This is a genomic window from Halococcoides cellulosivorans (assembly GCF_003058365.1).
Taxonomy (GTDB): domain Archaea; phylum Halobacteriota; class Halobacteria; order Halobacteriales; family Haloarculaceae; genus Halococcoides; species Halococcoides cellulosivorans.
The window spans coordinates 562,197-674,963 of record NZ_CP028858.1; the positions used below are offsets into that span (position 1 = coordinate 562,197).

The window sequence follows — 112,767 nt, forward strand, 5'->3', positions numbered from 1 at the left end:
CGAAAATCCTGATCGAGGAACCGAGCGTTTCGGTCCAGAAAATGCGTTCGATCGCCGAGGCGCACACCGAACTCCTCGGTAGTGCATTGCTGGTTAGCCAGCCAAACAGACTGCCGCTGTTCCCGAGTCCACCATATGGCCGAACAAATAGTCAAACGGACGGCGACGAATATGACGGAAGTGAGTATCTCATGTCGTCGATGTCCGATGCTGTGTTTAGTGGGTTATTGAGTGGCGGGTACTTCGCGAGTACGTTCTTCGATCGAAAAGCCGACGCAGATGACGACAACTACGGTGCCAACGATCCGTGGACGACCGCTACCCGACAGTGCCTGGGGCCAGATACCAGGCTCAACCCGGAGTGGCTCATGGACCAATACGTGCCACGCCTCGAGAATGAACAACGCAGTTCTTTCGGTGAGGACGATCTCCCGGTGCCAGACTCATTGTTGACTCGCCAGTACGTTCAATATCAGGCATTAGCACGCGCTGGCGTTCTCGGTATATCGGGTCAGGAGCCCGGTGACGCGCCACCCCTCACGCAACCCGTTCAAATCGATACTATGACAGACGACAGTAATCCAGCACGGCAGATGGCCGAGGAACAATCGTTCGAGAACCGCGAACAGCGCCTCAATAAGTTCATCGAGGCACATCCTGCCCTCGACAAGAACGAAGAACGGCAGGGTGCGTTCCTTCTGGGGGCGCTGGTCGGACGTCTCGCAGCCTACCAAACGAGTCCAAAGAAGGACCTCTCGCGGACCGTAATGCGGCAGCATCCGATCAACTCGCTCACACTGCAGCGGTTTTCGACGACACTCAATCAGGTTCTTGACAAGAATGCGGTATACTCCGAGGAAGACGAGAACGTGAACTCGATCATGAACACTCGCTACGTGGAACGGCTGAACGATATCGTTCACTCAAAGCCACCCACCGAGTGGGACCTGAGTATCTCAGACCTGCGGATGCACTATGGCCTCGGCCTCTCGTACGGTCGAAGCGACACGTCGATCGGTACGTACAATGACGACGAAAGCAATAGCGAATAACACGCCACTACAACAATGACTGACAACACGACGGAAGACGACTTTGTCGAGAACCGTTCGGAGATCGCTCTCGTTCTCGACGCCAAGGACACCAACCCGAATGGTGACCCACTAACAGCCGATAATGAGCCACGAATCGACCCAAATACGGGCCAGTGTATCGTGACCGATGTCCGGCTCAAGCGCTATCTGAGAGACCAGATCGAAGACGACGGTGACGCAATACTGATCAAGAACCCTGACGACGGCGTCTATACCAGGGAGAGGATGTACGAGGCGCTGTACGAGGAACTCGACGGAGATCCTGCAGATCTGGATGACGACGAGATCGTCGAAGGATTCCTCGGTGCTGCGACTGACGTTCGGTACTTCGGCGCGACCATTTCGGTCGACACTGATCTCGCCGAGCGACTGCCGGATCAATTCCAAGGCCCGGTACAGTTTGGCCACGGCCGGAGCTATCACGAAGTCGACCGGAATACCGAATCCAAGGAGCTAGCAACCGTTATCGGGAATAACGAGGACGACGAGCAAGGGACGTTCGCAACTGATCATCGTATCGAGTACGGTGTCATCGGATTTGGCGGTCGGATCAACGAGAACGGTGCGGATGCGACCCACCTTACGAAAGCGGATGTGGCACGATTGGATACGCTCATCTGGCGGTCACTGAAAAACCAGACGATGACCCGTTCGAAGGTCGGACAGCAGCCCCGGCTCTACCTCCGGGTCGAATACGGTCCCGACGCGTTCGAAATCGGGAGAATCAATGATCTCATCGGCGTGGAACCGGAAACAACAGTCTCGGAGATGAGAAGCGTCACCGATTATCAGCTTGACGTTCACCAGCTGATTGCGGCGCTTGACGAGCATAGCGAGCGGATCGATACCGTGTACCTGACTGCGGATACTGCCGTCGAGTTCAAATTCTCGGATCAAAACTCCGGCGACCGTGACGATTTCAGTGAGGTTCTTACCCAGAAAATTGGAGAAGATGCGGTCGAAATGTATGATGTCTACGAGCGATACACGAATGAGTGAGCGAAATCGGGTGCTCTATATCGACGCTCAAGCCCGACACCTGGTGAGACTATGACGCAGACGCAGATCAAGGCCTTCGACAACAAACGGTCTGAGTTTCGGCCCGAGAACTGCATCGGGTTCACAGTTACTTCTGGGTTTGCTCATTTCAAGAAGGTCGGCAACAATAGCGCGAAACCGACGTATCGCATTCCTCCCCGGACAACGCTTGCCGGGTTGCTGGCAGGCATATTGGGATACGACCGTGATTCCTATTATGACCTCTTCCAGCCCGAAAACTCTGCTGTATCGGTTGTTCCGCTCAATAATCCACATACTGTGTCGATCTCGAACACGACGGTCAACACGAAAGCCGATGAGGCGATAAAATATATCCCTCCGAATGTTCACTACACGAAAGGCGTCGAAGCGCTGACGCCCGAATCCTACGTCGAACTCGACCGACAGCGCGATCCGTACGAGATGCTCGTCGATCCAGTGTATCGCGTCTATGTGTCATTGGCCGATAGAGATGTCGAGTCAGAACTCTTCGACCGACTCGCGGAGTCACGCTATCACTACTCGCCGTCGCTTGGACTCTCGGAGTGTCTCGCAAAGATCGATGATGTTGAGCGCCACTCGCTGACGGAAACGAGTGGCGAGAGAATCGAGATCGATTCGACAGTCTGTGAGTTTGACGAGTCGACAGTCGTGCCTGAGCCGGAGGTGACGGTTCGCCGGGAACGCTCCCCACTCTACATGGAAGCGACCGAAGGTGGAGGTCGACGCACCACTGCATTCGGGAACGTGACGTACACCGTTGAACGAGACCGAAAAATTACTGTGAAGGATCGGCCCGCGTACGATACTGGACGCCATATTGTGAGCTTCAGTTAAATTACTTGAGGACATTTCACCATATGACCATTGAAAAGTACATTTCCCACCCCGGTGACGAACAGGGGACAGACTCGGTACTCCTCACAGATCACCTGCGTGCAGTCCGTCACATTATGCAGTCTGAACTCCCAACAGATGCGACGACCTCGCAAGGGGGAAAATTTTGCACGTTGGCGAATGTCGTTGGCTTAACCCACGACATTGCGAAGGCGACCACTTGGGCGCAGCAACACCTCCGTGATATACCGCTTGACTGCACAGAAGAGTATCGATACCACGGGTTCCCCAGCGCCTTGGTTACGCTCTACTGTGCAGAAACGTACGATACGGTAGAAAGACGAGACGCTGGTCTCGCTGCGCTGGTAGTTGCTCACCATCACAAGCGTTCGGCACCACCAGATCCGACCCACAGTAAGCAGACCTATACGTCGAACAAACAGAGTGTCCGAAACCGGTACGAGGTCGTCAATTACCAACTTCAAAATATACGCCAGCACCCCGGTGCTGAAGCAGTCGCGAACGAAATTCTTGAGGAAGCAGTCGCGCCGGGGTATTCCACATCGTGGGATGATTTTCTCGACTGGGTTGATCCTGAGCATGTGATGGATACACTCGCAGTGGCACTCGCCTCGCGAAGTCGAGGAAGTCAGTATTACGACGATCTGGTTCGGCTCTGGTCAACCCTGAAGTACGCGGACCAGCTGGCTGCGAGTCTCGGGGCGGACCTCACTGCTCACCTTGAGGAGACGGACTCAACGTCGAAATCGGTCTGGTCGATACTACAAGATTCTGGACGTAATTCTATGCGATCCTCAGCGGAAGCTTCGAACATGGCTACCGAGACCCTCGAAGACTTCATCGAAGACGAGTTGCCCGAGGAATCCGGCATCAAGGGACAACTCAACGGACTTCGGAACCAGGCTCGGAACCAGGCAATAAACAACGCCAAGACGTTGATCGAGATGGACGATTCCGTTGGGCTTGTCACGCTACCGACGGGGTTCGGGAAGACGTTCACTGGACTTGCCGCAGGCCTCACCGCGTGCGAATTGACCGATAGTAACCTTGTCTACGTCCTCCCATACACAAGTATTCTGGACCAGACGGCTTCGGAGATCGAGCGGATATTCGATGTCGATGTGACTGATCCATCTTTCACGCTTCACCATCACCTTTCGAGGACGCTCAGCGACCTCGGGGAGAAGTACACTGATGCCGATATCGGTCGGTCCGTTGGGGTGTTACACGCCGAATCCTGGCGGAGCAAGCTCACGCTCACGACAACCGTACAGCTCTTCGAGTCACTCGCCGCACCAACCGGACGGCAGGCAACGAAAATTCCTGCGCTGCAGGATGCAGTTATTGTTCTCGATGAGCCACAAGCGATTCCAGAACGGTGGTGGAAAATCGTCACCGACTTGATTGAGATGCTTGCGACTGAATATAATGCGACTGTGATTCTGATGACGGCGACCCAGCCGCGACTAATCGAGTATGGAACGAGCAAGCTGGAATCGACAACGCTCGTGGGCGATAGCGGAGACTACGTCGACTTTCTCAAGGAGAATCCCCGTGTCGAATACGTCATCGACGAGAGCATTGGCGGCGATACTCGACCGATTGATTACAGAACTGCGGCAGATCGACTAGTGGCTTCGGCCGCTTCTCGTGGCGACCCACTCGCCATTTGTAATACCAGGGCCAGTGCTCAAGAGCTGTATACTCAAACAGATGATGTTCTTTCGGTGTCTGGAAACCGATCAGCAGTTGCGGTTGGCGAAGTGCTGAATTGCTATATAAAGCGAAGGGGGCGTTCACCGAGTGTCGATGAGTTGCGGAAACTCGTGATCGATGAAAAGACGAAGTCAGGGTCGGAGTCGGTCCCAATTCTGGCGTATCTCTCGGGAGATATTCGCCCCGATGACCGTCAGTTAATCATCGATATACTTTATGACGAGAACACGGAGACTGAGCCGCTATTGGCTTCGGATCACAGCGTCGTCTTGATTTCGACGAGCGTCGTCGAGGCGGGCGTCGACATCAGCTTTGACAAAGTGTATCGGGATATCGCACCGATTCCGAATATTGTCCAATCTGGTGGGCGATGCAATCGATCGTTTGATGGCTCGATGGGTCGGGTAACTGTCTGGGCGCTCGAAGCGCCAGACGATCGTGACCAACTTCCTTCGCACGTGATCCACGGATCGCGTGGAACCGAGAACCTTCCATTGTTGCATGCTACCGAGGCAGTTCTCACGGGAGAGGATTTGCGAACGATACCGGAGGGCAAGATGGTTGGTGCGATCGTGGAAAAGTTTTATCGACACATCAATACGCAGTACGACCCGGGATCGGATTCACTCGCCGACTACGTCCACAACTGTCATATGAACGATCTAGCCGAGGAACATATGATCGAAGAGATCGACGACTACGAAGACATAATTGTCTGCTCGACTGCCGCTGAGCGCCGCGCCGGTGCTATGGGTGAGTCGACAGCAATCGCGAAGGAGCCGCTACTTGAACGCTCCGGTACCCACGTATCAGCTCGCCCACCAGCGCAATCGACAACAATCGACATCGGGAACTCAGAGTACTATCTAGTCGATGCCCGCTCGGAGCAGTACGATCCAGTATTCGGACTTGCGTAGTCTGTGTATTGTCCCGTTCGCCAGTCGCCGACCCCGATACCATATCGACTGGCCAGAAGGACCGAGGCCATCGATGGGACATAGAGAATCACTGGATAATATCATTCAAATAAAATCATGTAGTCGGTCTACCTGTTGAGTGGACCGTCGAGTGCCAGACGATTTCGAAGACGAGTTGAATTCGTGCCTACTCAGCGACGACGGACGGAAAACGTACACGAAAGCCTTCGAGGAGACGATGGAGGAAACGATCGAGCATCCACGACTGAACAAGAAGGTGAGCTACCAGTACCTGCTGCGCGTCGAGGCGTACAAACTCAAAAAGCATCTCCTCACTGGCGAGGCCTACGAGCCGTTCGAGCGGTGGTGGTGAGCGTGCCGTACGTGGTCGTGGTCTACGACGTCGAGGCCGACCGGACACGGATCATGCTCAAGTTCCTGCGTCAGTATCTGGTCCACGTGCAGAACTCGGTGCTGGAGGGGCAGGTCACCGAGGGTGATCTCGAAGCGATCCGTGCGGGAATCGACGACCGACTGGAGGATGGCGAATCGACGATCATCTACCACGTCGGCAGCGAGAAACTCCTCGATCGGACCGTCTTCGGGGACGATCCCGCCGAGGACGATCAGTTTCTTTAGGGTGACCATCGACCCCCGGGGGTTTCGGGGCTATTGCGGGTCGATGGAAATTTTGATGTGAGATGGGGGAGTTGGGTGGGGTGAGGCCGGTGAAACGGCCATGGTTTCAGACGGACCCCTTGTGGGGTTGAAGCGACCGTCTGTTCGGGCAGGAAGTCGTGGGTAAGGTCGTTTCAGACGGACCCCTTGTGGGGTTGAAGCTGTCGATCGACGAAGCGCACAACTGGATTCCAGTTTCAGACGGACCCCTTGTGGGGTTGAAGCGTACGCGGTGGAAAAGTCGAACCCGTCCCCTACAGCGTTTCAGACGGACCCCTTGTGGGGTTGAAGCACCCGGCGGAATGTCTATATCGACCGTATCGTCACTGTTTCAGACGGACCCCTTGTGGGGTTGAAGCGGGCGTCACCTCGTGAAGCTCGTGGGTCCCGTCGACGTTTCAGACGGACCCCTTGTGGGGTTGAAGCGAGTTGGTCAACCTGACCGGCACGGAGGATAACGAGTTTCAGACGGACCCCTTGTGGGGTTGAAGCTTCGTGTTCGCCGCGATCGCGTACTCTCGCATGGTTTCAGACGGACCCCTTGTGGGGTTGAAGCGGTCTCTCATTGATCGATACCACTCGTTGAGCATCTGGTTTCAGACGGACCCCTTGTGGGGTTGAAGCTAACCCCTCGTCGATCAAATGGAGAGCGACACCCTGTTTCAGACGGACCCCTTGTGGGGTTGAAGCGCCTACGCGATGCTGGTCGCGTACGTCTATGACCGAGTTTCAGACGGACCCCTTGTGGGGTTGAAGCGACGTCGGTCCGAGAGCGCGCGAGATCGGCGGAGACGGTTTCAGACGGACCCCTTGTGGGGTTGAAGCGCGCTGATCGAGGCGGGCAACTACTACGTGATCAGTGTTTCAGACGGACCCCTTGTGGGGTTGAAGCCGGTCGACGATCGAGACGCACGTGGACGCGTGCGAGTTTCAGACGGACCCCTTGTGGGGTTGAAGCACTTCGTAGTTGCTCGTTTGGGCGTTCGCTTGCGTGTTTCAGACGGACCCCTTGTGGGGTTGAAGCTCGGGGAACTCGTCGAAGCTCGGTTCGTCGTCGTTGTTTCAGACGGACCCCTTGTGGGGTTGAAGCACCTGGTACAACGAAGGACCGCTTACGGCAGGGATGTTTCAGACGGACCCCTTGTGGGGTTGAAGCGGCAACCGCCACAGTCTCAACGGCCTGACTGACATGTTTCAGACGGACCCCTTGTGGGGTTGAAGCACATCGGACTATCGGAGTCAAACGCACTCCTGGCCCCGTTTCAGACGGACCCCTTGTGGGGTTGAAGCGGGGGTGAGGGGTAACGATGGTCCGGATTAGCGCCTGGTTTCAGACGGACCCCTTGTGGGGTTGAAGCGTCGTTTGGAGGGTCCGATTGATGCCCGGTCGCGTTTCAGACGGACCCCTTGTGGGGTTGAAGCGGCCCGCCGAGACCGCTGAGGACGCCGCGATTCGGTGGTTTCAGACGGACCCCTTGTGGGGTTGAAGCCGGTCCCTCTTTTCTCCAAACTCAGTTGCGTAACGGTTTCAGACGGACCCCTTGTGGGGTTGAAGCGCCGCCGGTCCATGGTCGCCCTCCTGCTTGCGGATCAGTTTCAGACGGACCCCTTGTGGGGTTGAAGCGGTCGCGACGAGGCCGACCGCGTCGCCCACGACTACGGTTTCAGACGGACCCCTTGTGGGGTTGAAGCAGTCTGATGGAAATGCTCCTCGTCGCCGCGATCGGCGTTTCAGACGGACCCCTTGTGGGGTTGAAGCGTCGCGGAGATAGATCGTCCGGGCGGAGTCGGTCGCGTTTCAGACGGACCCCTTGTGGGGTTGAAGCTCAGACAATGGCCGTCTGAGCCATGAGCGCCAAAGTTTCAGACGGACCCCTTGTGGGGTTGAAGCTCTATCTTGTGCAGTCGGGGGTTGGACGTTGTGCCGTTTCAGACGGACCCCTTGTGGGGTTGAAGCCTATACGATTGAGACCGCCGTCATCAGCGATCGCGGTTTCAGACGGACCCCTTGTGGGGTTGAAGCTGGGATGGGCGTGCGAACCCCATCAAGATCCACAAGTTTCAGACGGACCCCTTGTGGGGTTGAAGCGGGACCTACCAGAAGGTCGAACTCCTCAAAGACTGCGTTTCAGACGGACCCCTTGTGGGGTTGAAGCGCCGTACGTCGTGAGGTAGTCGTGACAGGTGCGAGTTTCAGACGGACCCCTTGTGGGGTTGAAGCAACTCGTACGTCGTCGGTGTGTTTGCTGTTGTCCGTCGTTTCAGACGGACCCCTTGTGGAGTTGAAGCGCGAGCGTGGTCTCGTTGCCCGACGTCGCGTTGGCGTTCCAGACGGACTCCCATTGGGGTTGAAGAAAATCCGCGTGACGCTCTCGGGCAGACCAGTGCAACCCCCGCTGGCCTCAGTCGCCCTCAAGAAACGCGACGAGCCTCGCAGCCAGGTCCGCGGACCGTTCGTGAGGAACCTCGTGCCCGCAGTCGTCGACCAGCACCACCTCACTGCACTCGACCGTCGCGTCGAGCGATCGTGCCGCGGCGACCGGGATCACCTGGTCCTCGCGTCCGTGGAAGATCAACATCGGCTCCTCCGCCGTGGACAGATACGCCTCCACCGGGGCGAACGCCTCCGAGCGGCGCCCCCAGAGCGTCAGGTTCGCGTCGAGCACCGCGTAGAGCGCGTCCAGCCGGCCTGGTCGGGTCACCATGTCGAGGGTCCGCTCGATCCACGCGTCGGTGCGATGCTCGGGCTGGTGGATGACCTGTCGGGCCATCCGTTCGACGCCCGCTCGATCGCTCGGAAGGCTGGCCGCGAACAACCGCCGCCCGATCAGCGGGACGAGTGGCAGCCGAAACTGCAGCGGGACCGTCCCGTCGACGAACGCCGGCGCGACGAGGGCGACGCGATCGACGCGGTCCGAGCGCCCGGCCGCGGCGGTCACGACCGACGCCCCAAAGGAGAGCCCGACCAGATGGGCGCGCTCGATGCCGACTGCGTCGAGGAACGTCACTAGAACGTCCGCGAGCGACGGGAGGCTGTAGTCCTGGGCGGTGTCGCTCTCGCCGTGCCCCGGAAGGTCGAGGGCGTACACCTCGAACTGATCGGCCAGCCGTGGCGCGACCGCGCTCCAGCTTTCGAGAAACCCGCCGAACCCGTGCACGAGGACGACGGGCGGGCCGTCGCCGCACGTGCGATAGCGCGTCTTCACACCCGCTACGTCGACGAATCGGTCGTCCCCGGACGACATATCCCAGCGCGCACGCGCCACCGGGAAAGCTGCATCGTTCGCGACCGCCGACCGGCGGTGGGTTGATCCGATGGCCGCCCGTTGAGACCGCATGGATCGTGGCGACGCCGACCCGATCACGCTGTATCGCCTCCAGGCGTGTCCGTTCTGCGAGCGCGTCGTTCGCACGCTCGACGAGCACGACCTCCCCTATCGATCGCGGTTCGTCCGCCCGCTGCACTCCAAGCGCAACGCCGTCAAGCGCCTGGTCGGCACGCGGACGGTCCCCGCCATCGTCGACCCCGCGACGGGCGTCACGATGGCCGAGAGCGACGCGATCGTCACCTACATCGAGCAGACCTACGGTGCGGAGGTGTCGGCCTGATGGAGCTCCCCTTCGACGTCGTCGATCTGGATCCCGCCGATCCGCCCGAAGTGGGCGATCCCGCGCCCGAGTTCACCCGCCCGCTGGTCGGCCGGGAGTACTGGGAGGACACCGCGCTGTCCGCACTCACCGCCGCGGGGCCCGTCCTCCTGGTGTTCATGCCGATGCCCGGATCGTTCCCCGCGACCTATATCTGCTCGGCAATCGCCGACCGGGGCTGGACCGACGCGATCCAGGTCGTCGGCGTCTCGATCGGGACGCCTTACGCCACGGCGGACCTGCTGGACGACCACGACCTCGACGCACGGATCTACAGCGACCCCGCGAACGACGTCGCCGCAGAGTACGGTCTGGCCCACGACCTCGACGGCATGACGGGACTCAGCGAGCCACGGCCGGCGACCGTCCTCCTCGACGAGAGCGGCGTCGTCAGACACACCTGGGTCGCGACCGAGTGGCCCGAGTTCCCCGATTACGACACCATCGAGGCTGCGCTGGACGATCTGGATGCCGAGGCCTGACCCCGATCAGAGTTCGATCTCGCGCAACGAGTCGGTCTGCCCACAATAGGGGCACTGGAAGTCCGCGACTCCCACGTCGTCGGGCATTTGATACGTATAGTGCAACTCGACCATGTCGAGCTCACAGTCCTCGGCCTCGCAGGCGAGTTCCATCGTGTGTGGCATACCTGCGTCCACGCCCGCCAGCGACATAACGGTCCGCCCTGGCGACGTCACCGCCCGTTCCGCGGTCAGACCACGCCCATTGCGGAGAGCCGCTCGGGCAGGTACGTGTCGGTCACGAAATCCAGGCCATAGGAGGCGAGCGCCTGCTGTTCGGACTTCTTGTCGATCTCCAGCTGGAGTTCGATCTGCTCTTCCCAGTAGTCGCTCTGGAAGCGCGGATCGTCGAGTTCCGACTGGAGCGCGTTGATATCGGAATCCGCCAGCGGGTCGGTCGGCAGGTCGTACTCGACGATGTCCTCGGGCTGGACGCCGACGAACTGCGCGTCGGGCGTCGCGAGGTGTTTCGAGAGGTGCGCGGACTTGATCGAGCCGTACGCGACCGACCCGTAGATCCGATACGACCAGGGGTCACCGTCAGTGAAGACCACGACTTCGAGGCCGAGTTCGTCGTGCAACCGTTTGGTCAGCCGACGGGTCGCCCGCGCGGGCTGACCGCCGAGGTGGACGACCAGGGCATCATACTCGTCGTCGAACCCGTTCTCGACCAGCCGATCGCGCATACCGCCGGTCTCCACACACAGCACGAACGCGGCGTCGTTGTCGAGAAACTCGATCGTGTCGGGATCGTTCGGGATCTGATAGCCACCCTGGCCGACGTCGTGCTGGCAGTGGATCTCCCGATCCCCACGGTTGGTCTGCTCGCGAAGCCGCAACGGCCCCATCACCTTCGCGCCCGATTCCTCGGGGCGCATGTGGAACTCCTCGCGACGGACGTCCGAGACGATCTCCAGGTCCTCGATCAACTGGTTGGACTCGTCCTGGGAGGTGAACTGCGCGGGATCCAGCTCCCACGACTCGCTGAGATAGTACAACTCACGCAGGGTCGAGGATCGGTCCTGATCCAGCTGATCGGCCAGGAAGTCGATCGTGTAGATCACCTTCAGGAGCTTCTGGGCGCCGCTGACGGTCTTCGCACTGCGGGTCGAGGTTCGATCGCCGTAGACCCAGACGCGCTCGTCCTCGTCGTACTCGATGTTGGTTTTCGTTCGCGTCGGGAGCTCCATCGTGGGCACGTCGCCCGAATCGAACTGGTCGTAGAACTCGTCAGCGAGCGCGAGGAGGCGCTCGCGGGCACTCGTCTCGGGGGTTGGTGTACTCGACATGGTCAGTCGTCCAGGGTGAGTCGTTCGTCAGCGATGCCGTCGACGGCACCGCTGATCGTCGCGGGGCCGTCGATGTCGTATTCGAGCGTTTCGGTCTCGCCGGCGGCGACCGACGGCGACCACTTGATGTGGACCTCGCCGTCGAGGTCGACCGTCCGGGCGTCATCGGTCTCGGTGTCGCCGATCTCGACTGCGACGCTGTCGCCGTCGGGGGCGACCATCTCGGTCACCTCCAGATCGGCGATCGACGTGCCGTTGTTCTCGACGGTGAGCGTGACCGTGCTCCCGTCGCGGTCGCGGTCGACGAGCACGTTGTTCATGATGCGCGCGAGGGTGTCCTCGATCGCGAGTTCGGGCCGCTCGGTCAGGTGTTCGAGTTTCGTCGCCATCGCGGGCAAGATCGTCGCGAGTTGGTCGCGTTTCTCGCGGCGCTGGGCGCGCGACCGTCGTTCTTTGAGGAAGCTCTTCAACTCGCGAGCGGCCTCCCGGACCGCGAGTTCGATCTCGTCTTCGATCTCGGGCAGGTTCGCGATGGCGTCTTTGGACTCGCTCGTAAAGGGGACGTTCGTCGAGGCGACGTGGACGAGCACGACCGCGGGGCCCTGCGGCATCCCGCTCCCACCGGGCTGATCGAGTTCGTAGTTCCGCCAGTTGATCGATCGGACCACGTCGGTCGTCGCACACGCCCCGCGCTGGTAGACCAGCGGGACGCGGTTGGCGTACCGCATCAGGTCGATCTCGCCCTCGTCGGCAAGCTCACCGCCGTAGGCGATACCCGCCTCGACGACGAACGGGTCGCCGCCGTGGACGGCGGCGTCGCGCGTGCTCGCGGCGTAGAACTCCGCGTCGACCTCTTTGCGGAGGCCCGCCTCGATCAGATCGGCGGTGATCGGCGAGAGACAGTCGGTCGGCGGCGCGATGATGTCGGTCTCGCGCATCCCCTCCAGCAGCGCCGCCGCGGCGTCCCGATCGGCGGCCAACTCGTCGACGGTCGGCGGGTCGTCGGGCACCGTCCGGGCCGCGGTCCAGAACGCGTCCAGTGCGTTCTCACGGGCAGTCTCGCCGATGGTCGCGTCGTCGTACTCCTCGGTGCCGTCCGCTGCCGCGTCGATCAGGTCGCGCAACTTGTCGCGTGTCAGCCGACACCGGTCGTCGTCGCGTCGGGCGATTCGACCGGCGAGCCGACTCGCCCACCCCTCGATCGTCGCCTCGTCTTTCCGCGAACTCGTCGCGTCGTCCAGCAGTGTGAAACAGTCGCCCCGAAGTCGGTCCCGCATGGCGTCGTCGGTCTCGCCACCGCAGATTGCCGTCCAGGTCGCTCGTCGGGCCTTCTCCCGGACGGTCACGCCGAAGGTCACCTCGTAGTCGCCCTCGACGGCATCGCTCGCTTCGTCGACGATCGCCCCCACCTCGTGATGGGCGACCCGCTCGCGATTACCCAGCGCGTCGACGACCCGCTCGGCGAACGCGCGGGTCGCCTCGCGGCCCTTGTTCGCGACCGCGCCCCGGATCGCCGCTGCGAGGTCGGTCTCGTGAGCGCCCGGCGGTGCCCAGGCGAGTTCGCGGCCGTCCCATCGATCGCGAAAGGCGTCGGTGACGTTGTCGGCGGTCTTGCGCCCCACGCGGGTGAACTCCTCCTGGAGAAAGCCCGATAGCGAGTACGAATCGGTGTCTTCGAGCATCTTGATGAGCGTCCCCAACTGGACGCCGTGGGGATGGGGGCGAATCTCGCTGGTCTCGGCGGGCAACTGGTCGGTCGCGCGCTCGGAGGTCAGGTGGGCGTTGGGCTCGCGGAGTTCGATCCGGGCGTGTGGGTTGACGACCGCGGTGTGGGTGATGTAGTCGTGGAGTTGCGATCGGGCGCGCATGTTCGCCTCCAGATCGAGTTCGATGCGCGTCCCGTGTGGCCGATCCCACGTCGTCGACTCCTCGTTGTCGATCGACGGCTCGTTGGTGTCGGTGTCGATGGTCACCTCGAAGTAGGTCGCCGACCCGTTGCCCGTCCGGGAGGTGATCCGCGCTGGTTTCCCGCTGGTGAGTTGGGCGTAGAGGACGGCCGCGCTGATTCCGATACCCTGCTGCCCCCGACTCTGCTCGCGGGCGTGAAATCGACTCCCGTACAGGAGTTTCCCGAACACCTTGGGGATCTCCTCGCGGGTGATCCCGGGGCCGTTGTCCTCGACGACGACCCGATAGTAATCGCCGCGATCGCTGATTTCGACGTAGACGTCCGGGAGGATCGCGGCCTCCTGGCAGGCGTCGAGAGCGTTGTCGACGGCCTCTTTGACGACGGTCACCAGCGCCCGGGCCCCCGAGTCGAACCCGAGCATGTGCTTGTTCTTCTCGAAGAACTCCGCGATGGAGATCTCCCGCTGGCCCTCAGCGAGGTCCTCAGCGACCGCGCCCTCCCCGAGGGTCGACTGCTTCGACATGACCCGTCCTGGGTCCCCGGTCCTCAAAGATTGCGCGGTCCCGGAGTGGAAGTGTGAGCGGTCGGTGGTCGGTGGGGCCGCGGCCGTCGGCCGACCCGAGGCCCGGAAGCATTTACCGACTGCCGACGAAAGAGCGATCGATGGCCGAGACCGACCGCGAGATCGCCGTCACGCGTGACGACCTCACGCTGCCGATCATCGAGATCCTCACCGGACGAGGCTTTATCACGGGCAAGTCCGGCAGTGGCAAATCGAACACCGCGAGCGTGATCGCCGAGTCGCTGCTCGATCAGAACCTGCCCGTCTTCATCATCGACACCGACGGCGAGTACTACGGTCTCAAAGAGCAGTACGAACTCTTACACGTCGGCGGCGACACCGAGTGTGACGTCACCGTCGACGTGACCCACGCCGAAGCGATCGCGACGCTCGCCCTGGAAGACAACGTCCCGATCATCCTCGACGTCTCTGGCTTTCTCGAAGAGGACCGCTCGCGGACGCTCATCACCGAGACACTCAAACACCTGTTCAGCAAGGAAAAACGCCTGAAGAAGCCCTTCCTCGTCTTCGTCGAGGAGGCCCACGAGTTCATCCCTCAGCAAGGCGGGTTGGACGACCTGGGCCAGATCCTCATCCGCATCGCGAAACGCGGGCGCAAGCGTGGCCTGGGCCTGTGTGCGATGAGCCAGCGGCCCGCGGCGGTCGACAAAGACTACATCACCCAGTGTGACTGGATCGTCTGGCACCGCCTGACCTGGGACAACGACACTCGCGTCGTCGAGAAGATTCTCGGGCCACCGGCCGGCGACGACGTCCAGGAACTGGACGACGGGCAAGCCATTCTGATGACCGACTGGGACGAGCGCACCCGGACGGTCCGGTTCAAGAAGAAATCCACGTTCGACGCGGGCGCGACCCCCGGCCTCGACGATTTCGATCGGCCCGACCTCAAGTCCGTCAGTGACGACCTCGTCGATCGACTCGAACAGGTCGGCGGTGGGCCCGACCCCGACGACGGCCAGCGCACGCTCGACGAATCGGCCGATTCCGCCGATCCGGACGACGCCGCAGACCCCGAAGAGGTGGTCGCGCCCGACGGCGACGGTGCAGAGTCGGGCGAGGCGAACGACGACAGCGCCGTCCCCGCGGATCGCGCACCGCCCGAACCGGGCCACACGGCGATCTCTGGGGATGCACTCGACGACATCACGGCCGATCCGACGCCGGCCAGTCCCGCCGAGACCTCGCGGAGCGCCGCCACGGGCGACCGGAGCACCGGCCGATCGCGATCCGGGTCGCGCTCTCGTTCGCGCGAGTTCGATCCGGACGACCGAGACAATCTGCTCTGGGAACTCGGGCAACTCGTCCAGTTTCTCGTGCTCAGCGCCGCGAGCGTGACCTATCGATCGGTCGCAGAACTCGGCTGGCGCGTGCGCAAGCGCGGGCGGCGACTGTACCGAGCGCTCCCGGCCCGACTCACCGGCGCGCGGCCGAACCCCTACGGTGGGTCACCCCGCCGACGCGGTGAGTACGGCCACACGGGCCCCGACCGGTATTCGACACAGAACGCCGCGATCGGCGTGCTCACGATCGCAGTCGTGCTCGCGATTCTCGCGGCGGTGGGCCTCGCGATCGCCTAATCGCAGATCAGGTCGGCGGCGCGTTCGCCCGCTCGAATCCCGCCGTCGAGCGACCGCTCGGGGTACTGAGTCCGCGACCCCATCCCGGCGTAGTAGAGGCCGTCCGCGATCTCGCTCAGGTCGGTCGGCACGATCTTGTCGAGATACCCACGCTCGTAGACGGGCGCGGTCCGGGGGTTGCGAGCCGTCTCGATCCACTCGACAGCGGATCGGTCGAACTGCTCGAACAGATCGTCGAGGCCGTCGAGCCACGCGGCCTCGATGTCGTCGTCGGAGCGCTGGAAAAAGGGATCCTCGGGCCCGTCGACGTACTTGACGGCATAGAGGAGGTGCTCGCCGCCGTAGCGCTCGGGCGGGACGAAGTTGGTGTGCTCGATCAGCGCGCCGAAGGGTGCGTCGTCGACGACGTTCAGCCAGTACGTGTCGGTCAGCTGTTCGTCCATCGCGATGATCGAACAGACCGTGCCCTGGAACTCGATCGGACACGAGTAGTCGGTGAGCGATTCGAGGACCGACGGCATCGCCGCGACGATGACAGCGTCGACGGGGTGAGCGGTGGTCGTGCGAGCGGTCTGTTCGCCGTCGTCGCTTCCCTCGGCGTCCGGACCGCTCGAATCCCCGCTCGTCTCGACGGTGATCCGATCGACAGCGCCGTCTGCGAGTTCGAGGTCGGTCACGCGCGCGCCGGTCTGGATCGCGTCCCGGCCCACGTCTTCGATCAGCGCGTCGATCAGGCGGCCGAACCCACCGTCGAGATAGCCGAGATACTCTCCGCGGATCGGGTCGCGCTCGCCGCGGAACTGCACGCGCCCGAGCAGCCACGCCGCGCTGACCTCGTCGGCCCGATCCCCGAACTTCGCCTCGATCAGCGGTTCGAAGAAGTGCTCGTAGACGCCGCGAGTCGTGTGCTCGGTGACGAACTGCTCGATCGGGACGTCGTCGTAGGCGTCGAGGCTGTCGTAACTGTCGAAACTGGGAATCCCGCCGCGGAGATCGACGCCTTTCACGAGCATGCCCAGCCGGAACGTATCGTAGAGGGAGAGGTACGGATAGGCGAGGATCTCCCAGGGCTTGTCGAGCGGCCAGACCGTGCTGTCGACGTAGTTGGCGGTCTCACCCACTGGCCAGTGGAGATCCTCGCCCAGGCCCACCTCCTCGATGACTTCGACGATGCGCTCCTCGGACTTCGAGAGGTGGTGATAATACTGCTCGATCGGGTCGCCCCCGGTCTCGACGGTCGCAGCGAGGCCACCGATCTGTTCTGCGGCCTCGAAGACGGTCACCTCGCGGCCTGCGGCCTGAAGCCGTCGGGCCGCTGCGAGTCCGGCGATCCCGCCACCGACGATCGCGATCATGGGAAGCGTTGCCGACGGGCCCCCAAGGCGCTTGTCCCTCGGACCGATCCAGCCCCCACTCCGCTACCTTTTTGAGAGGGCTCCGGTTAGCGGACGCTATGGTGAGGGTGCGGGCGCCGGCGACGAGTGCGAACCTGGGGAGTGGGTTCGACGTGTTCGGCGTCGCGCTCGACCGACCGGCGGACGTGGTCAGCGTCGAACGCGCCGCCGAGACGACGATCGAGGTGACCGGCGTCGGCAGCCAGTACATCCCCGAAGATCCCGACGCGAACACCGTCGGCGCCGTCGCGCAGGCCCTCGACGCGCCCGCGCACATCGTGATCGACAAGGGCGTTCGCCCGTCGTCGGGGCTCGGCTCGTCGGCGGCGAGTGCCGCCGCGGCGGCGGTCGCGCTCAACGAGCTGTACGACTGTGGGTATTCCCGCGAGGACCTCGTCCCGATCGCCGCCGAGGGCGAGGCGCTCGTCTCGGGGACGGCCCACACCGACAACGTCGCGCCCGCGATCCTCGGTGGGTTTACGATCGCGCGTGCGGACGGCGTCACCCGGGTCGGCGCGGACGTTCCGATGGTCGTCTGTCTGCCCGAGACGGCGGTATCGACGCGTGACGCCCGCGATCTCGTCCCCGAGTCGGCCAGCCTCGACGCGCTCGTCGAAACCGTCGGGAGCGCCGCGACGCTGACGACCGGGATGCACCGCGGCGACCCCGCGCTCGTCGGGCGCGGCATGGAGGAATCGATCGTCTCGCCCGCCCGCGCGAAACTCATCGACGGGTACGACGCCGTCGAGACGGCCGCGCGCGAAGCCGGCGCGACGGGCGTTACGGTCAGCGGGGCCGGCCCGGGCGTGCTCGCGGTCTGTCGCGGCGACGACCAGCGCGATGTCGCGGGTGCGATGGTCGATGCGTTCGAGGATAGCGGCGTCGAGGCGCGGGCCTACCGCACGCGGGTCGGTCGTGGAGCGTGCCGCCTCGAATAACGTTCAGAGCGGACTCTCAGACCTGTTCGAACAGCGCGAGCACGTCCTGCGGGTCGACACGACCGTCGCCGGTGAAATCGAAATACTGCACGTTCTCCTGGATCGTGTCTGATTGTGCGTTCTGGAACAGGTAGTTCACGTCCGGGAAATCGATCTTTCCGTTCCCCGAGAGGTCCTCGTACAGGCCGTCACCGTCGGGATCGGTCATCTGATCGGGCAGGGTAGGCGTTCCAGTCGTGGTGCAGTCCGGGAACACCCTGTCTATGAGGCCGGGAATCTCCCGCTTGCAAGGGTCTTCACCGGGTGGAGCGTTCGCGGCGTGATCGTCGAGATACTCCTGCCACCACAGGCCCGGCGCGTCGGCTCGGGCACGCAGCTGCCACTCCGAATCGGGGGGATCCTCGAACAGCTGTGGTGAGTAGTCCCAGTCGAACCGCTCGACGATCGGATGCACGGGGTAGTTCTCGAAGAACGTCCGGAAGCCGACGAAGGCCTCGCTCGATGGGTTCGTGTCGCCGTCCATGCCGAAGCGGTTCAGTTGGTCCTGCTCGTCGGCGCTCAACTCGTGTGAGAGCGGTCGCCCTGCGGGGTCGCCCCACTGTTCGATCGCTGTGGGGTCACCCTCGCCCCAGACGCCGGTCGTGCCGGCGAGATACTGGAACCAGAGATTCGAGCCACCCGACTCCCAGCCGAACGCGGTCACGACGACGGGAACGCGTCGGGCGGGTGTGCCGAAGTATTTCGAGAGCGGGCGCAGCGACGACTGCGTGTGGATCTGGGCCGCATACGCGACGTTGGTGGCCCCCGAATCGACGCCGGTCAGCGATGCGGTGCCGTTCGCGCCGTTGACGGTCAGTTCGGAGGCCCAGTAGGTCCACTGGCTCCAGCGCGGGCTCCCGACGGTCACCAGTCGGTGGGGTGCGTGCTCCGCGACGACGTTCAACCAGGGCTTCGCGCGTTCGAGGAAGAGCCCCCAGTACGGTCGGCCGTTCTCCGCGTCGTCGATCGGTTCGGGGCCCATGGCGCGACCGGCCCTGTTGTCGTCGGGCCGGCCTTCACGAGGGGTTCGAAGTGGCGCACCCCAGTCGCCGTAGTACGGCCCCGTCGGTGAACTGAACAGGTCGAACAGGACGTGCTGGTCGGCATCGCCGCCGTAGCGGTCGGCGACGGTTTTCCAGAACAGCAGGAGCTCCTCGCCGAGGAGGTCCTTACCACCCTGTGCCCCACACCACGGGTCGAACCACGGGTCGGGGCTGTCGGGATCGTTCAGTCTGGCCTGATTGTGGGGGACGGTCTCGACGTCGGCGATCTGATCGGGGCCGTGCCAGAGGACGCCGCGTTCGCCACACATGCCCAGATCGTTCGGAAAGGTCTCGTTGCCACACGGGGCGTCATACTCGAACTGTGGTGTCGTCCAGTACTCCAGTCCCTTGTGTCGCTTGCGCTCGTATCGGCGCTGAAAGAACGCGGGGTACTCCCGGTGGTAGTCGAGCATGAGGTACGCCCCGCGCTCCCGGGCCACCTCGACGATCGGATCGACGTGTTTTTCGAGATACGTCGTCAGGTCGGCCTCGTCGAACGCGCCCGGTCTGATCGGCCCCCAGTACACGTCGTGGGGCATGTACGTCTCGTCGTCGCGTGTGTCGCCTCGGGCCGTGGCGGCACCGATCGCTTGCGGGGTGCAGGGGACGCGGACGACACTGTGGGGCCACTCGTCGCTGGTGGCCAGGGCGAGGATGTCTTCGATGGACCGGTGGCGAAACGAGCGCCGCGTGACGAGTGGATCGACCGTCGTTGCCCCGTGTAACTGCACCGGGTAGCCCGATTCGTCGACGATCTGGTTCCCTCTCGTCTGGAGGAAATCGAGGGATTCGACAGGGGTCGCACTCGCTGCCCCCAGCGTCCCGATTCCGAGGCCCCCACTCGCTGCGAGTGCGCCGACGCTTTTGAGGATCGCGCGCCGATCCACGGCAGACCGGGGCGATCGATCCCCGTCGTTCGATGCCGCTCGACCGTCGGAGTGGGTGCGCCGTGTCATGGCTGAAACGAGTGGTGGCACCGATTTCAAATGCCACCGATAGTTTCTATTGTTGATTTAATATGCTATAAACTTAACTGACACACGATATCCGGTGACGCGGCGTCAAACCATCTCGAACAGCGCGAGGACGTCCTGCATGTCGACGCCACCGTCGCCGTCGAAGTCGTAGAATTCGGCGTTGTCTTGCACGCGGTTCGAGTCGGTGTTCTGGAACAGCCGATTCACGTCGGGGAAGTTCAGCGTTCCGTCGCCCGAGAGGTCCTCGAAGAGAGCGTCGCCGTCGGGGTCGGTCGCGCCCTCGGGCCAGTCGGGCCGGGTCGACTCGACGAGATACTCCTGCCACCAGACGCCAGGGGTCTTCGAACGGGGGCGCAGCTCCCAGTCCCCGTCGTCGATCTCCATGTCGTCGAAAAATCGAGGGTTCCAGGTGTGATCGAAATACGCGGCGATCGGGTGAACGGGATGCTCCTGGAAAAACGCCCTGAATCCGACGTACTCGCTGGGTGCGGGATAGTGATCGGCCTCGGTCTGGTGGTCGTCGATCGGGCACTCACTGCGGTCCTCGGGACACATGCCGAAGTGGTTCAGGCGGTCTTTTTCGTCGGCGTCCAGCGTCCGCGGATCGGGGACGCCCTCTGGACGCCCCCACTGCTCGATGGCGTCGCTGTCGCCGTCACCGAACACCGCGGTCGTCCCGCCGATATAGGAAAGCCAGCGAGACCCACCGCCAGCATCCCAGCCGAACTCGGTGATGACGACGGGGACGTGCTCGGCGGGCGTGCCGACGGACGTCGAGAGCGGGCGGAGGTACTCCTGCGTGTGAATCTGGGCGGTGTAGGCAACGTTGGTCATACCGGCGTTCACGCCGGAGAGTGATTCCGTCCCGTTCGTACCGGTGACGGTCTTCTCGCTGGCCCAGTAGGTGTACTGTGACCACCGCGGACTCCCAAGCGTCACCAGCCGTCCGGGCGCGTGCTCACCGATCGTGTCGAGCCAGGGCTTCACACGGTCTAAAAAGAGGTCCCAGTACGGGCGACTTCGATCGGGGTCGGTCACGTCAGGCGTCTCGTACGGCCACGGGTTCCCGCCGTATTCGGGCGCGTACCAGTCGCCGCCGTGGGGCCCCGACGAGGCTCTGTCCGGGGTGCCCCAACTGCCGGCGTAGGGGCCCGTCGGCGCGTTGAACAGATCGAAGACGACGTGCCGGTCGGCATCGCCGCCGTACCGGTCGGCCACGGTTTTCCAGAACAATCGAACTTCGTCACCGAGCAGGTCCTCGCCGTCACCCGCCCCACACCACGGGTCGAACCACGGATCGAGCATGTCGGAGTCGTTCAGCCGCTTTTGATTGTGTGGGAGTGATTTGATCTCGGTGATCTGGTCGGGCCCGTGCCAGAGGACGCCCCGATGCCCACACATCCCGTAATCCCAGTCCCAGTCGTACTCGTCACTCTCCAGACAAAACCTCTCCCAGCTATCGTTCCAAAACTCGGTACCGCGGTGTTCCTTTTCTTCGTACAGTCGCTGGAAGAAGACGGGATACTCGCGGTGGTAGTCGAGCATGAGGGTGACGCCACGCTCCCGAGCGGCGTCGACCAGCGGGTCGATGTACCGGTCGAGATACTCTTCCAGATGGTCGGCAGTGAACGTTCCCGGCTTGATCGGGCCCCAGACGTCCTCGTGGGGAATGAACGATGAGGTGCCCGTGGAGTCACCGCGGGCGAGTGTCGCCGCGATGTCCTGAGGCTGACAGGGGACGCGGACGAGGTTGTGCGGCCAGTCCCGACTCGTCGCGAGTTCGAACATCTCCGAAGCGGTCTTGCCCCGCCACTGGCGCTGGGCGCGCAGCGGGTCGATCAGCGTCGCCCCGTGCAATTGTACCGGCGATCCAGACGCGTCGACGATCTGATTACCGTCGGTCGCGAGGTGATCGGGCGTCGGGTCGCCAGCGCTGGCCGACCCGAGGAGACTCGTCCCGAGGACGCCAGCGGCCGTCCCGCCGGTCGCCCGGAGGATCGATCGGCGCGATGCCGGCCGGCCGGCGATCGGTGTCGATGCGTCGACTGTGTCGCTGTCCTCGTGGTGGGGTGTCATGGATCGTGGCCTGGTCCAGCAGCGTCAACACAAAAATTTATATTCAATATGTATAAAATTACAGGGTAACTCTCGGCCGTTCGTCAGTCACGCACCATTCACCGATCGAATTACAGCGGTCGCACGGCGAACGCCCACGGCTGTAGCCGGAAGAGAACGTCGACGGTGTGATGCAGGTGGAAACGTGCCGGTCGACAGCCGATCAGACCGTCTCGAACAGCGTGAGGACGTCCTGCAGGTCGACGCGACCGTCGCCCGAGAAATCGAAGTAATCCGCCTGTGACTGGACGGCCTCGGTGTCGGTCCGCTGGAACAGGTCGTTCACGTCGACGAAGGTCACGCGCCCGTCGCCGTCGAGATCTTCGTATCGGCCGTCGCCGTCCGGATCGGTCGGCCCCGGATCGGTCGGCCAATGGGGCGGGTTCGGGTCGGCGTGGTCAGCGAGATACTCCTGCCACCAGACACCAGGCGTGTCCTCGCGCGGGTTCAACTCCCAGTCGCCCTCGGTGACGTGCTCGTCGGCAAAGAAGCGTGGGTCCCAGGTGTGATCGAAAAACCCGGCGATCGGGTGGACGGGGTGGTTCTCGAAGAACGGCCCGAACCCGACGTAGTCCTCTTTCGGGGGGTAATGGTCGCCACCCATCCCGAAGTAGTTCATCTCCCGCTTTTCGCTCTCGGAGAGCTCGTTGGGATCGGGCTTGCCTTCGGGGCGGCCCCATTCTTCGAGAGCGGCCGGGTCGCCGTCGCCCCAGACCGCCGTCGTGCCCGCAAGGTGGGTCTCCCAGTCCGGGCCGCCGCCGGACTCCCAGCCGAACTCGGTGAACACGACCGGAACGAGTTCGGCGGGCTGTCCGAAGTACTTCGAGAGCGGGCGGAGCCCCTCCTGGACGTGAGCGTGGGCGGCGTACGCGACGTTGGTCGCGCCTGAATCGACGCCTGTGACCGAGTCCGTCCCGTTGACGCCGTTGAAGGATGTCTCCTGGGCCCAGTAGGTGAACTGCGACCAGCGTGGGCTGCCGACGGTCACCAGGCGCTCGGGGGCGTGCTCGGCAACCGTGTTGAGCCAGGGTGTCGCGCGTTCGAGGAACAGGTCCCAGTATGGACGACCGTTCTCGGGGTCGGTGAGATCGTACGTGATCTCATACCCGCCGGTGTTGGAGGGCATTCGGCCTGGCCCCGCCCAGTCGTTGACGTAGGGCCCCGTCGGTGCGTTGAACAGATCGAAGACGACGTGCCGATCCGAATCGCCGCCGTACCGATCGGCGACCGTCGACCAGAACAGGTCGAGTTCCTGACCGAGCAGGTCGTCGCCGCCATCGGCCCCACACCACGGATCGAACCACGGATCGGCCCTGCTGGGGTCGTTCAGCTTGTTCTGGTTGTGCGGAATGTTCTTGACGTCCTCGATCTGGTCGGGGCCGTGCCAGAGGACGCCCCGGTGGCCACACATGCCTACGTCCCAGTCCCAGTCGTACTCGGTGCTCGGGCCACACCACTCCTCGCCGTAGTCGTTGTCGCCGTTCCAGTAGTCGACGCCACGGTGTCGCTTCTCGTCGTACAGTTGCTGGTGGAAGACGGGCGCCTCCCGATGGTAGTCGAGCATGAGGTAGACCCCGCGCTCGCGGGCGGCGTCGACCAGCGGGTCGATGTACCGGTCGAGATAGGCGTCGAGGTCGTCGCTGTCGAACGTGCCCGGCTTGATCGGCCCCCAGTTGTCGCCGTGGGGAATGAACGATCCGGTGGCCGTGGAGTCACCGCGTTCGAGGGTGGCCGCGATGTCCTGGGGCTGACAGGGGATCCGCACGAGCGAGTGCGGCCAGTCCGGGCCCGTTGCCAGCGCGAACATCTCCTCGGCGGTCTTCCCGCGCCACTCTCGTTGCGCACGGAGCGGATCGATCAGCGTCGCGCCGTGTAACTGGACTGCTTCCCCGGACTCGTCGACGATCTGATTGCCCTCGGTCGCGAGGTGATCGAGCGCGGGAGCGGCCCCACGGGCCGACCCGAGCAGACTCGCGCCGAGGACGCCGGCGGCCGTCCCGCCGGTCGCCCGCATGATCGATCGTCTGCTCGTGGTCACGCGCTCGTCGCCGGTGGTGGGTGAGGGTCTCGACATCAGTCTGGGGCACTCCTCTCAAAATTCGCGCTAAAGTATCATAAAAATAACGGTGAATTACTCCGATATCCTCGATCGGGCCGAGCGGGCTGGACGGTCACCCGAGGCCTTCGCGCCGAGAGTGCGCCCAGACCGCGAGCGCGACGGCGACCAGCAGGCCCTGAAGCACGAACAGCGGGGTCAACTCCATCGCGAGGAGGTGGGCCAGAAACGACTGGTCGACCGTGTACGTCGGCGGGTCGAGCAGGGGCCACCCCAGATAGCTCAACTCACCGAATTCGCCCGCGAGAATCCCTCCAAGCCCGTCCGCCCCGAGATGCGACCCGATTCCGAGCGTGCCGGCGACGACCACGCGTCGGTGGCGACGCCCGGCGAGTATCGCGACGACGGCGATCAGCGGCGCGAGCACGACCACCGAGTGCGCGAGCGATCGCCCGACGGGGAGGACGTCCAGTGTCCACGCGAGCGGCTTGTCGATCAGGTCCGGCAGTTGGCTGCCCACGAGTGCGACTGCCGTCACTCCGATCGTCGGCTCACGATCGCGATGCCACTCGAATCCCGCGAGCGCGAGGTACGCGACGGCGAGATGTCCCCATGGCCACATACCGCTGTTCGGTGAGTGAATCGGGAAAAGCTGTCGACGGCAGAAAAGACGAACGACGACTCGACTGTGCTGGTCGTGCGCGTCAGACCATCTCGAACAGCGCGAGGACGTCCTGCATGTCGACGTCACCGTCGCCGTCGAAGTCGAACTTCGCGTCGCTCGTTTCGCTGGTGTTCTGGAACAGCGAGTTCACGTCGGGGAAGTCGATCTTCCCGTTGCCGTTGACGTCCTCGTAGAGGCCGTCACCGTCGGGGTCGGTCGCGTCGGCACCGAATCCGCCGGTGCTACCGTCGTCGCCCGTTGGCCACTGCGCACCCGAGATGTCCTCCCAGGTGTTGTCGCCACCCGGCGGTGCGTCCTCGCCGTGGTCGTTGACGTACTCCTGCCACCAGACACCGGGCGTGTCCGCGCGGTCGTTGAGCTCCCAGTTGCCGTTGCTGACCTGCTCGTCGCTGAAGAAGCGCGGCGCCCACGTGTGGTCGAAACACCACGCGAACGGGTGGACGGGGTGGTTCTCGAAGAACTCACGGTAGCCGACGTAGTCCTCTTTCGGGGGGTAGTCCTCGCCACCCATCCCGAAGTGGTTCATCATCTCTTTCTCGTTCTCTCCGAGTTCCTTGGGGTCGGGCTTGCCTTCGGGTCGGCCCCACTCATCGATGGCGCTCTCGTCGCCGTCGCCCCAGACGGCAGTCGTGCCGCCGAGGTGGGTGAACCAGTCGGGACCGCCGCCGGCTTCCCACCCGAACTCGCTGTACATGACCGGGACCTTCCACGAGGGCGTCCCGAAGTACTTCGAGAGCGGACGGAGTCCTTCCTGGACGTAGGAGTGGGCGGTGTAGCCGATGTTGTTGGCGCCGCTGTCCATGCCGCTCATGGAGTCGGTGCCGTTGACACCGTTGTAGGTCAGCTCCGAGGCCCAGTAGGTCCACTGCGACCAGCGCGGGTTGCCGATCGTCATGAACCGTTCGGGGGCGTTCTCTGCGACCGTGTTGATCCACGGCTTCGACCGCTCCATGAACAGTTCCCAGTAGGGCTTGCCGTTCTCTTCGTCGGTGACGTCGGCGGTCCCCGAGTCGTACCCGTCGTCGCCGGAGGGCGTCCGGCCGGGTTCGCCCCAGTCACCGAAGTACGGCCCCGTCGGCTCGTTGAAGATGTCGAAGACGACGTGGTCGTCGGAGTCGCCACCGTAGTGGTCAGCGACGGTCTCCCAGAACATGCTGATCTCGTTTCCGACGAGGTCCTCGCCGCCGTCGGCCCCGGCCCACGGATCGAACCACGGATCCTCGGTGTCGGGGTCGTTCATTTTGTTCTGGTTGTGCGGAATCGACTTGATGTCCTCGATCTGGTCCGGGCCGTTCCAGAGGTAGCCACGGTGGCCACACATGCCCTCGTCCCAGTCCCAGTTGTACTCGCTGCTCGGGCCACACCACTCGTCACCGTACTCGTTGTCGCCCTGCCAGTAGTCGACACCACGGTGGACCTTCTCCGCGAACTGCTTCTGGTGGAACACCGGGATGTGGGTGTGCATGTCGATCAGGACATACGCGTTGGCCTCCCTGGCGGCGTTGACGAGCGGGTCGACGAAGTCGGTCAGATAGTCCTGCAGCGTGCTCTGCGAGAACGTGCCCGGCTTGATCGGACCCCAGTTGTCCCCGTGGGGGATCATCGATTCCGTCTGGGTTTCGTTGGGGCCGCGGTTGATCCGCGCGGCGATGTCCTGCGGCTGCGTCGGCAGGCGCACCATGTTGTGCTTCCAGTCCGCGTTGGTGGCCAGCGAGAACATCTCCTCGATGTTCTTGCCACGCCACTGCCGGTTGGCGCGCAGCGGGTCGATCAGGTTGACCCCGTTGAGCTGGACCGGGTTGCCGGACTCGTCGACGATCTTGTTGCCTTTCGTCGAGAGGTGGTCGAGCGAGTCGACCGGTGCCCCCGATGCCGTGCCCAGCAGCGACGAGCCCACGACGCCGGTGGCTGCCGCCGCACCAGCGCCTTTGAGCACGTTCCGCCGCGAGGCTGTCATGTCCGCACTACGCTTCGAGTCGTCGGTCGGTGTGTTTGATTTACTCATGCTAAAGTCCACAGGCTGGATGGCACTCCACTGGATCGATCCAGGCCCCGGGTGTCGAGACCGAACGGGCCGCCGGCCCGGCGTCCGCCCGGCCGAGCGCGCGTCGACACTCCCCGGTGATCGCGTGGCATCGACTTCTCGGGTCCGAAACACTGTGTTCGTCCCCCCGTGTGCTGACACCCGCGTGGGACCGACCGGGGTCCCTGCCCCCCAGGGCCGTGATCGATCGTACCATGTCTTGCCGTGGTGGCCTCTCCCAGCCGTAGTATAATTTCTTCCCGATCCTTATTTAGATTTTCGGTGGCGGACCACGTGGAACGAACGCACGATCTGATCGCTATCGTCGGGGTAGAGGGCCTTAGACACCTTCTAACGGCCGATGACGCCGATAGGACGCCCTCGCGCGGGTCGAAACATCAACGTACGGAACGGACTCCGACTGGTGACCGAGGCGCCGATCGAGCGGTGACAATGCGGGACGATATATAAATGTCGGTCACTCGGTGCTGTGAGCCCCGAACGGACCGGATACGGGCGGGAGAGCGATCCTGGTTCGATCGAGTGAGCAACCTTTAAGACACTCAGGTCGGTAGATCCGAGTAACATGGCGACAGAAACCATTCTCGGCATCGACCTCGGGACGACGAACAGCGCCGTCGCGATCATGGAGGGTGGCGACCCGGAGATCATCGTCAACGGCGAGGGCGACCGGACGACACCGTCGGTCGTCGCGTTCGACGACGGCGAACAGCTGGTCGGCAAGCCCGCGAAAAATCAGGCGATCAAGAACCCCGAGGAGACCGTCGGTTCGATCAAACGCCACATGGGCGAGGACGACTACACCGTCGACCTCGACGGAGAGGAGTACACGCCCGAGCAGGTCTCCGCGATGATCCTCCAGAAGATCAAACGCGACGCCGAGGAGTACCTCGGAGAGGACGTCGAGAAGGCGGTCATCACCGTCCCGGCGTACTTCAACGACCGTCAGCGCCAGGCCACGAAAGACGCCGGCGAGATCGCTGGCTTCGAAGTCGAGCGCATCGTCAACGAGCCGACGGCCGCGAGCATGGCGTACGGCCTCGACGACGACTCCGATCAGACCGTGCTCGTCTACGACCTCGGTGGCGGCACGTTCGACGTCTCGATTCTCGATCTCGGCGGTGGGGTCTACGAGGTCGTCGCGACCAACGGCGACAACGACCTGGGTGGCGACGACTGGGACGAGGCGATCATCGACTGGCTCCTCGAACGCGCACGCGAGGAACACGGGATCGACCTCTCGGACGACCGCGAGGCGATGCAGCGACTGACCGAGGCCGCCGAAGAGGCCAAGATCGAACTCTCCAGTCGCAAGGAGACCACGATCAACCTGCCCTACATCACCGCGACCGACGACGGTCCGGTCCACCTCGAAGAAGATCTCACGCGCGCGACCTTCGAGGGCATGACCGAAGACCTCATCGAGCGGACGGTCGGCCCGACCGAGCAGGCCCTCGACGACGCGGGCTACTCCGACAGCGACATCGACGAGGTCATCCTCGTCGGCGGATCGACCCGGATGCCCCAGGTCCAGCAGAAAGTCGAGGAGCTCGTCGGCCAGGACCCCCAGAAGAACGTCAACCCCGACGAGGCCGTCGCGCTCGGCGCGGCGATCCAGGCGGGCGTGCTCGCGGGCGACGTCGAGGACATCGTCCTCCTGGACGTCACGCCGCTCAGCCTCGGCGTCGAGGTCAAAGGCGGCCTGTTCGAGCGCCTGATCGACAAGAACACCACGATCCCGACCGAGGAGTCGAAGGTCTTCACGACCGCCGCCGCCAATCAGACGTCGGTGCAGATCCGTGTCTTCCAGGGAGAGCGTGAGATCGCCGAGGAGAACGAACTGCTGGGTGCGTTCATGCTCCAGGGCATCCCGCCCGCGCCCGCCGGGACCCCCCAGATCGAGGTCACCTTCTCGATCGACGAGGACGGCATCGTCAACGTCAGCGCCAAAGATCAGGGCTCGGGCACCTCCGAAGAGATCACCATCGAGGGCGGCGTCGGCCTCTCGGACGACGAGATCGAACAGATGCAAGAAGAGGCCGAGGAACACGCCGAAGAGGACCAGAAACGCCGCGAGCGCATCGAGGCGCGCAACGAGGCCGAGGCCTCGATCCGTCGCGCCGAAACGCTGCTCGAAGAGAACGAAGACGCCATCGACGAGGCCCTCGAAAGCGACATCGAGGCCGAGATCGAGGCCGTCGAGGCCGTCCTCGACGACGAGGACGCCACCACGGCCGACTACGAGGAGGCGACCGAAGACCTGACCGAGGCACTCCAGGAGATCGGCAAGCAGATCCACCAGCAGGCCGCCGACGCGGGCGGGGCTGGCGCCGGAGCGGGTCCGGGCGGCGCGGCGGGTCCTGGCGGCATGGGCGGCGCTGGCCCCGGCGCGACCGCCGGTCCGGGCGGTGCGGGCCCCGGTGGGGCGAGCGAGGCCGCCGAGCAGGGCGAGGAGTACGTTGAGGCCGACTTCGAGGACGTCGACGTCGAGGGCGACGACGACGGCGAGACCGAAGCCGACGGGGAATAGGGCCGACCCGTTGCGCGGCGATCGCTGACGACAGGCCCTTTTCGCTCGCCGTCGAACGCGGTGCATGGAGCTACCGCCGATTGGACTCGGGACCTGGGAGAACGAGGACCCCGAACAGTGTGCCGAGAGCGTCCGCATGGCTCTCGACGCGGGCTATCGCCACGTCGACACCGCCGAAATCTACGGCAACGAGGAATGGGTGGGCGAGGGCATCGCTCGCGCCGATCTCGACCGCGAGGAGATCTTTCTTGCCTCGAAAGTCCACGCCGCCTCGACCAGTCTCTCCTACGACGGCGTGATCGACACCGTCGAGGGCTCACTCGACCGACTCGGCGTCGAATCGCTCGATCTGTGTTACGTCCACTGGCCGACCGGCGATTACGAGCCAGAGGAGACGCTCGCCGCGTACGACGAGCTCCGCGATCGAGGCCTGATCGATCGCGTCGGCGTCTCGAATTTCGAGCCGTTCAACGTCGATCGCGCGCTCGACGAACTCGACGCGCCACTGTTCGCCAACCAGGTCGAGTTACACCCCTGGCTCACCCAGGACGCCGTCCGCGAGCACGCCCGCGCGCACGACTACCACGTCGTCGCCTACTCGCCGCTCGCCCGCGGTGACGTCCTCGACGATCCGACGATCCACGAGATTGCCGAGGAGTACGGTGTCTCACCGGCACAGGTCACGCTGGCGTGGCATCTGAGCCTGGAGAACGTCACCCCGATCCCGAAAGCGACCTCTCGTGAGCACATCGAGGACAACCTCGCGAGTCTCGATCTCGATCTGGACAGCGATGCCCTCGAACGAATCGATGGGATCGATCGCGAGGAACGCAAACTCGATTTCGACGTCGCGCCCTGGAATCAGTAGCGCGGGTCTCTGTCTCGCGGGCGTCAGTCCTCGCCCGGCGGGAACGCCCCAGACTGGACAGCCTCGACGTAGCCGTCGAGGGCATCTTCGAACTCGGCGCGCAGGTCACCGAACGCCTCCGCGAACGGTGGCTGCTCGTCGCTCAATCCGACGGCGTCGTCGACGACCAGCACCTGGCCCGTGGTGTGCGGTCCGGCACCGATCCCGATCGTCGGCACGTCGATGCGCTCGGTGACCTCACGGGCGAGATCACTCGGCACGTGTTCGAGGACGACCGCGAACGCACCCGCGTCGGCGTGCGCGACCGCGAGGTCCCGGATTTCGGCCGCGTCTTCGTCGCTCTGGCCTTGCTGGCGGTACCCGCCGAGTTCCTTGACGCGCTGGGGGGTCAACCCGAGGTGGGCCATCACGGGGATGCCGAGTTGGACGAGTCGCTCGGTGAGATCGACGGTGTGTGGCCCGGATTCGATCTTCACGGCGTCGGCGCCCGCCTCCTTGAGCATCCGCCCGCAGTGTTCGACGCTGTCACCCCGGTCGGCCCCGATCGAGAGGAAGGGCATGTCCGCGATCACGGGGACCGATTCGACGCCGCGAGCGACCGCCGCGACGTGGTGTTCCATCGCCGCTTGATCGACAGGCAGCGTCGAGTCGTGGCCGAGACGGACGTTCGCGACGCTGTCGCCCACCAGGATGAGGTCGACGCCCGCGCGCTCGACGAGCGCGGCGGTCGTGGCGTCGTAGGCCGTCAGCATGGCGATCGGGCGATCGGCGTCCCAGGTGCGGATCTCCCGGACGGTCGTCATAGTCGGTCTGGCAGGCCGACGGGCAAAGCCGTTGTGGAGCGACAGGGTCAGGTGCCCCGCCTGCGATCGATCGCCATGGCTTCGGGTCCCGACTACGCCTGGATCCTCCAGACGACGTTCGTCCTCTCGATTCTCCTCGGTGCGCCGCTGATCGCGATCGCGAGCCTCGCGAGTGAGTTGCCCACGTGGGAAGCACGCTCGACGTTCGCGATTCAGGCCGGGGCGATGGTCTGGGTCGCGATTTCGATCGGGACGCTCGCGTACGACTGGTGGGCACGTCGATCCGGCGGCGCGTGAGCAGACCCTCTCAATTCATCACGGAGGACCCGAGACTGGGGCACTCACACCAGAACGCACAACTGGCTGTCCAGCGCAGACGACAGTATGGCCGATTCAGGTTCGATCGTGGCGTTACGGCGGACGCCGTTCGTCATCGGGACGGTCGTGATCGGACTGGCAATCGGGTTGGTTTTCGTGCCATTCGCCACTGCATTGATCGATTCGCCGGGCAACTCCCTCCCGCTGGCTCAGCTACTGGCGTTTCCCATCGCTGTTGCAGGCACTTACATCGGGAAACGACTGATATCACGATCCCTTTCGTGGCCAGATCCCGAGGTCGGGGCTCTCGTCGCGACTCTCCTCTCCGGGTGGGTCGTGGTCTGGGTCGCGGTGTCGATCCCCGTTCGAGGCTTCGATTCCCTTACTGTCGTCTTTCTTAGCCTCGGGCTTGGCGTACTGGCGATCCTTGGCGCCACGCTGGTGGCGATGCGACGGGACCCACTCGCTGCCTGAGGTCAGTCAAGCCCGTCGAACTCACTCGCCCACGCGAACGCGACGCCCGCGCGATGGGCCGTCTGCTCGTCGCTCGCGGAGTCACCGACGAAAATAGCGTCCTCGGGGTCGACCCCCAACCGATCGATCGCGAGGAGGAGCGGTTCGGGGTGGGGTTTCTGGCTGTCGAGCGTATCGCGACCGACGACGGCGTCGACCCGATCGCTCAACTCGTGTTCGTCGAGGGCAATCTGTGCAGCGCGCTCGCCGTTGAGCGAGCAGACACCGACCGGTCGATCACGTGGGACGCCATCGGCCAGCGGGAGACGTTCCGAATTGCGAGCGCCGGGCTCTTCGTGCCTGGCGAGCGCCCGCTCGACGGGCTCCGTGAGGCCTTCCGATCGGGCGCGGTCCACCATCGTCCAGAGGTCGCCGTCGGTCGCGACACCCTCGTCGTCGAGCGCCGTGGCGACCGCGCGGCCGGCCGCCGCCCAGTCGACCGCGAGGCGGACGAGTGTCCCGTCGAGATCGTAGACGACGGCTGTCCGATTGGTCATACCTGCACTGAGACCGCCACTCGAAAAGTCGTTCGGGCGGCTACTCGGCGTCGGGCAGGACGGCCGAACTCGACAGTGCTTCGTCGATGTCGGCGTCGGCCATCTTGTCGATCAACGCCGAGAGCACGGCCTCGCGACGCCCCTCGACGAACCGGATCGAACCGACGACGAGGTGCCCGCCACCGCTGACGCCGCCGTCGGTCTCTGCCTGGAGTGCGGTCACCATCTCGGGGATGTCGAGGCGGACGCCGTCACTCCGGAGGACGGCGAAATCGGGGCCGTAGCCGATCGTGATGACCGGGCCCTCGGCGTCGGCGACCTCGCGGTCGTGGATCGCGCCGGTGGTCTTGCCCGGTGCGGGGTAGGTAAACCGGTGGGCGAACTCGTCGAGGTCCAACTGGACACACCGCGCGCCGTTCGCGAGGTCCTCCCGGTCGAGGTGGGGCTCGGCCGCGTCGACCTGGCGCTGGACGTCGCGCCGCGCGCGATCGGAGAGAAAGCGCACGAGGTCGGCGTGTCGCTCGTCGTCGGGACAGTCGACGTCGAGGGCGTCCCGGACGATCTGGCCGCCGTCGTCGTATCTGAGCCAGTGGGTGGCGTAATCGAGCGCCTCACCGATGCGCTGGAGGTCTTCGACCGCGTAGCCGCCGTCTTCGGCCAGTGCGAGGTAGTCGTCCATCGCGTCGGCCTCCGAGCGATCGGCCAGGCCGGCGACCGCGGGGACGTGTTCGAACGCGCCCGTCAGGGCGGGCGCGATCGAGCGCGCGAGTTCGACCGCGAGCATGCCCGTCGTGATGCGGTAGTCCTCGTCGTGAAGATAGGGGTTGACGTGGGCGTCGAGCAGGTCCGCGACGGCGTCGGGATCGGGATGGTGGTGATCGATGACGACGATCGGGATGTCGTAGTGTGCGAGATTGCGGTATGCGGGGACGTCCTCGGCGGTCGATCCGTTGTCGAGCATCACGAGCAGGGGCAACTGCTGGCCGTGGCGCTCGCTTGCGCCCAGCGCGTAGTTCAGATCGCGCGTGACGTCTTCGAGTTCGTAATAGGGCGCTTTCGCGGGCAGGCGCTGGAGGCGATGCCGGGCGGGGTCGCCGCCGAGATGCACCGCGTCGAGGTACTGCTCCAGGGCGTGTTCGAGCGGGACCGCCGCACAGATACCGTCGCCGTCGGCGTGATGACGGATCCGGATCGGCCGACCCTCCAGTGCCGCTCGGCGGAGGCGTCGCGCGACGCCGTCGAGATCCTCCAGCAGCGGCTCCATCGCCGGCCAGTCGATCAGCGGGTCGACCGACTCGGGGGCAGACCGCTCTTCGATCGCACTCGCGACCCGGTCGTGACAGTCCTCGGCCTCGCTGCCCGAAAGCGCTTCGAGGTCGTCGACCTCGATCTGGAGGCCTCCGTCGCGGGCTTCGAGTTGGCCGGTGATCCGCACGGGGTCCTCGATCGACACGTCGGGATAGGCGCGGACGCCCGCCGCCTCGAAGGCCGCACACGGGATCAGGCCCGTCCCGTCGCGCAGCGTGAAGATCGTCGGCCCGCCGGTCTGGTTGATCTGAGCGAGTTCGCCCGAGAGAGTGACGGTCTCGCCGACCGCGTCGGGCAGGGCCTCGATGGCCGGGCCGTCCGACCGGTCGACCGCCTCGGTGGTGTACTCGCCGGGCCGGCGTTCGACGAAGCTCAGATCGCCGTCCGCTTTGATCTCGTCGAGGGCGACGATGACCTTGTCACCGACGCCGTACTCACCGAGCAGGTTCGACTCGTGGACGAGTCCGGAGACGTGTTCGGAGACGTCGACGAAGACGCCGTAGGGCACGACACCGTTGACGGTCGCGTGATAGAGCGCACCCTCTTCGAGGGCCTCCTCTCGGCAGCGTGGATCGAGGTCGTAGACGACCTCGCGATTTCCGGGAGTCATGTCCGAACTCTCGGTGGTCTCGGTGTTTCAAGCTTTGGAAGCGGCGGCGCGGGCCCAGGGTAGACGCCGAGTCGGCCGACAGAAGTGCCCCCTCGCGCCCGCAGTGCGGGTCGCTTTTCCGGATCCGTGCCGTCCGAGCGACCATGTGCGATCACGAGGCGTTCCTCGCGGGCGATTGTCCGGCCCACGTCGGGATCTATCTGGCCGACGAGACGTTCACCGATCAGGGGTCGATCGACTCGTTTGGCGAGCGCGTCGACGATGGCGTGATGCTCGTCGTCGAGGGCGATCGCGGACGGGCGGCCTTCGAGAAGGCGATCGGTGAGGATCCGATGAGTTTCGCCCGCTCGGCAGGCGATCGAGACGGCCAGGTGGATCCCGATCTGACCGGGGGGTCGTGTCCCGAGGGCGAGGAGGATGACGATGAGGGCCACGACGCACACGTCGTCTTCGCGTTCGTCCAGGAACAACTCGACGACGCGGAGGGCATCTACACCGAGGGTGACGTGATGCACGCCTACGTCCAGTGTGCGTGTGGCGTCGAGTACAGTGAGAAGTGGCTGATCGAGTGAGGGGTGCCCTCTCGGTGTCGGTTCTCGATCGAACGCTGTCAGCATTCATGAACCGTCTCGCGGTTCAGAACACACCACGGTCAGGTGTCGTCGGCTCGCTCGGTTTCCTGGCGGGCGTGCCGGGCGGACTGTAATTGCGCGTCGACGAGCGTGTTGACTTGCCGCCCCCACTCCTCGTCGGGGTGGCTCCGAACGTATTCGGCCCAGCGTTCGATCTGTTCGATCCGCTGGGTCTGGTTGCGCCCGATCTTCTCGTCGAGATCAGTGGAGTCGGTCATAGGCGTCAGTCACGTCGAGGTCTTCGGGATACGATTCGAGTCGGCGCGAAAGTCACCGGATAGTCGGGAATCGGCTGGATGAAATAAGTCAGTTCTTCCCCGGTGGTTGACTGCGAGCCTACTCGATCATCGCGATGAAGTCCCGGTAGTACTCGTCGTCGGCAGCGGTGAGGAACTTGCCGACGACGTCCACCTCGTCGTACGGTTCGGGCGGCCGTTCACCGACGTGGCGATAGACGTCACGGATCTTCGCTGCGAAGTGCTCTATGAGGAAGATCTGGAATCCCTCGGGGAACTCGTACGCCCCGTCGTCGAATTCGAGTGGTGGCAGCGTCGCGGTGAATTTGGTGTACTGTGGTTCGTCGACCAGTGCTTCGAATCGCGACTCGCGATGGGTCATCGTCGTCTCGCCGGACGAATCTTGGTACTGGACGACGGGCGTGGGCACGTAGTCGATCTCGTTGTCGTCGGTCACGAGGAACGGCTGGTAGACACCCTCGACGCGATCGATCGGGACGTCCGCCGCAGACTCGGTGTCGGTGACGTAGCGGTAGTACGTTTCGAACTCCTCGGTGAAGGCGTCGATATCCATCGTTCGGAGGGCCTCGATCGCCCGCGCGAGTTGGTCGGGGTTCCACTCCGGATCGAGGATGTCCTCGTCGGGGAACTCGCGCTGGGCGGCGAGTTTTGCGCGATGGGCGACCTGTGTTATTATTTTTTGTTCTTCCAAAGTCCGATCATTCGTATTGTTTGGATAATCTTCTGTTGCATGTTGTACTATTGACCCACCCCAATCTACAGAAATGACGTGCCTATGTCCGCTTTGGTCGTATACTTCAATACCACAATCTTCCTCGTCGTGTCCCAAAATTCCGGTTTCCATAGTTAATCGTATTTGTCATGGCTGTCGGTGGTGTTACCCATCCCGACGTAGTCACCGACCTTCCCGGTGAGGCCCTCGCTCATTTCGAAGTCGGTCCAGCCGTCACGCACCTCGGAGCCGAGGTTTTTGATCGAGCCGGCGACCGACCGGGGAAGGCTTTTCGCCCGGCTCATCCGGCTGGTCGTGTCTTCCGCTCCTTTGCCAGCGAGGCCCTGGAACCCGCCTTTCCCGGCCCCGATGACGGCACCGGCAGTGACCATCGCCATCGTGCCGGTCTTTCCGACAGGGTGCTTGCCCGCTTCTTTGTATCCGCTGATCCCGCCGCTGATCGCGCCTTTGACCGCATCGTTCGATATCGCCTCCAGGTATTCGTTGCCCGTTTCGTGGCTGCCGAACTGCTGGCTGACGAACCGGCCGCGCTCTTCGGAATTCATGCGGTCCCAGGCGTCTGTGAACTCCTCTTCGTCCATCGCATCGGGATCGAGAGATTCGGCGTACGGGCCGGTGTAGACGCCATCGTAGTCGGGTTCGGCGTCACTACCGCGAACGGCTTCGTGGTCCGCTGCAGGTTCGAGGTCCTCACCGTCGTCTGTTACCGTGGTCCCGTCCTCACTCGCGAGACGGTCGATCTTCGCTTCCAGCGCGGCAACGGGCTGTTCGAGGTTCGCCGCCAGAACGAGACTGGTATCGACCACTGGCTGCCGGGACGAATCGGTTCGTGTCCCCTGGCAGTCACTGGGCCGGTCCATCAGTTCACCCACCTCGCGGGATCGAGGAATGCGTACCGATCGGCGCCCGAGTGCGTTCAGGGCGAATGCTGGTCGTAGTACTCGGGATCGTCGGCCGTCAGACCGTGGCCCATGACGTCGATCTCGTCGTACCCCTCCGGTACTCGCTCACCGATGTGGCGGAAGACATCCCGAACCTTCGCTGCCAGATGCTCGATGACGAACACCTGGAACCCGTCGGGGAACTCGTAGGCACCGTTTTTGAATTCGAGTGGCGGGAGAACGACCGCGAATTTCGTCAGGTCAGGATCCTGTCGGCGCTCCCGGAACGACGGGTCGTGGGCCGTCATCTCTCCGGTGTCGCTGCCCGGCGGGTAATACTGAATCACCGGGGTCGGAACGTCGACGACCGTATTCGACCGATCGATCAGAAACGGCTGGAAGATCATCTCCGCCTCGTCGGCGCTCACACCCTCCACACTCGCCGGATCCGTGACGTACCGATAACAGTCCTCGAACGCGTCGGCGAAGTCGTCAACCTGCATCGTTCTGATCGCGTCGATCGCGCGTTCGAGTTCCTCGGGAATCCACGGTGGATCGAGGATGTCCGCATCGGGGAACTCGCGCTGGGCGGCCAGACGGGCCCGTTCCTCGACCTGGGTCATCAGCTTCTGTTCTTCGTAGGTGCGGTCTGAAGGACTGTTAGGATATTCCTCTACAGCATGCTGATTTATACTACCATCCCAATATACTGATATAACGTGCCTTTTTCCATTCTCATCAAATACTTCAATGCCGCAATCCTCGTCATCGTGTCCAAGTATGTTTGCTTTCATGATTAATCGTATTTATCGTGGGTATTGACCGATTCGCTGGACTCTCTCGTCACGGAACCAGGCGTGAGGTGGTCCCGAAGCGAATAATCGAACGTAACCTGTTTCGCTTCACCGAGAATGTCACCACTGACATCCTCGATGGACTGCGTGAAGGTTTCACCGCTGCGTTGTTTCCGGACGACATCCGCCATGCCTTTGCCCGCTACTCCTTTCATCCCCCCGGCGAACGCGCCCATGACCGCGCCCGGGATCGCACCGACTCCACCGAGCATCACACCTCCTGCAGCACCAGTTATCGCGCCTTTCGCGGCGTCGTTGGCGAACGCTTCGAGATACCTATTCCCGGTCCCTCCGAGTTGATCTCGGACGAACTTCGCCTGCTCGTCCTCGTCCAGACTCGTGTAGGCGTCCACGAACTCGTCTTCGTCCATCGCGTCGGGATCGAGGTCCGCTGCGGTCAGCCCGTCGTCTGACGGATCGTCCGATGACTGCTCGGTATCGGGCGAATCTGGCGTGGCCGTCTGGACTGGCGTCTCGTCCTCGCCGGCGAGCGAGTCGATCTTCGCTTCCAGCGCGGTGATGCGCTGTTCGAGGTCGCGTGTCGAGGGCGCGTCGTCGCCAGCGCCAGTCTCACCGTCGTCAGGTGGCGGACTCCCTGGGCTCCCACCAGTGCTGGCACGCTCGTCGGTGCTGTCGCCAGTCTGGGTCGCCTCAGTCCCTGCGGCGACGGCCGCGTCGTCGACCGTACCGGTCGAGTCGGCTCCAGTCTGGCCGTCGTCGGGCGCGTCGGCCTCGCTCGTCGAACTCGTCCGACTGGAACGCTCGTCGGTCGCGTCGGCAGTTCGGGTCGCCCCGGTCCCCGCGGGCACGGCTACGTCACCGGCCGAGTCGCTCCCAGACTGACCGTCGTCGAGAACGGTGTCAGTAGTGTACTCTTTCCCCTGATCGGCGGCGGGGAGCGCAGGGACATCCTGGGGCGCGTCGGTCATGGAGTTGTCGTGACCGCGATTGTTCGAGGACCCGCCGTCGCTGAAGCCCTGTGGGAGCACGCCCCCGATGCCGACGCGATTGGCGACGGAGCCGACGCCGCTGCCGACCGAGCCCTTGAGCGCGCCGACGCCTTTGCGTCCGGCGGCGCCGACGACTCTGGTGCCGGCCCCGATGGTCTTGGAGGCGATGCCGGAGGCGGCCGTGGAGGCAGCGCCGAGCCCAGCCATGGTGAGGGTGCCGCCCAGGAGCATGATGTCGATGCCGGCGCTGACGTCACTCGGAGTCACCGAAAGCTGTCTCAGAGCAGTCGCTCCTCGGAGGGGAGCTACAGTCCCCGACGACTGGCCCGTAAGGACCACGAACGACTCTCTTGTTGTGATAGTCAAGAATCTATCTGAACCCAGGACGAACGGTGACGATGCTGTATTTCCGTCTCTTGGATCGTCAACAGCCGGTAGATCGCATTCGATGATCCTCTCTCTGGGAGAAACCGCGACGACCTAGGGTCTCACCGATGGCTCTCGATCCACCGGCACCACTCGTCGAACTTGGTGGCCCCACATTGGTCGGCGATGGAGTGCAAGGTGTCCGTGTGGACACGGTCTTTCGTGGGGATCGTCACGTTTCTGACTGTCCCGCCGTCGGTGACGTATCGCATCTGGACGTGACTGCCGGTCCGGGTGACGAACTGGTAGTCGTGCTTGCGAAGCACCTTCATGCTGTCTCGCCCGGAGAAGTCGGTGGTCGGCATTGCAGGTTACGCCAAGAAGTCGGGCAAGTCGTCGGTCGGTTCGACGCTGTCGGGGTCGATACCGATCTCCTCCATGAACGCCGCTTCGTCTTCGATCGGGTCGCCGATCTCTCCGCGATGGAGCGCCACCGCTTCGTCGAGCATCGCCAGCGCCTCCTGTCTGGATTCGCCCTGGCTGGCGACGCCAGTGGCCACGTCCTTCGCGACCCACCCGTCGTCCGCTTCGATCAGGCGGATCTCCTGGTGATCTGGCTCGTCGCCCGAACGCGCGGAACTGGCCACGATACCCGAACGTGCCGGGTGCGAGCGAATATGGGTTCGGGGGCCGTGATGCGGTCGGAATACTCGGCTTCAAACGGGACTGTGTTCTCGCCACGAACGAGTATCGAGCGCGCTAAAGGCACGGTAGTGGTCGGAAACGAGTGGGCTATTGACGATCGCTCGGTTCCTCGAACGACACCTGCTCGGATACTCACGCGTCCGGTGTGTGAGGGCGGGTGTCGATGCCATCACCGTGATAGGAGAACTTGCCGAAACCACTCACTTTGTACTCGTCTGGTGGTTCCATCCCCATGTTGTAGTGGACGTCACGAATCTGAGCGTGGAGGTGTTCGACGATCAACCGGTGGAACTGTGCATCGAAATCGTAATTGGGATCGAACTCCATCTTGGGATGGTTCAGATCGATCGCGTGTGACCAGTCGTCGGGAGCGTCACCGACCGAACGGAAGGTACCGTCTTCGAGGTCGTAGTTGATCATGGTGTCGTAGACCTCGTCGATCCGGTTGTCCTCGGTGATGGTGAACGACTTGTAGATGCGGAGAGTGGCTTCGTCGATGTCGGCGGGGTCGTCCGGGACGAACTCCTCGGGTCGCTGGAGCGCCTCGTAGTAGTCCCGGAAGTTCGTGCGGAACTCACCGAGCGTGTAGTTCACGAGGGCTTCGACGCCACGTTCGAGGTGGTCGGGATCCCAGAGGGGGTCGAGGATGTCTTCGTCGGGGAACTCCCGCTGAGCGACGTATTTCGCCCGGGCCTCGACCTGGCCCATGATCGCCTGTTCCTCCTGGGTTCGGTCGGCTGGGTCGTGGGGGTAGTCGTCGGTTTCGTGGCCTCGAATAGACCCATCCCACATAACAGCTAACCAATGGTAGTTGTCTCGTTCATCAGTTACTTCGACACCAATCCCTTGATCTGGATCGTTACCGGTTATATTAACGTTCATTTATTTGGATTGATTTCGTCAGAGTTGTCTAACTCTCCAACACCATCCGCCCCACCCGGGCCACCCGAAATGGCCGTCCGAAGCTCTCGGCCCTTCTTGCGGACGGATCCACTGAGATCGCTCAGCCGACGATTGGCCGCCGTGGCGGTCGTGCCTTTGAGCATCTTCGCGCCGACGTATCCACCGAGGGCGAGACCTGTCGTCGCGATCTCGCCGCCGGGGACGCTCTGCATGGTGTTGATGGCCGTATGGGCGATATCGGGGGCGTGGGCCATGGCGATGGTCCCGGCGGTCATCAGTCCCTCTTTGGACGTCACTGCATCGATCGTGTCGTCTTTCAGGTCGCCGAGAACGTCCGCCCCAGCGTCTTTGAGGTCCGCACCGATCTTTTTCGACACGTCTTCGGCCGCGTCGCCCGCCGTCGCACTTCCCGCTCCGGCAACGTACTCGTCGGCGACGTGGTCTTCGTCGAGTTTGTCAGAGAGTTGCTTCTGGAAGGCCATATCTCGACGTTTTGCCTGGGTCGCGGCCTCGCGGTCGCCGCCCGTCGCACTCATGTAGAACGCGTCAGACCGCACGAGATCGTCGTCACCGAGACCCTCGTCGTCGACTTCCAGCGGCTCGTGGTCGGCGTCATCGTCTGCCTGGGTGTCGCCGTCGTCGGGCGGCGCGGTCGCCGCGTCGCCGGTCTCGACCGCGTCGGACTCGCCGTCCGCGGGTACGTCAGTGTCCTCACTCGCGAGCCGGTCGATCTTCTGCTCTAACTGCGCGATACGCTGTTCGAGGTCGCGCGTCGAAGGCCCGTCGTCGCTCGTGCCCTCACTCGCGCCAGTCTCGCCGTCGTCAGGTGGCGAACTCTCTGAGCTCCCACTCGTGCTGGCACGCTCGTCGGTGCTGTCGCCAGTCTGGGTCGCCTCAGTCCCAGCGACGACGGCCGCGTCGTCGGCCGTGCCAGTCGAGTCGGCCGTTCCGGTCGAGTCGATCTGGCTAGTCTGTCCGTCGTCGGGAACGTCGGCGTACTCCTGGCCGGCGGTGTCGCCAGCGGCGGCAACCGGCTCTGGTGCGTCTGCGATGGAGTCGTCCATGCCGGTGTTGCTGGAAAACGACTGGCTGCCGTCGTCGTCGCTCGCGAGAAAGCCCCCGGCCACGCCACCCATGAGCGCGCTATCGGAGCCACCGAGCCGATTCGTCGCCTTCGAGCCGAGGCTCCTCCCACCGCGAGCGCCCTTCTTGGCCAGCCCGGCGGCCATGTTGGTGGCCGGTCGACTCGACGGCTGAGCGAGCACGAGACCGCCGACGGCGACGCTCACGCTTCAAGCGAGTCGTCCCGCGACAAAAATCCCTCTGAAGACAGGGACCGATCGAGACGACTGACTCGCCCTACTTCGGCCCGATGAGGTCGCCGTTCTCGTCGGTGACACCCCGCCACTCGGCGTGGGTGCGATCGCCGTTGATCGAGAACTTGCCAAAGCCTTCGATCTGGTACTCCTCGGGTGGCTGCTCGCCCATGTGGAGATAGAGATCGCGAACCTGTGCCATGAGGTTGGCGACGACGATCTCGTGGAACTCGGCCTCGAAGTCGAAGTCGTCGGCGAAGTCCATCATGGGCATGCCCGCAGTGATGGCATACTCGTAATCGGTGGGTTCGGGCCCGACCTCGATGGAATCGCCGTCGTCGGTCGCGGCGACGAGTGCGACATCGAGGACGTCCTCGATGCGATTGTCTGGCGTGATGGTGAACGACTTGTGGATCTCCCACGTGCGATCGTCGACTCGACTCGCGTCGGAGACGAACTCGGCGGGCGATTCGAGCGCCTCGTAGAAGTCCCGGAAGGTGCGGTGGAACTCACCGATGGGGTAGTTCGAGATGGCTTCGACGCCCCGCATGAGGTGGTCGATGTCCCACATCGGGTGGAGGATGTCGGCATCGGGGAACTCCCGCTGGGCGGCGTACTTCGCACGGGCCTCGACCTGGGCCATGATGCGCTGCTCGTCGTTGGTTCGGTCGGTGGGATTTACTGGGTAGTCGTCTACATAATGTTCTGTTATATTTCCTTTCCACCCCACGTGAACCATATGTTTGTTCTGTTTTTGATCAAATATTCGAATACCAATTTCGGACTCGTCACTACCTGCGAGTTCTGCGTTCATTGCCCCTCCACTCAGTTTTCCACTCATGTTATCTAATTGATCTCAGTTCTCAAACTGACTATTGTCCGTACCTTTCGTTGCTGTCGACGGCCCACTGTCGCCGGAGTTGAGCACGTAGTCGCGGCCCTTCTGGTAGGCCGCGCTGAACGAGACCTCCTGAGTCTCGTACCAGGCCTTGGCGGAGACGGCGCGGTCGTGGAACCCCTCTCGGACGGAGTCGGGCATCGCGCGAGCGACGGTCCCGCCGTAGCGGCCGACGGCCTTCTGTCCGGCGTAGCCGACGAACGCGCCGCCTCCAGCGGCCGCAGCGGTGCCGATTGCGCCGGGACCGAGTAGCGTTCCGATGAGCGCGGTCGCACCCGTGCCGGCGAGCGTCTTGACGACTTCCTTGGCCGCACCCTCGGTGAGGGTGCCGCCGGAGCCGTCGTCGGTGAGCCCCCCGATCTCGCGTCGCATGGCGGCGGCGTTCTGATCCTGCGCCTGGAATCGCGCGGCGAGGGCGCGGTCGCCGTCCGCGAGGTTCGTGTACATCGGATCGATGTCGTGGTCCGCGCCGGTGTCGCGGGTCTGGGTGACGCGCTCGACGTCGCGGTCCTCGGTGTCGAACGGCGTGGTGTACTCGCGACGACTGCCATCGTCGGCGGCCCCAGTCGCACCGACCGCAGAGACCGGTTCCGGCGCGTCGGTGATGGAGTCGTCCATGCCGGTGTTGCTGGAGAACGATTGAGTGCCGTCGTCGTCGCTGGCGAGAAAGCCCCCGGTCATGCCACCCATGAACGCGCTATCGCCACTGCCGAGCGTGGAGCTGGCCTTCGAGCCGACCCGCTTGCCCCCGCGAGCGCCCTTCTTGGCCAGCCCGGCGGCCATGCCGGCGGCGGTAATACACCATGGCCAACGCCTCGGCTGGTGGGAGATGCGAGACGCGATCGGTGCCGAGGCGTGAGTCACACTTGTCGAACTGTCGAATGCAACGGTCTAAAATCCAGTTGATCGGGCAGCGGTCACGGGTCGGGAAATTCGATGGTGAAATCGTAGTCGTCAGGAACGTGGATCTCGTCGGGATCGCGTCGAATGCCGTCACCGTGGAAGCCCGAGACCTTGCCCGGCCCGTCGACCAGATAGGCCTCTGGCGGTTGCTCGCCCATGTGGAGATAGGTGTCTCGGACCTGAGCGAGCAGGTGTTGCATGACGAGCACGTGGAAGTGATCCTCGTAGGGATAGTCCTCGACGAACGGAATCGGAATCAACTCACAGGTCACGACATCCGCGTCGAAATCGTCGTACGTTGGGCCGACGAAGCGAGGCTCGGATTCCCCCGCGAGGACGTACTCGACCGAGACGTCTGCGACGCGTCCGATGCGATTGTCGGCGGTGATCGTGAACGGCTGTCTCACGACAATCGAGGCGTCCTGGACGTTCGATCGGTCGTGGTCGATCAGCGGCCAGGGATCGTCCAGCGCCTCGTAAAACGGACGGAATTCGCGGTTGAACGCGCTCATGGAGTAGTTCGAGAGCGCCTCGACGCCGCGTTTGAGGAACTCCGGGTTCCAGAGGTCGGGGAGGATGTCCTCCTCGGGGAACGCTCGCTGGGCCTCGTATCGGGCCCGCGCGGCGACCTGATTCATGATCTGCTGTTGTTCGTCCGTGCGGTCTTCAGGTTTGTTCGGATAATCTGGTGTAGCGTGCTGGTTTATGTCTCCATTCCAATATATTGATATTACGTGCCTGTTGCCTCTCTCATCAAAAACTTCGACACCGCAGTCCTCTTCGTCGTGGCCTAGTATGTTCGATTCCATTCTCATTCGTATTTATCGTGCGAATTGACTGTCTCGTCGATCCCGCCAAGCTTCTCGTCCATCCACCCTTTCCCAGCATGGTAGCCGATCGAGAAGTTCTGCCGCTGTCGATTGAGCCATTGCTTGCCGTCGTCGTAGGCTTTGCCAGTTCCCTCCGCTCCGAAGTAGGCGCCCGCTCCAGCCAGCCCGGTGATGGTAATCGCCATCTCGGGACTGGAGCCCGCCGCCTCGGCACCTCCTCCTGCGAGGACAGGCGTCGCAATTTTCTTGATTCCCTCCGCAACCATCGACTTGTTCGACTCTTTCAACAGCCCCTTCCCGACGCTGTCGTCGCCACCGCTGTCGTCAGTCAGCGACTGAATCTCTTGCTGGAGTGACTCCATCTGCTGCTCTTGGGCGACGAGTTCGCGCTGCTGGGCGACCATCTGACGGTCATTCTGCATGAACTCGTGGGCGACGGCCTCGTCGCCGCCGGCCTTTGCGACGTAGGTGTCCCACTCGTCGACGTTGGGATCGGGCGCGCGGTCGGCCTGGGTGGGACGGCCCGGACGATCCACGCGCTCGAAGCTGTCGGGCGTGTCGCCAGTCGCACCGACCGCAGAGACCGGTTCCGGCGCGTCTGCGATGGAGTCGTCCATGCCGGTGTTGCTGGAGAACGATTGAGTGCCGTCCTCGTCGCTGGCGAGAAAGCCCCCGGCCATGCCACCCATGAACGCGCCATCGCCACTGCCGAGCGTGGAACTGGCCTTCGAGCCGACCCGCTTGCCCCCGCGAGCGCCCTTCTTGGCCAGCCCGGCGGCCATGCCGGCGGCACCCATGCCGGCCGCGGAGAGCGCGCCGAGCATGAGCATGGTGACGATCATGGCGATGGCGAGCATCCCGCCGAAGGGGAAGGTGATCTGCTGGATGGTGGTGACCATCGAGGCGGAACTGGAGTTGAAGGCGGCGTCGGTGGCGACGGGGGCGGCCCCGCCCGCGGCGATCTCGACCCAGTCGCTCCACGGCGGCCTCCGACTGTCGAGGGCGACTCACCGATGGCGACCACAGGCGATCACCTCGATCGGGATCATCGAAACTCTGTCCAGGTGCTGGCCGACCGACGGCGTCGATCTGACGGCCCGATCAGGCGAACTGCTCGTCGTACAGATCCATCGCGTGGGCGATGGCGTCCTCGGCGGCCGCACGATCTTTCCAGCCCTCGACGGTCGTCTCCTTGTCGGCTTCGAGGTTCTTGTAGGTCTCGAAGAACTCCGCGATCTCGTCGCGCTGCTGGTCGGTGAGGTCGTCGAGGTCCTGCACGGCGTCGTAGCGGGGGTCCTCGGTCGGAACGGCGATGACCTTGTCGTCCTGTTCGCCGTCGTCGTCCATGTTCATCAGCGCGACCGGGCGCGCTTCGATCGCACACCCGGGGAACGTCTGGTCCTCGACGAGCACGAGGACGTCCAGTGGGTCACCGTCGTCGTAGTACGTCCGTGGGATAAAGCCGTAGTCGGAGGGGTAGTGGACGTTCGAGTGCAGCACCCGATCCAGAACGACACCGGGCACCGACTTGTCGTACTCGTATTTGTTACGTTCGCCTTTGAGACACTCCACGACCGCCGTGATCGTCTCCGGCGGGTTCGGGCCCGCAGGAACGTCTTCCCAGAGGTTGGACATTGCAAGCGACGTTCCGAGTCGATTCCCTTAGGCCCTTCCGGATCGGATCTGAAACAATCACGACCGGTTCAGTTTCACGCAGATATTTATCAAAAGTTACAATGAAAATCGGTTCAATTACTACTACGGCGATGATTCGAAAGTAATTCGATACACCGGACTGCCGGCCGAGGCGGTTCAGACCCGTCGTCGGACCGGTAACCCAATCGCTTTAACAACTCTTAAATACCGTGATGACATTTCACTAACCATGTCAGAGTCACAAAGCGTGGCCGAGTCGCCAACCGTCGCACGAGAGTTGACCGCGTTCCAGCACAATATCCTGATGATTCTCGCGGACGAGGCCCGCTACGGCCTCGCCATCAAACGCGAACTCGAAGATTACTACGAATCCGAAGTCAACCACGGCCGACTCTACCCGAACCTCGACGACCTCGTCGAGATGGATCTCGTCGAGAAGAGCGAACTCGACAAACGGACCAACCAGTACGCGCTCACCGAAGCGGGCTACGACGCCATCCTCGAACAGCTGTCCTGGGAGTTCTCCCGTCTGCTCTCCGAAGACGGTCGGCGTGGGGACATCGAGGCGCTGCTCGAAGCCGCGAACTAACCCCGCTAGTTTTCGAACGCGTCGTTCGCGAGTTCGTCGGCCCTGTCGTTGAGTTCGCGCGGGACGTGTTCGATGTCGAACTCCTCGAAGTTCTCCAGCAGTTGCCGCACCCGAATCCGGCGTTCGCGCAGGTCAGGGTCGTTCGTGTCGTACGCCCCGGTGACCTGCTTGACGATCAACTCCGAGTCCCCGCGGACGACGACCGCACCGAACCCGTGGTCGGCGGCGACCTCCAGCGCGCGGATCAGGGCCTCGTACTCCGCGACGTTGTTGGTCGCTCGGCCGATGCGCTCGGAGCCCTCCGCAACGATGCCGTCCTCGGCAGCGACGACCACGAACCCGATGGCCGCCGGTCCGGGATTGCCCCGACAGGCACCGTCGAAATAGACGTGGGCGCGCCCGCCGCCGTCGCTCAACAGGCCACGCAGGCGGGCCGAGTCGCCCTGGAGGACGACTTTCTCGTCGTAGGCGACGGCCGTCCCGCCGGCGTGGCGCGCCCGCCAGCGCTCGTGGTCGGTGTTGCCCTCCTCGACGGACACTCCTGCCTCGACGAGTCGGTCCCGCGCCGCACTCGGATCGCACTCGATGACTGGCATACCCGCCAGAGAACTCCCAAGCCCTTGGATCTGTGGATATTCTCGTTCCTGTCCCTTCGCAAAGGACCGAAAGATTTATGCCCAAGAGCTTAAGGGGGCTGGATCTACTACCATAAAAGTGCGATGACACGGTCCACCCGCCAGCGAGAGCGCGCGTCCGAGACCCGAACCCAGGAGGACACCGAGGAAGGCGTCCGTGTCTGTCCAGAGTGTGACTCCGAGAACCTCGCACGGAGTTCGGACCGGGGGGAACTCATCTGCGAGGACTGCGGCCTGGTCGTCGACGACGAGAACATCGACCCGGGTCCAGAGTGGCGCGCGTTCAACCATCAGGAACGACAGGAGAAATCGCGGGTGGGGGCACCGACGACGAAGACGATGCACGACAAGGGGTTGACGACGACGATCGACTGGAAGGACAAAGACGCCTACGGTCGATCGATCTCCTCGAAAAAGCGGTCCCAGATGCACCGCTTGCGGAAGTGGCAGGAACGCATCCGGACCAAAGACGCGGGCGAGCGCAACCTGCAGTTCGCGCTCTCGGAGATCGACCGCATGGCCTCCGCACTGGGCGTGCCGCGCTCGGTGCGGGAGGTCGCGTCGGTGATCTACCGGCGCGCACTCGACGACGACCTCATCCGCGGCCGATCGATCGAGGGCGTCGCGACGAGCGCGTTGTACGCCGCGTGCCGGAAAGAGGGCATTCCCCGTAGCCTCGAAGAGATCGGTGAGGTCTCGCGGGTCGAACGCAAGGAGATCGGGCGCACCTATCGGTATATCTCCCAGGAACTCGGCCTGGAGATGGAGCCCGTCGATCCCAAAAAGTACGTGCCGCGATTCTGTTCGGAACTCGACCTCTCCGAGGAGGTCCAGACGAAAGCCAACGAGATCATCGAGGAGACCGCCAACCAGGGGCTGCTCTCCGGGAAGTCACCCACGGGCTACGCCGCCGCGGCGATCTACGCGGCAAGCCTGCTCTGCAACGAAAAGAAGACCCAGCGCGAGGTCGCTGACGTCGCGCAGGTCACCGAGGTGACGATCCGGAACCGGTATCAAGAGCAGATCGAAGCGATGGGCATCCCCAGTTAGACGGTCTTCCAGTTAGAGAATACCATCTGGGGGATTGAATTACAGTACCCAGATGGCCCCTATCACACTGAATATCAGAGATTGCGATTCGATTTGTCTGGCGATCATTGGAATCGGTTTCGAAATGAATTTCCTTTCAACAGATTGCCGTCAGTTCCATCTCCAAGTTGGTGCAGCCTGATGAGGATCAGACTGAAAAGAATCAAAACACCCCACAATGCCGGCTGAATAATTGGAATGAAAGTTGAGATCGATCGCATTGAGGGAAAGTGCGATGGTCCAAATTTGGCGAGGAACTCGACGGTGTATGGATGCGCGTGTACCAGAACGAACGAAAGTACCACAAGCGACGGTCGGCCGACGTACGTCTCACCCGCCCGCGATTCCGTGACATAAGCAATGATGAAGGCAGGAACGAGCGCGTTTAATTGGAGTGTATTGACACTCGGTGTAACCATGGGTATCAATGTGAATCCAAGAGCCATCGACAACCACTCCACACGCATGTTTCCGTCATCCAGTGTGTTGATCGAATGCCAAATTACAAGAAGTATGAGCGAAATACGCAGTGCGTTTTTCACCACCAGGGGTTGGATATAGTAGAAGGGACGGAAATGCGTCGCTGTCCACATCGAGGGGGCTGAGGCCGCCCCCCAGCCTTTTCCACCGGCAATTGTGGCAACATAATCGAAATGTGGAGTGATACCGAAAACCGCCAAACTCACTCCAGCAATGAAAAGGCCAAATAGAGTAGCACCATAGAGCCTCTCCCGGTCTCGAAGTAAGTGGGCACCGGCCGGAGCCCAATACGGCTTGAATAGCGCCGGTATCGTCGTCAGACAGCCGCTTATTTTGCGGTTATATTTCCATTTGGAATTTAAAATAGCCGCTGCAAAACACAGAGAGGCTGCGAGTAACCCCGAAACTTGACCCAACTTCAGCCAAGTGATCGTCGGGCCGAATCCGAGAATCATCGCGCCTACCAGGAAATAATGAACTATTCCGAGCTCAACGTCAAGAGCACGCAACAGAGAGACGACCCCGACAAATATAGTCAGCAACGACAATATGTCCCAGAGCACACCAGCAACGAACAGCGGGAGCGATGTGAAGGGAACGAACAATAAAACGATTATCGGTGGATATAGCCACCGCATCCCTTCGGGATACTCTGGGTGTGAGGTGATCTGGCCGCGTTCATACTGAGGGAGGTGATCATACAGTGGGTACCCGTGAAGGAACCGGCGTGCTGCATCGTAATAGGCGCTAAAATCATGGAAACGAGGACCTGAGAAAACACCGGCCACATGCAGTACCACATTCAATAAAATATACAGAATACACAATAATATCGCGACAGAAAGGAAAGGATAGCTTCTTATTTTTGACACCCATTGGGTAGAGAATGAGTCCATACTGGCCCGAGAAGGGGGCAAGAAAAAAACACATCGCTCAACACACCACCAGAATCCCCAAGCCACATCCCCTCCATTAGTAACACACAATTTATTTGGATAATATTATTCCATCAGATCGATGGTTGATCACGTCCTCGCGGGCGAGGACGGCGAGCACGTGCGCGACGTCTTCGGGCGGTATACCTACCCGAGCGGCGATCTCCGCCCGTGATCGGGCGCCGTTTGCGATCGCGAGGGCGACCGCCGCGCCGAGTCTGTCGGCTTCGGACTCCTCGGCCAATCGATCCAGCGTGCCCGCGACCCGACCTTCGAGACGGCGCTGGGCCAGCGAGAGGTCTTGCCGGAGCGCGAGCAACTGATCGAGTTCCGTCGCGAGATCGTCTGTGTCGAGATCGACGTCGACGTGATCGCCCTCGCCGGGGGACGGCCCCGATGACTGTGGATACGATCGCTTGACGGTGAACTCGTACGGCGAGAGTGTCACCTCCAGACGGAGCGGGTCGACGATCGAGAAGTACTTTCGTCGAGCACGGCCCTCCGTACTCTCGATGAGGCCCGCAGCTTCGAGTTTGCGCAGGTGACCGATCACGGCTTTCGGGCTCAACCCAAGCAGATCACCGATCTCGGTGACGTAGCGTGGCTTCCGGGCGAGGACGGCGAGGATGCGCCGACGGTTCTCGTTCCCGAGCAGATCCAGGAGATCGGCGGCATCCATTTACCTGACGTTAGGGTCGAAGATTGATAAAGAGCGTGCCGATTCTCGACGGGCCCGCCGAGGGCGACGACGACCGTGACCCCGAACGCGATCCTTTCGTCCGCTCTGCGTCGTATCGAAGCGGTGATGGACCCGAAAGAAGGTCGTTATCAAAAATAAAGGCACGAGGGCGGAGGGATTTCCCCGCGTTCGGCAAACCCGGGAGTCATTAAGGTGACCCTTCCCCTACGCTGTGTTGTCGTCTCACACCGGAGGGGTGTGGGACCAACCGATTTCCACTGGGGTGGAGTCGGGAGGGGACGACGCGGGGCCAGTTGGGGAACTGGTCACCGCCGCACCGGGCTGACACACGCCGGGGATGGCACTCACACGCGTTCCGCGCTGTTCTGTGGATGGTTTCGACACGAAAATCGACCCGTCAGCGTCAGAGCAAGAGGACGACCGCCGCGACGAGGATCGCCACCGAGAGGCCAGCGAGTCGAGTCGCGTGTCCGCCACGGTGGACGGCGAGAACGCCCGCGACCACGGCTTCGTACGCCCCTGGCGTCGCCTCGACGAATCGATCGATACCGTAGCCCGCGTCGAGCACGGTACGGACCGGGCCGGGCACGACAGCGCCGACCGTCTCGCGAGCGATCCAGCCGCCGAGGCCCGCACCCAGAATCCCGACCGTCAGGACCGCCGTGCGTGGCGTGAGGACGTGTTCGAGGAGGCCACCCAGTCCGTGGATCTCCGTGTGGACGCCCGGCGTGGCGAGGGCCAGTCCCGCCGCGAGGTCCGGGACGACGAGCCAGGAGGTGAGCGTTCCGATCGCGAGCACGCCCAACGCGACCGCCATCTCCAGCGGGACGGTCTCGCCGTCGCGCAGGCGTCGCGCGGCGGCGGCCAGGCCCCCGAGTCCGTCCCGCGTGAACACCAGCGCGTAGATCCGAACGCCGTAGCCGACGGTGAGGACGGCCGTGACGATCAGGACCGCGGCGGTCGCGCGTTCGATCGGCCCGCCCGCGAGCCCCACGCCGAAGATCAGTTCTTTCGACCAGAACCCGTTGAACGGCGGAACGCCCGCGAGGCCGGCGATCCCGACGAGGAAGGCCAGATTCGTCACGGGCATCGCGTCGAGCGCGCCGACGCCACGGGCCTCGCGCATGTCGACGTGTTTGTGGACCGACCCACCGAGTCGGAAGATCACCGCACCGGCACCAAGGAACAAGAGCGCCTTGAACACCGAGTGGCTGGCGAGGTGGGCCGCCGCGGGGACGAGTCCACCCGAGAGGCCGACCGCGGCGGTGACGTAGCCCAACTGGCTGATCGTACAGTACGCGAGCGCGCGCTTGAAGTCCCACTCGACGGTCGCGAGCAGTGCCGCCGCGAGCGCCGTCGCCGCGCCGACGCCCATCAGGAGTGGGCGATACCAGCCGACGCCCTCGAAGATCGGGATCGTCCGGGCGAGCAGGTAGACCCCGGCGTTGACCATACACGCCGCGTGGATGAGCGCCGTGCTCGTCGTCGGCGCTTCCATCGCGTCGGGCAGCCAGACAAAGAGAGGGAGTTGGGCGGACTTGCCGACCGCCGCGAGGACGAACAGTGCGCCCGCGAGCGCGAGCGTGCCCTCGGGGATCGCGCCCTCGCTGGCGAGCGTGATCGTCTCCGCGATCGAAAAGGTTCCGGTGTCGGCAACGAGGACGGCGATCCCCGCGAGCAGGCCGATGTCACCGAAGCGCGTGACGACGAACGCCTTCAGCCCGGCACGACGGCTCGTGGGCGACTCCAGCCAGAACGCGATGAGCGCGAGCGAACAGAGCCCCAGCACCTCCCAGAACACGTAGAGCGCGACGAATCCGTCGACGAGCGCGAACGCGATCATCCCGCCGACGAAGAGGAGCGTGAGCGCGTAGTACCGGTCGAGATTCGACTCGCGCTCCATGAAGCGCGTCGAAAAGAGCACGACGAGCGCGCCGACGACGCCCGCGACCGCTGCGAGGACCGTCCCCAGCGGGTCGAGCACGAGATCGATCGAGACCGCGGCCGACCCGGGCAAGGTGAGCCACGCGATCGCGAATCGGGGGGCCGATCCGGTGAGCCCCTCACCGAGGACGACGAGCGAGAGCGCCGCAGTGAGCGTCGCAACCGCGACCGCAGCGCCCCGACGGGCCGCCGGACCGCCTCGTCCCGCGATCACGACCAGCGGAACGCCGAGCAGCGGAACGGCGATCGCGCCCGCCGCGGCAGTCGCCAGCGGGCCCAGACCGGCGACGCCGCCGACCAGGCCGACCGCCGCGAGCAGGGCTGCGACGACGAGCGTGCCGGTGAGCACCGATCGATCGCTCACCACGGCGATCCCTCCAGGTCGATCGATCCGGTCTGGCGATGCACGGCGATCGCGACCGCCATGAGCACGGCCACGACGACGGCGTCGGCCACAATGAGGAGGATCAACAGTTCGCCGACCGGCCCGCCAGCGGCCAGGAAGGCCACCAGCGCGGCTTTCGAGACGACCTCGACGGCGATGACCGCGTCGAGGAGGTCACGCGCGAGCGTCACGCCCGCGATGCCGGCGACGAGCAACGCGATCCCGACGGCGAGGATCACGCCGACTCACCTCCCGGCCCGGAGAGACGGACGACGCCGAGGACGCCGACCAACACGAGCACGGCGACGAGGACGACATCCAGCGGGTGGGCCGCCCAGAACGAGGCCGCAGCGGTCGCCGGTTGGGGCTCGACATCGAGTCCGCGACTCAACGCACCGACGCCGGCGATCGCGGCGACGACGCCCACGACCGCGATCACGGCGCGTGTTCCACGCGGATAGTGTCGTCCGCCGGTGAGATCGACGACGAAGAGGAAGAGCACAGAGATCAACCCGGCGGCGACGGTCGCCTCGAACACCGCCGCGATCGGGTAGCCAGCGAGGAAGATCGCGACCGCGAGCGCGACGCTCGCGCCCGCCAGCGCGAGGATCGACCCGATCGGGCGTGGCCATGCGATCGCGACGATCGCGCCGACGAGCACCGCCGCGAGTGCGGTGAGCATCGGGTCGATCACGGCACCACCTCCCCGACGGGGGCGATCGCGTCCGCGCCCGCCGACGCGGCGTCCAGTCCGACCATCGGCGCGATCCCCACGACGACGATCGCGAGGAGTGCGATCGCCAGACTCGCGGTCAGCGCCCGGGAGGGTCGGCCCAGATCGCGATCGCCCGGACTGGCGTACAGCGAGCGGACGATCGGGAGGTAATAGCCCAGCGACAGGAAGGAGTTCGCGACGACCGCGATCCCGACCGCGACGCCGAGCGCACCGAGGTTCGCGCTCCCGACGACGATCAGGAGTTTGCCCCAGAATCCGACCAGCGGGGGCACGCCCGCGAGCGCGAGGACGGCGACCGCGAGGGTCGCGCCCGCGAGTGGGAGGCGATGGCCCAGGCCGGCGATCTCGTCGTGGGTGGCGTCCGCACCCGCACCGATTGCGCCGAGCAGCGCGGCGATCGCGACGAACGCTCCGGCTTTCATGATCGCGTTCGCGACGACGTGAAACAGGGCGCCCTGCGCGGCGAGCGACCCGCCGCCGGCCGCGAAGGCCGCACCGAGACCGACGAGGATGTAGCCGACGTGCGGGATCGACGAGCATGCGATCACGCGCCGCACCGTCGACTGGCCGTACGCCAGGAGGTTGCCGACGGTCATCGATCCGACGCCGGCGACGACGAGGAGCGTCCCGACGGGCAGGTCCGCAGGCGCAAGGCGGAGACACCGCGCCATCGCGACGATCGCGGCGGGCGTCGCGAGTGCGGCGAGCAGCACCGTCGCGGCATAGGGCGCCTCGGCGTAGGCGTCGGGCACCCAGGCGTGCAGCGGGACGACCGCGCCCTTGACGCCGAACCCGACGACGATCGCCGCCGCGGCCAGCCCCCAGACGGGCGCGGCCGGGCCGGCCGACGGCTCGACCAGCGAGAGACCGCCCTCGGTCGTCGCGAGCAGGGCGATCCCGAAGATCGCGACCGCCGACCCGACGGCGTTCAAGACGACGTACTGGCGGCCCGCGACGACCGCGCTCGACCGATCGATCGCAAAGGGGACGAGTGCGTAGGTCGCGACCGCGAGCAGTTCGAAGCCCAGGTAGAGGGTGAAGGCGTCGGGTGCATAGCCGATCGTGACGACACCGGCGACGACCGCGAGCGCGAGCGGGCGGCCCGCACCCGTCGGATCGTCGAGCGAGTCTCCGAGTCCGATCAGTGCGACCAACGCGACCGCCGGCGCGAGCACGCCCAACAGCGTCCCCAGCCCCGAGACGAGGATCGTCGGTGACGCACCGAACGCCGAATAGACGCCGCCCGAGCCCCGGGCGAGTGCCAGTGAGGCCGCCAGTGCGACGATCAGCGAGACGGCGGCGACCCCGTCGGCCGCACGTCGGTCGTCCAGATACGTATCCAGAAGATATGTCGCGACGATGCCGGCCAGTAGAGCGACGATCGGCACGACCGGCAGGTGGCCGTCGATCACCGATCGCACCCCCTCACGACGTACATACCACAGGTGTGCCAGCGTCTCGGCCTTGAATCCATCTGTTCGGCGCTGTGTTCGTGATCAACGACGATGATGGACGAGTCCGAACCCCCAAATCGGTGGGCCCCGATCGGCGGGTGTGAGCGACATCGTCCCGTCGGCCCGCCCGCTCGTCGTCCTCGGTGTCGGTTCCGGGCAGGGCGACGACCGCGCGGGGGTCGCACTCGTCGACCGCCTGGAGGCGATGGACCCGCCCGACGTGACCGCGATCGCGGGCGGGGTCGCCCCGGAGAACTACACAGGCCCGATCCGGGAGGCCGATCCACGCGCGATCCTCGTCGTCGACGCCGTCGAATCGGGGGCCGATCCGGGCGCGATCGGGGCGTTCGGGATCGACGACCTCCGGATGGGGTCGATCTCCACCCACAGCGCGCCCCCGACGATGCTCGTCGACTTCCTGGAAGGGACGACCGACGCGACGGTGTCACTCGTCGGGATTCAGCCCGCGACCCTCGACGGCGCGACGCTCTCGGTGCCGGTCGCCCGCGCGGTCGAAGCCCTCGCCACGACGATCGCGTCACCGCGGGAAGGTGTGTGACTCGCGCAGCGTGTCACTGTCGCTATCCGCGAGATCGTACTCGTCGGTCGATTCGAGCGCGTTCGTCGGGCAGGATTCGACACACTGCCCACAGAACATACACCGCGCAGTGTCGTACGCCCAGGTCACCTCGTCGGCGTCGCCGTCGACGACGATGGCGTCGGCCGCACAGTGGCGTTCACACATGCCACAGCCGGTACACGGCGTCGCCTCGAAGGCGATCTTCCCGCGGAATCGATCGGGGAGTTCGCGGGACTCGTTGGGGTAGTCGATCGTCGCGCTGTCCATCCGGAGGGTTCGGAGTGCTTCGGTCAGGAATGTTCCAACGCTCATGGGATCACCTCGACGGTTCCGAGTGCGATGACGATCACGATCTGTGCGATCGCGAGGCCGAGCAGCCAGGTCAGATGCACCCGGACCATCTGCTCGATGCGGAGTCGGGCGACGACCGCCGCGAGCACCGACAGCGTCGCGACGACCGCCAGGGTCTTGACGACGAACACCCCGAGGCCGGCCGCGATCGCCGCCGGGCCACCGAGGACGGTCGCGGGGAAGGGCCCGCCGAGAAACAGCGCGGCGATCAGCGCCGCGCCGACGACGAACTCGACGTCTTTCGTGAGTTCGAGGGCGGCGAGTTTCCGGCCCGAATACTCGACGGTCGCGCCACCCGCGAGTTCGGTCTTCGCTTTCGGGATGTCGAACGGGAGGCGTTCGAGTTTGGCCTGCAAGCCCGCGAGCGCGACGATCAGGCCCGGGACGAAGACGACGATCGTGAGCGGATGCGCGGCGACGTACTGGGTCACCGCGCTGATCGACCAGCTTTCGGCGGCGATCGCCGGCGCGAGACACGCGAGGAAGAAGGGCACCTCGTAGCCGAACAGTTGAGTCAGCGTGCGGTGGGTGCCGATCCGCGAGAAGGCGTTGCCCGAGTGCCAACCGCCAAAGACGAGCGCGACCGACGGGACCGCCAGGAGCGCGAGCACGACGACCAGATCGCCCTCGAACGCGGCGGCCGCACTGGTCGCGTAGGTCGGGACATAGAGGATCGCGGTGAGCACGGCGGCGAGTGCGACCAGCGGCGCGACCCGGAACACCGCACTCGTCGCGTCCTCGGGGACGATCGACTCGTTCGAGAACAGCTTGACGTAGTCCGCGATCGGCTGGGTCGGGCCCGGTCCGACGCGGTTCTGGAGCCGCGCGGTCAGCTTCCGGTCGAAAAACTCCGCGAACAGGCCGTAGCCCACGGCGAACGCCAGTCCCGGGAAGACCAGCAGTGCAAACGCGCCCTCGGCGATCGTGGTGGTCGTCATGGCGCCTCCTGGTCGTAGTACTCGAAGGCGTACGCCCGGAGGTCGTCCAGCGTGTGGTCGTCGCCACCCGCGACGTCGACGCCGATCCGGGACGTACAGCTGATACACGGGTCGATCCCCGCGACGACGATCGGCGTGTCCGCGAGGTTCGCCCCGCGCAGGCTCTCGACGACGGTCGGCCAGTTCGCCAGCGTCGGCACGCGGACGTGAACCCGGGCGGGTTCGTCCGACCCGTCGCTCGCGACGTAGTGGAACAGTTCGCCACGCGGCGCTTCGTACCGACTGGTGACGGTGCCCTCACCGAGGCCGGCGAGGCGGGCCTGGAGTGGCGTCTCGGGGGCGATCGGGCCCTCGGGGATCCGATCGAGGACCTGCTCGATGAGATCCAGACTCTGCTGGATCTCGCGAATGCGCACGACCGTGCGCGCGAGGAGGTCGCCGCCGTCCTCGGTGACGACCTCGAAATCCAACTCGTCGTAGGCGGCGTAGGGGTCGTCCCGGCGCACGTCGGTGTCGACGCCCGACGCCCGTGCGGTCGGCCCGGCGGCACAGAGTTCTTTCGTGCGTTCTTTCGAGACGTGCCCGACGCCAGCGAGGCGCATCCGGACGGTCTCCTCTTCGGGAACGGTCCGCGCGTAGAAGTCCATCCGCTTGCGGAGGTCGTCGATCCCGTCGCGGAGTTCCGCGCGGTGGTCGTCGGTGAGGTCTTCGCGAACGCCGCCGGGCGTGTTGATCGCGTAGTGGACGCGATTGCCCGTCAGCGATTCGAGCAGGTCGAGGACGATCTCGCGGTCACGCCAGGCGTACTGCCAGAGCGTCTCGAAGCCGATCTCGTGGCCCGCGACGCCCAGCCAGAGCATGTGGCTGTGAATGCGTTCGAGTTCGCCCACCAGCGATCGCAGGTAGCGCGCTCGCGGCGGCACGTCGAGGTCCGCCAACTCCTCGATCGCGCCGACGAAGGCCGTGGTGTGGCTGTGTGAACAGATGCCACAGATGCGTTCGAGCAGGTAGATGTTCTCGATGTAGCTTTTCGACAGCGCGGCCTGTTCGATCCCCCGGTGGTTGTGCGACAGCGAGAGGTGCGCGTCGACGATCTCCTCGCCGTCGACGGTCAACTCGAAGCTCGCAGGCTCTTTGAGCGCGGGATGCTGAGGGCCGACCGGCAGGGTGGTCTCCTCGGTCATCGCGATTCCTCCCGGAGCGGCGGGCCGCCGTCGTAGTCGTCGGCCAGCAGGAGTGGCTCGGGGTTGGGGTGGCCCTCGACCCGGACGCCGACCATGTCCATCAGTTCGCGCTCGTAGAGGGCGGCGCCGGGCACAAGATCGGTGATCGTCGGGATCGACCCGTCGTATGCGACCGTGGCTTCGAGCGTGACCAGACGGTCCGCGCCGGGCCCGCGCGCGAGGAAGTGATAGTACACCCCGATGGCCTCGCCCTCGTCGACGCCGGTGATCGCCGTCAGGTGCTCGACGCCCGCCGCCTGGAGGGCCTCGACGACGCGCTCGATCCGGTCGGCGTCGACGGCGACGCGCAGGCGGTCCTCCTCGACGACGCGACCGATCGCGTCGCCGGCCTCCTCGCGGAGTTCAGTCTCCAGCGACGACATTGCTCCCCTCCGGATCGTCCGCGAACAGTTCGGTCGCGCGGGCGTCGATCTCGGCGGCCTGGCCCTCTCGTCCGCCCGCTTCGAGCGCGGTGACGATGCCGTCGATCAGCGCCTCGGGGCTGATCGGACAGCCCGGGACGTACGCGTCGACGGGGACGACCTCGTCGACGCCGCCGGCGCAGTTATAACAGTCCCGGAAGACGCCGCCCGAGGAGGCACACGACCCCGCGGCGACGACGAGTTTCGGCTCGGGCATCTGTGCGTACACCCGCTCCAGGCGGGGGCGCATCTGTTCGGTCACGGGCCCCGTCGCCACGAGCACGTCGGCGTGGCGCGGCGAGCCCTGTTGTTTGATCCCCAGTCGTTCGACGTCGTACCGGGGCATCAGTGCGTCCAGCGTCTCGATATCACAGCCGTTGCAACTCCCGCAGTTCAGATGCAGGATCCACGGCGATTCCCGTCGTGCCCAGTCGATGAGTCCCATGGTTAGTGTGGTGTCGTCGATCGTACGGTTCGGCCCAGCGCCGCCATCGCGATGCCCAGGATGGCCGCGACCGGCAGGCCGACGATCAGGCCCGCCAGATCGAGCGGCGCAGTCGCGAGCAACAGGACGGCGACGTGGACGATCGTAAAGCCGATGCCGAGATGGTACAGCCGGTATCGCGGCGCACTCGCTTCGGGCGGGGCCTCACCGCTGGCGTAGGCCTCGCGGTGGAGGCCAGTGCCCCCGCGATCGTCGGCTATCACCTTTCCCACATAATTTATAATGCCACTAATCGCGAGGAAGACGGCGAATGCGACCGGTGGAGCGAGTAGAGCGGACCCCGACATATCCTACCGGTGGTAGGTACCCACCCATCCTAAAGCTTGCCTCGATTATCAGGGTGTTGTGACGGTCGAAGGCAGCGATCGGGCGGCGACGAGTGGTCGGTCCGGTCCGGAATGTGCCCGCCCAGTCGATCGAAGGCGAGAAGGCGGGTCGTCGGGCCAGACTCAGTCACAGGCGCGCCCGAACAGTGACGTAGCGGCCGTCGGTTTCGATCGTGAGGTCCGACGGCGAGTGCCACGTCCTCGGGACGGCCCGTTGTTCGTTGATGAACATCTCGATCGTTCCGCGATGGGGAGGGTCGGTGTCCTCGAACCGCAAGACTGCGTGTCCATCCCGATCCTGCTCTGGCTGGATCGCGGTCGCGACCGCCTCTACCCCGGGAAACCCATCTTCGACGTCCTGGAGCGCACCATTTGGTCCCGTGGCAACGCGAGCGTACATCCTGGGCCCGTCGACACGTCCGACGACGTCGGCCAGTCGATCCGAGGTGGCGCGGTACCGTGGCCCGTTGCCAGTTCCCGCGTCGATGATGCCCTCGACGATGGCGCGGTTCTGCTCGCGGTCGCGAGTGGCCGCCGCCACGACGCGACGGTCGGCAAGTGCAAAGACACCCGGCGTCTCCGCGCTCTCGACGCCGAAGAGGAGCGTATGGCCCCGATACTCCTCGGTGTCGAACTCGACTTCCTCGCGCCAGGCGTCCAGAATCGTCGTCCGATCGTACGCGCCCTGGAGTATGGTAAAGGTCCGTTTGTCCCCCGGACCGGGCGTCCGTGCGCTCACGACCCACTCGGTGTCGGCGGCGTCCGCCCACTGTTCGTGAGTATACATGGCCGACTCCACGACGTCGTTTCGGTCGGCCGCTCGAAGCGCCGGGATGTCGTACCAGTGGACGGGATAGGCCCCCGCGTCTGGAAAGGCGACGTCTCCCGCTGGCATCCAGTCCATCGGATCCGCCGATCCGATCGCTGTCGTCGTCTCGGTCGCCGGGCCGGCCCCGCCCTCGCTCGTTCCGTTCGTTGCGTTCGTGGCGGTCGTGCCTGGAGAGGCGCCCTCGGAGTCGACGAGCGACAGACAGCCGCTCACCCCGCCAGTCACCAGCGTCGCCAGCGTTCCACCGGCCGCTTCGAGTACGTGTCGTCGATCGGAAGTCACGGTCGGTCCCTGACAGGCGAACGTCGTGAACGTGTCGATCCGCCGGTGGGATCGAACAGCGGGCCCCGAGGGCGTCGGCCCAGACCGTCTGGTCGTCCGAACGGCCGTGATCGCGGGCCACAGTGGGTCGCGCGCTGGGGCTGATCGACGACTCACGAACGAAGAGCGCCACCGCCCCGCGACGGGGCGGCGGTCGAAAAGCGGGTGGAGGGGTGTGCGTCAGCGGGGCCCACGCCAGACGGCGAGCGTCGCACTCGCCTCGCCGCCAGGGCCGTGCCACAGCAGGCGAACGGTGTCGGTGTCGTCGACATCGTCCAGCGTCGCCTGATCGCCCGCAGAGACGGTCGCGCCGCTTGCGACATCAGAGTGGTCGATCCAGTCGGCCTCCGTGCCGTCTGGTTGCACGATCGTGAGTTCGTCTTCGGGGATCGGTGAGCCGCTGGCGTGGGTGATCGTCAGGGTGTCCGCGTCCGCGTCGTACTCGGTGGTGAACGACACTTTCGGCGTCGGTTCGCCGAGCCGATCGCCCATCCCGAGCGCGAACGTCGCGAGGACCGCCGCGAGGATCACCGTGATGGCGATCATCAGGATGACCCCGATGACCGGGCTGACCGCGTCGTCGTCCGCACCGATCGCATTGAACGACTCGATCAGTCCGGCCGGTCGGTCGACGATCGCACTCGATTCATCGGCGTCTCGATCAGTCATGGCTCAGGCGTGTGGGCCGGTCCAACTCGCGTAGACCACGGTGCGATCGCTGTCGGGCGACGTCCAGACCAGTCTGAGGTGGTCGGTCGCGCCGACGTCCGGGACGGTGTAGGTGTCGCCGGGCGAAACCGTGCCCGAATCGCGCCAGACCGTCTCGACCGCCGTCGTGCCGTCACCCGACGTTCCGCGCACGACCAGTCGGTCGCCGGGGACCGCCTCGCCGCCGGTGTGGGTGATCGTCACCGCACCGCTACTCGTCGGGTCGCCGTCCCAGTCGATGTCGAAACTGGCCTCGGGCCCGAGCGTCACGCTGTCTGCGGTCGCGTCCGTCGTCGAGAGGACGAACGTCGCGCCCGCAAGCGCGACCACGAGCGTGAGTGCGACCGCGAAGATCACGCCGATCACGGGGCTGGCCGCGCGTGCGTCCTCGAAGGGGGGTGGAATGTGCATGGTGGAGAACGGGCGAAACGCCCGGAATTCAGGGGAGTTAGCTCGTGCCGTCGAACGTCGTCATCGTCGCGGAACTGTCGCCCTCACCAGACCGCCAGACGACGCGGACTGTTTGAGTCAGGTCGACAGGAGTGCTATCGATGTTAGTAACGCCATCTTCCAGGGTAATGCTGGACCCAGCGTTGACGTCTCCACTCGATCCTACCGTTTCCCACGTTGCCTCGTTTCCATCGTTGATGATGTACAGTTCGCTTGCCGAGATCGAGTCACCACTACTGTGGGTAATCGTCAGGTTGTCGTTGGTCCCCGAGGTGTCGAGATCCGTGTTGAAACTCGCCTGGGGCGAGGTGGTCTGAAGCTGGTCTCCGAGTCCGAGGACGAACGTCGCGATGACCGCGGCCAGAATCACCGTGATGGCCACCATCAGGATGACCCCGATGACCGGGCTCACCGCGTCGTCGTCCGCGCGTAGTTCTGTAAACATGGTTGGGGTGGGACACCCACGCCGAGCGGGACGGCCCCGACTGGGGTGGGTGCTCACTCCAGACCCATGTTAGATAACCTAATAAGCGCTCGCACGCAGTATCAGTCGAAAGAATTGGGCGATTGCCCTCCCGAAGAAATCGGGTATAGAGCTCCTTACAGTCGCTTCAGGCGGAGAAATTCCTCGAACAGCTTTGATTCAACGATCGATAGCGAGTGGAACGATCCGTTTTCGTTATCGATAGCTAGATTCTCACCCAGATAAGCAGCGGCTACGAACGGTGGGGCGGGCGAATTCGACGCGATGGCGATTTTGGGGTGGTCGTGGGGTGTGCTATCAGGGGTTCGGGGACCGGGTGCTCGCGCGCGGTGGGGGATCGGGTTCGGGACGGTGGCAGGGCGGTGGCGGTGCGGAGCGGCGGCGGTGCGGAGCGGCGGCGGGGCGGAGCGGCGGCGGGGCGGAGCGGCGGCGGTGGCGGCGGAACGGTGGCAGAGCGGGCGAGAGATCGAGAAAGTGCCCCCGAGCCCCGAGTGTGGGTGTCGAACGCCCGATCGTGCCCGAACTGCCGACCGGCGCGACCTGCCCCAGGGCACAGCGCCGCCATAGAACAGCGTCGGCTAAGGTAGATTAGAATAGGGTATTTTGAACTACCCTATAGTTCACGACCGTACTGGCGTTTCGGGAGCGGGATCGGTCGGGCGGCCCTCCGCAGGTCTGGAACTGGGATGGCAATCGTCCGCCTGGTGTGGGTTCTTGGCGGCGGCTGGTGGGCCACGGCGTCCTGACCACGCTCGCGGGGCTGGCCTCGATCGACGGTCCCGATCGCCATCTGGATGGACGACCGCGTCTCGAACCGGTCTGGACCGGCGGCGCAACACTCATAGGCCATATATCCCAATATATGGCATGGTCAAGACCATCCGTGTCTCCGAGGAGTATCACGAGTGGCTGAGCGCCCACAAACACGGCGACGAGACCATGGAGGAGACGCTTCGCCGGATGACACGCGGCCCGTCTCCGAACGACGTCGCTGGGCTCCTGACCGACGACGAAGCGACGGCAGCCAAAGCAGCGGTCGAGGACCTCCGTGGTCGTGATCGCGACCGGTTCGAGGACGCCCGGAGTGCCGTCGAGAGCGACGAATGATTATCGATTCCTCGTATTTGTTCGACCTGATGGCGGAGGATCCAGACGCGTTCGCGACGGGCGCGGAACTGGTCGAGAACGGAGAGATGCAGTGGTTGCCGACGCCGGTAGCGAGGCGTACTACGGCGTCGCCACGGCCCGGAGTTCGACGACCGAAGCGGAGGTCCGGAATCGACTCCTCGGCTATCCGCGGATCGACGTCGACGACGAAATCGCACGGACGGCAGGCGAACTCCTCGCGAACGCTGACGATCGGGCTGGATCGAGCTCTGGCGTCGGATCGAACGACGCGTACATCGCCGCGATGGCTGTCGTCCTCGACGATGCGGTCCTGACGGCCAACGTCGAAGACTTCGACGCACTCGGTGTCCCGGTCGAGACCTACTAAACGTGCGTTCGCCGGCAGCGTGTGGACTGCTGGCGACCGATGCGAACGTCGCCGGCGTCCGACTGCGTAGCGATCGTCCCGCCGAACCTGGATTCGAGACTCTCGACAGACACGACGGACGGTCACCAGCCTCGGTCGCACTCCACGTCGTCGGCGCAGCGTTCGCGCGGCGAAAATTGAGAGCGAGGGACCGGGAGCGACGGGTCCCGAGCGCCCGACGCGCTGGGCGCGAGTCGTTCGTCTCCCTCCAGCGTCCCGCCGTCGCGTCCGGCCGGCAAAGATGATACGTCGAAGTATGATATTCTGAAGTACGATTATTCAGAATATTTTTATCGTGTCGCCACGTCTGATCGTCCATGACCGAGTTCGTGAACCGAACCGAGGAACTCGACCGGTTACGAGACTGCTTCGAGTCCGACGACGCCGAACTCGTCGTCGTCTACGGTCGTCGCCGGTTGGGGAAGACTCGTCTCGTCAAGCAGGCCCTCAGAGAGTACGACGAGACCGTCTTCTACCAGGCCCGGCAGAAAACCCGGACCCTCCAGATCGAGCAGTTCGTCGAGACGGCCGCCGAGACGGTGCCCGGGATCGAACGGATCAGACAGGATTGGGAGCCACTCATCGAGTATCTGGCCGAGCAGGACGCGATCGTCGTCCTCGACGAGTTCCCGTACCTGATCGAACAGGACGAGAGTCTCCCGTCCGTGTTGCAGGCACTGTTCGATCACGAATTCGCGGCGTCGAGTGGCACCATCGTCCTCGTGGGGTCGTCGATCAGCATGATGGAGGAGGCGACGCTGCTGGGGGACAGTCCACTCTATGGCCGGTCCTCGCTGAAACTCGACGTTCGACAGCTCCCCTTCGACGCGGCCGTCGAATTCCTCCCCGAGGACGCGACACCAGACGACTCGGTTCGGGCCTGGAGCGTCTTCGGTGGCGTGCCCTACTATCTCGAAGAACTCGACCCGACGGCGTCACTCGGTGAGAACATCCATCACACTGCGCTCGCACGGCACGGCTCCCTGCACAGCGAACCGGAATACGTCCTCCGGATGGAACTCCAGGAACCGACGCGGTACTTCTCGATCCTCGAAGCGATCGCCGGCGGGGCGACCGGGCGCAACGACATCGCCGGTGCGACCGGGATCGAGTACAACCAGCTCTCGACGTATCTCGATCGACTGACGCGCTTGCGACTGATCGAGCGGCGCGTCCCGGTCACCGAGCGTCCCGAGCGCTCGAAACGGAGTCAGTACCGGATTCGAGACCCCTATTTCCGGTTCTGGTTTCGGTTTCTGTACGGCAGTCAGGACCGCTACGCCGAGTACGGGGCGGGGGCCTACGACCGTCTGATCGAGCCCGCAATGGGCGATTTCGTCGCGCCGGCGTTCGAGGAGTTGTGCTGTCGGGCGCTGTGGACGTTGTACGACGAGTATCCCGTCGTGAACGTCGGCCAGTGGTGGTATCAGGACCACGAAATCGATGTCGTCGGATTGACCGACGAGGGCGTGCTCGTCGCGGGCGAGTGCAAATACCAGTCCTCGCCAGCCGACTTCAGCGCGCTGTCGTCACTGGAACGTCACGTCGAGGAACTCCGCTGGACGCCCGACGGCGGGGGAGACCGAACCTGTGAGTATGCACTGTTCTCGCGGAGTGGCTTTTCGGACTCCCTCCGAGACGCGGCCGCCGATCGATCCGATCTCCGACTGTTCTCGCTGGCGGACGTGGTCGAGACCCTGACTGCAGACCGGTCGTGAGAGTCGATTGGCCGGGACGGCCCCTGACGCTCGCTCACGGCACTTTCCCGCGGCCGAGGCACGCTCGACGGACCAGTAGGGTCGAGTCCCGCGGCACGTGGCCCAGAGAGGCCCCGGAGCCCGGGCGTTTATCGGCCCTGCGACCCTCCCGACGGTATGGAACAGGAGTCACCGATCGTCCGCCTGGTGTGGTTTCTCGTCGTCGGCTGGTGGGCCACCGGGGTCCTGACCACGCTCGCGTGGCTGGCCTCGATCACCATCGTCGGCCTCCCGCTGGGGATCAAACTAATCAACCTCGTCCCGCGCGTGGTCTCGCTCAAGCGTCGCGCGGAGATCGACGGCGAGCGCACGTCTCAACACGGGCTGTTCGTCCGCGCAGTCTGGTTCGTGGCGATCGGCTGGTGGGCCAGCGGGCTCTGGCTCTCGGTCGCGTACGCGTTCGCGGTGTCAGTGATCGGCCTCCCGGTCGCGATCTGGATGTACGACCGCGTGCCGTGGGTCCTCAGTCTGTACCGGTACTGACCGACGACGGTCGGCCCGAACGAGCGCGAATCGAACCGGAAAAGAAATCCTTTAACGAGTTCACCCGAACCGTCCGATGAACTTTCGATGTCGCCGCCACCTACCGTTCCGACCGACCAGCCGGGGGTGAGGGGGTCGTGACGAATCGGTTGCTCGTGCCGGTCTCCGACTCGGGCACGTTGCGGCAGACGGTCGCGCACGCCGTCGAGACCGCCGTCGAGGCGGAACCGGTCGACGAGAGCGCGGCGACGATCCACTTCGTCGTCGCACTGTCGCGGGCCCAGCCAGTCGACGCCGACGAGCCACCGGGCGAGTTGCTCGACCGCGTCGCGGTCTGGGCCGCCGAGGACCGCGGCGACGCCGACCTCTCGATCGAGACCGCACTGATCGGCTCCGCGGAGTACCTGTTCAGCCCCGACGACTACGCCGACGTGCTGGCCGAGTACGCCGCCGACGCGGGGCTCGATCACGCGATCTTCGATCCGGGCTACAACCCGTTCGGCACCGCACCCTTGCTCCCGCCGCTGGAACGTGAACTCGAACGACGAGCGATCGTCGCGGAGACCGCGCCCGTCCAGCGCGACCGTCGATTCCCGTCGCTGGTCGAACGCGGGACCGTGTTCCAGGCGCTCGCACTCGGCGCGGTCGCGTTCGGCTTCTATCTCCTCCTCGCGGGCTCGGTCGCCCCGTTCGAACTCGTCACGGGCGCGATCACCGCGAGTGTCGTCGCGACGGCGCTGTGGGGCGTCTCGCTGACGGCCCCGGTCAGGCCCGGCCGCGACGTCGTCCGTGTGGCTCGGCTCCTGGTCTACGTGCCCTATCTGCTGGCCCAGATCGCCGTCGCGAACCTCCAGATCGCGTACGTCGTCCTCCATCCCGACCTGCCGATCGACCCCGAGATGGTCGAGTTCGACGCCGCGGTCTGGTCGCCGCTGGCGGCGACGACGCTCGCGAACAGCATCACGCTCACGCCGGGCACGCTGACCGTCGACGTCTCGCGACGGACGTTCACCGTCCACACGCTGACGACGACCGCTCGCGACGACCTGTTCGACGGTGGCCTCGAACGTGCCGTCCGGTTCGTCTTCTACGGCCGGTCGGCCGCCCGCGGCGCGGGGCCCGCCGAACGCGAGGAGGTCCAGGAATGATCGCGCAGATCCTGCTCGGGACCGCCGCGGCCTTCCTGGTCGTCTCGCTGGCGGGCGTCTACCGCATCGTCACCGGGCCGACCGCGCCCGATCGCGTCATCGCGATCAACCTCGTCGGGTCGAACGTCGTCATCGTCATCGCCGCGATCGCTGCCGCGATCGGTGAACCGGGCGCACTCGACATCGCGCTGGTGTACGCGCTGCTCAACTTCGTGTTGAGCATCGCCATCTCGAAGTTCGCGGTCGAACGGGGGGGATTCCTGTGACGCCCCGCGAGATCGCCGTCCTTCTCCTGGCCGCCGGGGGCGTCTTTTTCGCCGTCGTCGCCGCCATCGGCCTGTTGCGCTTCCCGGACGTCTATACGCGCGCCCACAGCGCCTCGAAAAGCGACACGCTCGGCGCCGTCCTCACACTCGCGGCGGTCGCGCTCGCGTTCGACGCCGGCCTCGCCCGCGTGAAGACCGTCCTGCTCGTCGTGTTCATGTTCCTCACCAACCCGACGGCCGCCCACGCCATCGCGCGCGCGGCGGCCGATCGCGGGATCGAACCCTGGACCACGGAGGACGACGAATGATCGAACTCGCACTCATCGCCGTGTTGCTCGCGACCGCGCTCGCGACCGCGCTCTTGCGGGACGTCCTCGCCGCGATCGTCGCTTTCAGCGCCTACAGCCTGGCGATCGCGGTCGTCTGGGTCCTCCTCCGCGCGCCCGACGTGGGACTGACCGAGGCCGCCGTCGGGGCCGGCGTCGTGACCGTCCTCTTCTTGCTCGCGATCGAGGGGACCGTCCGGGCCGACGCCGAGCGAACGCTCGCCCGGATCGACTGGCCCGCCCTCGGCGTCGCGCTCGCGCTCGTGGCCGTCCTCGCGCCGACGGTGCTCGCACTCCCGCCGGTCGGCGCGGCCGACACGGCGGTCGCCGCCGGTGACGTCACGACCCACTACGTCGAGAACGCCTACGACGACACCGGCGTCGAGAACGTCGTCACCGCCGTGCTCGCGGGCTACCGTGGGTTCGACACGCTCGGTGAGGTGACCGTCGTCTTCGCCGCCGGGATCGGACTGCTGGTCGTGCTCGGTCGGGAGGGATTCGCGTGAGCGACGCCGACGACCGCTCGCCGTACGTCGAGAGCCCGATCATCATGACGACCGTCCGGGTGATCGCGCCGTTCGTGTTCACCCTCGGGTTGTTCGTCATGTTCCACGGCGCGGACTCCTCGGGCGGTGGCTTCCAGGGTGGAGTCATCGTCGCGACGGTCGTGATCATGCTCGGCATCGCGTTCGGCATCGACGTGACTCGCGAGTGGATCGGTGACACCGCCCTGGGCGCACTCGCCGTTCTCGGCGTCGCGGCCTTCCTCGCGGCGGGGCTGGGCGCGCTCGTCTTCGGCGGGCGCTTCCTGGAGTTCGGGGTCTACCCGATCGGGCACGCGACGACCTACGGCATCGAGTTCGTCGAACTCGGGATCGGCGTCACCGTCGCGGGCGTCGTCTCGGGGCTGTTTTTCGCGATCGAAGCCGCCGCCGACGGAGGGACTCAATGATCGAAGCCGTCCTCGAACGGAGTTACTACGTCGTCGTGCTCGCGCTGGCGGGCATCGGCGCGTACATGACGATCGGTGATCGCCATCTCGTGAAGAAAGTCATCGGGCTGAACGTCTTCCAGACCGCGATCTTCCTGTTTTTCATCGCGGCGGCGTTCGTCGACGGCGGCAGTCCGCCGCTGCTCTCGGCGCCCGCCCCCTACGTCAGCCCGCTGCCCCACGTCCTGATTCTCACCGCCATCGTCGTCGGCGTGAGTCTCACGGCGGTCGCGCTCGGGTTGATCGTCAGAATCTACAATCGCTACGGGACGATGCACGAGGACACCCTCCGGGAGTTGATGGCCGATGACTGACCTGCCCGCGCTCGTCGTCGCCGTGCCCCTCCTCGGTGCCGTTCTCACCGCCGCGGCGGGACTGATCCGCTCGCGCACGGGGTGGCCGATCGCGCTCCTGACCGCGCTCGTCCAGACCGTCGCCGCACTCGCACTCGCGCGCCTGACGCTGGACGGTCCGGTCCGGTACGTCGTCGGCGGCTACACCGCGCCCTACGGCATCGAACTCGTCGTCGATCTGCTCGGGGCGTCGATGGTCGTCCTGATCGCCGTCGTCACGCTCGGCGTCGTCGCCGTCGCGCGATCGCTCGGCCCCCGCTCGAACACGTTTTTCGCGACCGTCCTCCTCCTGGTCGTCGGGCTGACGGGGATGAGCGTCACCGGCGACGTGTTCAACCTCTACGTCTTTTTGGAGATCACCGGGCTCTCGGCGTACGCACTGGTCGCCGCGGGCGAGGAGGGTCGCTCGGCGGTCGCAGCACTCAAATACCTGATCGTCGGGACCGTCGGGGCCTCACTCTATCTCCTCGGGATCGGCTACGCCTACGTCGCGACGGGGACGCTCAACATGGCTCACCTCGCCGACGAACTCGCGGTGATCGGGTACGACGCGACGCTCGTCCAGGCCGCGTTCGGGTTGATGGTCGTCGGCCTGTTCGTCAAGGTCGCGGTGTTCCCGATCCACACCTGGCAGCCGACCGCCTACGCCGGCGCGCCCGACACCGTGAGCGCGCTCATCTCGGCGCTGGTCTCGACGGTCGCGGCGTACGCGCTGATCCGGATCGTCTTCACCGTGTTCACCGTCGAGTTTCTGGTCACGAATCCCGCCGCACGCGCGGTCTTGCTCGCGGCCAGCGCGGCGAGCATCGTCGCGGGGAGCGTCCTCGCGGTCCGCCAGACCGAGATCAAGCGCCTGCTCGCGTACTCGTCGGTCTCCCAGTACGGCCTCGTCGTCGGTGCGATCGCCGTCGCGACGCCGACCGCGCTCACCGGCGCGGCGATCCACCTCGTCGGCCACGCGGTCATGAAAGGCGCGCTCTTTCTGGTCGCCGGCCTGATCGCGACCGCGACGGGCGTCCGCCGGATCGACGACCTCGACGGCCTCGTCGATCGCACACCGGTCGGCGCGGCGACGTTCGGCGTGCTCGCGCTCGCGATGGTGGGCGTCCCGCCCGCCATCGGCTTCGTCGGCAAGTGGTTCGTCGCGCTCGGTGCGATCGAGGGCGGGGCGTGGGGCCTGGCGGTCGTCATCTTCGCGAGCACGCTGTTGACACTCGCCTACTTCCTCCGGGCGCTCGAACGCGTCTTCGTCCGTGACGCGCCCAGCAAAGAACGCGACCCCGTCCCGTGGGTCCACCGGGTCACCGTCGTCGTCGCGGCCGTCGCCGTGATCGCACTCACACTGGGGGCCGTCGAGTACGCCGCCCTCATCGAACCGACGATCGGGAGGCTCCTGGCATGATCGAACTCAGACCGCTGCTCGCCGTCCTCGTCCCGCTGATCGCCGTCGTACCGATCCTCGCGAGTCGCCGCCGCCCGAACGTCCGGGAGGCCTGGACGCTCGGCACCGCCGTCACGACGTTCGGCGTCGTCGCGAGCATGGTCCCGGGCGTGCTCGCCGGCCAGATCTACGTCACCTCGCTGGGCGCGGTCGTTCCCGGGGTCGACTTTGCGCTCCGGGCGGACGCGCTGGGCGTCCTGTTCGCGGCGCTCGCGAGTCTGCTCTGGATCGCGACCAGCCTTTACAGCATCGGCTACATGCGTGGGCTGGACGAACACAGTCAGACACGGTATTTCGCGGCGTTCGCGGGCAGTATCGCCGCCGCGATGGGCGTCGCGTTCGCGGCGAACCTGCTCGTTCTGTTCGTGTTCTACGAACTGCTGACCGTCGCGACCTACCCGCTGGTCGTCCACGACGAGACCGAGGAAGCGCGCGCGGCCGGCCGGAAGTATCTCGCCTACACCTTCGGCGGCGGTGTCGCCGTGCTCGCGGGGACGATCCTCGTCTCCTCGCTCGCCGGGACGGTCGCCTTTACCCCGGGCGGGATCGACGGCCTGGGCGGGGACCCGGTGCTCGCGCGGGCCGCGTTCACCCTCCTCGCGGCGGGCTTCGGCGTGAAGGCCGCGCTGATGCCCGTCCACTCCTGGCTGCCCGACGCGATGGTCGCGCCGACGCCCGTCTCGGGACTGCTCCACGCCGTCGCGGTCGTCAAAAGCGGCGTGTTCGGCATCTCGCGGGTCGTCCTCGACGTGTTCGGCCCCGAGACCGTCCGCGACCTCGGGATGGGGCTGCCGCTCGCGGCCGTCGCGGCGATCACGCTGGTGACCGCGAGCGTGATCGCGCTCCGCCAGGACAACCTCAAACGCCGGTTGGCGTACTCGACGATCAGCCAGCTCTCGTACATCGTGCTCGGCCTGGGCGTGCTCGGACCGGCGGCGCTGGCGGGTGGCCTGCTCCACATCCCCGCGCACGCGTTCATGAAGCTCACGCTGTTTTTCTGTGCCGGCGCGATCCACGTCGAGACCCACACCGACGACATCAGCCAGATGGCGGGCATCGGCAAACGCATGCCGGGAACGATGGCGGCGTTCGGCGTCGCCGCGCTCGGCATGGCGGGCATCCCGCTGCTCGCGGGCTTCGTCAGCAAGTGGTATCTCATGATCGGGACGCTCGACGCCGGGCATCTCGTGTTCACGGGCGCGCTCGTGCTGTCGGGCGTGCTCAACGTCGCGTACTTCTGGCCGATCGTCTACCGGGCCTTTTTCGAGTCCGCAGAATCGAGCGACGCGACGCCGCTGCTCGAACACGCGCTGGGCGGCCGGTTCGCGACCGACGGCGGAACGACGGGCACGGCCGACGGAGGTCACGAACACCACGACGACGGCGACGACCACGACGATCACCACGTTGACGGTGAAGATAGCGACGACCACGACGCCGACGCCCACCACGGCGGCCCGCCCGCCGGTGGGTGGCAGCGCTATTCCCCGCGTGAGGAGACGACGTGGTTCATGCTCGGGCCGATCCTCGCGGTCGCGGCCGGCGCGGTCGTCCTCGGGATCGCACCGGGCCACGCCGTCTTCCTCGAGTTGGTCCGTGCAGTCGTCACTGCGGTCACGGGGGGATGGCTGTGATCGAACTCCTCCCGCCCGCGGTGGTCGTGCTCGCGGCCGCGCTCGTCGTCCCCTGGCTTCCGCGTCGGTCGGCTCACGCCGTCGGCGTGATCGCTGCGCTCGCGGTGACGCTCTGGGCCTGGGTCGTCCCGACGGGCGTCCACCTCGAAACGACGTTTTTGGGCTTCGAGGCCGTGTTCGTCTACGTCGATGCGGTCTCGCGGCTGATGGGACTGATCTTCGGGTTCATCGCCGCCGTCGCCGTCATCTACTCGTCTGCCACCGACGCCGGATCGCGCCAGACCGGGTTCGCGCTGGCGTACGTCGGCACCAGCCTCGGCGCGGTGTTCGCGGGCGACTGGCTCACGATGCTCTTCTTCTGGGAGTTGATGGCGATCACGAGCACGCTGCTCGTCTGGGACGACGGCGGGCGGGCGGTCCGGGCGGGATTCCGGTACGCCCTGCTCCACGGCCTCGGCGGCAGTCTGTTCATGGCTGCGATCGTCGCCCACTACGTCGAGGCTGGCACGTTCCTGTTCGGGGCAACCGGCGGGCCCATCGCTGGCATCACGCCGGGCTTGCCCGCGGCGCTCGCGGCGCTGGGCATCGGCGTCAACGTCGGCTTTATCGGCCTGCACGCCTGGCTGCCCGACACCTACCCGCGCCCGCACGTCGCGGCGAGCGTGTTCCTCTGTGTGTTCACCACGAAGACCGGCGTCTACGGCATGCTCCGGGCGTTCCCCGAGGGCCAGGTCTGGATCGCGTACATGGGCGGGGTGATGGCCGTCTTCGGCGCGAGCATGGCGCTGTTGCAAAACGACATGCGCCGCCTGCTCAGCTATCACATCCAGTCCCAGGTGGGCTACATGGTCGCCGGCGTCGGCATCGGGACCGCGCTCGCCCAGGCCGGCGCGATGGCCCACGTGTTCAATAACATCCTCTACAAGGGCCTCCTGTTCATGACTGCGGGTGTAATCGTCTATCACACCGGGCGCGAGCACCTCAAGAAACTCGGTGGCCTCGCTCGCGAGATGCCCGTGACGGCCGTCGCGTTCGCGATCGCCGCGCTCTCGATCGCGGGCTTTCCGGGCTTCAACGGCTTCGTCAGCAAGGGCATCGTCATCGCAGGCAGTCACTACGACTTTTCGGGGGTCGCCGCCATCGAGGCGCTCGCCGTCGGCGACCGCACGACCCTGGAGTGGCTCTTGCTGATCGGTGGCGTCGGAACCTTCCTCTCCTTCATCAAGTTCGGTTACTACGCCTTCCTCCACGGCGAGTACGACGGGTCGGTCACGCCAGCGACGCCCCTCCAGCGCGTCGCGATGATCGCGGTCGCCGCGCTGTGTGTGTTCTTCGGCGTCGTCGACGGCGCGCTGTTCACGCTGCTGCCCGTCGACGTGACGAGCGACGCGGTCTCGCACGTCTACGAGACCTACACGACGAGCCACATCGTCGAGGGCCTCGCGCTCGCGGCGATCGGTCTCGTGGGCTTTATCGTCCTCAAACGCCCGCTCGAACGGATCGGTGGGCAGGTCCCCGACGTGGATCGACTGTACAATCCCGCGCTGTTCTACGGGACGCGCGCGGTCGTCGTCGGCGTGACCGAACTGTACGCCGCGGTCGATCGGGCGGTCGTCACGGGCGGACGGGTCGGCACGCGCCTCGTCGTCCGGCCCGACGCCGTCATCGCCGACCGAACGAATCGCGAGATCGACCTCGAAGCGGGGATCGGTGCGAGCGTCGCGCTCGTCACGGTCGTGCTCGCGGGCGTCCTCCTCGCGCTGTTCTTATAACTCCTCGACCAGGCGCTCGGCAATCGCCCTCCCCAGCACGGCTTTCGACCCCACAATCGAGACCGCGTCGTCGCGATCGACCAGGAGTGCGTCGGTCGTCGCACCGCCCGCGGCGTCGGCGGCGTTCGCGACGACGAACGCGCATCCGACGCGGTCGATCTGGTCGCGCGCGGCCGCGATCAGGGCGGCCTCGTCGGCCGAGTCTTCGAGTTTGAACCCGACGATCGGCAGGCCTGGGTTGGCCTCGCGAACGCCGTCGAGCACCTTCGGCGTCGGTTCGAGATCGAGCGTGAGATCGCTTTGCCCCGACGGGATCTTGCCGTCGTGGGTCGCGACGGTGTAATCTGCGATCGCCGCCGCGGAGACGAACGCGTCGGCGTCCGCGCACGCCTCCAGGGCGGCGTCGTGCATCTCCGCCGCACTCTCGACGGTGACTGACTCGACCAGGGGAACGTCGGGCCCGTCGTGGAGCAGGGTCACGTTCGCCCCGCGGACGGCACAGGCGCGGGCGACTTCGCGGCCGGTCCGACCGCTCGACCGGTTCGAGAGCGTCCGGATCTGATCGATCGACTCGATGGTCGCGCCCGACGTGACGACGATCCGCTGGCCCGCGAGCGGTCGGTCGCCAGCGGCCCGGGCGGTCGCGGCGACGATCGCGTCTTCGGTCGCGATCTTGGCCTTTTCTTCCTCGAATCTGGGCTGGACGAGATCGACACCCCACGCGTCGAGCGTGTCCAGGGCGGCCTCGACGCCCGGGTGGTCGTACATCGGGCGGTGCATCGCGGGCGCGATCACGACCGGGGTGCCCGCGCCGAGTGCGGTCGTCGCGACGGTCGTGACCGGCGTGTCGTCGATCGCAGCGGCGATCTTTCCGACCGTGTTCGCCGTCGCGGGCGCGATCACGAAGACGTCGCCCCAGGGATCCTCACCGAAGAAGTGGACGTGTTCGACCGCGCCACCGATCTCCGTGACGGTCTCCTGGCCCGTCGCGAAATCGAGCGCCCACGGGTGGACGATGTCGGTCGCCGCCGGCGTGGTGACCGCCCGGACCGCGGCCCCGCGACGGCGCAACTCGTGAGCGAGTTCGACGGTTGTGACCGCCGCGATCGATCCCGTGACGCCGAGGACGACGTTGACCCCGTCGAGCATTGCCCGGCCTTCGACCCCGGGCACAAAAAACCACGCGTCGACCGGACGATCGCTGGGGGCACGGTCGATCGCCGGCAACCGGATTCGATTGGGACAGGGTTAAACATTAGACGTCTCTAATCCCGCCAATGCCCAGCGAGACGATCGAAGACTACCTCAAGGCGATCTATCACCTCCAGCGGACCGAGGGGCCACCGGTCTCGACGTCGGCAGTCGCGGATCGACTGGACGTGACGCCGCCGACGGCGACGAGCATGCTGAAGAAACTCGCCGCGGAGGGGCTGCTCGACCGCGAGGAGTTCGCGGGCGTCGAGGTGACCGACGCGGGCGAGGCGATCGCCCTCGAAGTGATCCGCCATCACCGCCTCATCGAGCGATTCCTCGCGGACGAACTCGATTACGACTGGACCGCCGTCCACGACGAGGCCGACGCGCTCGAACACCACATCAGCGAACAGTTCGAGGACCGCCTGGCCGAGGCGCTGGGCGACCCCGCTCACGACCCCCACGGCGATCCGATCCCGACCGCCGAGTTGGACCCCATCGGCCCGGAGCGATCGCGCCCCCTGGTCGGTGTCGACCCCGGGACGCACGCCCAGATCGCCCGTGTCGCAGACCGTGACGCGGACCAACTCGAATACCTGGCCGAGCGCGGGATCGAGCCCGGCTGTCTGATCACGGTTCTGGCGCATACCCCGATCGACACCGTCGCCATCGACGGGCCGGCGGGACGGGTCGAGATTCCAGTGGGGATCGCGGAGTCGATCCGCGTCCACGCCGAGGCCGACCCGGAGGCCGTCCACGGATGAGCGAGTGGTTCACGATCCTCGTGACGGCCTGGGGCCTGCAACTCGCGGTCTTGCCCGGCGAGAAAGTCCAGTTCATCATCGCCGCGCTCTCGACGCGCTATTCGCCATGGATCGTCGTCGGCGCTGCCGCCGCGGCGTTCGGGGGCTGGACGGCCATCGAACTGCTGGTCGGTGAGGCGCTGGTGACCGTCCTCCCCGAAGTCGTCCTCGACACCATCACCGCCGGCCTCTTTCTCCTCTTTGGCGCAATGCTCTGGCACTCGGCCCCCGCGAAAGGCAGTGCGGGACGCTCCGTCGAGACCGCCGAGACCGACGCGGAGACGGCGGCCGACGAGACCGACGGGGGCGTCCTCGAACTCGACGAGCGACTGAACGTCTCGATTCTGGGCTGGACGGTCCCCGATCGATTCGGGGCCTTCCTCCCGATCTTCGCGCTGATGGCCGTCGGTGAGTTCGGCGACAAGACCCAGTTGGTGACGATCGGGCTGGCGGCCCAGTACGGGGCGCACCCGGCGATCTGGGCGGGCGAGATGTTCGCGATCATCCCGGTGAGTATCGCGAACGCGCTGTTTTTCCACCGCTTCGCCCACCTCGTCGACATGCGAAAAGCCCACGCGGTGGCGGCGGCCATCTTCGTGTTCTTCGGGCTGGACACGATCCTCGCGATCACTGTCGGGGTATCGGTCTGGGAGCAGTTCGTCACGCTGGGCGGGACCGCCGTCTCGGAGGTGCTCGGATGACCGACGGCGCGTCCAGCGTCGACCCCTCCGACCTGGACGTCCGAACCGTCACTGCCGACCAGGACGGCCGCGTCGACATCGGCAGCGAGTACGCGGGACGGACGGTCACCGTCGCGGTGCTCGATCCCGCGGCGGCCGTCGAGGACGGGGCCGACGACGCTCCCGACTCGATCGAGTCGGCCTGGAGTCAAGCCTGCGAGGAGTGAGGCGAGTGGGCCGGAGCGACCCGGGTCAGGACCGGATGGCCTCGACCGGGTCCGCTGTCGCCGCTCGCCAGGCGGGGTAGAGTCCGCTGATCACGCTCGCGACCGTCCCGAACGCAAACGCCGCGACGAGAAAGCGCACGTTGCGCCACTGGAAGACGAGCGTCGGGTCCTCGAAGAGGACCTGATACAAAATCGCGCCCAGCGCGGTCGCGATCACGACGCCCGCCGCGCCACCGAGCACGCCGAGCAGCGTCGCTTCGGTCAGGATCATGCGCAACACCTCGAAGCGGGTGACGCCGACCGCCCGGAGGATGCCGATCTCGCCGCGGCGCTCGATCGTGCTCATCAGGAGGACGTTCAGGATGCTCACGCTCGCGACGAACAGCGAGATCGACCCGATCCCCATCAAGATGACGTTGATGACGTTGAAGAAGTTCCCCGTCCGCTGGCCCAGATCGCTCTGGGACTGGATCCGAAGCATCTCGCGATCGGCATTGAACGTCGCGTTGACCTGACCGGCGAGCGCCTGGGCCGCGTCGCCGTCTTCGGCGACGATCACCACCTCGTCGTACCCCCGCCGATCGATCGGCCCCGAGAGGACGACCTCGCTGTGTCGCGTGCCGAACCCGTCGCTGGTGGTCAGCGCGTGGACGCGCACGGAGCGATCGCCAACGGTCACCAGATCGCCCACCTCGACGCCCAGATCGGCCGCGAGACGCTCGTGGAGGAGCGCGCCCGAATGGAACGGCTCCGGGATCGACCCCTGGCTGACGTTGTACAGCACGTCGGGCCGGTCGACGACCTCGACGGACACGTCGCGGCGCTCGGTGCGCGTCGACAGTGCCATCCGATCACCTTTGATCGGGACGACCGTCGCGTTCGAGGCGACGAGGGCGATGCGTTCGATCTGGGCGGGCCCCAGACGGCGGTCGACCGGTGGCCCACCACCGCCGACCCGGACCGGCCGACCGGCGCGGTCCTCCATCACGCGCTCTGGGGGCCGTCGACCGTCGGTGGGCCGCCGCGTGTCGCGCTCGACGAACTCCGGGCCGGGCGTGATCTCGACGCGATCGGCCAGCCCCTGGAACTGCTGGGTCGCACCGTACTGCAGGGCCGTCCCCGCGATGCCCAGGCCCGCGATGGCGACGACGCCGATGAGGATGCCCAGCGCCGCGAGCACCGTCCGGACACGATTCCGCCAGAGGTTGCCCCACGCCATCCGGACGCTCGGGAGTCGGCCGCCGATCATACGTGCCCTCCGTCGAGCAGTTCGACCGTGCGATCGGCGTACTCGGTGACGATCTCGTCGTGAGTGACGACGACGGTCGCGACGTCCTCCTCGGCCTGGAGCCGATCCAACTCGTCGAGGATCGTCCGACTGGTATCCTGATCCAGATTGCCCGTCGGCTCGTCGGCCAAGAGGAGATCGGGGTCGTTGACGAGTGCGCGAGCGATCGCGACGCGCTGTTTTTGCCCACCCGAGAGCTCCGAGGGGCGATGGTCCAGCCGATCGCCCAACCCCACGCGATCGAGCAGTTCGCGCGCCCGCTGTTCGCGATCGGTCGAGCGGTCCCACATCGTGGGCACGACGACGTTGTCGACGGCGTCGAACATCGGCAGGAGGTGGTGATCCTGGAAGACGAAGCCCAGGCGATCCCGGCGCACGGCGGTCCGCTCGCCGGTGCCCGCGTCGGTCAGATCGCGATCGTCGAGGTGGATCGTCCCCTCGGTCGGCGTATCGAGCAGGCCGACGAGATTGAGCAGCGTGGACTTGCCCGACCCCGAGGGGCCGATCACCGCGACCGTCTCGCCGGTCGACACGCTCAACGAGACGTTCGAGAGTGCCTCGACGGCGGTCTCACCCGCTCCGTACCGTCGGGTGACGGTGTCGACCTCCAGGAGACTCATCGTCGCGACCAAACGAGATAGCCGCCCCCGCCGACGGCGAGCAGGCCGATCAGCGGGACGGCGATCGAGAGGATCGCGCCCAGGGGCAACCCGCCGCGCTGGGGTCGCTCGACGCGGTCCGGACCGGAGACGCGATCGGACCCATCGACGCCGGCCCCGCGGTTCGGCACCCCTCGCTCACCTCCATCGACCGGCGGGCCGCCCCCACCGCTCACGTCGACGGTGAACGTCGTCTCCCGACGCTGGCCGTCGGTAATGTACTCCGCGACGACCGGCACCTCGCTCGGTGGCTCACCCTCGACGCTGCCGACGAGTTCGAACGTCTCGAACGTGCTCGCGTTGATCGTCCCGACGAAGTACTCACCGGAGCCCTCGCGTGGGGTGACCTGCTCGGTGTCCTCGATCGACAGCAGCACCGACCGGACCGACTCGCCACCGACGTTGGCGGCGTTGCCCTCGATCGTGACGAGGTTCCCCGAGGAGGTCCGGAGTTCGGTGAGTTCGATGGCACCGGCCAGCCCCGTCGCGTCGCTCTGATTGCCGGCCTCGACGGTGATCGTCCGGGTAGTCGTCCGATAGACGCCATCGACCCGATAGCTCAGGTCGGCCGTCAACTCGTAGCTCCCGGGGTCCGGAAAGCTGGCTTCGAAGGTGAACGTCTCGTCGGTCCGGGCCGGAATCGACGCGGTGACGCGTCGCGGGCTGTCGATGTCGGCGTCACCCGAGAGACCGAGTTCGACGGTCGAAATCGCGGTGTCGGCCCCGTTCGCGACGCCGACCTCGACGGTCGTCGTCGATCCGGCGACCGGATCGGGATCTGGCATCGAGAGCAACACGTCGCCCGTCTCGCGGACGTCGAGGACGGTCGTCGACGTCGTGGAGTGGATCTCCCCGTCGAGTTTCCCGACGGCTTTCATCCGAAGACGCATCGATCCGGGGTCGTCGGGCGTGACCGTCAGCGTCACCGGCACCGTCTCGCCGGGCGCGACCGACCCCGGATCGCGGACGCGGTCGAGGTCCGTCCCCTCGGCGCCGCGAACGTAGACGTCGGTCAGATCGAGCGACCCACTCGCGTTCGCCGGCACGGCCACGTCGACGGTCAGCGTGACGGTCTCGCCGGCGATGGGGGCCTCGGGCGCGGGGCTCACGTCGGTGATGTCGATCGGATCCGCGGTCGCGGCCCCCGTCGGGACGGCGAGCAGCGATCCGATCACCGCGACGGCGACCAGCGCGGCCAGGCCTCGCCTCACGCGTGATCCCTCCGGGGTATCCAATCGGTTCCGGGCCCGTGCGATTCCACTCCCCACCGATCGAGACGAACGCGCATCAGTCGAATCGTATCGGTCGCTCGTAATATACTTCGTGGTCGTTCAATCGGGCGTTTGATCGACCCGAGGAGGCGACGATCGGGCCGCGACGGCCGCGCTCACCCGAGATCGAACTGCTCGGCGGCGGTCGCCATGTCCTTGTCGCCCCGACCGCTGCAGTTGACGATCAGCGAATCGTGATCGCTGGCGAGTTCTTTCGCGCGGGCGAACGCGTGGGCGGTCTCCAGTGCGGGGATGATCCCTTCGTGTTCGCTGACCTCGCGGAACGCGGCGAGCGCGGCGTCGTCGGTGACGCCCGTGTACTCGACGCGGCCGTCCTCGCGGAACATCGCGTGCTCGGGGCCGACACCCGGGTAATCGAGGCCCGCAGAGACCGAGTGGACCTCGGTGTCGTCGTCGATGACACGGGTGTGCATGCCGTGGAGGTCGTCGTCGTGGCCGTCGGCAAGCGGTGCGGCATGTGCGTCCGAGTCGGCGCCTTTCCCGCCGCCTTCCGCGCCGTACAGGGCCACGTCGTCGTCGCGGAACGCGTCGAACAGGCCGAGCGCGTTCGACCCGCCGCCGACGCAGGCGACACACGCGTCGGGCAACTGGCCCTCCCGGGAGAGGAACTGCTCGCGGGCCTCCTTGCCGATGACCGACTGGAACTCCCGGACCATCCGGGGGAACGGGTCGGGCCCGACGACCGACCCGACGAGGTAGTGGGTCGTGTCGACGTTCGCGGCGAAATCCTCCAGGGCGGCGTCGACGGCGTCGGCCAGCCCCTGATTGCCCCGCTCGACCTCGACGACGTCCGCGCCCATCAGGCGCATCCGGAAGACGTTCATCCGCTGGCGCGCGACGTCTTTCGCGCCCATGAACACCTCGGTGTCCAGATCGAGCATGGCGCCGACCATCGCCGTGGCGGTGCCGTGCTGGCCCGCACCCGTCTCAGCGATCAGGCGCTCTCGGCCCGAACGCTTCGCGAGCAGGCCCTGCCCGAGCGTGTTGTTGATCTTGTGCGCGCCGCCGTGGAGCAGGTCCTCGCGCTTGAGATAGACGTCGGTCCCCCAGGCCTCCGAGAGGCGGTTCGCGTAGTACAGCGACGTCGGCCGGCCGGCGTAGTCTTCGAGGTAATCGCGAAACTCCGCCTGGAACGACGGCGAGAGCGCGACCTCCTCAAAGGCCGCCGCGAGTTCTGCCAGCGGTTCTTCCAGCGGTTCGGGCACGCGTCGCCCCCCGTAGCGACCGAACGTGCCGGGATCGGAATCCTCGGACATCGCAGTTCCTACCAGGTACTGGCAAATATGTCTGACTTTTCCGTCGGGCCCGGGCGGTCGAAACTCGACCGTCGAACTCCACATATTTAGTACGGGCATCCCCAGAATGGAACATGGGCGTCCTCTCGCGAGCGGCATACATCGTCAAATCGAAGCTCAACGCCGTGTTGAACCGGGCCGAAGACCCCTCGGAAACACTCGATTACTCCTACGAGCAGATGCGAAACGAACTCCAGGACGTCAAACAGGGCATCGCGGACCTGACGACCCAGAAAAAGCGCCTGGAGATTCAGAAACGTCGGCTCGAAGACAACGTCGAGAAACACAACGAGCAGGCCCGACAGGCCGTCGAACAGGGCCGGGAGGACCTCGCAGAGCGAGCTCTCGAAAAGAAAAAGCAGAAGATGACACAGATCGAGGAGCTCCAGACCCAGGTCGACGACCTCCAGGCCAAACAGGACAACCTCGTCGAGCAGAAAAACACGCTCCAGCAGCGCATCGAGCAGTTCCGCACGAAAAAGGAGACGCTCAAGGCGCGCCACGAGGCCGCCGAGGCGTCAGCGACGGTCTCGGAGGCCGTCACCGGTGCGAGCGAGGAGTTCGAAGACGTCAACCGCGCGATCGAACGCGCCGAAGAAGAGACCCAGGACATGGAGGCCCGCGCACAGGCCATGGACGAACTCCAGGAGAGTGGCGCGCTCGAAGACCAGCTTTCCGATAAATCGTCGCTCGAACGGGAACTCGACCAGACGACGACCGACACCGAGATCGAGTCCGAACTGGAGACGATCAGAGAGGAAGTCGGCGTCGAGACCGACGACGCCACCGTCGAGACGGAGACGGCCGACACCAGCGCGTCCGGCGATTCAAGCGAGTCGGGCGAGTTGGACACCGGCACCTCGATCGAGGACATCGAGGCCCAACTCGACGACTCCGAGCGCTCGAACTGAGCGGGGCGTGAGCGGCCGACCGCTCGCGAATCCGGACCGTGAGTGACTGGTACGCGCCAGCGACCTTTTGAGGCTCTCGCCCGTAGTTCGGCGGCATGATCGCGCCCACGCCGGCCCGACTGGCGGTGGTCGGCGTGATCGTGCTCGCGTTGGTCGTGATCGCCCCGACGCCGGCGGCCGCCGAGACGGTCGTCGTCGACGGGAGCGGGGACGGCGATCACCGGACGATCGGGGCGGCGCTGGCGAACGCCTCGAACGACACGACCGTTCGCGTGCGCGAAGGGGTCTACACCGAATCGGTTCGAATCGACGAGTCGGTCGCGATCACCGCCGCGGGAAGCGTGACGCTTCGGGGCGACTATTCCGGTGCCGGCATCACGATCGTCGAGGACGCCGCGCCGACGATCACGGGGATCGACGTCAAGCAGTTCCGGGTCGGCGTCGACGCCCGCGAGACGACCGGGGACTGGGTGGTGACCGGTGTCTCGACCGACCGGGTCCACGTCGCCGTCGACGCGCGGCGGTCGACCGGCGACTGGCGGGTCGGCGGCACACGACTCACCGCCGCGAGTGCGGGCGTCACCGCCGACGGCGCGAGCGGCAACTGGACGGTCGACGGCGTCGCGATCCGGGCGGACTGGGCGGTGACGGCCCGCCAGACCGGGGGCGACTGGTCGGTCGCGTCGGCCCGCCTGCACGCCGACGGCGGGATCGTCGCCCCCGAGTCCCGGGGCGACTGGCTGGTCCGAAACCTCACGATGGCGAGCAACGGCGGCGTCGGGATCGACGCCCAGGGGTCGACCGGCGACTGGCGGGCCGACGATCTTACGATTCGGTGGGCGACGATCGCCGTCGACGCCGACCGCTCGACTGGCGACTGGGCGATCAGTGACGCGGTCTTCGGCCGGATCGCCTACGCCGGCGAGGCGGCGACGCTGGTCCGGGCGACGGACGCGCGTGGGGCGTGGCGGATCTCCGACAGCGCTTTCGAGGACCCCCGTGGGTACGGCATCGACGCCCGCGGGGCGAGCGGCGGCGTCGCCCAGAACAACTGGTGGGGCGGACCGCTCGGAGCGACCGGCGACCAGTGTGTCGGCGCGGTCGACTGTTCGGCGCCACAGCGACGCCCACCCGACGGCGTCCCACGCCGGTGGCTCGTCGGGATCGGCGCCGTGATCGCCGTGCCCGTCGTCGGTGGACTCTGGCTCCGCCGCCGAATCCGACGGTGACACTTGACTGGGCCAGACGATCGTCAAGAAAGATAGCGAATAGCTCAAAACGTCTCGCACTGTTCGGGCGTATTTCTGCCCGAATAGGCCCATACGTTGCGACGAGGGCACCACACGGTCGAAACAGGATTCACGCAGTATCCGCGCCCTTCACCGTCGCTTTAGACCTGTATCGCCCCTGTCTATCCAATGCACGACAGCGAGTCGCATCCGAACCCGACTGGGGGGTTACCCCAGAAATCGAACTGTGGCGTGGGGGCGCTGGTCGACCTGGAGGGCGGCCCCTCCCACGACACCATCACGGACGCCCTGGAGTTGCTCGAAAACCTCGACCACCGCGGTGCGCGCGGCGCGGACCCGAACACCGGCGACGGGGCGGGCATTCTCATCCAGACACCGCACGCGTTTTTCGACGCCGTCTTCGACGATCTCCCGGACCCAGACGCCTACGGCGTCGGTCAGTTCTTCTTCCCGCGTGACGCCGATCACGCACCCATCGAGGAAATCGTCGAGAAGACGGCCGCGGCGGACGGCTACGAGGTGCTGGAATGGCGCGATGTCCCCACCGAAAACGACGACCTGGGGCCGGCGGCCCGTGAAACCGAGCCTGCGGTCCGCCAGGCCGTCGTCGTGCCGACCACAGAGCGCGACCCCGCGGACATCGACGCGGATCTCTACGTCCTCCGGGAGCGCATCGAGAGTGCGGTCGCCACCGACGACCCGGTGGGCGCCGACCGATTTTATATCTGCTCGCTCGATCGCCGGACGATCGTCTACAAGGGGTTGTTGACCAACGCCCAGGTCCGCTCCTATTACCCCGATCTGCGCGACGAGCGCGTCGAATCCGAACTCGCACTCGTCCACTCGCGGTTCTCGACGAACACGCTCGGCGCGTGGCATCTCGCTCACCCGTACCGCAACGTCATCCACAACGGCGAGATCAACACGCTGCGCGGGAATCGCAACTGGATGGCCGCCCGTGAGGCCGATCTGGCGAGCGACCGGATCGATATCGACGCGGTCACGCCCGTCGCGCCCGACGGGACGAGCGACACCGCCTCGATCGACGCGACGCTCGAACTGCTCGTCGAGGGCGGGCGCTCGATCCCCCACGCGTTGCGCATGCTCATCCCCGAGGCCTGGGAGGGCGCCGATCACATGGACGAGCGCCGGCAGTCCTTTTACCAGTATCACTCGACGATCAACGAGCCCTGGGACGGCCCCGCACTGGTGGTCTACACCGACGGCACCGACGTGGGCGCGATCCTCGACCGGAACGGCCTCCGGCCCGCCCGCTACGTCGAGACCTCGGACGGCCGCGTGGTGATGGCCAGCGAGCGCGGCGTCCTCGATCTGGGGGCCGACGAGATCGACCGGACCGACCGCCTCGAACCGGGCGAACTGTTTTTCGTCGACGGTGAGGCGGGCCGACTGGTCCCCGACGACGAGGTGTTCGACCGTCTCGCCGACGCGAAATACGCCGAGTGGCTCGCAGACAACGAACGTGGTCTCGCGGATCTGGACGGCGCTCCGATCGATGGGCCGTTCACCGAGGACCTCCCCGCGAGTCAGCAGGCCTTCGGCTACACGCTCGATCACGTCGAGCGCCTGCTCGAACCGATGGCCAGCGACGGCAAAGACCCGATCGGCGCGATGGGCAACGACACGCCGCTCTCGGTGCTCTCGAACCGCAACAAGACGCTGTTTTCGTATTTCAAACAACTGTTCGCACAGGTGTCGAACCCGCCGATCGACTACATCCGCGAGGACACCGTCACCGCGCTCGATCAGCATCTCGGTCGCCAGCGCAACCTGCTCGACGAGTCGCCCGAACACTGCCGGCAGTTGCGTCTCGACAGCCCCGTGTTGACCCGCGAGGAGGGCGCACGGATCGAGCACGCCGACGAATTCGGCGCGACGACGATCGACACGACCTTCGACCCCGAGCAGTCCCTGGAGGACGCCGTCGAGGACGTTCGGGCGGCGGCCGTCGACGCCATCGAGTCCGGCGCGGAGGTGCTCTATCTCACCGATCGGGCAGCGGGCCCCGACCGCCTGGCCATCCCGAGTCTGCTCGCCGTCGCCGGCGTCCACCACCACCTCGTCCGCGAGGGCCTGCGCACCCACGCGGGGATCGTCGTCGAGAGCGGCCAGCCCGTCGCCGTCCATCACTTCGCGACGCTGGTCGGCTACGGCGCGGAAGCGATCGTGCCGACGCTGGCCTACGAGTCCATCGAGGACCTCGTCCGTGACGGTATCGTCGAGCACGAAGAACGCGCGGCACTCGACCGGTATCGCGGCGCGATCGAGGACGGCCTCCAGAAGGTGATGGCGAAGATGGGCATCTCGACGCTGGAGAGCTACGTCGGCGCACAGATCTTCGAGGCCGTCGGCCTCGACAGCGCGTTCGTCGCGGAGTACTTCGAGGGGACGACCGCCCGGACCGAGGGGATCACGATCGACGACCTGGAGAGCGATCTGCGCGAGCGCCACGAGGAGGCCTACGACACCGAGATTCCCGGCAACCTCGACCTCGACCAGGGCGGAGAGTTCTACTGGCGACGCGACGGCGAGTTCCACCAGTGGAACCCCAACACGATCGGCGCGCTCCAGCGCGCGACCAACCACGACGATCCGGAGGCGTACGACGAGTTCGCCCGCCGGATCAACGACCAGAACGAACAGCTTCAGACGCTGCGCGGCCTGCTGGAGTTCCAGACCGACGAGCGCGAGTCGATCCCGATCGAAGAGGTTCAGCCGGTCGAGGAGATCACGCAGCGGTTTTTCAGCTCCTCGATGTCGTTTGGCTCGATCAGCCCGGAGGCTCACGAGACGCTGGCCGAAGGGATGAACCGCGTCGGCGGGTTCGCCTCGACGGGCGAGGGTGGCGAACCGACCGAGCGGTTCGGCACGGAACGCGAGTGTGCGGACAAACAGGTCGCCTCCGGCCGGTTCGGTGTCACGGCGAACTATCTCGCCAACGCCGAGCACATCGAGATCAAGATGGCTCAGGGCTCCAAGCCCGGCGAAGGCGGGCACCTCCCCGGCGAGAAGGTCAACGACCTCATCGCCGAAACCCGCTCGACGACGCCGGGCGTCCCGCTGATCAGCCCGCCACCACATCACGACATCTACTCCATCGAAGACCTCGCGCAGTTGATCCACGACCTCAAATGCTCGAACTCCGAGGCGGACGTCCACGTCAAACTCGTCAGCGAGGCGGGCGTGGGGATCATCGCGGCGGGCGTCGCGAAAGCCAACGCAGACGCCGTGCTCATCAGCGGGCATTCGGGCGGGACGGGAGCCTCCCCGAAGACCTCGATCAAAAACGCCGGCCTGCCCTGGGAGTTGGGCATCGCGGAGGCCAACAGCGTCCTGCTGGACAACGACCTCCGGTCGCGCATTCGCGTCCGGGTCGACGGCGGGATGAAGACGGGGCGTGACGTCGCCATCGCGGCCGCACTCGGCGCCGAGGAGTACGGGTTCGGGACCGCACCGCTGATCACGTGTGGCTGTGTCATGCTGCGGAAATGCCACTGTAACACCTGTTCGGTCGGCGTCGCGACCCAGGACCCCGAACTCCGGGACAAGTTCCCCGGCGACCCCGCGTTCGTCGCCCGATACATGCGCTTTATCGCCCAGGAAGTCCGGGAGATTCTGGCCGATCTGGGCGTCGAGAGCGTCGACGAGTTGATCGGGCGGACCGACCTGCTCGCCCAGAAGGCCGTCGATCACGACCGGGCAGACGGGATGGACCTGTCGGGACTGCTCGACCGGCCGGACAGTGAGGACGACCCCTACAAGACCCGCGAACAGAACCACAGCCTCGACGAGAAGTTCGATCACACCCTGATCGAGCAGGCCCGACCCGCCATCGAGGACGGCGAGTCGGTGCGCATCCACGAACGCATCGGCAACGAAGACCGCACCGTCGGGACGATGCTCAGCCACGCGGTCGCCGCCGCTCACGGAGAGGAGGGCCTGCCCGAGGATGCGATCCACCTCGATCTGACGGGGACTGGCGGCCAGTCGCTGGGCGCGTTCCTCGCAGCGGGCATCACGCTGGATCTCACCGGCGACGCCAACGACTACGCCGGCAAGGGCCTCTCCGGTGGCCGACTCGTCGTGCGCACACCCGACGACGCCAACTACGAGGCCCACCAGAACGTGGTCACGGGCAACGTCGCGCTGTACGGGGCAACCGACGGCGAGGCCTACTTCAACGGCGTCGCCGGCGAGCGGTTTGCCGTCCGCAATTCGGGCGTGAAGACCGTCGTCGAGGGCGTCGGTGATCACGGCTGTGAGTACATGACCGGCGGGATCGCCGTCGTCCTCGGTGAGACGGGCAAGAACTTCGGCGCAGGCATGTCCGGCGGCGAGGCCTACGTCTACGACGAATCTGGCGATTTCGAGGAGCGTGTCAACACTGAGATGGTCCACACCGAACCGCTCGACGATCGCGACCGGCGGATGGTCAAGCGTCTGATCGAAAATCACGTCCAGTACACCAAGAGTGATCGCGGCCAGGAGATCCTCGACCAGTGGGACGACCTCGCCCACCGGTTCGTGAAGGTGATGCCCGACGCGTACGCCTCGGTCATCCAGGATCGACTGGCCGAGGGCGAAGACATCCGGATCGACCCGCCCGTTCCCTCGCCCGGGATCACCCCGACGACCGACCAGCCCACGGGAGGTGACGACTGATGGCCGAACGCCACCCCGGTGGCTACCGCGTCCACGGTCGCGTGCCGATCGGCAAGCGCGACCCCGAGGAGCGCACCGGCGATTACGACGAGGTCTGGGCCCCCGAGTGGGACGAAGCCCACCTCAAAGAGCAGGGCGAGCGGTGTATGGACTGTGGGACGCCGACCTGCATGGGCGGCTGTCCGATCGGGAACATCATCCCCGACTGGAACGATCTCGTGCATCGTGACGACTGGAAGCGCGCCTTAGAGCGCCTCCATGCGACCAACAACTTCCCGGAGTTCACGGGGTACAACTGCCCCGCGCCGTGTGAGAACTCCTGTACGCTCGCGAAAAACGACGACCCCGTCACGATCAAGTCGATCGAGCGGGCGATCGTCGATCGGGGCTGGGAAGAGGGCTGGATCGAACCCGAGCCCCCCGACGCGCGCACCGACCACGAGGTCGCCGTCGTCGGATCGGGGCCCGCCGGCCTCTCGGCCGCCCAGCAACTCAACCGGGCGGGCCACCACGTGACGGTCTTCGAGCGCGACGACGAGATCGGCGGCCTGATGCGATACGGCATTCCCGACGCGAAGTTCGCGAAAGGGCGCATCGACCGTCGGGTCGAGCAGTTGCGCGCGGAGGGCATCAGCTTCGAGCCCTCGACGGAGATCGGGACGGACCTCCCGGCGACTGACCTCGACGAACAGTTCGACGCCTCGTGTATCGCCGTCGGCGCCCAGGACCCGTTCGATCTCGACCTCCAGGGCCGTGAGTTGGAGGGCGTCCACGTCGCGATGGACTACCTGACGCGGGCGAACCGCGCGGTCGCGGACAAGCCCGTCGACGACCCGATCGACGCCGACGGGAAGAGCGTCGTCGTGCTCGGCGGCGGCGACACCGGCGCGGACTGCTGTGCGACCGCCCACCGACAGGGTGCCGAGCAGGTCGTCCAGATCGAACTGTTGCCGCGCCCGGCCGACGAGCGGCCCCCGGACAACCCCTGGCCCGAACAGCCCCAGACCTACCGCAAGACCTACGCCGTCGAGGAGGGGGCCGCCCAGGAGTTCAGCGTCGACACGAAGGCCTTCGAAGACACGAACGGCGACGGTCGCGTCGACCAGTTGCGGGCCGACCGCGTCGAGTGGGAGACCGACGCGTCGGGCGATCACGAGAAACTCGTCATCGAACCCGACCTGACGATCGCCGCCGACCTCGTCATCATCGCCGTCGGCTTTTCGGGGCCCCAGACCGGGCCGTTCGATGCGCTCGACCTCGAAACGTCGGGCCAGGGCACGTTCGTCGTCGACGACGACATGATGACCTCCGTCGACGGCGTTTTCGCCGCGGGTGACGCCGTCTCGGGCCCGTCACTGATCGTCTGGGCGATCGGCAGCGGCCGGGACGCCGCTCGTCAGATCGATCAGTATCTCACCGGCGACAGCGACCTGCCGGCGAGTTTAGAGACGCCGAACGATCCGCTGGTCTCCCGCTGAAAAAACGCCGTTTCAGACCATCTCGAACAGCGCGAGGACGTCTTGCATGTCGAGCGTGCCGTCGCCCGCGAAGTCGTAGAATTCGACGTTCTCCTGGGCGTCCGAGGCGTCCGTGTTCTGGAACAGCCGATTCACGTCCGGGAAGTTGACCGTGCCGTCACCCGAGAGGTCCTCGTACAGGCCGTCGCCGTCCGGATCGGTCGCCCCCGCGGGCCAGGTCGGGCTGTCGGGCGTCGGCTCAGGCGTCGTCGTCTCCGGTGTCGTCGGCACGGGATCCACACTCCAGGGCCGAGAGGACACCTGCGGGACGGTCAGTTCGCGGACCATCGACCAGGCGTAGCCGTTCTCGAAGCGCGGTGTCGCATCGTCGGTGTACCAGTTGGCCTCCCAGAGGATCCCGTCGTGCGTGGCTCGATCGCCGCCCTCGAACGCCGTCCCGTACTCCCAGGCGGGCGCGTCGACCGTTCGGGGCCCCTCGGTCCGAACCGTCGCAGTGATCGCGTCACCGGCTGTCCCGTCGGATCCGACGGGGGCGACTGAGACGTCGTACTCGGAGCCACCCTGGAGGCCTCCGCGCTCCACACTCGGATCGTCGACCGCCGTCGTCTCCGCACCGATGGTCACGCGGTACTCACTGGCGGCGGGCACCGTACTCCAGTGGAGGTCGATCGAGTCGCCGGTCGTCACGGCGTCGAGCGCGGTCGGTGCGTGCAGCGTGTCCGCCCCCGATCGGCCGAACCCCGGGCTCTTGCGATCGGTCGCGTCGGCGTACGCTCCGAGTTGGTCGCCCGATTCGCACCGGTAGACCTGGAAGCCGTCGTGGTCGTGCATGTCGGGCACGACGATCTGCCAGATCGTCGCCGCGTCGACGTCGTAGGCGTCCGCGACACGGTACCACTCGTCGAGATAGTCGTTGCGCTCGTCGACCTGGGCGGGCGGCGAGTCACACTGCGCCCCGGACCGACCGGAGACGTTGACGTTGAACTCACCCATGTACACCGGCTTGTCGAGCACCTCGTGAGCGGTGTGGACGTGTTCGCGGATCCACGTGCTGCAGTAGTCTTTGGGAATGTTCCAGTGATACGGGTACATGTGGAAGCTGGCCAGGTCGATGCCGTCGACGGCATGATGGCGCTCGAAGTCCTGGCCCGTCCAGTCGCTGTAGTACCACCCGGTGCGATCCTCCCGCGTGTAAAAGCCCTCGGTCCCCGACGAGACGAGGTGATTCGGATCGAGCTCCTTGACGAACGCCGCCATCTCTCCGAGCCAGTCTTCGAGGATCTGGGCGCGCTGTTCGCCACCCGGATCATTCCCCTCACCGAAGGCGTCGCCCTCGATGCGTGGCTCGTTACACAGCTCCCAGGACATGATCGCTGGCTCCTCGCGGTACTCGACGCCCGTCACGGAGTTCGTCCGGGTGAGCAGGTCCTCGACGTGCCACTTGTAGAGGTCTTTGACGTCCTCGTTGTCGAAGAAGTCGCCGTGGACCTCCGCGCCGTCGACCCAGTCGACGTACTGAGCGATGCCGCCGTTGTGATCCCAGTTGTCCGCGAGGACGAGATTCAGCCGGATGCCGTGGCGCTTCGCGCTGTCGATGACGTAATCGAGCATCTCCAGGGCGGCGGGGTCGTGAGTGTAGGGCTCGGGAATGTAACACGCCCCGTCCTCGGCGCCGCCCTCACAGGCCGCGAACGTCCGGACCATGTCGATGTTCATCTCCTCGAACATCGCGAACAGCGAGTCCACCCGGTCGGGCGTCCCCCGGAACGAGTCGGTGATCCAGAAGTTGTTCGCGCCGTGCAGCGACACTTCCGACCCGTCGACGAGCAGGTCCGCCCCGTCCCGACGGACGAACGACCCCTCCGCAGCACTGGCGCTGCTCGCCGTCCCGATCAGGCCGGCGGCGGCCCCCACGCCCACAGTCTTCAGAAACTGTCGGCGCGTCCCCTCGTACGTTCGGTCTCGATGGACCATAACAGGTTAATTTGACGCTCTGACTCCTTAAAATATCACCGTTAGAACGGTTTTCCGATATCAAAGAGAGTCCCGGCCAGCCTCCGGTGCGTCGATGTCCGTGCGACGATCGTCCGGTCGGTCAGTAACTCCGCGTCGAGGGCTCGTAGGTCCCCTCGTGGCCCTCCAGGTTCGCCGGCGAGTAGTAGATCTCGGGATCGCCGTCGCGATAGGCGAGCATGGTGTGGCGCAGCCAGTTCGCGTCGTCGCGCTCCTGGAACTCTTTGCGCCAGTGCGCGCCACGGAACTCCTCGCGGGCGAGCGCGCCGACGGTGATCGCCTCCGCGAGGTCGATGATGTTCTGGGTTTCGAGCGTGTGGATCAGATCGGTGTTGAACGTCCCCGACGGGTCGGAGACCGCGACATCCTCGTAGCGCTCGCGAGCGACGCGGAGGTCGTCGAGTGCGTCTTCGAGGGCGGACGCCTCCCTGAACACGTTGACGTTGTCGGTCATCGTCGTCTGGACGGACTGACGGACCGTCGCGTGATCGATGCCGTCGCGCTCGATGAGGTCGGTCACGCGTTCGCGTTCGGCCGCGACCGCCCGATCGAGTGATCCGGCGGGGTCGGCCCGCCCGCCGTCGGTCGCGGGCTCGCGATCGATCGACGCCGGCCCGATGGTGGCGTCGAGAGCGCTGTCGGCCGACCGCGCGGCCGGTCCGGTCGGGATCTTGGCCGCCTCGGGCGGGTCGCCCGCCGCCGACTGGCCCGCTCGCGCGCCGAAGACCAGCAGTTCGGGCAACGCGTTCCCGCCGAGGCGGTTCGCACCGTGCAAGGAGACACACGCACACTCGCCGGCGGCGTACAGCCCCTCGATACAGGTCGCGCCGTTCTCGTCGGTCTCGACCCCGCCCATCGCGTAGTGCTGGCCGGGCTTGACCGGCATCGGATCTTCGAGCGCGTCGACGCCCTCGAAGTCCTCTGCGAGGTGGATCATGTTCTCCAGGCGATCACGCACGCGCTCCTCACCGAGGTGGCGCATGTCGAGATGGACGTACTCGTCCTCGATGCCCCGGCCCGCGTTGATCTCGGTGAGTTCCGCCCGCGAGACCACGTCCCGGGAGGCGAGTTCGCCGTCGTTGAGCGCGTAACCGTGTTCGAACATGAACCGCTCGCCCTCCGAATTGTACAGGATGCCGCCCTCGCCGCGCACCCCTTCGGTGATCAACACGCCCGTCGAGGGGAGTGTCGTCGGGTGGAACTGGATCATCTCCATGTCTTCGAGCGGGACGCCCGCCCGGTAGGCCATCGCCGCGCCGTCGCCGGTGTTCGCGACGGCGTTCGTGGTGTGCTCGTAGACCTGTCCGAGCCCACCGGTCGCGAGCACGACACCCTCGGTCGCGCGGAACCCCGAGATCTCGCCAGTGCTCAGTTCGTAGCCCACGACACCCTCACAGGTCCGCTCACTCGGATCGCTTTCGTCGGTGACCGCCAGGCGGGTGACGAACCACTCGTCGTACACCTCGATCCCGCGTTTGAGTGCCTGCTCGTACATCGTATGCAGCAGGTGATGGCCCGTCTCCGCGCCCGCGTACGTCGTCCGCGGGAAGGAGAGGCCGCCAAAGGGCCGCTGGGAGACCCGGCCGTCCTCGTCCCGGGAGAAGGGCATCCCCCAGTGTTCGAGTTGGATGACCTCCCTGGGCGCGTCTTTCGCGAACGTGTCGACCGCGGGCGCGTCCGCGAGATAGTCCGCGCCTTTCATCGTGTCGTAGGCGTGGTCGTCCCAGGAGTCGTCGTCGCGCAGCGCGGCGTTGATCCCGCCTTCCGCCGCCCCCGTATGACTCCGCACCGGGTGGAGTTTGGTGACGATCGCCACGTCCGCGCCGGCCTCGTGGGCCGCGATGGCCGCGCGCAGGCCTGCCCCGCCGGCCCCGACGACGACCACCTCGTGCTCGTACATGGGTGAGAGCGTCGGGCGAGCGCCCCAAAGGCCTACCGGTCGGTGCGGTCTCGTCCGGTGTTGGAGCGAGCGCGGCGAGCATCGCGGACGACCGATCGCTCGGTCAGTAGCGACCACCGGCGATGACCACACACTAATACCCGACTCGCCAAACGCGCGTATGCCCGACCTCGGCAAGGCCGACAGCGCGTTTTTCGATCAGTTCATCTACCCGCACCTCGGGGCCGACCGCGACGAGGTTCGCGTCGAACCCGCCCACGGCGTCGACTTCGGCGCGGTCGAGATCGGCGGGCAGATGCTCGCGATAGCGACCGACCCCGTCTCGATCAACCCGGGTCTGGGTCTCGAACGCGCGGGGTGGCTCGCGCTCCACATCCTCCTCAGCGACGTCGCGGTCTCGGGGCTCGATCCCGCCTACCTGAGTATCGACCTCAACCTGCCCCCCGAAATCGAGAACGACACGTTCGAGGCGGTCTGGTCGGTGATGGACCGCGAGGCCCGCAAATTCGGCGTCCAGGTCGTCACCGGCCACACCGCGCGGTATCAGGGCTGTAACTATCCGATGGTCGGCGGCGGCACCGCGATGGCCGTCGGGGATCCCGAGGATCTGGTCCGGCCCGACGGCGCGCGCCCGGGCGATAGCGTGATCGTCACCAAAGGCCCCGCCGTCGAAGCGGTGGGCGTGCTCTCGGTGCTCTTTGCCGACCAGGTGGTCGAGGACCTCTCCGAAGCGGACCTTGCGGCGGCCCAGGATCGGTTCTACGACTCCAGCCCCGTCGAAGACGCCATCGTCGCCGCGAATTCGGGGCCGATGACGGCGATGCACGACGCGACCGAGGGCGGCGTCATCGGTGGGTTCCACGAGATGGCCCGGGCGGCGGGCGTCCAGTTCGAGATCGAACGGGACGCGATCCCCGTCCTCGACGGCATCCGGCCCGCCTGCGAGGCGTTCGGCATCGACCCCTGGATCTCGATCAGCGAGGGGACGCTGCTGGGGACCGTCGATCAGAGCGGCGTCGACGCCGTCCTCGGCGCGCTCGCGGACGCCGGCGTTCCCGCCGCGGAGGTGGGCGTCGTCAGCGAGGGCTCCGGGCTGATCGTCGACGGCGAGCGGGTCGACCACCCTGGAGCGGACCCGTACTGGCAGGCGCTCGAAGAGTGTGCCGCCCGCGCGGAGGATTGAACGGCCCGGTGTTCGATCGCTCGATACTGTCTGACCCGTCGACTCCGGGGACCCACCGCAGGGCCGACGCGCCCTACTTCTCCAGGCCGATCGTGCGATCGGACCGGATCCAGGCGGAGGACGGGCTGTCGCGGTCGTAGATGACCGTATCGCCGTCCTCGGTTTCGACGGAGACCAGATTCTCTTCCTCGGTTTTCGTACTCTGTGGCGTGCGTTTGTCCATGCTTTCCCCCCACGCCCCCCAGGCGTGGTAATTTCACGTATGGCCCTGAAGGTGAAAAGTCCCGCGGAGACCTGCATGAACGAAAATGAGTGTTTCGGTACGGGCGACTCGGTCACCCCAGATCGGCGCTCCACGACCGGACGGCCAGATTCATGCCCGACGGCCTCTGACCGGCGCCCATGTCCATCGAACCGGATCCAGCCGATCGGCCGGTGACGCTCACGATCGCAGGGAGTGACTCGGGTGGTGGGGCCGGCATCCAGGCCGACCTGAAGACCATGGAGGCCGTCGGGGCGTTCGCCACCTCGGCAATCACGAACGTGACCGCCCAGAACACCACCGGCGTCGACGGCGTCCACCCGGTCCCGACCGACGCGATTCGCGAGCAGATCGCCGCCGTGCGCGAGGACTTCGACGTTCGGGCGGTCAAGACCGGGATGCTCGGGACCGACGCAGTGATCGAGACCGTCCGCGCGGCGGCCGGCGACTGTGACCCGCTGGTCGTCGACCCGGTGATGATCGCCGCCTCGGGCGACCGCCTGCTCGACGAGGAGGCCGAAGATGCCTACGAAGGACTGATCGGTGCGGCGACGCTCGTCACGCCAAATTGCGAGGAGGCACACGTTTTGACCGGCGTCGAGGTGACCGACGACGCGAGTGCCGAGCGGGCGGGCGCGGCGTTGCGAGCGATGGGGGCGGACGCCGCCCTGATCACCGGCGGGCACCGTGGTGGTGAGACCGTCCGTGACGTGCTGGTGACCGCCGAGGGAGTCGAGACGATCGTCCACCCGCGGGTGACCACCGACGCTACTCACGGCTCTGGCTGTTCGATCAGCAGCGCGATCGCCGCGCGCCTGGCCCAGGGCGCATCGCTCGATCGGGCCGTCCGCGACGGTGTCGAACTCCTCGCCCGCGCGGTGCGCTACCACCACTCGGGCGGCGCTGGCCCGGGCGCAGTCCATCACCTCGCGGCGCTGCGCAACCAGGCCGAACGATCGGGAACCGTCGAGTCCGCGGCCGGGTTGTACGGGCGCGTGGCCGACCGGGCGAGCGCGGCGCTGGTCGCGACGCCGTTCGCGAACGATCAGGACGATATCGTCGCAGTTGGAGCGGGCGGCCCTCTCACCGATCCCGCGGCTGCAATCCTGCTGGGATTGCGCGACCGCGCGCCCGGCCTCGCGGCAGCGGTGCGCGTGCCCGACGCGAGCGGCGACTGGCCGTCGATCGATCCCGACCGGTCTGCGAGCGACCGACGCGACGCCGCGCGGTCGATCGTCGACGAATCGGGCCAACCGGACGTCCTCGCGCTCGACGAGGACGCGCTCGTCGTCGGGCCCGATCCGGCCGCGGTGATCGATCGGTTGGACGCTATCTGAGCGCTCGCGTCGACGCTATTTGAAGACTCGCGCGACGATCAGCACCACGAGGACAGCCACGAGCGGGCCTGCTGCGGGCCCGTCGGCGCTCGTCGCGGGGTCGGTGATCGTGACGGTCGCGGTCGTATTCCCGACCCGAACGGTGTGCTCGCCGGCGGTCGCGTTGGGGACCTCGACCGAGACGGTCCGGTTCGCACCAGGGGCGATCGCGACCCGTTCCTCGAGGATGACCGCGTCGCCCCACTCGATCGAGAGGGGCCCGCTCGTCGGCACGGTCGCGTTGCCCCCCAGGGCGGCCGTCACCGTGACCGGGTGATCCTCCGAAACCGTGACGTCGAGCACCTGGATCGGCGGATCGAGAACGTGGAGGTCGATCACGCTGTCGCCGGCGAACAGCGCGAGCCGACCGGTCCGATCCGGGGTCACGCTGACCTCCTGGGTCGCGCTCTCGCCGGGGTCGAGCGTGCCCGTCAGGCGATTCACCGTCCGATCGCCCAGGCGAACCGGAACGTCGTAGTCGCCCGTCGTGTCACCGCCGTTCCGGACGCGATAGGTGAGCGTGACGGACTCGTTGACGCCGAGAAGCGCCGTCTCTCGCGGGTCGGCCGACGCCGTCCGTGTCGACCCCTCGATCACCACTGCCGTGGCTGGGGTCACCGAGAATCGCGGGCCAGACGCACCGAAGGCCGCCCGATGCTCGCTGGCCGACCATATCGAGAGTCCGCCGGTCGACTCGACGTCGGTCCGAGTTCGCGCCGCCACGCTGTCGTTGCTGGCGGCTACGATCGCGGCGTAGAGATCGGCAGCCGTGAGAGGACCGTCCTGGCGGTTGAGCACACTCCAGACGCGAAGGAACGTACTCCCGTCGCTCGCCAGGCGGATTCGACGATCGGTCTGGCCGACCGCGAGCGACCCCTTGCGGTAGGGCGCAGCGTCGTGCCAGGTCCCCGGATCGGAGAGGATTACGTCGTCGTACGTGTCTCGGGTGCCCGGCGCGAGAGTGGCCTGGAAGGTCTCGAAACTCCCGTCGCGCTGGAGGCCCAGCAGGGCGGCGTAGTAGGTGGCCATCGCCTCGGTCGTCCAGGCCGTCTCGGTGGTGGTCTCGAAGTCCTGGCGCGCGTGGACGTACTCGTGATACCACGTACTGCCGGCCCCGAGCGATCGATCGGCCTGCACCCAGAAGTCCGCGGGCCCGACCTGGAGGCCGGCGACGCCCCAGTCGACGGTCGTCGGGGCGGCGACCGCGAGGATGCGGTCGTCGCGCGCCCCGACCTGGAGTTCGCGACTCGCGAATTCGAGCGCGTCGAGGGTCTCGTCGGGATCGACCGCCGGATCGACGCCCGCGGGCCGGACGTAGACGATCCGCTCGCCGTCGACCGTCCGGGTCGTCGTCTCGTGGTCACCGAGGAACACCATCGACGACCCCGTGACGCCCGGCCCGTCGGTCGTGGAGGTACGCTCGAAGCCCAGGTCGCCGCGGGCGGTCCACCGGACCGACGTCGAGGGGCGCGTGAACAGTGCCCAGTCGCCCGTATCGGCGAAGATCAGGCCCGATCCCGTCGGGGCGGCCGCCGCCTGGCGTTCGGTCCCGGTCTCGTTGACTGCCAGTCGAAGCGTCAGTCGCGGTCGGTCGGTCTCGCCGTCCCAGACGAACCGGTCGCCCTCGCGTGTGAACCCCTCCGTCTCGATCGCCGACGCCGACTCGGGTGGTGCGATCGAGAGTTCGGTCAGCGGGTCGGGCGTCGAGTAGAGTAGGTCTACCTCGACGGTCCCTGGATCCGAGGGCGTCAGTCGGTACGTCGCCGTCTCGGTCACCGGGTCGGCCGCGACGGCGACCCCACTCGTGGCGATCAGCGCGACCGCGAGCAGCGCGGTCAGGGCGACGCCACGGCGGGCGCGACCGCTGGGCCCTCGTTCACTCACTGCCCCTGGTTCGAGAGTCGCGTCCTTCAGCGTCACGGCGCCGTTCTCAGGACTGATCGCCCGGCGATCGCGCTAGCATTAAGACGCGTGCGAACCGACAGGACAACGATGACCGAGGACGGGGACATGCTGGGCTGGGACGAGTCGGTCTTTCGTGACGAGCACGTCCTGGAGATCGATTACGTCCCCGAGACGTTCCACCACCGCGACAGCCAGATGGAGTCGCTGAAGTACGCACTCCGGCCCGCCGTGCGTGGCTCGCGACCGCTGAACGTCATCGCGCGGGGCCCGCCGGGAACTGGCAAGACCACCGCCGTCCAGAAGCTGTTCGGTGAGTTGCGCGCCGAGACCGACGTCCTGGTCGCCCGCGTCAACTGCCAGGTCGACGCGACGCGGTATGCCGTCTTCTCCAGCCTGTTCGAGGCCGTCTTCGACTACGAACCGCCCGCGAGCGGGATCTCCTTTCGGGAGTTGTTCGAGCAGATCACCGACCACCTCGTCGAAGAGGACGCCGTGCTCGCGGTCGCGCTCGACGACGTGAACTATCTGGCCTACGAAAACGAGATCTCGGAGACGCTGTACTCGCTGTTGCGCGCCCACGAGTCCCAGACGGGCGCGCGCATCGGCGTCATCGTCATCTCCTCCGATACCGACCTCGAACTGCTGGACGCCGTCGACGAGCGCGTCCAGAGCGTGTTCCGCCCCGAAGAGGTCTTCTTCCCGCCGTACGACCAGCCCGAAATCGTCGACATCCTCGACGAGCGCGTCGAGCGTGGGTTCCAGCCAGACGCCGTCGGCCCGACGGTCCTCGACCGGGTCGCGGAACTCACCGCCGACCACGACGGCGACCTCCGGATGGGGATCGACCTCCTTCGGCGGGCCGGGCTGAACGCCGAGATGGCGGGCCGGCGCACGGTCGCGAGCGAGGACGTGGACGCCGCCTACGAGACCGCCAAGCACGTTCAGCTCTCCCGGGACGTCAACGCGCTCAGCGACACCGAGCGCGACCTGCTCGGCGTGATCGCCAGCGAGGGCGGTGGGCACGCCGGCGACGTCTTCGAGGCGTTCAACGACCAAACCGGGCTCGCCTATACCCGGTACGCCGAGGTGTTGAACAAACTCGAACGGGTCGGCTTGATCGACACGCAGTATACGAGCGTCGAGGGCCGCGGGCGCACCCGGATGATCGAGTTGGCCTACGACGCCGACGCCGTCGCAGAGCGGTTGTAGGACAGATCGACAGATAGTTTCTCGGCTGTCTCTCCCGCCGGCCCCGTGACCAGGCCAACCGTTCGAGATGGCCCTGGCAGTATCACTCCGCGAGCGCTTCGTGGACCTTCTGAATCGGATGTGGCGGCTCGCTGCCCAGGAAGCTATCGAGTTGCCCACGACACGACGCCCCCGAGGCGACGGTGACCTCGCCAGGGGAGTCGCGAATCTGATCCATCAATAGCGACCCGATCGCACGGCTCAGCGAGTAGTGTTCGGCCTCGTAGCCGAAACTCCCGGCCATGCCACAACAGGTGCTGTCGAGGTTGTCCACCTCGTAGCCCGCGGTGCGCATCACGCTCGCGGCGTGGTGGGCGCGACTCGTGGATTTCTGGTGGCAGTGGCCGTGGTAGGTGATCGACTCCGCGGGCGCGTCGAAGGCGATCCCCGTATCCAGGTCGTTGACGTCGAGGTACTCCAGGACGCCGTAGGTGTTGGCGGCGACGCGTTCGACGTCGTCGCCCGAGAGCGCGTCGAGGTAGTCGGTCTGGAACATGACGGCCTCGCTGGGTTCGACGACGACCACATCGTTGCCCTCTGCGACCCGCGGGGCGAGCACGTCGACGTTGTGGCGGGCGTGCTCGGCGACCTTGTCGAGAAATCCCTTCGAGTGGGCGGCCCGGCCCGAGTCTTTCACGTCGGAGGGCACCTCGACGTGGACGCCGGCGGCGTTGAGCACACGCACGGCGGCCTTTCCGGCCTCGGGGTGGTTGTAGTTGGTGTACGTATCGGGGAAGACCAGGGCCCGATGCTCGGCGTCCGGCCCGACTGGCTGGTCGTAGCTCGCGAACCAGTCGACGAACGTCTCGCGGTGGAAGGTCGGGAACGATCGCTCGCGAGCGACCCCGAGGACTTTCTCGGCGATCAGGCCCGTCCCCGGGAGTTCCTGCGCCCAGTTCGAGACGGGTGCGGTGAGACTCGCGATCGGGAACAGGCGATCGACGTTGGCGAACACCCGATCGCGCAGCGATGGCCCGTCGCGCTCGTGGTGTTCGTGTTTGACTTCGGCTTTCAGCTTCGCGAGATCGACCTCGCTCGGGCAGTCTTTCGCACAGCCCTTACAGCCGATACAGAGATCGAGGACTTCGTCGAGGAACTCCTCGCTGGTGGGATCGGCGGGCAGATCGCCGCTCATCGCCTGCCGGAGCATGTTCGCCCGGCCCCGCGTCGCCGTGATCTCCTCTTCGGTCGCGCGGAAGGTCGGACACATCACGCCGCCCGTGGTCTCCTGGGGGCCACGACAGCCACCACAGCCGTGACAGAGTTCGACCATGCCCTGCATGCCGTTCTCGTTGTCCCATTCGAGCGTCGGCTCCAGCCCGAGATCGAACTCGTAGTCCGGATCGAACCGGAGGTGCTCGGTCATGTCGTGGTCGCCACAGACGTTGCCCGGGTTGAGCAGCCAGTCGGGGTCGAACGCCGTCTTCAACCCCTGGAAGGTGTCCCAGAGGTCGTCACCGTACAGCTTCCGGTTAAAGGGCGTCCGGGCGCGGCCGTCGCCGTGCTCGCCGGAGACACTGCCGCCGTACTCGACGACGAGATCGGTCGCGCGCTCGGCGATTTCCTCGAACTGGGCGAGCCCCTCGGTGGTCTTCGTGTTCACCAGCGGGCGGATGTGCAGACAGCCCGGGCCGGCGTGGGCGTAGAAGGCCGCGAACGTGCCGACGTCCTCCAGGAGATCCTGGAAGTCGGCGACGTACTCGGGGAGGTTCTCGGGCGGGACGGCGGTGTCCTCGATGAAACTCGCGTGTTTGGCGTCGGTCGTCCGCCCGAGGAGGATTGGATTCCCGCTCTTGCGGAGCTTCCAGAACCGCGAGCGTTCGTCGTCGCCGTGGGCCTCCTGGGCGTCGAACGCGTTGATCGCGGCGTCGGTCGTCGTCCGATCCGCACTCGGCTCCAGTTCGCTCGTGCCATCGTCCAGCCGATCGGCAATCAGGTCCGCGACCTTCTGGCGACCCTCGTCGTCGGTGTCGGCGTAGAACTCGACGAGCAGCATTGCGCCCGTCCCCTCGGGGACGATCGCGTCGACCAGCGGCCCGAACTCCTCGGTGTCGCCCGCGAGATCGAGCAGCGTGTCGTCGAGCACCTCGACCGCCGAGGGGTCGTGCTCCAAGATCGGCGCGACGTCTTCCATCGCGGCGATCAGATCGGGATAGGCCAGCAGCGCGAGTGATTTCGTCTCCGGGACGGGTTCGAGGCTGACCTCCGCTTCGGTGATCGTCGCGAGCGTCCCCTCGCTGCCCGCGAGCAAGCGTGCGAGGTTGACCGTCCCCGTCTCCGCCTCTTCGATCAGCCGATCGAGATTGTACCCCGAAACGTTGCGTTTCAGGTCGGGGAACCGCTCTTCGACGAGATCGCTGTCCTCGTCGATAATCCGGGCGACCTCGGCGTAGATCTGCGCTTCCAGATCGCCATCGGGATCGCCGTCCTCGCGGAGCCGGTCGACGTCCACCTCGCCGAACTCCGTGACGGTGCCGTCCGCGAGGACGACCTCACACGATTCGACGTAGGCGTCGGTCTTGCCGTACTTCAGCGAGTGCGACCCCGTGGAGTTGTTCCCGATCGCGCCCGCGACGGCGCTCTTGTCGCCGTAGGCGGGGTCGGGCGCGAACTTCAGGCCCTCGGAAGCGAACTCGGCGTTCATGTCGCCGATGTAGGTCCCGGCCTGGACGCGGGCGGTCTGGCCCTCCGGGTCGGTGCTGAGCACGTCGTCCATGTAGCGCGTGAAATCCAGGACGACGGCCTCGTTGACGGTCTGGCCGGCGAGACTCGTGCCGCCGCCACGCGGGAGCACGGGAATCTCGCGTTCGGCACAGTACCGCTGGATCGAGGCCACGTCGTCGGTCGTGCGCGGGAAGACGACCCCGACGGGCATGACCTCGTAGGCGCTGGCGTCGGTGGCGTACAACTGCCGCGAGTACTCGTCGAACCGGACGTCGCCTTCGATTCGATCCGTGAGGTCTGCGACCAGCCCCGGTCGGTGGACCGCTCCACCCTGATAGTCGTACTCGGCGCGGGTGTCGAGCGTCGGTTCCCCCGGGACCGACGGCCCGACACGATCCTTCGTTCCCATGAGACTGGACAACACCGGTAGCGTGATGAATCTCACGTTCTCGTGGACTGGGCCGCCGACTGGGCGTGGAGACCGACGGCCTCAGGGGACGAACGTGAACAGTGCGATCAGTCCGATCGGGATCCCGAGGACCGTCGCCGCCCAACCTCCCGAGATGTCGGCGTCACGGGCGAGCCCTCGCGTGAGCACCGCCCACTGCCAGGCGAGCACGACCAGCGAGACGAGTCCCAGTGGCCCACGGAGCGGTTCGAGGACCGTCCGATAGGTTTCGATCGCCGCCTCGGGGTGGTCCGGTGAGACCGTCACCCCGCTCAGGACGTACCAGAGCGCGCCGAGAGCGACCGCGAGCCGGACGAACTCGCCCAGCGACACCCACCCGGCCAGTGCAGCACTGCCACCGCCGGAGGGGTCACCGCCCGCGAGTCGCCCGCCCGCAAACACGACGATCGTTCCCAGACCCCACAGCAGGGGCGGGCCAGCGAGGGCGAACGGAACGTACCCGCCGACGGCCTCGTTCGCGATCACCTGCGGGTCGCGATCGATCGTCTCGGGGGCATCACAGTCCCAGACGTCCCCGGCCGAGGCGCTGTCGCCGTCACAGACCCACTCCGGCGGGTGCTCGGGATTGTCGACGGGGACCGGACCGTCGATGGTCCCTGCGATCGCTGCGCCGATCGCGACTACACTGGCCGCGGTCACGATCGAGAGCACGCCCACGAGCACGACCGCGACCCAGAGCAGTTCCTCGGGGCGGTCTGCGCCGACCAGTCGCCACGGTTCGAGAACCCACCCGACGACCTCGCTGCGATCCATACGACACCGACGGGCGAGCGGCGAAAAATGTCCGTCGATACGACGGTCTCAGTCGACCGCGACCCGTTCCGCGACCTCCAGCAGGCCGAGCCAGGAGTTCGCCCCCGCCCGGAGCGCGACGGGATCGGTCGCCTCGATCGAGATTTCGAGCGTCGCACCGTCGCGGTCGAGGATCGCCGCCGTGCGATCGGCGTCGATCGCGTCGATTTCGGGGGCGAGCGCACGCTCGACGCGTCGCGCGCGGTCGGCGTCGTCGTACTCCACCCGGACGACGGCAGAATCGGTCACGTCACTCCCTCGTTCGGTCGATTCGCTATTCCACGTCGACTTCTTTCACGTCGGGCGCGCGCTCTTTCAGGAGGATGCGATGCCCGCAGTACGGACACCGGACGCCGCCGTACGAGTCGAGTTCCACGTCGCGCTTACAGCGCGAACACTTGTAGGACATGAGTAGACTGATCGGGGCCGGACAGTTCAATCCTCGTCTTCGCCAAGCGCCGCACGGATCGACCGCCCGACGGTCTTCCCGGCAGGGGTCTCGGGGCGATACGCACCGCCGGTAAAGCGGTGCCCACAGGCGTCACACTCCCAGATCCCGGTGCCAGCGCGACCGACGCGCTCGTCACCGCAGTCGGGGCACTCGTGATCGGCGTTCATCTCGGATTCGATCTCGTCGACCCGCCGGCGCGCGACCCGGCCGTACCGGGCTCCGAACCGGCCCGCGCTCCCGGAGCTTGCGTTCGCCATAGTATCCATCGGTCGGCCGAGCGGGCCTAAAAACCTGTTGAGTCGAGCGCGGCCGGGGATAGCCGACCGCGGCGCTCGCCCGAGCGCTTTTCGCACCCGACCCCCAACGCCGGGCGTGGACGCCGATTCGGAGTTCGAGTTCGAACTCGCGGTCTGCCGGTGGGCCGAGCGGTCCTGGGACGCCGACGGGCCGGTCCTCGTCGGTCGCCAGGTCGGCACCCGCCACCGCCGGTTCGACACCGTGATCGTCGAGTGCGATCGTGAGGGCCTGCGCCGGCGCGCGCTGTTCGGCCCCGACCGGATCGACGACGACCTGCTCGACGTGATCCCGCACGCGCCCGCCGAGTGGGCGTGGTACCAGGACGCACTCCCCGATCCGGGCTATCCCTGGCGGTACGTCCGCGAGACGATTCATCGCGCGGACGACCGGGGGATCCTCGACGTGCGCAAGCGCGGGAATCGCCTCCAGATTCGCCGTCGCTGGCGGTACCCCGACTGGGTCGCACGCATCGTCGCGATCGAGAACAAACCCGATCTGGATGCGAGCGCCGCGGATCGTCTGGCCGCACAACTCGAATTCGACGTCGCGCTCGCGCTCGCCGACGAGGTCTGGGTCGCGACCGAGCGGGCGGGCGAGCGCGTCCCGCGCGCGCTCCTGGAGGATTTCCCCGTCGAAGCTGGCGTGCTCGTCGTCGAACGACGGCCGGACGCCGCGGTCGAGACCGTCTGGCAGCCCCGCACGCTGACCGATCGCCGCCCGGGCATTCGGATTCTCGACCGCGGTGGCGACCGCCACGCGACCCGCTTCGAGTACGCCGATGCCGACTGGACGGCGCGTCGCCGCCAGGTGATCGCCGAGCGGGTGTACGAGCGTGGCTGGCGGTCGTATCTCGACGGCCTCCGACCCGACTGTCGAAACTTCGAGTGTGTCTCTGTCGAGCGTGGCGTCGGCCCGCACTGTGACGCCTACGATCGGACGCCGACACCGAGTCAGTGTCGCGGCGCGTGTCCCGAGTTCACGCCCGAACCCCCGACCTGGCGCACGCGAGACTGGCCCATCGACGGCGGGCCGGGGCGTGGCGTCCGGCGCGTGCTCGACGCCCAGCGCCGCCGCGAGCGACCCGGCCTGGAGGAGTGAGGACAGCCTCGGCGAACGCGGTCGTCGTACCGACCGCGACGACGGAGCCAGACCTTTTGGGACCGCCGCGAAAACGTCCGCCATCAGATGGTCGAAGCACTCATCGTCGTCGGACTAGCCGTCGCCGTCTTCGTCGGGTTCAACATCGGGGGCTCCTCGACGGGCGTCGCGTTCGGCCCGTCGGTCGGGAGTCAGATCGTTCGGAAGACGACCGCCGCGGCGCTCTTTACGGCCTTCGCGTTCGTCGGCGCGTGGACGGTCGGACGGAACGTCATCACCACGATGAGCAGCGAAATCGTCGACAAAGCAGCGTTCACGCCGACGGCGAGCGTCGGTGTCCTCCTCTTTACCGGGCTGGCACTGCTGATCTCGAATCTCTACGGCGTCCCCGCCTCGACGTCGATGACCGCCGTCGGCGCGATCGTCGGCCTGGGACTCGCGACCGGGACGCTCAAAGCCGCGGAGATGTTCACGATCCTCTCGGCGTGGATCGTCGCCCCGCTGATCGCGCTGGCCATCGGGGCGGTCGTCGGCCGGTATCTCTACCCGTATCTCGACGCGCTGTTCGCGTTCGGGCGGCTGAGCGACCCGATCGTCGGCATCGATCGCTCGGGGACGATCCCACGGCCCAGGATCTCGGCGGACGTCCCACCGCGTGACCTGCTAGGATCGCTGCTGGTCGTCGCGATCGGCTGTTATATGGGCTTCAGCGCGGGCACGTCGAACGCCGCGAACGCGGTCGCGCCGCTGGTCGGCAACGGCGCGCTCAACGAGGGACCCCTCATCCTGCTGGCGGTCGGGGCGATCGGCCTCGGTGGGTTCACCATCGCGCGCCGAACGCTCGCGACGATCGGCAACGACATCACTGACCTCCCGATCCTCGCGGCGCTCGTGGTCTCGACGGTGGGTGCGACGATCATCACCGTGCTCTCCTGGCAGGGGATTCCCGCCAGCCTCGCCGTGAGCACGACCAGTTGTATCATCGGCCTGGGCTGGGGGCGGTCGAGTCGCGTCCAGACGCTGACCGAACTCGCGTCGCCGGCGGAACCGGGGCCCGGCCCCTCGATCGGCGCGCTCGCCGATCCGCCGACCGACGATCCGGAGACCCCCGCGAGTCCGACGGTCGGAGAATTGGCCGACGATGGGATCCCCGATCCACACGAACTGCGCGTCCCCGCCGCGGACGTGACCCCGATCGGTGAGCCACCCGCGGCAGCGCGTTCCGCCGAGAGCCTGTTCGATCCCGCGGCGACCGCGCGGATCGTCACGCTCTGGATTCTCTCGCCCGTCCTCGCGGTCGTCTCGTCGTATCTGCTCTTCGCGCTGGTGCTGTAGCGGACGACCGGCACATCGCAACCGGTCACTCCTCGCGGATCTCGATCTCCAGGGTCGCGGGATCGATCGCCAGGCCGAACGTCGGGACGAGGCGACGCTCGCGACGCGCCAGGCCACGACTCTCCAGGCGGTGTAATGCAGAGCGCACCTCGTCGACGGACGGATCGCGCCCCGCCTCCCGAACGGCTTGCAGCGTCGCGACCACACTCTGGGTGCGCTCGTCGGGCCCGGGGAGCGCCTCGATCACCGCGGCTTCGAACGCACTCACCTCGACGGCGCGTTCGTCGCTCTCGGCGAGTCGCCCGGCGTCGCGCAATCGCTCGCGGGCGGCCGCAGTCGCGCGGATCATCGAGTCCTCGTCACGATAGTAGTACTCCGAGAGGTCACCTTCGAGCGTGGCATGCACCTCGCTCCCGCCCGCGAGTTCCCAGCGATCGGCCAGTTCGGCGTTCTTCGTGGGTTCGAGGGCGACCAGGTCCTCGATCCGGTCGAGCGCGTCGTCGCTCATCGTCGCATAGCTCTGAGAGCCGGCCACCTACGCGTTCCGGTCGGCGGTGATCGCGGCGATTCGGTCGGCGACCGCGTCCCAGTGGCTGCCCCGCCAGAAGAACTGGCTGCAGTCCGGACACCGCCAGACGGGCCGTTCGTCCAGGTCCGGAACGCCGTCGGGCGTCGGCCCCGATTCGACGCGTTCGAGCACGCCGTTACACGCACTGCAGCGCCTCGGTACGTCGGGCAGCCCCAGGTCCAGCCCGCGGGCGGCGAGCTGGGAGAGTTGGGCGTCGGTGTCGGTCGCGGAGAGTGTGACCGCCCCGTCGCCCGCGCCGAGATCGCGATCGCGGGTGAGTAGCGCTCGCCCCTCGTCGTCGGCCAGCGCGCGGAGCGCGTCGTCGGCCTCGATCCCGCGATCGAGTGCGTACGCGGTGTCGTACCCACACATCCGCAGGATCGTCGCGAGCGAGCCACACATCACGTCGACCAGAAACGGGCCGTCGAGGGCGTCGTTCGGAGTTTCGGCGTCGTCGCCTCGATGCTCGTCCATGGCGACGACTCACGCATCCAGGACAGTCTCGACCGACTGGGCGTTCAGGACGTCGTCCGCCTCGGCCCAGCCCCGACGAGCGGTGTGGACGCCGTAGCGCACGAGATCCAGCGCGCTCGGGCGGTGGGCGTCGGTGTTGACGACGATCTGGGCCCCCGCTTCGAGCACGGTCCGGACCGCGCGCCCGCCCAGGTCGAGACGGCGTGGGTTGGCGTTGACCTCCAGGGCGGTGTCGTGCTCGGCGGCGACCTGGCCCAGACGGTCGAGATCGAGACCCAGGCCCTCCCGACCCAGGCGATAGGCGCCGGTCGGGTGGCCGATCACGTCGACGTGAGGGTGCTCGGCAGCGGCGACCAACCGATCGGTGCCCGGCCCCGAGAGGTCGTGGTGGGGCGAGGCGACGACGACGTCGAGACTCGCCAGCAGGTCGTCGTCGATCCCGATCGTCCCGTCGGGCGCGATGTTCGCCTCGACGCCCGCGAGCAGTCGGATGTCGACGGTATCGTCGAGTTCTCGAATCCGATCGCGGTGGGCGCGCAGTTCGTCGTCAGAGAGGCCGACGCCGCCGACGATCCCCGGCCCGGCGGCGTGGTCGGCAATGCCTAGATAGTCCAGTCCGCGCTCGGCGGCGGCCCGGGCCATCTCCTCGATGGTCGCATCGCCGTCGGAGGCGTCGGTGTGGACGTGGAGATCACCCCGCAGATCGCCCGCGTCGATCAGATCGGGCAGTTCGCCGTCCGCAGCGGCGGCGATCTCACCGCGGCCCTCGCGGAGTTCCGGTTCGATCGGCGGCAGATCGAGCGCGTCGTAGATCGCCGCCTCGTGCTCCCCGGCGATGCGCTCGCCCGCGCGCTGGTCGTCGTCTTCGACCCCCGGGACGTCGAACAGCCCGAACTCGTTGAGCTTCCAGTCCCGATCGATCGCGCGCTGGCGCAAGTCGACGTTGTGATCGCGACTCCCGGTGAAATACTGGGTCGCCGCACCGAACTCCCCGGGCGCGACCACGCGCAGATCGATCCGGACGCCACCGCTCTCGATCGCGGCCTTCTGATCGCCGGCCTCGATCGTCCGATCGGCCTCTGGCCAGTCGGTAAACGCCTCGACGATCGCCGCGCCCGACCCGCTCGCGACGAGCACGTCGACGTCGCCGACGGTGGGTTTCCACCGCCGGATCGACCCCGCCAGCGAGACCTCGTCGCTGTCCTCGTGAACAGCGAGATACTCACGAATCGCTTCGGCCCGGGGGCGGGCGCGGTCGAGACGCTCGCGCTCGCTCGCCCGGCGGGCGGTCTCGATGCCTGCGGCGATGTTCGCCTCGCTGGTCGGGCCGAACCCGTCGACGGTCTGGATCTCGCCGGCCTCTGCCGCGGCGTCCAGATCGTCGAGCGTCTCGATGCCGAGCGCGTCGTACAGTTGCCCGACGGTCTTCGGGCCGACGCCCTCGACGCGGGTGAGCGCGACGATATCGGCGGGCAACTCGTCTCGAAGGTCCTCCAGTTCGTCGATCGCGCCCGTCTCGACGAACTCGACGATCTTCGCCGCGATGGCGTCGCCGACGCGGTCGATCTCGCCGACGGCGTCTGTGCCCTCGCGAGCGAGGGCGTCGACCGATTCGGGGTGGGTGCGGACGTTCTCGGCGGCCCGGCGGTACGCCCGGGGTTTGTACTCGACCTCCAGAGCCTCCAGGCGGTCCGCGAACTCCTCCAGACGGTCCGCGACGGCGTCGTTGGTCGTCATCGCGCCCTCCCGTCGGCGTCCTCGTCGCCCCGGACCCGCTTCACGAACGACCGCCAGCGCTTGCGATCGGCCTGTTCGGCGGCCGTCGCCGCCGCTTCGATGTCGCTCTCGACGTCGAGGTGGGCCAGCGCCCGGTCGAGGCCGGCGATCCGGTCGGCGTACCGCTCGGCGGTCTCGTGGTCGACACGGTCCTCGACGATCGCCTCGCGGAGTCGGGTCCGCTCGCGGCGCACCCGCGTCCGGAGGTCGGTGCGGCGGTCGGCGTCGAGGTGCTCCGCTCGGCGGACGAGATCGGCCAGCGGGAGCGTCTCACCGTCGATCTCGATCGATTCGGGGACCGTCGCGCCGACGCTCGCGCCCTCGCGGTCGATCCGGTCGAGCAACGCCCGGCGCTCCTGCTCGCGCATGGCAGAGCGAGGGGCGGCCACGACCAAAAAGCCACGCTCGCGGTGACCACACGGCGGCGTATCCACAACCCCTTTTGTGCCTGACCGCCCAGGACCCACCAATGGCACTGTGTGACGAGTGTGGAGCCGAGGAGAACATGCCCTACCAGTGTCGCCACTGCGGAGGGACGTTCTGTGCGAGCCACCGGCTCCCAGAGGCCCACGACTGCCCCGGCCTGGAGGACTGGGGCGACCCCGGCGGCGTCTTCGACAGCGGGTTCGACGACTCGGTGACCGAGACCGACCAGAGCCTGCTCGACCGGATCGGTCTCTCGGCGGGCCCGGGTGGTCCACTGGCCTATTTCCGAGGGAACATGACGTACGTGTTCCTGGCGCTGATGTGGATAACGTTCGTCCTGGAGTTTCTCGTGCCGTTCCCGATGGGCGGTCCGACCTGGGGGGCGATCTTCACCATCTCGGAGGCCCACCCGCTGTACGTCTGGACCTGGGTCACCTCGATTTTCGCTCACGGCGGGTTCAATCACATTCTCGGCAACAGCATCGTGATCTTCTTTTTCGGCCGGATTACCGAGCGGTACATCGGCTCGCGAGACTTCACACTCCTCTTTCTCGGCAGTGGGATCCTCGCCGGCCTCGGCCAGATGGCGATCTTTTTCGTCCAGCCTGGCGACCCCGGTGCGGCACTCGGCGCGAGCGGCGCGGCGCTCGCGATCATGGGTGTGCTGACGATCCTGAACCCGAGTCTGCGCGTCTATCTGTACTTCATCGTGCCGATCCCGCTGTGGGTCATCACGATCTTCTACGCCGGGATCAGCGTCACGGGCGTCCTCAGTGGGATGGGGAACGGCGTCGCGGACGGCGCGCACCTCGTCGGCCTGGTGATCGGCCTGCTGTATGGACTCTACGTCCGCGATCGGGTCTCGCTCCCGGGTGAGCTCCAGCTCGGCGGCGGTGGTGGGCCCGGGCGACGCCGCGGCGGCGGGTTCTGATGGGCGCGCCCGCCTGGCCCGACGCCGACGCCGACCACGAGGATCTCCTCGCGATCCAACACCGAGTCGCTGAACGGGCAGTCTTCGAGGATGCGGGTGCTCCCACGCCGACAGCGGTCGAACGGGCGGTCCACGGCGGTCGGAACTCGCCGGTCGTCGTCGGCGTCGATCAGGCCTTCGACGGTGACGACGCCGTCAGCGCCGCGGTCGCGATGGCCGACGGGCGCGTGATTGAGCGGGCGACCGCCGAGCGGGAGACGACGATTCCGTACATTCCGGGGCTGTTGAGCTTTCGGGAGGGGCCTGCAGTCGAAGCCGCGATCGAGGCGCTGACTGTCGAGCCCGATCTCCTCCTGATCGACGGCAGCGGGCGGATCCACTACCGCCAGGCGGGCCTGGCGACACACATCGGCGTGGCCGTCGAGACGCCCGCGGTCGGCGTCGCGAAGGCCCTGCTCTGTGGCCGCCCGCGGGAATCGCTCGCCGGTCGCCGCCCCGCGGGCGTCCAGATCCCGATCGAGGCCGACGACGAGGTGACCGCCCCCGAGGGGACGATCGTCGGCCACGCGGTCCAGACCCGGCAGTTCGATTCGCCGCGAGCGATCAACCCCGTCTTCGTGAGCCCGGGCCACCGCGTCGGCCACCGGCGGGCCGCCCGGATCGGGCTCGCGGCGTGTGACGGGTACAAACTCCCCGAGCCGATTCGACTCGCCGACCACGCCGCGGGACGGGCCACCGAGTGAGGACCGAGCGCGGGCGATCGTACCCGACCGGAGCGATCCCACCGCCGACCGGGACCATTAGGTGGGCCCCGCCCGGCCTCGCGATATGGCGACCGTACTCATCACGGGAGCGTCCTCGGGGATCGGAGCCGCGACCGCCCGACGCTTTCTCGCGGCTGGCTGGGACGTGATTGCGACGGCGCGCGATCCAGACGACTGTGCGGACCTCGCAGAGCGAGGGGCTCAGACCGCACGACTCGACGTGACGGAGCCACGCACGATCGAGCGGACGGTCGACGACATCGACACCCTCGACTGTGTCGTCAACAACGCCGGTGTCGGCCAGTTCGGGCCCGTCGAGGACGTGCCGGCGGACGCGCTGCACGACCAGTTCGACGTGAACGTCTACGGCCCGCATCGCGTCGCCCGGGCGGCCCTGCCCGCCCTCGCCGAATCGAACGGGCGGATCGTCACCGTCTCCTCGATCGCCGCACGATTCGGCGCGCCAGGCATGGGCGCGTACTGTGCGTCGAAGGCCGCGATCGAGCGGCTCTCCGATGCGATGCGTGCGGAACTGCGCCCACACGGCGTCGAGGTCGTCTTGATCCAACCGGGGCCCGTCGAGACCGAATTCGCCGACCGCGCCGACGCCTCGCGAGCGAACCTTGAACGAAGCGGGCGGTACAATCGCGTCTATCAGATGCAAGACGACCGCCGATCGCTCGAATACGACAGCACGTTTGGGGTCGAACCCGACCGCGTGGCGAGTGCGATCACCGACGCCGCGACGGTGTCGGACCCGCCGGCACGCGTTCGGGTCGGTCCGCTCGCGACGCTCTCACGGCTGATCGAGTGGTTGCCCGCGCGCTGGCAGG

The 112,767-nt window shown here is 66.0% G+C and carries 106 protein-coding genes, 2 pseudogenes and 1 CRISPR repeat array (2 of these 109 running past the window's edge); of the genes and pseudogenes, 46 read left to right on the forward strand and 62 right to left on the reverse strand.

What is annotated here, in order from left to right; genetic code table 11:
* The 6 genes and pseudogenes from HARCEL1_RS02675 to cas2 all read left to right on the forward strand — a co-directional run.
* On the forward strand, nucleotides 1-1,052 hold the 3' portion of the coding sequence (locus HARCEL1_RS02675; protein ID WP_159076990.1) for a TM1802 family CRISPR-associated protein. Its footprint begins 1,204 nt before the window's first position; the window shows 1,052 of its 2,256 coding nt (coding positions 1,205-2,256); the start codon falls outside the window, past its left edge; its stop codon occupies nucleotides 1,050-1,052.
* A 15-nt stretch (nucleotides 1,053-1,067) separates the two neighbouring features.
* A complete protein-coding gene (gene cas7b, locus HARCEL1_RS02680) occupies nucleotides 1,068-2,093 on the forward strand; it encodes a type I-B CRISPR-associated protein Cas7/Csh2 (protein WP_108381064.1) in 1,026 nt (341 codons plus the stop codon).
* 51 nt (nucleotides 2,094-2,144) lie between these two features.
* On the forward strand, nucleotides 2,145-2,969 hold the full coding sequence (gene cas5b, locus HARCEL1_RS02685) for a type I-B CRISPR-associated protein Cas5b (RefSeq protein ID WP_108381065.1): 825 nt from the start codon (nucleotides 2,145-2,147) through the stop codon (nucleotides 2,967-2,969).
* 23 nt (nucleotides 2,970-2,992) lie between these two features.
* On the forward strand, nucleotides 2,993-5,623 hold the full coding sequence (locus HARCEL1_RS02690) for a CRISPR-associated endonuclease Cas3'' (RefSeq protein ID WP_108381066.1): 2,631 nt from the start codon (nucleotides 2,993-2,995) through the stop codon (nucleotides 5,621-5,623).
* A 157-nt stretch (nucleotides 5,624-5,780) separates the two neighbouring features.
* A pseudogene (locus HARCEL1_RS02695) lies at nucleotides 5,781-5,996 on the forward strand (type I-B CRISPR-associated endonuclease Cas1b); the annotation flags it as partial.
* A 2-nt stretch (nucleotides 5,997-5,998) separates the two neighbouring features.
* Nucleotides 5,999-6,262, forward strand: coding sequence for a CRISPR-associated endonuclease Cas2 (gene cas2 / locus HARCEL1_RS02700; protein WP_108384056.1), 264 nt, complete (start codon nucleotides 5,999-6,001; stop codon nucleotides 6,260-6,262).
* A gap of 103 nt (nucleotides 6,263-6,365) precedes the next feature.
* Nucleotides 6,366-8,656: direct repeats of the CRISPR family, unit length 31 nt; unit sequence GTTTCAGACGGACCCCTTGTGGGGTTGAAGC.
* A 47-nt stretch (nucleotides 8,657-8,703) separates the two neighbouring features.
* Here cas2 and HARCEL1_RS02705 read toward each other — a convergent pair.
* Nucleotides 8,704-9,546, reverse strand: coding sequence for an alpha/beta fold hydrolase (locus HARCEL1_RS02705; protein ID WP_159076991.1), 843 nt, complete (start codon nucleotides 9,544-9,546; stop codon nucleotides 8,704-8,706).
* A gap of 91 nt (nucleotides 9,547-9,637) precedes the next feature.
* Here HARCEL1_RS02705 and HARCEL1_RS02710 point away from each other — a divergent pair, with 91 nt between their 5' ends.
* Nucleotides 9,638-9,910, forward strand: a complete 273-nt coding sequence (locus HARCEL1_RS02710) for a glutathione S-transferase N-terminal domain-containing protein (RefSeq protein ID WP_108381068.1) — start codon at nucleotides 9,638-9,640, stop codon at nucleotides 9,908-9,910.
* Entirely contained in the window at nucleotides 9,910-10,431 is a 522-nt protein-coding gene (locus HARCEL1_RS02715) for a redoxin domain-containing protein (RefSeq protein ID WP_108381069.1), read from the forward strand. The genes HARCEL1_RS02710 and HARCEL1_RS02715 overlap by 1 nt, the downstream gene beginning before the upstream one ends.
* A 6-nt stretch (nucleotides 10,432-10,437) precedes the next feature.
* Here the strand turns inward: HARCEL1_RS02715 and HARCEL1_RS13610 are convergent, their stop codons facing one another.
* The 3 genes from HARCEL1_RS13610 to HARCEL1_RS02725 form a co-directional block, all read right to left on the reverse strand.
* Nucleotides 10,438-10,596 (reverse strand): DUF7559 family protein, encoded by a 159-nt coding sequence (locus tag HARCEL1_RS13610; protein WP_174182916.1) that lies wholly within the window; start codon nucleotides 10,594-10,596, stop codon nucleotides 10,438-10,440.
* Nucleotides 10,597-10,661: 65 nt separating this feature from the next.
* Nucleotides 10,662-11,759, reverse strand: a complete 1,098-nt coding sequence (locus HARCEL1_RS02720) for a DNA topoisomerase IV subunit A (RefSeq protein WP_108381070.1) — start codon at nucleotides 11,757-11,759, stop codon at nucleotides 10,662-10,664.
* Between the two features lie 2 nt (nucleotides 11,760-11,761).
* The gene (locus HARCEL1_RS02725; RefSeq protein WP_108381071.1) at nucleotides 11,762-14,191 is read right to left on the reverse strand and encodes a DNA topoisomerase VI subunit B; all 2,430 of its coding nucleotides are present in this window, start codon (nucleotides 14,189-14,191) and stop codon (nucleotides 11,762-11,764) included.
* A 140-nt stretch (nucleotides 14,192-14,331) separates the two neighbouring features.
* On the opposite strand from HARCEL1_RS02725, the pseudogene HARCEL1_RS13975 reads away from it, so the two are divergent.
* A pseudogene (locus tag HARCEL1_RS13975) lies at nucleotides 14,332-15,237 on the forward strand (ATP-binding protein); the annotation flags it as partial.
* Between the two features lie 590 nt (nucleotides 15,238-15,827).
* On the opposite strand, the gene HARCEL1_RS02735 reads toward HARCEL1_RS13975, so the two are convergent.
* Entirely contained in the window at nucleotides 15,828-17,186 is a 1,359-nt protein-coding gene (locus tag HARCEL1_RS02735; RefSeq protein WP_108381073.1) for an NAD(P)/FAD-dependent oxidoreductase, read from the reverse strand.
* Nucleotides 17,187-17,284: 98 nt separating this feature from the next.
* Here HARCEL1_RS02735 and HARCEL1_RS02740 point away from each other — a divergent pair, with 98 nt between their 5' ends.
* Nucleotides 17,285-18,163, forward strand: a complete 879-nt coding sequence (locus tag HARCEL1_RS02740; RefSeq protein ID WP_108381074.1) for a homoserine kinase — start codon at nucleotides 17,285-17,287, stop codon at nucleotides 18,161-18,163.
* A gap of 16 nt (nucleotides 18,164-18,179) precedes the next feature.
* Here the strand turns inward: HARCEL1_RS02740 and HARCEL1_RS02745 are convergent, their stop codons facing one another.
* The 5 genes from HARCEL1_RS02745 to HARCEL1_RS02765 form a co-directional block, all read right to left on the reverse strand.
* Nucleotides 18,180-20,201, reverse strand: a complete 2,022-nt coding sequence (locus HARCEL1_RS02745) for a dockerin type I domain-containing protein (RefSeq protein WP_108381075.1) — start codon at nucleotides 20,199-20,201, stop codon at nucleotides 18,180-18,182.
* Between the two features lie 105 nt (nucleotides 20,202-20,306).
* Nucleotides 20,307-22,298, reverse strand: coding sequence for a cellulase family glycosylhydrolase (locus HARCEL1_RS02750; RefSeq protein ID WP_108381076.1), 1,992 nt, complete (start codon nucleotides 22,296-22,298; stop codon nucleotides 20,307-20,309).
* Nucleotides 22,299-22,500: 202 nt separating this feature from the next.
* Nucleotides 22,501-24,411, reverse strand: coding sequence for an EF-hand domain-containing protein (locus HARCEL1_RS02755; RefSeq protein ID WP_108381077.1), 1,911 nt, complete (start codon nucleotides 24,409-24,411; stop codon nucleotides 22,501-22,503).
* Between the two features lie 97 nt (nucleotides 24,412-24,508).
* Nucleotides 24,509-25,015: a metal-dependent hydrolase gene (locus HARCEL1_RS02760; protein WP_108381078.1), complete on the reverse strand. Its 507-nt coding sequence runs from the start codon at nucleotides 25,013-25,015 to the stop codon at nucleotides 24,509-24,511.
* An 82-nt stretch (nucleotides 25,016-25,097) separates the two neighbouring features.
* Nucleotides 25,098-27,083, reverse strand: coding sequence for a cellulase family glycosylhydrolase (locus tag HARCEL1_RS02765; RefSeq protein WP_108381079.1), 1,986 nt, complete (start codon nucleotides 27,081-27,083; stop codon nucleotides 25,098-25,100).
* A 604-nt stretch (nucleotides 27,084-27,687) separates the two neighbouring features.
* Here HARCEL1_RS02765 and dnaK point away from each other — a divergent pair.
* Both dnaK and HARCEL1_RS02775 read left to right on the forward strand, forming a co-directional pair.
* Entirely contained in the window at nucleotides 27,688-29,652 is a 1,965-nt protein-coding gene (dnaK, locus tag HARCEL1_RS02770) for a molecular chaperone DnaK (protein WP_108381080.1), read from the forward strand.
* Nucleotides 29,653-29,716: 64 nt separating this feature from the next.
* The gene (locus HARCEL1_RS02775) at nucleotides 29,717-30,520 is read left to right on the forward strand and encodes an aldo/keto reductase (RefSeq protein ID WP_108381081.1); all 804 of its coding nucleotides are present in this window, start codon (nucleotides 29,717-29,719) and stop codon (nucleotides 30,518-30,520) included.
* Nucleotides 30,521-30,543: 23 nt separating this feature from the next.
* On the opposite strand, the gene panB is transcribed toward HARCEL1_RS02775, so the two are convergent.
* Nucleotides 30,544-31,323 carry a 3-methyl-2-oxobutanoate hydroxymethyltransferase gene (gene panB / locus HARCEL1_RS02780; protein ID WP_108381082.1) on the reverse strand — a complete coding sequence of 260 codons (780 nt, stop codon included), beginning with the start codon at nucleotides 31,321-31,323 and terminating at the stop codon, nucleotides 30,544-30,546.
* Nucleotides 31,324-31,398: 75 nt separating this feature from the next.
* Between panB and HARCEL1_RS02785 the strand changes: the two genes are divergently transcribed.
* The gene (locus HARCEL1_RS02785; RefSeq protein WP_108381083.1) at nucleotides 31,399-31,620 is read left to right on the forward strand and encodes a DUF5822 domain-containing protein; all 222 of its coding nucleotides are present in this window, start codon (nucleotides 31,399-31,401) and stop codon (nucleotides 31,618-31,620) included.
* Nucleotides 31,621-31,707: 87 nt separating this feature from the next.
* A complete protein-coding gene (locus tag HARCEL1_RS02790) occupies nucleotides 31,708-32,115 on the forward strand; it encodes a hypothetical protein (protein WP_108381084.1) in 408 nt (135 codons plus the stop codon).
* A gap of 2 nt (nucleotides 32,116-32,117) precedes the next feature.
* Here HARCEL1_RS02790 and HARCEL1_RS02795 read toward each other — a convergent pair whose 3' ends face one another.
* Both HARCEL1_RS02795 and HARCEL1_RS02800 read right to left on the reverse strand, forming a co-directional pair.
* Entirely contained in the window at nucleotides 32,118-32,651 is a 534-nt protein-coding gene (locus HARCEL1_RS02795; RefSeq protein WP_108381085.1) for an HAD family hydrolase, read from the reverse strand.
* A gap of 40 nt (nucleotides 32,652-32,691) precedes the next feature.
* A complete protein-coding gene (locus HARCEL1_RS02800; RefSeq protein WP_108381086.1) occupies nucleotides 32,692-34,569 on the reverse strand; it encodes a DHH family phosphoesterase in 1,878 nt (625 codons plus the stop codon).
* A 143-nt stretch (nucleotides 34,570-34,712) separates the two neighbouring features.
* Between HARCEL1_RS02800 and HARCEL1_RS02805 the strand changes: the two genes are divergently transcribed.
* Nucleotides 34,713-35,141 carry a DUF5807 family protein gene (locus HARCEL1_RS02805; RefSeq protein ID WP_108381087.1) on the forward strand — a complete coding sequence of 143 codons (429 nt, stop codon included), beginning with the start codon at nucleotides 34,713-34,715 and terminating at the stop codon, nucleotides 35,139-35,141.
* Nucleotides 35,142-35,221: 80 nt separating this feature from the next.
* Here HARCEL1_RS02805 and HARCEL1_RS02810 read toward each other — a convergent pair whose 3' ends face one another.
* From HARCEL1_RS02810 to HARCEL1_RS02875, 14 genes are all read right to left on the reverse strand, one after another.
* Nucleotides 35,222-35,419, reverse strand: a complete 198-nt coding sequence (locus tag HARCEL1_RS02810) for a hypothetical protein (RefSeq protein WP_108381088.1) — start codon at nucleotides 35,417-35,419, stop codon at nucleotides 35,222-35,224.
* A 118-nt stretch (nucleotides 35,420-35,537) separates the two neighbouring features.
* Nucleotides 35,538-36,149 (reverse strand): hypothetical protein, encoded by a 612-nt coding sequence (locus tag HARCEL1_RS02815; RefSeq protein WP_108381089.1) that lies wholly within the window; start codon nucleotides 36,147-36,149, stop codon nucleotides 35,538-35,540.
* A gap of 155 nt (nucleotides 36,150-36,304) precedes the next feature.
* On the reverse strand, nucleotides 36,305-37,051 hold the full coding sequence (locus tag HARCEL1_RS02820) for a hypothetical protein (RefSeq protein ID WP_159076992.1): 747 nt from the start codon (nucleotides 37,049-37,051) through the stop codon (nucleotides 36,305-36,307).
* Between the two features lie 56 nt (nucleotides 37,052-37,107).
* On the reverse strand, nucleotides 37,108-37,695 hold the full coding sequence (locus HARCEL1_RS02825; protein ID WP_108381091.1) for a hypothetical protein: 588 nt from the start codon (nucleotides 37,693-37,695) through the stop codon (nucleotides 37,108-37,110).
* Between the two features lie 173 nt (nucleotides 37,696-37,868).
* A complete protein-coding gene (locus tag HARCEL1_RS02830) occupies nucleotides 37,869-39,143 on the reverse strand; it encodes a hypothetical protein (RefSeq protein ID WP_108381092.1) in 1,275 nt (424 codons plus the stop codon).
* A gap of 221 nt (nucleotides 39,144-39,364) precedes the next feature.
* A complete protein-coding gene (locus HARCEL1_RS02835; RefSeq protein WP_108381093.1) occupies nucleotides 39,365-39,607 on the reverse strand; it encodes a type II toxin-antitoxin system HicA family toxin in 243 nt (80 codons plus the stop codon).
* Between the two features lie 6 nt (nucleotides 39,608-39,613).
* A complete protein-coding gene (locus HARCEL1_RS02840) occupies nucleotides 39,614-39,889 on the reverse strand; it encodes a type II toxin-antitoxin system HicB family antitoxin (protein ID WP_108381094.1) in 276 nt (91 codons plus the stop codon).
* A gap of 190 nt (nucleotides 39,890-40,079) precedes the next feature.
* On the reverse strand, nucleotides 40,080-40,739 hold the full coding sequence (locus HARCEL1_RS02845) for a hypothetical protein (protein ID WP_233357386.1): 660 nt from the start codon (nucleotides 40,737-40,739) through the stop codon (nucleotides 40,080-40,082).
* Nucleotides 40,740-40,825: 86 nt separating this feature from the next.
* Nucleotides 40,826-42,139, reverse strand: a complete 1,314-nt coding sequence (locus tag HARCEL1_RS02850; RefSeq protein ID WP_108381096.1) for a hypothetical protein — start codon at nucleotides 42,137-42,139, stop codon at nucleotides 40,826-40,828.
* A gap of 70 nt (nucleotides 42,140-42,209) precedes the next feature.
* On the reverse strand, nucleotides 42,210-42,809 hold the full coding sequence (locus HARCEL1_RS02855; protein WP_233357387.1) for a hypothetical protein: 600 nt from the start codon (nucleotides 42,807-42,809) through the stop codon (nucleotides 42,210-42,212).
* A 213-nt stretch (nucleotides 42,810-43,022) separates the two neighbouring features.
* Nucleotides 43,023-43,847, reverse strand: a complete 825-nt coding sequence (locus tag HARCEL1_RS02860; RefSeq protein ID WP_108381097.1) for a hypothetical protein — start codon at nucleotides 43,845-43,847, stop codon at nucleotides 43,023-43,025.
* Nucleotides 43,848-43,981: 134 nt separating this feature from the next.
* Nucleotides 43,982-44,605: a hypothetical protein gene (locus HARCEL1_RS02865; protein WP_233357388.1), complete on the reverse strand. Its 624-nt coding sequence runs from the start codon at nucleotides 44,603-44,605 to the stop codon at nucleotides 43,982-43,984.
* Nucleotides 44,606-44,778: 173 nt separating this feature from the next.
* Nucleotides 44,779-45,696, reverse strand: a complete 918-nt coding sequence (locus tag HARCEL1_RS02870) for an FtsB/FtsL family cell division protein (RefSeq protein WP_108381098.1) — start codon at nucleotides 45,694-45,696, stop codon at nucleotides 44,779-44,781.
* 202 nt (nucleotides 45,697-45,898) lie between these two features.
* Entirely contained in the window at nucleotides 45,899-46,432 is a 534-nt protein-coding gene (locus tag HARCEL1_RS02875) for an inorganic diphosphatase (RefSeq protein ID WP_108381099.1), read from the reverse strand.
* Between the two features lie 250 nt (nucleotides 46,433-46,682).
* On the opposite strand from HARCEL1_RS02875, the gene HARCEL1_RS02880 reads away from it, so the two are divergent.
* A complete protein-coding gene (locus HARCEL1_RS02880) occupies nucleotides 46,683-47,042 on the forward strand; it encodes a PadR family transcriptional regulator (RefSeq protein ID WP_108381100.1) in 360 nt (119 codons plus the stop codon).
* A 5-nt stretch (nucleotides 47,043-47,047) separates the two neighbouring features.
* Here HARCEL1_RS02880 and rnhA read toward each other — a convergent pair whose 3' ends face one another.
* Nucleotides 47,048-47,638: a ribonuclease HI gene (gene rnhA, locus HARCEL1_RS02885; RefSeq protein ID WP_108381101.1), complete on the reverse strand. Its 591-nt coding sequence runs from the start codon at nucleotides 47,636-47,638 to the stop codon at nucleotides 47,048-47,050.
* A gap of 123 nt (nucleotides 47,639-47,761) precedes the next feature.
* On the opposite strand from rnhA, the gene HARCEL1_RS02890 reads away from it, so the two are divergent.
* The gene (locus tag HARCEL1_RS02890) at nucleotides 47,762-48,727 is read left to right on the forward strand and encodes a transcription initiation factor IIB (RefSeq protein ID WP_108381102.1); all 966 of its coding nucleotides are present in this window, start codon (nucleotides 47,762-47,764) and stop codon (nucleotides 48,725-48,727) included.
* Between the two features lie 104 nt (nucleotides 48,728-48,831).
* Here HARCEL1_RS02890 and HARCEL1_RS02895 read toward each other — a convergent pair whose 3' ends face one another.
* The 6 genes from HARCEL1_RS02895 to HARCEL1_RS02920 all read right to left on the reverse strand — a co-directional run bounded on the left by HARCEL1_RS02895 (nucleotide 48,832) and on the right by HARCEL1_RS02920 (nucleotide 55,358).
* The gene (locus HARCEL1_RS02895) at nucleotides 48,832-50,142 is read right to left on the reverse strand and encodes a glycosyltransferase family 87 protein (RefSeq protein ID WP_108381103.1); all 1,311 of its coding nucleotides are present in this window, start codon (nucleotides 50,140-50,142) and stop codon (nucleotides 48,832-48,834) included.
* 91 nt (nucleotides 50,143-50,233) lie between these two features.
* A complete protein-coding gene (locus HARCEL1_RS02900; protein WP_108381104.1) occupies nucleotides 50,234-50,860 on the reverse strand; it encodes a helix-turn-helix domain-containing protein in 627 nt (208 codons plus the stop codon).
* A gap of 424 nt (nucleotides 50,861-51,284) precedes the next feature.
* Nucleotides 51,285-53,189 (reverse strand): NADH-quinone oxidoreductase subunit 5 family protein, encoded by a 1,905-nt coding sequence (locus tag HARCEL1_RS02905; protein WP_159076993.1) that lies wholly within the window; start codon nucleotides 53,187-53,189, stop codon nucleotides 51,285-51,287.
* A complete protein-coding gene (locus HARCEL1_RS02910; RefSeq protein WP_108381106.1) occupies nucleotides 53,186-53,449 on the reverse strand; it encodes an NADH-quinone oxidoreductase subunit K in 264 nt (87 codons plus the stop codon). The genes HARCEL1_RS02905 and HARCEL1_RS02910 overlap by 4 nt, the downstream gene beginning before the upstream one ends.
* A complete protein-coding gene (locus HARCEL1_RS02915; protein WP_108381107.1) occupies nucleotides 53,446-53,904 on the reverse strand; it encodes an NADH-quinone oxidoreductase subunit J in 459 nt (152 codons plus the stop codon). Before HARCEL1_RS02915 ends, HARCEL1_RS02910 begins: the two co-directional genes overlap by 4 nt.
* Entirely contained in the window at nucleotides 53,901-55,358 is a 1,458-nt protein-coding gene (locus HARCEL1_RS02920) for an NADH-quinone oxidoreductase subunit N (RefSeq protein ID WP_108384057.1), read from the reverse strand. Before HARCEL1_RS02920 ends, HARCEL1_RS02915 begins: the two co-directional genes overlap by 4 nt.
* 142 nt (nucleotides 55,359-55,500) lie before the next feature.
* Here HARCEL1_RS02920 and HARCEL1_RS02925 point away from each other — a divergent pair, with 142 nt between their 5' ends.
* Entirely contained in the window at nucleotides 55,501-55,959 is a 459-nt protein-coding gene (locus tag HARCEL1_RS02925; RefSeq protein ID WP_159076994.1) for a hydrogenase maturation protease, read from the forward strand.
* Here the strand turns inward: HARCEL1_RS02925 and HARCEL1_RS02930 are convergent.
* The 10 genes from HARCEL1_RS02930 to HARCEL1_RS02975 form a co-directional block, all read right to left on the reverse strand.
* Nucleotides 55,939-56,292: a 4Fe-4S binding protein gene (locus HARCEL1_RS02930; protein WP_108381109.1), complete on the reverse strand. Its 354-nt coding sequence runs from the start codon at nucleotides 56,290-56,292 to the stop codon at nucleotides 55,939-55,941. The genes HARCEL1_RS02925 and HARCEL1_RS02930 overlap by 21 nt on opposite strands.
* Nucleotides 56,289-57,269, reverse strand: coding sequence for a complex I subunit 1 family protein (locus tag HARCEL1_RS02935; RefSeq protein WP_108381110.1), 981 nt, complete (start codon nucleotides 57,267-57,269; stop codon nucleotides 56,289-56,291). Before HARCEL1_RS02935 ends, HARCEL1_RS02930 begins: the two co-directional genes overlap by 4 nt.
* A complete protein-coding gene (locus tag HARCEL1_RS02940; RefSeq protein ID WP_108381111.1) occupies nucleotides 57,266-58,453 on the reverse strand; it encodes a hydrogenase large subunit in 1,188 nt (395 codons plus the stop codon). The genes HARCEL1_RS02935 and HARCEL1_RS02940 overlap by 4 nt, the downstream gene beginning before the upstream one ends.
* Nucleotides 58,450-58,875: an NADH-quinone oxidoreductase subunit C gene (locus tag HARCEL1_RS02945; RefSeq protein WP_108381112.1), complete on the reverse strand. Its 426-nt coding sequence runs from the start codon at nucleotides 58,873-58,875 to the stop codon at nucleotides 58,450-58,452. Before HARCEL1_RS02945 ends, HARCEL1_RS02940 begins: the two co-directional genes overlap by 4 nt.
* A complete protein-coding gene (locus HARCEL1_RS02950) occupies nucleotides 58,856-59,359 on the reverse strand; it encodes an NADH-quinone oxidoreductase subunit B family protein (protein WP_108381113.1) in 504 nt (167 codons plus the stop codon). The genes HARCEL1_RS02945 and HARCEL1_RS02950 overlap by 20 nt, the downstream gene beginning before the upstream one ends.
* Nucleotides 59,360-59,361: 2 nt before the next feature.
* Nucleotides 59,362-59,622: a hypothetical protein gene (locus tag HARCEL1_RS02955; protein ID WP_233357389.1), complete on the reverse strand. Its 261-nt coding sequence runs from the start codon at nucleotides 59,620-59,622 to the stop codon at nucleotides 59,362-59,364.
* Between the two features lie 250 nt (nucleotides 59,623-59,872).
* The gene (locus tag HARCEL1_RS02960) at nucleotides 59,873-60,856 is read right to left on the reverse strand and encodes a hypothetical protein (protein ID WP_159076995.1); all 984 of its coding nucleotides are present in this window, start codon (nucleotides 60,854-60,856) and stop codon (nucleotides 59,873-59,875) included.
* 219 nt (nucleotides 60,857-61,075) lie between these two features.
* Complete coding sequence (locus HARCEL1_RS02965; protein WP_108381116.1) at nucleotides 61,076-61,564, reverse strand: type IV pilin; 489 nt, start codon at nucleotides 61,562-61,564, stop codon at nucleotides 61,076-61,078.
* Between the two features lie 3 nt (nucleotides 61,565-61,567).
* Nucleotides 61,568-62,014, reverse strand: a complete 447-nt coding sequence (locus HARCEL1_RS02970; RefSeq protein WP_108381117.1) for a type IV pilin — start codon at nucleotides 62,012-62,014, stop codon at nucleotides 61,568-61,570.
* 37 nt (nucleotides 62,015-62,051) lie between these two features.
* Nucleotides 62,052-62,498, reverse strand: a complete 447-nt coding sequence (locus tag HARCEL1_RS02975; protein WP_108381118.1) for a type IV pilin — start codon at nucleotides 62,496-62,498, stop codon at nucleotides 62,052-62,054.
* Nucleotides 62,499-63,404: 906 nt separating this feature from the next.
* On the opposite strand from HARCEL1_RS02975, the gene HARCEL1_RS02980 reads away from it, so the two are divergent.
* The 13 genes from HARCEL1_RS02980 (at nucleotide 63,405) to HARCEL1_RS03040 (ending at nucleotide 74,242) form a co-directional block, all read left to right on the forward strand.
* Nucleotides 63,405-63,644: a hypothetical protein gene (locus HARCEL1_RS02980; protein ID WP_108381119.1), complete on the forward strand. Its 240-nt coding sequence runs from the start codon at nucleotides 63,405-63,407 to the stop codon at nucleotides 63,642-63,644.
* Between the two features lie 91 nt (nucleotides 63,645-63,735).
* A complete protein-coding gene (locus HARCEL1_RS02985) occupies nucleotides 63,736-64,032 on the forward strand; it encodes a type II toxin-antitoxin system VapC family toxin (protein ID WP_233357390.1) in 297 nt (98 codons plus the stop codon).
* Between the two features lie 356 nt (nucleotides 64,033-64,388).
* Nucleotides 64,389-65,789 carry an ATP-binding protein gene (locus HARCEL1_RS02990; RefSeq protein WP_108381120.1) on the forward strand — a complete coding sequence of 467 codons (1,401 nt, stop codon included), beginning with the start codon at nucleotides 64,389-64,391 and terminating at the stop codon, nucleotides 65,787-65,789.
* A gap of 156 nt (nucleotides 65,790-65,945) precedes the next feature.
* On the forward strand, nucleotides 65,946-66,311 hold the full coding sequence (locus HARCEL1_RS02995) for a hypothetical protein (protein WP_108381121.1): 366 nt from the start codon (nucleotides 65,946-65,948) through the stop codon (nucleotides 66,309-66,311).
* 137 nt (nucleotides 66,312-66,448) lie between these two features.
* Nucleotides 66,449-67,459, forward strand: coding sequence for a monovalent cation/H+ antiporter subunit E (locus HARCEL1_RS03000; protein ID WP_108381122.1), 1,011 nt, complete (start codon nucleotides 66,449-66,451; stop codon nucleotides 67,457-67,459).
* Nucleotides 67,456-67,725: a monovalent cation/H+ antiporter complex subunit F gene (locus tag HARCEL1_RS03005; RefSeq protein ID WP_108381123.1), complete on the forward strand. Its 270-nt coding sequence runs from the start codon at nucleotides 67,456-67,458 to the stop codon at nucleotides 67,723-67,725. The genes HARCEL1_RS03000 and HARCEL1_RS03005 overlap by 4 nt, the downstream gene beginning before the upstream one ends.
* Nucleotides 67,722-68,033 carry a monovalent cation/H(+) antiporter subunit G gene (mnhG, locus tag HARCEL1_RS03010; protein ID WP_108381124.1) on the forward strand — a complete coding sequence of 104 codons (312 nt, stop codon included), beginning with the start codon at nucleotides 67,722-67,724 and terminating at the stop codon, nucleotides 68,031-68,033. Before HARCEL1_RS03005 ends, mnhG begins: the two co-directional genes overlap by 4 nt.
* Nucleotides 68,030-68,557, forward strand: a complete 528-nt coding sequence (locus HARCEL1_RS03015) for a DUF4040 domain-containing protein (protein WP_108381125.1) — start codon at nucleotides 68,030-68,032, stop codon at nucleotides 68,555-68,557. Before mnhG ends, HARCEL1_RS03015 begins: the two co-directional genes overlap by 4 nt.
* A complete protein-coding gene (locus HARCEL1_RS03020; protein WP_108381126.1) occupies nucleotides 68,554-69,003 on the forward strand; it encodes an MnhB domain-containing protein in 450 nt (149 codons plus the stop codon). The genes HARCEL1_RS03015 and HARCEL1_RS03020 overlap by 4 nt, the downstream gene beginning before the upstream one ends.
* Complete coding sequence (locus HARCEL1_RS03025; protein WP_108381127.1) at nucleotides 69,000-69,356, forward strand: cation:proton antiporter subunit C; 357 nt, start codon at nucleotides 69,000-69,002, stop codon at nucleotides 69,354-69,356. The genes HARCEL1_RS03020 and HARCEL1_RS03025 overlap by 4 nt, the downstream gene beginning before the upstream one ends.
* Nucleotides 69,349-70,797: a proton-conducting transporter transmembrane domain-containing protein gene (locus HARCEL1_RS03030; protein WP_108381128.1), complete on the forward strand. Its 1,449-nt coding sequence runs from the start codon at nucleotides 69,349-69,351 to the stop codon at nucleotides 70,795-70,797. The genes HARCEL1_RS03025 and HARCEL1_RS03030 overlap by 8 nt, the downstream gene beginning before the upstream one ends.
* A complete protein-coding gene (locus HARCEL1_RS03035; protein WP_108381129.1) occupies nucleotides 70,794-72,470 on the forward strand; it encodes a proton-conducting transporter transmembrane domain-containing protein in 1,677 nt (558 codons plus the stop codon). Before HARCEL1_RS03030 ends, HARCEL1_RS03035 begins: the two co-directional genes overlap by 4 nt.
* Complete coding sequence (locus tag HARCEL1_RS03040; RefSeq protein ID WP_108381130.1) at nucleotides 72,461-74,242, forward strand: Na(+)/H(+) antiporter subunit D; 1,782 nt, start codon at nucleotides 72,461-72,463, stop codon at nucleotides 74,240-74,242. Before HARCEL1_RS03035 ends, HARCEL1_RS03040 begins: the two co-directional genes overlap by 10 nt.
* Here the strand turns inward: HARCEL1_RS03040 and coaBC are convergent.
* Entirely contained in the window at nucleotides 74,237-75,391 is a 1,155-nt protein-coding gene (gene coaBC, locus HARCEL1_RS03045) for a bifunctional phosphopantothenoylcysteine decarboxylase/phosphopantothenate--cysteine ligase CoaBC (protein ID WP_108381131.1), read from the reverse strand. The genes HARCEL1_RS03040 and coaBC overlap by 6 nt on opposite strands.
* A 128-nt stretch (nucleotides 75,392-75,519) precedes the next feature.
* On the opposite strand from coaBC, the gene HARCEL1_RS03050 reads away from it, so the two are divergent.
* The 3 genes from HARCEL1_RS03050 to HARCEL1_RS03060 are packed head-to-tail and all read left to right on the forward strand — an operon-like array spanning nucleotide 75,520 to nucleotide 77,146.
* On the forward strand, nucleotides 75,520-76,200 hold the full coding sequence (locus HARCEL1_RS03050; RefSeq protein ID WP_108381132.1) for a metal-dependent transcriptional regulator: 681 nt from the start codon (nucleotides 75,520-75,522) through the stop codon (nucleotides 76,198-76,200).
* Nucleotides 76,197-76,940 (forward strand): TMEM165/GDT1 family protein, encoded by a 744-nt coding sequence (locus HARCEL1_RS03055; RefSeq protein ID WP_108381133.1) that lies wholly within the window; start codon nucleotides 76,197-76,199, stop codon nucleotides 76,938-76,940. The genes HARCEL1_RS03050 and HARCEL1_RS03055 overlap by 4 nt, the downstream gene beginning before the upstream one ends.
* Nucleotides 76,937-77,146 carry a hypothetical protein gene (locus HARCEL1_RS03060; RefSeq protein ID WP_108381134.1) on the forward strand — a complete coding sequence of 70 codons (210 nt, stop codon included), beginning with the start codon at nucleotides 76,937-76,939 and terminating at the stop codon, nucleotides 77,144-77,146. The genes HARCEL1_RS03055 and HARCEL1_RS03060 overlap by 4 nt, the downstream gene beginning before the upstream one ends.
* Nucleotides 77,147-77,171: 25 nt before the next feature.
* Here HARCEL1_RS03060 and HARCEL1_RS03065 read toward each other — a convergent pair whose 3' ends face one another.
* From HARCEL1_RS03065 to trpB, 4 genes are all read right to left on the reverse strand, one after another.
* On the reverse strand, nucleotides 77,172-78,395 hold the full coding sequence (locus HARCEL1_RS03065) for an ABC transporter permease (RefSeq protein WP_233357391.1): 1,224 nt from the start codon (nucleotides 78,393-78,395) through the stop codon (nucleotides 77,172-77,174).
* On the reverse strand, nucleotides 78,392-79,054 hold the full coding sequence (locus tag HARCEL1_RS03070; protein WP_108381135.1) for an ABC transporter ATP-binding protein: 663 nt from the start codon (nucleotides 79,052-79,054) through the stop codon (nucleotides 78,392-78,394). Before HARCEL1_RS03070 ends, HARCEL1_RS03065 begins: the two co-directional genes overlap by 4 nt.
* Nucleotides 79,051-80,304: a COG1361 family protein gene (locus HARCEL1_RS03075; protein WP_108381136.1), complete on the reverse strand. Its 1,254-nt coding sequence runs from the start codon at nucleotides 80,302-80,304 to the stop codon at nucleotides 79,051-79,053. The genes HARCEL1_RS03070 and HARCEL1_RS03075 overlap by 4 nt, the downstream gene beginning before the upstream one ends.
* A 176-nt stretch (nucleotides 80,305-80,480) precedes the next feature.
* Nucleotides 80,481-81,641: a tryptophan synthase subunit beta gene (gene trpB / locus HARCEL1_RS03080; protein WP_108381137.1), complete on the reverse strand. Its 1,161-nt coding sequence runs from the start codon at nucleotides 81,639-81,641 to the stop codon at nucleotides 80,481-80,483.
* Nucleotides 81,642-81,754: 113 nt separating this feature from the next.
* On the opposite strand from trpB, the gene HARCEL1_RS03085 reads away from it, so the two are divergent.
* The 4 genes from HARCEL1_RS03085 (at nucleotide 81,755) to HARCEL1_RS03100 (ending at nucleotide 90,002) form a co-directional block, all read left to right on the forward strand.
* Nucleotides 81,755-82,591 carry a PspA/IM30 family protein gene (locus HARCEL1_RS03085; protein WP_108381138.1) on the forward strand — a complete coding sequence of 279 codons (837 nt, stop codon included), beginning with the start codon at nucleotides 81,755-81,757 and terminating at the stop codon, nucleotides 82,589-82,591.
* Between the two features lie 95 nt (nucleotides 82,592-82,686).
* Entirely contained in the window at nucleotides 82,687-83,820 is a 1,134-nt protein-coding gene (locus HARCEL1_RS03090) for a right-handed parallel beta-helix repeat-containing protein (RefSeq protein WP_108381139.1), read from the forward strand.
* Between the two features lie 189 nt (nucleotides 83,821-84,009).
* Nucleotides 84,010-88,524 (forward strand): glutamate synthase large subunit, encoded by a 4,515-nt coding sequence (gene gltB, locus HARCEL1_RS03095; RefSeq protein ID WP_108381140.1) that lies wholly within the window; start codon nucleotides 84,010-84,012, stop codon nucleotides 88,522-88,524.
* Entirely contained in the window at nucleotides 88,524-90,002 is a 1,479-nt protein-coding gene (locus HARCEL1_RS03100) for a glutamate synthase subunit beta (protein ID WP_108381141.1), read from the forward strand. The genes gltB and HARCEL1_RS03100 overlap by 1 nt, the downstream gene beginning before the upstream one ends.
* A gap of 12 nt (nucleotides 90,003-90,014) precedes the next feature.
* On the opposite strand, the gene HARCEL1_RS03105 is transcribed toward HARCEL1_RS03100, so the two are convergent.
* Together HARCEL1_RS03105 and HARCEL1_RS03110 are read right to left on the reverse strand one after the other, a co-directional pair.
* Nucleotides 90,015-91,976: a twin-arginine translocation signal domain-containing protein gene (locus tag HARCEL1_RS03105; RefSeq protein WP_108381142.1), complete on the reverse strand. Its 1,962-nt coding sequence runs from the start codon at nucleotides 91,974-91,976 to the stop codon at nucleotides 90,015-90,017.
* Between the two features lie 121 nt (nucleotides 91,977-92,097).
* On the reverse strand, nucleotides 92,098-93,915 hold the full coding sequence (locus tag HARCEL1_RS03110; RefSeq protein WP_108381143.1) for an FAD-binding protein: 1,818 nt from the start codon (nucleotides 93,913-93,915) through the stop codon (nucleotides 92,098-92,100).
* Nucleotides 93,916-94,075: 160 nt separating this feature from the next.
* Between HARCEL1_RS03110 and HARCEL1_RS03115 the strand changes: the two genes are divergently transcribed.
* Complete coding sequence (locus HARCEL1_RS03115) at nucleotides 94,076-95,098, forward strand: AIR synthase family protein (protein WP_108381144.1); 1,023 nt, start codon at nucleotides 94,076-94,078, stop codon at nucleotides 95,096-95,098.
* A 73-nt stretch (nucleotides 95,099-95,171) separates the two neighbouring features.
* Here HARCEL1_RS03115 and HARCEL1_RS13280 read toward each other — a convergent pair whose 3' ends face one another.
* Nucleotides 95,172-95,321 (reverse strand): DUF7331 family protein, encoded by a 150-nt coding sequence (locus HARCEL1_RS13280; RefSeq protein ID WP_159076996.1) that lies wholly within the window; start codon nucleotides 95,319-95,321, stop codon nucleotides 95,172-95,174.
* Between the two features lie 179 nt (nucleotides 95,322-95,500).
* Here HARCEL1_RS13280 and thiD point away from each other — a divergent pair, with 179 nt between their 5' ends.
* Entirely contained in the window at nucleotides 95,501-96,697 is a 1,197-nt protein-coding gene (gene thiD, locus HARCEL1_RS03120) for a bifunctional hydroxymethylpyrimidine kinase/phosphomethylpyrimidine kinase (protein WP_108381145.1), read from the forward strand.
* Nucleotides 96,698-96,712: 15 nt separating this feature from the next.
* On the opposite strand, the gene HARCEL1_RS03125 is transcribed toward thiD, so the two are convergent.
* Nucleotides 96,713-98,620, reverse strand: a complete 1,908-nt coding sequence (locus HARCEL1_RS03125) for a hypothetical protein (RefSeq protein WP_159076997.1) — start codon at nucleotides 98,618-98,620, stop codon at nucleotides 96,713-96,715.
* Nucleotides 98,621-98,728: 108 nt separating this feature from the next.
* On the opposite strand from HARCEL1_RS03125, the gene HARCEL1_RS03130 reads away from it, so the two are divergent.
* Entirely contained in the window at nucleotides 98,729-99,850 is a 1,122-nt protein-coding gene (locus HARCEL1_RS03130; RefSeq protein ID WP_108381147.1) for an ORC1-type DNA replication protein, read from the forward strand.
* 82 nt (nucleotides 99,851-99,932) lie between these two features.
* Here HARCEL1_RS03130 and HARCEL1_RS03135 read toward each other — a convergent pair whose 3' ends face one another.
* The 5 genes from HARCEL1_RS03135 to HARCEL1_RS03155 form a co-directional block, all read right to left on the reverse strand.
* Complete coding sequence (locus HARCEL1_RS03135; RefSeq protein WP_108381148.1) at nucleotides 99,933-102,962, reverse strand: FAD-binding and (Fe-S)-binding domain-containing protein; 3,030 nt, start codon at nucleotides 102,960-102,962, stop codon at nucleotides 99,933-99,935.
* Nucleotides 102,963-103,043: 81 nt separating this feature from the next.
* Nucleotides 103,044-103,775, reverse strand: coding sequence for a YIP1 family protein (locus tag HARCEL1_RS03140; RefSeq protein WP_108381149.1), 732 nt, complete (start codon nucleotides 103,773-103,775; stop codon nucleotides 103,044-103,046).
* 48 nt (nucleotides 103,776-103,823) lie between these two features.
* Entirely contained in the window at nucleotides 103,824-104,063 is a 240-nt protein-coding gene (locus HARCEL1_RS03145; RefSeq protein WP_108381150.1) for a KEOPS complex subunit Pcc1, read from the reverse strand.
* 25 nt (nucleotides 104,064-104,088) lie between these two features.
* Entirely contained in the window at nucleotides 104,089-104,223 is a 135-nt protein-coding gene (locus HARCEL1_RS03150; protein WP_108381151.1) for a DNA-directed RNA polymerase subunit P, read from the reverse strand.
* 26 nt (nucleotides 104,224-104,249) lie between these two features.
* Nucleotides 104,250-104,522 (reverse strand): 50S ribosomal protein L37ae, encoded by a 273-nt coding sequence (locus HARCEL1_RS03155; protein ID WP_108381152.1) that lies wholly within the window; start codon nucleotides 104,520-104,522, stop codon nucleotides 104,250-104,252.
* Nucleotides 104,523-104,637: 115 nt separating this feature from the next.
* Here HARCEL1_RS03155 and HARCEL1_RS03160 point away from each other — a divergent pair, with 115 nt between their 5' ends.
* On the forward strand, nucleotides 104,638-105,660 hold the full coding sequence (locus HARCEL1_RS03160; protein WP_108381153.1) for a DUF5787 family protein: 1,023 nt from the start codon (nucleotides 104,638-104,640) through the stop codon (nucleotides 105,658-105,660).
* A gap of 87 nt (nucleotides 105,661-105,747) precedes the next feature.
* Complete coding sequence (locus HARCEL1_RS03165; protein ID WP_108381154.1) at nucleotides 105,748-106,995, forward strand: inorganic phosphate transporter; 1,248 nt, start codon at nucleotides 105,748-105,750, stop codon at nucleotides 106,993-106,995.
* Nucleotides 106,996-107,020: 25 nt separating this feature from the next.
* On the opposite strand, the gene HARCEL1_RS03170 is transcribed toward HARCEL1_RS03165, so the two are convergent.
* From HARCEL1_RS03170 to HARCEL1_RS03185, 4 genes are read right to left on the reverse strand one after another with little or no spacing between them, the layout of a single operon-like run.
* Nucleotides 107,021-107,503 carry a DUF5797 family protein gene (locus tag HARCEL1_RS03170; protein ID WP_108381155.1) on the reverse strand — a complete coding sequence of 161 codons (483 nt, stop codon included), beginning with the start codon at nucleotides 107,501-107,503 and terminating at the stop codon, nucleotides 107,021-107,023.
* Nucleotides 107,504-107,530: 27 nt separating this feature from the next.
* Nucleotides 107,531-108,037 carry a Mut7-C RNAse domain-containing protein gene (locus HARCEL1_RS03175; protein ID WP_108381156.1) on the reverse strand — a complete coding sequence of 169 codons (507 nt, stop codon included), beginning with the start codon at nucleotides 108,035-108,037 and terminating at the stop codon, nucleotides 107,531-107,533.
* Between the two features lie 9 nt (nucleotides 108,038-108,046).
* Entirely contained in the window at nucleotides 108,047-109,774 is a 1,728-nt protein-coding gene (locus HARCEL1_RS03180) for a helix-hairpin-helix domain-containing protein (RefSeq protein ID WP_108381157.1), read from the reverse strand.
* Nucleotides 109,771-110,181, reverse strand: coding sequence for a DUF5788 family protein (locus tag HARCEL1_RS03185; RefSeq protein ID WP_108381158.1), 411 nt, complete (start codon nucleotides 110,179-110,181; stop codon nucleotides 109,771-109,773). The genes HARCEL1_RS03180 and HARCEL1_RS03185 overlap by 4 nt, the downstream gene beginning before the upstream one ends.
* Before the next feature lie 101 nt (nucleotides 110,182-110,282).
* On the opposite strand from HARCEL1_RS03185, the gene HARCEL1_RS03190 reads away from it, so the two are divergent.
* The 3 genes from HARCEL1_RS03190 to HARCEL1_RS03200 all read left to right on the forward strand — a co-directional run.
* The gene (locus tag HARCEL1_RS03190; protein WP_108381159.1) at nucleotides 110,283-111,170 is read left to right on the forward strand and encodes a rhomboid family intramembrane serine protease; all 888 of its coding nucleotides are present in this window, start codon (nucleotides 110,283-110,285) and stop codon (nucleotides 111,168-111,170) included.
* Nucleotides 111,170-111,913, forward strand: coding sequence for an endonuclease V (locus HARCEL1_RS03195; protein ID WP_108381160.1), 744 nt, complete (start codon nucleotides 111,170-111,172; stop codon nucleotides 111,911-111,913). Before HARCEL1_RS03190 ends, HARCEL1_RS03195 begins: the two co-directional genes overlap by 1 nt.
* Nucleotides 111,914-111,998: 85 nt before the next feature.
* Nucleotides 111,999-112,767: the 5' portion of an SDR family oxidoreductase gene (locus HARCEL1_RS03200; RefSeq protein ID WP_108381161.1), read on the forward strand. The gene runs 53 nt beyond the window's last position; the window shows 769 of its 822 coding nt (coding positions 1-769); the start codon lies at nucleotides 111,999-112,001; its stop codon lies off the right edge, out of view.

Coding starts and splice junctions, on each gene's coding strand:
- HARCEL1_RS03175 (WP_108381156.1), bottom strand. CDS start 108,037: ATGGACGAGCATCGAGGCGACGACGCCGAAACTCCGAACGACGCCCTC.
- HARCEL1_RS03030 (WP_108381128.1), top strand. CDS start 69,349: ATGACTGACCTGCCCGCGCTCGTCGTCGCCGTGCCCCTCCTCGGTGCC.
- HARCEL1_RS02870 (WP_108381098.1), bottom strand. CDS start 45,696: ATGGTCACCACCATCCAGCAGATCACCTTCCCCTTCGGCGGGATGCTC.
- HARCEL1_RS13280 (WP_159076996.1), bottom strand. CDS start 95,321: ATGGACAAACGCACGCCACAGAGTACGAAAACCGAGGAAGAGAATCTG.
- HARCEL1_RS03165 (WP_108381154.1), top strand. CDS start 105,748: ATGGTCGAAGCACTCATCGTCGTCGGACTAGCCGTCGCCGTCTTCGTC.
- HARCEL1_RS02760 (WP_108381078.1), bottom strand. CDS start 25,015: ATGTGGCCATGGGGACATCTCGCCGTCGCGTACCTCGCGCTCGCGGGA.
- HARCEL1_RS03155 (WP_108381152.1), bottom strand. CDS start 104,522: ATGGCGAACGCAAGCTCCGGGAGCGCGGGCCGGTTCGGAGCCCGGTAC.
- HARCEL1_RS02755 (WP_108381077.1), bottom strand. CDS start 24,411: ATGTCGAGACCCTCACCCACCACCGGCGACGAGCGCGTGACCACGAGC.
- HARCEL1_RS02775 (WP_108381081.1), top strand. CDS start 29,717: ATGGAGCTACCGCCGATTGGACTCGGGACCTGGGAGAACGAGGACCCC.
- HARCEL1_RS02790 (WP_108381084.1), top strand. CDS start 31,708: ATGGCCGATTCAGGTTCGATCGTGGCGTTACGGCGGACGCCGTTCGTC.
- HARCEL1_RS03050 (WP_108381132.1), top strand. CDS start 75,520: ATGCCCAGCGAGACGATCGAAGACTACCTCAAGGCGATCTATCACCTC.
- HARCEL1_RS03110 (WP_108381143.1), bottom strand. CDS start 93,915: ATGTACGAGCACGAGGTGGTCGTCGTCGGGGCCGGCGGGGCAGGCCTG.
- HARCEL1_RS02965 (WP_108381116.1), bottom strand. CDS start 61,564: ATGACTGATCGAGACGCCGATGAATCGAGTGCGATCGTCGACCGACCG.
- HARCEL1_RS02715 (WP_108381069.1), top strand. CDS start 9,910: ATGGAGCTCCCCTTCGACGTCGTCGATCTGGATCCCGCCGATCCGCCC.
- HARCEL1_RS03055 (WP_108381133.1), top strand. CDS start 76,197: ATGAGCGAGTGGTTCACGATCCTCGTGACGGCCTGGGGCCTGCAACTC.
- HARCEL1_RS02720 (WP_108381070.1), bottom strand. CDS start 11,759: ATGTCGAGTACACCAACCCCCGAGACGAGTGCCCGCGAGCGCCTCCTC.
- HARCEL1_RS02810 (WP_108381088.1), bottom strand. CDS start 35,419: ATGACCGACTCCACTGATCTCGACGAGAAGATCGGGCGCAACCAGACC.
- HARCEL1_RS03085 (WP_108381138.1), top strand. CDS start 81,755: ATGGGCGTCCTCTCGCGAGCGGCATACATCGTCAAATCGAAGCTCAAC.
- HARCEL1_RS02845 (WP_233357386.1), bottom strand. CDS start 40,739: ATGTGGGATGGGTCTATTCGAGGCCACGAAACCGACGACTACCCCCAC.
- HARCEL1_RS02990 (WP_108381120.1), top strand. CDS start 64,389: ATGACCGAGTTCGTGAACCGAACCGAGGAACTCGACCGGTTACGAGAC.
- HARCEL1_RS03040 (WP_108381130.1), top strand. CDS start 72,461: ATGGCTGTGATCGAACTCCTCCCGCCCGCGGTGGTCGTGCTCGCGGCC.
- HARCEL1_RS03015 (WP_108381125.1), top strand. CDS start 68,030: ATGATCGAACTCGCACTCATCGCCGTGTTGCTCGCGACCGCGCTCGCG.
- HARCEL1_RS03060 (WP_108381134.1), top strand. CDS start 76,937: ATGACCGACGGCGCGTCCAGCGTCGACCCCTCCGACCTGGACGTCCGA.
- HARCEL1_RS03130 (WP_108381147.1), top strand. CDS start 98,729: ATGACCGAGGACGGGGACATGCTGGGCTGGGACGAGTCGGTCTTTCGT.
- HARCEL1_RS02825 (WP_108381091.1), bottom strand. CDS start 37,695: ATGACCCAGGTCGAGGAACGGGCCCGTCTGGCCGCCCAGCGCGAGTTC.
- HARCEL1_RS02970 (WP_108381117.1), bottom strand. CDS start 62,014: ATGCACATTCCACCCCCCTTCGAGGACGCACGCGCGGCCAGCCCCGTG.
- HARCEL1_RS02710 (WP_108381068.1), top strand. CDS start 9,638: ATGGATCGTGGCGACGCCGACCCGATCACGCTGTATCGCCTCCAGGCG.
- HARCEL1_RS03140 (WP_108381149.1), bottom strand. CDS start 103,775: ATGGATCGCAGCGAGGTCGTCGGGTGGGTTCTCGAACCGTGGCGACTG.
- HARCEL1_RS02895 (WP_108381103.1), bottom strand. CDS start 50,142: ATGGACTCATTCTCTACCCAATGGGTGTCAAAAATAAGAAGCTATCCT.
- HARCEL1_RS03150 (WP_108381151.1), bottom strand. CDS start 104,223: ATGTCCTACAAGTGTTCGCGCTGTAAGCGCGACGTGGAACTCGACTCG.
- HARCEL1_RS02690 (WP_108381066.1), top strand. CDS start 2,993: ATGACCATTGAAAAGTACATTTCCCACCCCGGTGACGAACAGGGGACA.
- HARCEL1_RS02880 (WP_108381100.1), top strand. CDS start 46,683: ATGTCAGAGTCACAAAGCGTGGCCGAGTCGCCAACCGTCGCACGAGAG.
- coaBC (WP_108381131.1), bottom strand. CDS start 75,391: ATGCTCGACGGGGTCAACGTCGTCCTCGGCGTCACGGGATCGATCGCG.
- HARCEL1_RS02940 (WP_108381111.1), bottom strand. CDS start 58,453: ATGACCGAGGAGACCACCCTGCCGGTCGGCCCTCAGCATCCCGCGCTC.
- trpB (WP_108381137.1), bottom strand. CDS start 81,641: ATGTCCGAGGATTCCGATCCCGGCACGTTCGGTCGCTACGGGGGGCGA.
- HARCEL1_RS02855 (WP_233357387.1), bottom strand. CDS start 42,809: ATGGCCCAGGTCGAGGCCCGTGCGAAGTACGCCGCCCAGCGGGAGTTC.
- HARCEL1_RS02745 (WP_108381075.1), bottom strand. CDS start 20,201: ATGACACGGCGCACCCACTCCGACGGTCGAGCGGCATCGAACGACGGG.
- HARCEL1_RS03170 (WP_108381155.1), bottom strand. CDS start 107,503: ATGAGCGACGACGCGCTCGACCGGATCGAGGACCTGGTCGCCCTCGAA.
- HARCEL1_RS02785 (WP_108381083.1), top strand. CDS start 31,399: ATGGCTTCGGGTCCCGACTACGCCTGGATCCTCCAGACGACGTTCGTC.
- thiD (WP_108381145.1), top strand. CDS start 95,501: ATGTCCATCGAACCGGATCCAGCCGATCGGCCGGTGACGCTCACGATC.
- HARCEL1_RS02945 (WP_108381112.1), bottom strand. CDS start 58,875: ATGTCGTCGCTGGAGACTGAACTCCGCGAGGAGGCCGGCGACGCGATC.
- HARCEL1_RS02800 (WP_108381086.1), bottom strand. CDS start 34,569: ATGACTCCCGGAAATCGCGAGGTCGTCTACGACCTCGATCCACGCTGC.
- HARCEL1_RS02890 (WP_108381102.1), top strand. CDS start 47,762: ATGACACGGTCCACCCGCCAGCGAGAGCGCGCGTCCGAGACCCGAACC.
- HARCEL1_RS02900 (WP_108381104.1), bottom strand. CDS start 50,860: ATGGATGCCGCCGATCTCCTGGATCTGCTCGGGAACGAGAACCGTCGG.
- HARCEL1_RS03065 (WP_233357391.1), bottom strand. CDS start 78,395: ATGATCGGCGGCCGACTCCCGAGCGTCCGGATGGCGTGGGGCAACCTC.
- HARCEL1_RS02875 (WP_108381099.1), bottom strand. CDS start 46,432: ATGTCCAACCTCTGGGAAGACGTTCCTGCGGGCCCGAACCCGCCGGAG.
- HARCEL1_RS03090 (WP_108381139.1), top strand. CDS start 82,687: ATGATCGCGCCCACGCCGGCCCGACTGGCGGTGGTCGGCGTGATCGTG.
- HARCEL1_RS03025 (WP_108381127.1), top strand. CDS start 69,000: ATGATCGAAGCCGTCCTCGAACGGAGTTACTACGTCGTCGTGCTCGCG.
- HARCEL1_RS02865 (WP_233357388.1), bottom strand. CDS start 44,605: ATGAATCAGGTCGCCGCGCGGGCCCGATACGAGGCCCAGCGAGCGTTC.
- HARCEL1_RS03190 (WP_108381159.1), top strand. CDS start 110,283: ATGGCACTGTGTGACGAGTGTGGAGCCGAGGAGAACATGCCCTACCAG.
- dnaK (WP_108381080.1), top strand. CDS start 27,688: ATGGCGACAGAAACCATTCTCGGCATCGACCTCGGGACGACGAACAGC.
- gltB (WP_108381140.1), top strand. CDS start 84,010: ATGCACGACAGCGAGTCGCATCCGAACCCGACTGGGGGGTTACCCCAG.
- HARCEL1_RS02725 (WP_108381071.1), bottom strand. CDS start 14,191: ATGTCGAAGCAGTCGACCCTCGGGGAGGGCGCGGTCGCTGAGGACCTC.
- HARCEL1_RS02995 (WP_108381121.1), top strand. CDS start 65,946: ATGGAACAGGAGTCACCGATCGTCCGCCTGGTGTGGTTTCTCGTCGTC.
- HARCEL1_RS03115 (WP_108381144.1), top strand. CDS start 94,076: ATGCCCGACCTCGGCAAGGCCGACAGCGCGTTTTTCGATCAGTTCATC.
- HARCEL1_RS02805 (WP_108381087.1), top strand. CDS start 34,713: ATGTGCGATCACGAGGCGTTCCTCGCGGGCGATTGTCCGGCCCACGTC.
- HARCEL1_RS02935 (WP_108381110.1), bottom strand. CDS start 57,269: ATGACGACCACCACGATCGCCGAGGGCGCGTTTGCACTGCTGGTCTTC.
- HARCEL1_RS02975 (WP_108381118.1), bottom strand. CDS start 62,498: ATGTTTACAGAACTACGCGCGGACGACGACGCGGTGAGCCCGGTCATC.
- rnhA (WP_108381101.1), bottom strand. CDS start 47,638: ATGCCAGTCATCGAGTGCGATCCGAGTGCGGCGCGGGACCGACTCGTC.
- HARCEL1_RS02820 (WP_159076992.1), bottom strand. CDS start 37,051: ATGGACCGGCCCAGTGACTGCCAGGGGACACGAACCGATTCGTCCCGG.
- HARCEL1_RS03105 (WP_108381142.1), bottom strand. CDS start 91,976: ATGGTCCATCGAGACCGAACGTACGAGGGGACGCGCCGACAGTTTCTG.
- HARCEL1_RS03070 (WP_108381135.1), bottom strand. CDS start 79,054: ATGAGTCTCCTGGAGGTCGACACCGTCACCCGACGGTACGGAGCGGGT.
- HARCEL1_RS02795 (WP_108381085.1), bottom strand. CDS start 32,651: ATGACCAATCGGACAGCCGTCGTCTACGATCTCGACGGGACACTCGTC.
- HARCEL1_RS03100 (WP_108381141.1), top strand. CDS start 88,524: ATGGCCGAACGCCACCCCGGTGGCTACCGCGTCCACGGTCGCGTGCCG.
- cas7b (WP_108381064.1), top strand. CDS start 1,068: ATGACTGACAACACGACGGAAGACGACTTTGTCGAGAACCGTTCGGAG.
- HARCEL1_RS03185 (WP_108381158.1), bottom strand. CDS start 110,181: ATGCGCGAGCAGGAGCGCCGGGCGTTGCTCGACCGGATCGACCGCGAG.
- HARCEL1_RS02950 (WP_108381113.1), bottom strand. CDS start 59,359: ATGGGACTCATCGACTGGGCACGACGGGAATCGCCGTGGATCCTGCAT.
- HARCEL1_RS02740 (WP_108381074.1), top strand. CDS start 17,285: ATGGTGAGGGTGCGGGCGCCGGCGACGAGTGCGAACCTGGGGAGTGGG.
- panB (WP_108381082.1), bottom strand. CDS start 31,323: ATGACGACCGTCCGGGAGATCCGCACCTGGGACGCCGATCGCCCGATC.
- HARCEL1_RS02705 (WP_159076991.1), bottom strand. CDS start 9,546: ATGTCGTCCGGGGACGACCGATTCGTCGACGTAGCGGGTGTGAAGACG.
- HARCEL1_RS03135 (WP_108381148.1), bottom strand. CDS start 102,962: ATGGGAACGAAGGATCGTGTCGGGCCGTCGGTCCCGGGGGAACCGACG.
- HARCEL1_RS02980 (WP_108381119.1), top strand. CDS start 63,405: ATGGTCAAGACCATCCGTGTCTCCGAGGAGTATCACGAGTGGCTGAGC.
- HARCEL1_RS02735 (WP_108381073.1), bottom strand. CDS start 17,186: ATGATCGCGATCGTCGGTGGCGGGATCGCCGGACTCGCAGCGGCCCGA.
- HARCEL1_RS03035 (WP_108381129.1), top strand. CDS start 70,794: ATGATCGAACTCAGACCGCTGCTCGCCGTCCTCGTCCCGCTGATCGCC.
- HARCEL1_RS03195 (WP_108381160.1), top strand. CDS start 111,170: ATGGGCGCGCCCGCCTGGCCCGACGCCGACGCCGACCACGAGGATCTC.
- cas5b (WP_108381065.1), top strand. CDS start 2,145: ATGACGCAGACGCAGATCAAGGCCTTCGACAACAAACGGTCTGAGTTT.
- HARCEL1_RS02930 (WP_108381109.1), bottom strand. CDS start 56,292: ATGAGCGTTGGAACATTCCTGACCGAAGCACTCCGAACCCTCCGGATG.
- HARCEL1_RS02835 (WP_108381093.1), bottom strand. CDS start 39,607: ATGCCGACCACCGACTTCTCCGGGCGAGACAGCATGAAGGTGCTTCGC.
- HARCEL1_RS02750 (WP_108381076.1), bottom strand. CDS start 22,298: ATGACACCCCACCACGAGGACAGCGACACAGTCGACGCATCGACACCG.
- HARCEL1_RS02860 (WP_108381097.1), bottom strand. CDS start 43,847: ATGGCCGCCGGGCTGGCCAAGAAGGGCGCTCGCGGGGGCAAGCGGGTC.
- HARCEL1_RS03180 (WP_108381157.1), bottom strand. CDS start 109,774: ATGACGACCAACGACGCCGTCGCGGACCGTCTGGAGGAGTTCGCGGAC.
- HARCEL1_RS13610 (WP_174182916.1), bottom strand. CDS start 10,596: ATGCCACACACGATGGAACTCGCCTGCGAGGCCGAGGACTGTGAGCTC.
- HARCEL1_RS02765 (WP_108381079.1), bottom strand. CDS start 27,083: ATGAGTAAATCAAACACACCGACCGACGACTCGAAGCGTAGTGCGGAC.
- HARCEL1_RS03005 (WP_108381123.1), top strand. CDS start 67,456: ATGATCGCGCAGATCCTGCTCGGGACCGCCGCGGCCTTCCTGGTCGTC.